This window comes from Candidatus Galacturonatibacter soehngenii, from assembly GCF_008830185.1.
Taxonomy (GTDB): Bacteria; Bacillota; Clostridia; order Lachnospirales; family Lachnospiraceae; genus Lachnotalea; species Lachnotalea soehngenii.
Genome location: NZ_WAGX01000004.1, coordinates 519,042 through 634,384, shown reverse-complemented (window position 1 = coordinate 634,384; position 115,343 = coordinate 519,042). Strand labels below are relative to the sequence as shown.

General features: G+C 34.7%; 113 protein-coding genes and 3 pseudogenes (2 of these 116 cut by a window edge). 99 read left to right on the top strand and 17 right to left on the bottom strand.

Going from position 1 to position 115,343, the window contains the following annotated elements:
* The 4 genes and pseudogenes from F7O84_RS05530 to F7O84_RS05515 form a co-directional block, all read left to right on the top strand.
* Positions 1-621, top strand: the 3' portion of a protein-coding gene (locus tag F7O84_RS05530) for a lantibiotic immunity ABC transporter MutG family permease subunit (protein ID WP_151142785.1). 132 nt of this gene lie to the left of the window's left edge; 621 of the gene's 753 nt are visible here — the last part of the coding sequence; its start codon lies off the left edge, out of view; it ends in the stop codon at positions 619-621.
* 86 nt (positions 622-707) lie between these two features.
* Entirely contained in the window at positions 708-1,370 is a 663-nt protein-coding gene (locus tag F7O84_RS05525; RefSeq protein ID WP_151142782.1) for a response regulator transcription factor, read from the top strand.
* Positions 1,358-2,731 (top strand): sensor histidine kinase, encoded by a 1,374-nt coding sequence (locus tag F7O84_RS05520; RefSeq protein WP_151142779.1) that lies wholly within the window; start codon positions 1,358-1,360, stop codon positions 2,729-2,731. The genes F7O84_RS05525 and F7O84_RS05520 overlap by 13 nt, the downstream gene beginning before the upstream one ends.
* A 60-nt stretch (positions 2,732-2,791) precedes the next feature.
* Positions 2,792-2,988 (top strand): annotated as a pseudogene (locus tag F7O84_RS05515) (ClpP family protease); the annotation flags it as partial.
* 177 nt (positions 2,989-3,165) lie between these two features.
* Here the strand turns inward: F7O84_RS05515 and F7O84_RS05510 are convergent.
* Positions 3,166-3,942, bottom strand: coding sequence for a hypothetical protein (locus F7O84_RS05510; protein ID WP_151142773.1), 777 nt, complete (start codon positions 3,940-3,942; stop codon positions 3,166-3,168).
* A gap of 461 nt (positions 3,943-4,403) precedes the next feature.
* On the opposite strand from F7O84_RS05510, the gene F7O84_RS05505 reads away from it, so the two are divergent.
* On the top strand, positions 4,404-4,799 hold the full coding sequence (locus F7O84_RS05505) for an ATP-binding protein (protein WP_151142771.1): 396 nt from the start codon (positions 4,404-4,406) through the stop codon (positions 4,797-4,799).
* 4 nt (positions 4,800-4,803) lie between these two features.
* On the opposite strand, the gene F7O84_RS05500 is transcribed toward F7O84_RS05505, so the two are convergent.
* Genes F7O84_RS05500 through F7O84_RS05490 form a run of 3 tightly spaced genes read right to left on the bottom strand, consistent with a single transcriptional unit; the run spans position 4,804 to position 6,054 of the window.
* Positions 4,804-5,388 carry a helix-turn-helix domain-containing protein gene (locus tag F7O84_RS05500; RefSeq protein ID WP_151142769.1) on the bottom strand — a complete coding sequence of 195 codons (585 nt, stop codon included), beginning with the start codon at positions 5,386-5,388 and terminating at the stop codon, positions 4,804-4,806.
* Positions 5,389-5,440: 52 nt separating this feature from the next.
* Complete coding sequence (locus tag F7O84_RS05495) at positions 5,441-5,707, bottom strand: DUF2087 domain-containing protein (RefSeq protein ID WP_151142766.1); 267 nt, start codon at positions 5,705-5,707, stop codon at positions 5,441-5,443.
* 2 nt (positions 5,708-5,709) lie between these two features.
* Positions 5,710-6,054 carry a GIY-YIG nuclease family protein gene (locus tag F7O84_RS05490; RefSeq protein WP_151142764.1) on the bottom strand — a complete coding sequence of 115 codons (345 nt, stop codon included), beginning with the start codon at positions 6,052-6,054 and terminating at the stop codon, positions 5,710-5,712.
* 222 nt (positions 6,055-6,276) lie between these two features.
* Here F7O84_RS05490 and F7O84_RS05485 point away from each other — a divergent pair, with 222 nt between their 5' ends.
* Positions 6,277-7,389 (top strand): Ldh family oxidoreductase, encoded by a 1,113-nt coding sequence (locus tag F7O84_RS05485; protein ID WP_151142761.1) that lies wholly within the window; start codon positions 6,277-6,279, stop codon positions 7,387-7,389.
* A gap of 73 nt (positions 7,390-7,462) precedes the next feature.
* Here the strand turns inward: F7O84_RS05485 and F7O84_RS05480 are convergent, their stop codons facing one another.
* Positions 7,463-8,098, bottom strand: a complete 636-nt coding sequence (locus F7O84_RS05480; RefSeq protein ID WP_151142759.1) for a YARHG domain-containing protein — start codon at positions 8,096-8,098, stop codon at positions 7,463-7,465.
* A 180-nt stretch (positions 8,099-8,278) separates the two neighbouring features.
* Between F7O84_RS05480 and F7O84_RS05475 the strand changes: the two genes are divergently transcribed.
* The 10 genes from F7O84_RS05475 (at position 8,279) to F7O84_RS05430 (ending at position 20,135) form a co-directional block, all read left to right on the top strand.
* Positions 8,279-9,439 carry a PucR family transcriptional regulator gene (locus F7O84_RS05475; RefSeq protein ID WP_151142756.1) on the top strand — a complete coding sequence of 387 codons (1,161 nt, stop codon included), beginning with the start codon at positions 8,279-8,281 and terminating at the stop codon, positions 9,437-9,439.
* Between the two features lie 152 nt (positions 9,440-9,591).
* Entirely contained in the window at positions 9,592-10,920 is a 1,329-nt protein-coding gene (locus tag F7O84_RS05470) for an aminotransferase class III-fold pyridoxal phosphate-dependent enzyme (RefSeq protein ID WP_151142754.1), read from the top strand.
* Positions 10,921-10,939: 19 nt separating this feature from the next.
* A complete protein-coding gene (locus F7O84_RS05465) occupies positions 10,940-12,091 on the top strand; it encodes an iron-containing alcohol dehydrogenase (protein WP_151142751.1) in 1,152 nt (383 codons plus the stop codon).
* A 104-nt stretch (positions 12,092-12,195) separates the two neighbouring features.
* Positions 12,196-13,023, top strand: coding sequence for an ABC transporter ATP-binding protein (locus F7O84_RS05460; RefSeq protein ID WP_151142748.1), 828 nt, complete (start codon positions 12,196-12,198; stop codon positions 13,021-13,023).
* 2 nt (positions 13,024-13,025) lie between these two features.
* Positions 13,026-13,841: an ABC transporter permease gene (locus F7O84_RS05455; protein ID WP_151142746.1), complete on the top strand. Its 816-nt coding sequence runs from the start codon at positions 13,026-13,028 to the stop codon at positions 13,839-13,841.
* Between the two features lie 11 nt (positions 13,842-13,852).
* Positions 13,853-14,662 (top strand): ABC transporter permease, encoded by an 810-nt coding sequence (locus F7O84_RS05450; protein ID WP_151142743.1) that lies wholly within the window; start codon positions 13,853-13,855, stop codon positions 14,660-14,662.
* A 49-nt stretch (positions 14,663-14,711) separates the two neighbouring features.
* Positions 14,712-15,893, top strand: a complete 1,182-nt coding sequence (locus F7O84_RS05445) for an ABC transporter substrate-binding protein (RefSeq protein WP_243140813.1) — start codon at positions 14,712-14,714, stop codon at positions 15,891-15,893.
* 79 nt (positions 15,894-15,972) lie between these two features.
* Positions 15,973-17,340 (top strand): dihydropyrimidinase, encoded by a 1,368-nt coding sequence (hydA, locus tag F7O84_RS05440; protein ID WP_151142740.1) that lies wholly within the window; start codon positions 15,973-15,975, stop codon positions 17,338-17,340.
* 16 nt (positions 17,341-17,356) lie between these two features.
* Positions 17,357-18,865 carry an NAD-dependent dihydropyrimidine dehydrogenase subunit PreA gene (preA, locus tag F7O84_RS05435; protein WP_151142737.1) on the top strand — a complete coding sequence of 503 codons (1,509 nt, stop codon included), beginning with the start codon at positions 17,357-17,359 and terminating at the stop codon, positions 18,863-18,865.
* Positions 18,866-18,908: 43 nt separating this feature from the next.
* Complete coding sequence (locus F7O84_RS05430) at positions 18,909-20,135, top strand: Zn-dependent hydrolase (RefSeq protein ID WP_151142735.1); 1,227 nt, start codon at positions 18,909-18,911, stop codon at positions 20,133-20,135.
* A 74-nt stretch (positions 20,136-20,209) separates the two neighbouring features.
* Here F7O84_RS05430 and F7O84_RS05425 read toward each other — a convergent pair whose 3' ends face one another.
* Together F7O84_RS05425 and F7O84_RS05420 are read right to left on the bottom strand one after the other, a co-directional pair.
* Positions 20,210-21,094: a PHP domain-containing protein gene (locus F7O84_RS05425; RefSeq protein WP_151142732.1), complete on the bottom strand. Its 885-nt coding sequence runs from the start codon at positions 21,092-21,094 to the stop codon at positions 20,210-20,212.
* On the bottom strand, positions 21,087-22,274 hold the full coding sequence (locus tag F7O84_RS05420; RefSeq protein ID WP_151142729.1) for an MFS transporter: 1,188 nt from the start codon (positions 22,272-22,274) through the stop codon (positions 21,087-21,089). The genes F7O84_RS05425 and F7O84_RS05420 overlap by 8 nt, the downstream gene beginning before the upstream one ends.
* Positions 22,275-22,389: 115 nt before the next feature.
* Between F7O84_RS05420 and F7O84_RS05415 the strand changes: the two genes are divergently transcribed.
* From F7O84_RS05415 to F7O84_RS05375, 9 genes are all read left to right on the top strand, one after another.
* Entirely contained in the window at positions 22,390-23,277 is an 888-nt protein-coding gene (locus F7O84_RS05415; RefSeq protein WP_151142727.1) for an AraC family transcriptional regulator, read from the top strand.
* Between the two features lie 30 nt (positions 23,278-23,307).
* Positions 23,308-24,654, top strand: a complete 1,347-nt coding sequence (locus F7O84_RS05410) for an AbiH family protein (RefSeq protein ID WP_151142724.1) — start codon at positions 23,308-23,310, stop codon at positions 24,652-24,654.
* A gap of 3 nt (positions 24,655-24,657) precedes the next feature.
* Positions 24,658-25,533: an SMP-30/gluconolactonase/LRE family protein gene (locus F7O84_RS05405; RefSeq protein WP_151142721.1), complete on the top strand. Its 876-nt coding sequence runs from the start codon at positions 24,658-24,660 to the stop codon at positions 25,531-25,533.
* A gap of 57 nt (positions 25,534-25,590) precedes the next feature.
* Complete coding sequence (locus F7O84_RS05400; protein ID WP_151142719.1) at positions 25,591-26,352, top strand: SDR family NAD(P)-dependent oxidoreductase; 762 nt, start codon at positions 25,591-25,593, stop codon at positions 26,350-26,352.
* 156 nt (positions 26,353-26,508) lie between these two features.
* Positions 26,509-27,387, top strand: a complete 879-nt coding sequence (locus F7O84_RS05395; protein WP_151142716.1) for an undecaprenyl-diphosphate phosphatase — start codon at positions 26,509-26,511, stop codon at positions 27,385-27,387.
* Positions 27,388-27,423: 36 nt separating this feature from the next.
* Positions 27,424-30,036 (top strand): FtsK/SpoIIIE family DNA translocase, encoded by a 2,613-nt coding sequence (locus F7O84_RS05390; RefSeq protein ID WP_151142713.1) that lies wholly within the window; start codon positions 27,424-27,426, stop codon positions 30,034-30,036.
* Positions 30,037-30,108: 72 nt separating this feature from the next.
* The gene (locus F7O84_RS05385) at positions 30,109-31,779 is read left to right on the top strand and encodes a formate--tetrahydrofolate ligase (RefSeq protein WP_151142711.1); all 1,671 of its coding nucleotides are present in this window, start codon (positions 30,109-30,111) and stop codon (positions 31,777-31,779) included.
* An 18-nt stretch (positions 31,780-31,797) separates the two neighbouring features.
* The gene (gene folD, locus F7O84_RS05380; protein WP_151142708.1) at positions 31,798-32,640 is read left to right on the top strand and encodes a bifunctional methylenetetrahydrofolate dehydrogenase/methenyltetrahydrofolate cyclohydrolase FolD; all 843 of its coding nucleotides are present in this window, start codon (positions 31,798-31,800) and stop codon (positions 32,638-32,640) included.
* A 16-nt stretch (positions 32,641-32,656) separates the two neighbouring features.
* Positions 32,657-34,090, top strand: coding sequence for a chitobiase/beta-hexosaminidase C-terminal domain-containing protein (locus tag F7O84_RS05375; RefSeq protein ID WP_192451667.1), 1,434 nt, complete (start codon positions 32,657-32,659; stop codon positions 34,088-34,090).
* Between the two features lie 86 nt (positions 34,091-34,176).
* Here F7O84_RS05375 and F7O84_RS05370 read toward each other — a convergent pair whose 3' ends face one another.
* On the bottom strand, positions 34,177-34,749 hold the full coding sequence (locus F7O84_RS05370; RefSeq protein WP_151143717.1) for a xanthine phosphoribosyltransferase: 573 nt from the start codon (positions 34,747-34,749) through the stop codon (positions 34,177-34,179).
* Between the two features lie 199 nt (positions 34,750-34,948).
* Here F7O84_RS05370 and F7O84_RS05365 point away from each other — a divergent pair, with 199 nt between their 5' ends.
* From F7O84_RS05365 to F7O84_RS05295, 15 genes are all read left to right on the top strand, one after another.
* On the top strand, positions 34,949-35,839 hold the full coding sequence (locus tag F7O84_RS05365) for a sulfide/dihydroorotate dehydrogenase-like FAD/NAD-binding protein (protein ID WP_151142703.1): 891 nt from the start codon (positions 34,949-34,951) through the stop codon (positions 35,837-35,839).
* A complete protein-coding gene (gene gltA, locus F7O84_RS05360; RefSeq protein ID WP_192451666.1) occupies positions 35,839-37,224 on the top strand; it encodes an NADPH-dependent glutamate synthase in 1,386 nt (461 codons plus the stop codon). Before F7O84_RS05365 ends, gltA begins: the two co-directional genes overlap by 1 nt.
* A 354-nt stretch (positions 37,225-37,578) precedes the next feature.
* The gene (locus tag F7O84_RS05355; RefSeq protein WP_151142697.1) at positions 37,579-38,112 is read left to right on the top strand and encodes a GNAT family N-acetyltransferase; all 534 of its coding nucleotides are present in this window, start codon (positions 37,579-37,581) and stop codon (positions 38,110-38,112) included.
* Positions 38,109-38,879 carry a YdcF family protein gene (locus tag F7O84_RS05350; RefSeq protein ID WP_151142695.1) on the top strand — a complete coding sequence of 257 codons (771 nt, stop codon included), beginning with the start codon at positions 38,109-38,111 and terminating at the stop codon, positions 38,877-38,879. The genes F7O84_RS05355 and F7O84_RS05350 overlap by 4 nt, the downstream gene beginning before the upstream one ends.
* An 80-nt stretch (positions 38,880-38,959) precedes the next feature.
* On the top strand, positions 38,960-39,463 hold the full coding sequence (locus F7O84_RS05345; protein WP_151142693.1) for a GNAT family N-acetyltransferase: 504 nt from the start codon (positions 38,960-38,962) through the stop codon (positions 39,461-39,463).
* Between the two features lie 21 nt (positions 39,464-39,484).
* Positions 39,485-40,270, top strand: a complete 786-nt coding sequence (locus F7O84_RS05340; RefSeq protein WP_151142691.1) for a GNAT family N-acetyltransferase — start codon at positions 39,485-39,487, stop codon at positions 40,268-40,270.
* Positions 40,271-40,313: 43 nt separating this feature from the next.
* Complete coding sequence (locus F7O84_RS05335; protein WP_151142689.1) at positions 40,314-40,847, top strand: hypothetical protein; 534 nt, start codon at positions 40,314-40,316, stop codon at positions 40,845-40,847.
* Positions 40,848-40,892: 45 nt separating this feature from the next.
* Positions 40,893-41,297, top strand: a complete 405-nt coding sequence (locus F7O84_RS05330; protein ID WP_151142687.1) for a GNAT family N-acetyltransferase — start codon at positions 40,893-40,895, stop codon at positions 41,295-41,297.
* A gap of 6 nt (positions 41,298-41,303) precedes the next feature.
* Positions 41,304-41,606: a hypothetical protein gene (locus tag F7O84_RS05325; protein ID WP_151142685.1), complete on the top strand. Its 303-nt coding sequence runs from the start codon at positions 41,304-41,306 to the stop codon at positions 41,604-41,606.
* Positions 41,607-41,738: 132 nt separating this feature from the next.
* Positions 41,739-42,317, top strand: a complete 579-nt coding sequence (locus tag F7O84_RS05320) for a damage-control phosphatase ARMT1 family protein (protein WP_151142683.1) — start codon at positions 41,739-41,741, stop codon at positions 42,315-42,317.
* Positions 42,318-42,635: 318 nt separating this feature from the next.
* On the top strand, positions 42,636-43,142 hold the full coding sequence (locus F7O84_RS05315) for a GNAT family N-acetyltransferase (protein ID WP_151142681.1): 507 nt from the start codon (positions 42,636-42,638) through the stop codon (positions 43,140-43,142).
* 22 nt (positions 43,143-43,164) lie between these two features.
* Positions 43,165-43,515 (top strand): VOC family protein, encoded by a 351-nt coding sequence (locus F7O84_RS05310; RefSeq protein WP_151142679.1) that lies wholly within the window; start codon positions 43,165-43,167, stop codon positions 43,513-43,515.
* A 9-nt stretch (positions 43,516-43,524) separates the two neighbouring features.
* Positions 43,525-43,998 carry a hypothetical protein gene (locus tag F7O84_RS05305; protein WP_151142677.1) on the top strand — a complete coding sequence of 158 codons (474 nt, stop codon included), beginning with the start codon at positions 43,525-43,527 and terminating at the stop codon, positions 43,996-43,998.
* Positions 43,999-44,269: 271 nt separating this feature from the next.
* Complete coding sequence (locus F7O84_RS05300; protein WP_151142675.1) at positions 44,270-46,432, top strand: HelD family protein; 2,163 nt, start codon at positions 44,270-44,272, stop codon at positions 46,430-46,432.
* Complete coding sequence (locus tag F7O84_RS05295) at positions 46,425-48,107, top strand: putative polysaccharide biosynthesis protein (protein WP_243140812.1); 1,683 nt, start codon at positions 46,425-46,427, stop codon at positions 48,105-48,107. Before F7O84_RS05300 ends, F7O84_RS05295 begins: the two co-directional genes overlap by 8 nt.
* 64 nt (positions 48,108-48,171) lie before the next feature.
* On the opposite strand, the gene F7O84_RS05290 is transcribed toward F7O84_RS05295, so the two are convergent.
* A complete protein-coding gene (locus F7O84_RS05290; RefSeq protein WP_151142673.1) occupies positions 48,172-50,082 on the bottom strand; it encodes an ABC-F family ATP-binding cassette domain-containing protein in 1,911 nt (636 codons plus the stop codon).
* A 247-nt stretch (positions 50,083-50,329) separates the two neighbouring features.
* Here F7O84_RS05290 and F7O84_RS05285 point away from each other — a divergent pair, with 247 nt between their 5' ends.
* The 3 genes from F7O84_RS05285 (at position 50,330) to F7O84_RS05275 (ending at position 52,293) form a co-directional block, all read left to right on the top strand.
* The gene (locus F7O84_RS05285) at positions 50,330-50,941 is read left to right on the top strand and encodes a uracil-DNA glycosylase family protein (protein ID WP_151142671.1); all 612 of its coding nucleotides are present in this window, start codon (positions 50,330-50,332) and stop codon (positions 50,939-50,941) included.
* Between the two features lie 69 nt (positions 50,942-51,010).
* Positions 51,011-51,601: a class I SAM-dependent methyltransferase gene (locus F7O84_RS05280; RefSeq protein ID WP_151142669.1), complete on the top strand. Its 591-nt coding sequence runs from the start codon at positions 51,011-51,013 to the stop codon at positions 51,599-51,601.
* Between the two features lie 134 nt (positions 51,602-51,735).
* On the top strand, positions 51,736-52,293 hold the full coding sequence (locus tag F7O84_RS05275; RefSeq protein WP_151142667.1) for a DUF1653 domain-containing protein: 558 nt from the start codon (positions 51,736-51,738) through the stop codon (positions 52,291-52,293).
* A 76-nt stretch (positions 52,294-52,369) separates the two neighbouring features.
* On the opposite strand, the gene F7O84_RS05270 is transcribed toward F7O84_RS05275, so the two are convergent.
* The gene (locus F7O84_RS05270) at positions 52,370-53,059 is read right to left on the bottom strand and encodes a hypothetical protein (protein WP_151142665.1); all 690 of its coding nucleotides are present in this window, start codon (positions 53,057-53,059) and stop codon (positions 52,370-52,372) included.
* A gap of 309 nt (positions 53,060-53,368) precedes the next feature.
* Here F7O84_RS05270 and rlmH point away from each other — a divergent pair, with 309 nt between their 5' ends.
* From rlmH to ndk, 17 genes are all read left to right on the top strand, one after another.
* Positions 53,369-53,848, top strand: a complete 480-nt coding sequence (gene rlmH, locus F7O84_RS05265; RefSeq protein ID WP_151142663.1) for a 23S rRNA (pseudouridine(1915)-N(3))-methyltransferase RlmH — start codon at positions 53,369-53,371, stop codon at positions 53,846-53,848.
* Entirely contained in the window at positions 53,848-54,612 is a 765-nt protein-coding gene (locus tag F7O84_RS05260) for an alpha/beta hydrolase (protein ID WP_243140811.1), read from the top strand. The genes rlmH and F7O84_RS05260 overlap by 1 nt, the downstream gene beginning before the upstream one ends.
* A gap of 123 nt (positions 54,613-54,735) precedes the next feature.
* Complete coding sequence (locus tag F7O84_RS05255) at positions 54,736-55,548, top strand: Cof-type HAD-IIB family hydrolase (protein ID WP_151142661.1); 813 nt, start codon at positions 54,736-54,738, stop codon at positions 55,546-55,548.
* A 179-nt stretch (positions 55,549-55,727) separates the two neighbouring features.
* Positions 55,728-56,312, top strand: a complete 585-nt coding sequence (locus F7O84_RS05250) for a Maf family protein (protein WP_151142659.1) — start codon at positions 55,728-55,730, stop codon at positions 56,310-56,312.
* Positions 56,313-56,323: 11 nt separating this feature from the next.
* Positions 56,324-56,983: an HAD family hydrolase gene (locus F7O84_RS05245; RefSeq protein WP_151142657.1), complete on the top strand. Its 660-nt coding sequence runs from the start codon at positions 56,324-56,326 to the stop codon at positions 56,981-56,983.
* Positions 56,980-57,765, top strand: coding sequence for an HAD family hydrolase (locus F7O84_RS05240; RefSeq protein ID WP_151142655.1), 786 nt, complete (start codon positions 56,980-56,982; stop codon positions 57,763-57,765). The genes F7O84_RS05245 and F7O84_RS05240 overlap by 4 nt, the downstream gene beginning before the upstream one ends.
* Positions 57,766-57,831: 66 nt before the next feature.
* The gene (locus F7O84_RS05235; RefSeq protein ID WP_151142653.1) at positions 57,832-58,626 is read left to right on the top strand and encodes an HAD family hydrolase; all 795 of its coding nucleotides are present in this window, start codon (positions 57,832-57,834) and stop codon (positions 58,624-58,626) included.
* A 14-nt stretch (positions 58,627-58,640) separates the two neighbouring features.
* On the top strand, positions 58,641-58,904 hold the full coding sequence (locus F7O84_RS05230; protein ID WP_151142651.1) for a glyoxalase: 264 nt from the start codon (positions 58,641-58,643) through the stop codon (positions 58,902-58,904).
* Positions 58,904-59,266, top strand: a complete 363-nt coding sequence (locus F7O84_RS05225; protein WP_151142649.1) for a NusG domain II-containing protein — start codon at positions 58,904-58,906, stop codon at positions 59,264-59,266. The genes F7O84_RS05230 and F7O84_RS05225 overlap by 1 nt, the downstream gene beginning before the upstream one ends.
* Positions 59,267-59,287: 21 nt before the next feature.
* On the top strand, positions 59,288-59,905 hold the full coding sequence (gene ruvA / locus F7O84_RS05220) for a Holliday junction branch migration protein RuvA (protein WP_151142647.1): 618 nt from the start codon (positions 59,288-59,290) through the stop codon (positions 59,903-59,905).
* A gap of 15 nt (positions 59,906-59,920) precedes the next feature.
* Positions 59,921-60,931 carry a Holliday junction branch migration DNA helicase RuvB gene (gene ruvB / locus F7O84_RS05215; protein WP_151142645.1) on the top strand — a complete coding sequence of 337 codons (1,011 nt, stop codon included), beginning with the start codon at positions 59,921-59,923 and terminating at the stop codon, positions 60,929-60,931.
* Positions 60,932-61,200: 269 nt separating this feature from the next.
* The gene (locus F7O84_RS05210) at positions 61,201-61,635 is read left to right on the top strand and encodes a cell division protein ZapA (RefSeq protein WP_151142643.1); all 435 of its coding nucleotides are present in this window, start codon (positions 61,201-61,203) and stop codon (positions 61,633-61,635) included.
* Positions 61,636-61,697: 62 nt separating this feature from the next.
* Positions 61,698-63,875 carry a peptidase U32 family protein gene (locus tag F7O84_RS05205; protein WP_151142641.1) on the top strand — a complete coding sequence of 726 codons (2,178 nt, stop codon included), beginning with the start codon at positions 61,698-61,700 and terminating at the stop codon, positions 63,873-63,875.
* Positions 63,876-63,883: 8 nt separating this feature from the next.
* Entirely contained in the window at positions 63,884-65,248 is a 1,365-nt protein-coding gene (locus F7O84_RS05200; RefSeq protein ID WP_151142639.1) for an FtsW/RodA/SpoVE family cell cycle protein, read from the top strand.
* Positions 65,193-66,674 (top strand): peptidoglycan D,D-transpeptidase FtsI family protein, encoded by a 1,482-nt coding sequence (locus F7O84_RS05195; RefSeq protein WP_320411216.1) that lies wholly within the window; start codon positions 65,193-65,195, stop codon positions 66,672-66,674. The genes F7O84_RS05200 and F7O84_RS05195 overlap by 56 nt, the downstream gene beginning before the upstream one ends.
* Positions 66,675-66,761: 87 nt before the next feature.
* Positions 66,762-67,214 (top strand): NUDIX hydrolase, encoded by a 453-nt coding sequence (locus F7O84_RS05190; RefSeq protein WP_151142635.1) that lies wholly within the window; start codon positions 66,762-66,764, stop codon positions 67,212-67,214.
* Positions 67,215-67,389: 175 nt separating this feature from the next.
* Positions 67,390-67,806, top strand: coding sequence for a nucleoside-diphosphate kinase (gene ndk, locus F7O84_RS05185; protein WP_151142633.1), 417 nt, complete (start codon positions 67,390-67,392; stop codon positions 67,804-67,806).
* A gap of 81 nt (positions 67,807-67,887) precedes the next feature.
* Here the strand turns inward: ndk and F7O84_RS05180 are convergent, their stop codons facing one another.
* Together F7O84_RS05180 and F7O84_RS05175 are read right to left on the bottom strand one after the other, a co-directional pair.
* Complete coding sequence (locus F7O84_RS05180) at positions 67,888-68,541, bottom strand: zf-HC2 domain-containing protein (RefSeq protein ID WP_151142631.1); 654 nt, start codon at positions 68,539-68,541, stop codon at positions 67,888-67,890.
* Complete coding sequence (locus tag F7O84_RS05175) at positions 68,538-69,026, bottom strand: RNA polymerase sigma factor (RefSeq protein ID WP_151142629.1); 489 nt, start codon at positions 69,024-69,026, stop codon at positions 68,538-68,540. The genes F7O84_RS05180 and F7O84_RS05175 overlap by 4 nt, the downstream gene beginning before the upstream one ends.
* Positions 69,027-69,370: 344 nt before the next feature.
* Between F7O84_RS05175 and F7O84_RS05170 the strand changes: the two genes are divergently transcribed.
* From F7O84_RS05170 to F7O84_RS05105, 14 genes and pseudogenes are all read left to right on the top strand, one after another.
* Positions 69,371-70,201 carry a helix-turn-helix domain-containing protein gene (locus F7O84_RS05170; protein WP_151142627.1) on the top strand — a complete coding sequence of 277 codons (831 nt, stop codon included), beginning with the start codon at positions 69,371-69,373 and terminating at the stop codon, positions 70,199-70,201.
* A gap of 90 nt (positions 70,202-70,291) precedes the next feature.
* Positions 70,292-71,335: an ABC transporter substrate-binding protein gene (locus F7O84_RS05165; protein WP_151142625.1), complete on the top strand. Its 1,044-nt coding sequence runs from the start codon at positions 70,292-70,294 to the stop codon at positions 71,333-71,335.
* 115 nt (positions 71,336-71,450) lie between these two features.
* Positions 71,451-72,479 carry a FecCD family ABC transporter permease gene (locus F7O84_RS05160; RefSeq protein ID WP_151142623.1) on the top strand — a complete coding sequence of 343 codons (1,029 nt, stop codon included), beginning with the start codon at positions 71,451-71,453 and terminating at the stop codon, positions 72,477-72,479.
* A complete protein-coding gene (locus tag F7O84_RS05155) occupies positions 72,476-73,510 on the top strand; it encodes a FecCD family ABC transporter permease (RefSeq protein WP_151142621.1) in 1,035 nt (344 codons plus the stop codon). The genes F7O84_RS05160 and F7O84_RS05155 overlap by 4 nt, the downstream gene beginning before the upstream one ends.
* Positions 73,507-74,331 carry an ABC transporter ATP-binding protein gene (locus F7O84_RS05150; protein ID WP_151142619.1) on the top strand — a complete coding sequence of 275 codons (825 nt, stop codon included), beginning with the start codon at positions 73,507-73,509 and terminating at the stop codon, positions 74,329-74,331. Before F7O84_RS05155 ends, F7O84_RS05150 begins: the two co-directional genes overlap by 4 nt.
* On the top strand, positions 74,328-75,077 hold the full coding sequence (locus F7O84_RS05145) for a nucleotide-binding protein (protein WP_151142617.1): 750 nt from the start codon (positions 74,328-74,330) through the stop codon (positions 75,075-75,077). The genes F7O84_RS05150 and F7O84_RS05145 overlap by 4 nt, the downstream gene beginning before the upstream one ends.
* Before the next feature lie 10 nt (positions 75,078-75,087).
* Positions 75,088-76,344, top strand: a complete 1,257-nt coding sequence (locus F7O84_RS05140) for a nitrogenase component 1 (RefSeq protein WP_151142615.1) — start codon at positions 75,088-75,090, stop codon at positions 76,342-76,344.
* Position 76,345: 1 nt separating this feature from the next.
* Positions 76,346-77,497: a nitrogenase component 1 gene (locus F7O84_RS05135; protein WP_151142613.1), complete on the top strand. Its 1,152-nt coding sequence runs from the start codon at positions 76,346-76,348 to the stop codon at positions 77,495-77,497.
* Between the two features lie 170 nt (positions 77,498-77,667).
* The gene (locus tag F7O84_RS05130; RefSeq protein ID WP_151142611.1) at positions 77,668-78,108 is read left to right on the top strand and encodes a MarR family winged helix-turn-helix transcriptional regulator; all 441 of its coding nucleotides are present in this window, start codon (positions 77,668-77,670) and stop codon (positions 78,106-78,108) included.
* A 76-nt stretch (positions 78,109-78,184) separates the two neighbouring features.
* Positions 78,185-79,204, top strand: a complete 1,020-nt coding sequence (locus F7O84_RS05125; RefSeq protein WP_151142609.1) for a pirin family protein — start codon at positions 78,185-78,187, stop codon at positions 79,202-79,204.
* 157 nt (positions 79,205-79,361) lie between these two features.
* Entirely contained in the window at positions 79,362-79,952 is a 591-nt protein-coding gene (locus F7O84_RS05120) for a gluconate 2-dehydrogenase subunit 3 family protein (RefSeq protein WP_151142607.1), read from the top strand.
* A gap of 13 nt (positions 79,953-79,965) precedes the next feature.
* Positions 79,966-81,678: a GMC family oxidoreductase N-terminal domain-containing protein gene (locus tag F7O84_RS05115; protein WP_151142605.1), complete on the top strand. Its 1,713-nt coding sequence runs from the start codon at positions 79,966-79,968 to the stop codon at positions 81,676-81,678.
* A gap of 106 nt (positions 81,679-81,784) precedes the next feature.
* Positions 81,785-83,674: a choice-of-anchor A family protein gene (locus F7O84_RS05110; RefSeq protein WP_151142603.1), complete on the top strand. Its 1,890-nt coding sequence runs from the start codon at positions 81,785-81,787 to the stop codon at positions 83,672-83,674.
* A gap of 330 nt (positions 83,675-84,004) precedes the next feature.
* Positions 84,005-86,680: pseudogene (locus F7O84_RS05105) on the top strand (calcium-translocating P-type ATPase, PMCA-type); the annotation flags it as partial.
* Between the two features lie 95 nt (positions 86,681-86,775).
* Here F7O84_RS05105 and F7O84_RS05100 read toward each other — a convergent pair.
* Entirely contained in the window at positions 86,776-87,654 is an 879-nt protein-coding gene (locus F7O84_RS05100) for a LysR family transcriptional regulator (RefSeq protein WP_192451665.1), read from the bottom strand.
* Positions 87,655-87,773: 119 nt separating this feature from the next.
* On the opposite strand from F7O84_RS05100, the gene F7O84_RS05095 reads away from it, so the two are divergent.
* The 7 genes and pseudogenes from F7O84_RS05095 to vanT all read left to right on the top strand — a co-directional run bounded on the left by F7O84_RS05095 (position 87,774) and on the right by vanT (position 94,936).
* Positions 87,774-88,490, top strand: coding sequence for a DUF554 domain-containing protein (locus F7O84_RS05095; protein WP_192451664.1), 717 nt, complete (start codon positions 87,774-87,776; stop codon positions 88,488-88,490).
* A gap of 21 nt (positions 88,491-88,511) precedes the next feature.
* Positions 88,512-89,687, top strand: coding sequence for an aminotransferase class I/II-fold pyridoxal phosphate-dependent enzyme (locus F7O84_RS05090; RefSeq protein ID WP_151142595.1), 1,176 nt, complete (start codon positions 88,512-88,514; stop codon positions 89,685-89,687).
* Positions 89,688-90,072: 385 nt separating this feature from the next.
* Positions 90,073-90,870 (top strand): annotated as a pseudogene (vanW, locus tag F7O84_RS05085) (glycopeptide resistance accessory protein VanW); the annotation flags it as partial.
* A 33-nt stretch (positions 90,871-90,903) separates the two neighbouring features.
* Positions 90,904-91,968 carry a D-alanine--D-serine ligase VanG gene (gene vanG / locus F7O84_RS05080; protein ID WP_151143711.1) on the top strand — a complete coding sequence of 355 codons (1,065 nt, stop codon included), beginning with the start codon at positions 90,904-90,906 and terminating at the stop codon, positions 91,966-91,968.
* On the top strand, positions 91,965-92,717 hold the full coding sequence (locus tag F7O84_RS05075) for a M15 family metallopeptidase (RefSeq protein WP_151142593.1): 753 nt from the start codon (positions 91,965-91,967) through the stop codon (positions 92,715-92,717). Before vanG ends, F7O84_RS05075 begins: the two co-directional genes overlap by 4 nt.
* Complete coding sequence (locus F7O84_RS05070) at positions 92,710-93,783, top strand: acyltransferase (protein ID WP_151142591.1); 1,074 nt, start codon at positions 92,710-92,712, stop codon at positions 93,781-93,783. The genes F7O84_RS05075 and F7O84_RS05070 overlap by 8 nt, the downstream gene beginning before the upstream one ends.
* Positions 93,770-94,936 carry a serine racemase VanT catalytic subunit gene (gene vanT, locus F7O84_RS05065; protein ID WP_243140810.1) on the top strand — a complete coding sequence of 389 codons (1,167 nt, stop codon included), beginning with the start codon at positions 93,770-93,772 and terminating at the stop codon, positions 94,934-94,936. Before F7O84_RS05070 ends, vanT begins: the two co-directional genes overlap by 14 nt.
* On the opposite strand, the gene F7O84_RS05060 is transcribed toward vanT, so the two are convergent.
* Positions 94,896-95,246 (bottom strand): SDR family NAD(P)-dependent oxidoreductase, encoded by a 351-nt coding sequence (locus F7O84_RS05060; RefSeq protein ID WP_279237991.1) that lies wholly within the window; start codon positions 95,244-95,246, stop codon positions 94,896-94,898. The genes vanT and F7O84_RS05060 overlap by 41 nt on opposite strands.
* A gap of 184 nt (positions 95,247-95,430) precedes the next feature.
* On the opposite strand from F7O84_RS05060, the gene F7O84_RS05055 reads away from it, so the two are divergent.
* The 8 genes from F7O84_RS05055 to F7O84_RS05020 all read left to right on the top strand — a co-directional run bounded on the left by F7O84_RS05055 (position 95,431) and on the right by F7O84_RS05020 (position 105,091).
* Complete coding sequence (locus tag F7O84_RS05055) at positions 95,431-97,368, top strand: right-handed parallel beta-helix repeat-containing protein (RefSeq protein WP_151142587.1); 1,938 nt, start codon at positions 95,431-95,433, stop codon at positions 97,366-97,368.
* A gap of 132 nt (positions 97,369-97,500) precedes the next feature.
* Positions 97,501-98,961, top strand: coding sequence for an FAD-binding oxidoreductase (locus F7O84_RS05050; RefSeq protein WP_151142585.1), 1,461 nt, complete (start codon positions 97,501-97,503; stop codon positions 98,959-98,961).
* Positions 98,962-99,071: 110 nt separating this feature from the next.
* Positions 99,072-99,695, top strand: a complete 624-nt coding sequence (locus F7O84_RS05045; protein ID WP_243140809.1) for an acetylglutamate kinase — start codon at positions 99,072-99,074, stop codon at positions 99,693-99,695.
* Between the two features lie 180 nt (positions 99,696-99,875).
* On the top strand, positions 99,876-100,673 hold the full coding sequence (locus F7O84_RS05040; RefSeq protein ID WP_151142583.1) for a hypothetical protein: 798 nt from the start codon (positions 99,876-99,878) through the stop codon (positions 100,671-100,673).
* Positions 100,674-100,704: 31 nt separating this feature from the next.
* Positions 100,705-101,832: an ATP-binding protein gene (locus tag F7O84_RS05035; RefSeq protein WP_151142581.1), complete on the top strand. Its 1,128-nt coding sequence runs from the start codon at positions 100,705-100,707 to the stop codon at positions 101,830-101,832.
* A gap of 10 nt (positions 101,833-101,842) precedes the next feature.
* The gene (locus F7O84_RS05030; protein ID WP_151142579.1) at positions 101,843-103,237 is read left to right on the top strand and encodes a vWA domain-containing protein; all 1,395 of its coding nucleotides are present in this window, start codon (positions 101,843-101,845) and stop codon (positions 103,235-103,237) included.
* 125 nt (positions 103,238-103,362) lie between these two features.
* Positions 103,363-103,872 (top strand): RNA polymerase sigma factor, encoded by a 510-nt coding sequence (locus F7O84_RS05025; protein WP_151142577.1) that lies wholly within the window; start codon positions 103,363-103,365, stop codon positions 103,870-103,872.
* Positions 103,859-105,091, top strand: coding sequence for an anti sigma factor C-terminal domain-containing protein (locus tag F7O84_RS05020; protein WP_192451663.1), 1,233 nt, complete (start codon positions 103,859-103,861; stop codon positions 105,089-105,091). Before F7O84_RS05025 ends, F7O84_RS05020 begins: the two co-directional genes overlap by 14 nt.
* Before the next feature lie 67 nt (positions 105,092-105,158).
* On the opposite strand, the gene F7O84_RS05015 is transcribed toward F7O84_RS05020, so the two are convergent.
* On the bottom strand, positions 105,159-105,953 hold the full coding sequence (locus tag F7O84_RS05015) for an AAC(3) family N-acetyltransferase (protein WP_151142573.1): 795 nt from the start codon (positions 105,951-105,953) through the stop codon (positions 105,159-105,161).
* Positions 105,954-106,178: 225 nt separating this feature from the next.
* On the opposite strand from F7O84_RS05015, the gene F7O84_RS05010 reads away from it, so the two are divergent.
* From F7O84_RS05010 to F7O84_RS04990, 5 genes are all read left to right on the top strand, one after another.
* Positions 106,179-107,006, top strand: a complete 828-nt coding sequence (locus tag F7O84_RS05010; protein ID WP_151142571.1) for a DUF5685 family protein — start codon at positions 106,179-106,181, stop codon at positions 107,004-107,006.
* 3 nt (positions 107,007-107,009) lie between these two features.
* A complete protein-coding gene (locus tag F7O84_RS05005; protein WP_151142569.1) occupies positions 107,010-107,654 on the top strand; it encodes a J domain-containing protein in 645 nt (214 codons plus the stop codon).
* Positions 107,645-108,181, top strand: coding sequence for a hypothetical protein (locus F7O84_RS05000; RefSeq protein ID WP_151142567.1), 537 nt, complete (start codon positions 107,645-107,647; stop codon positions 108,179-108,181). Before F7O84_RS05005 ends, F7O84_RS05000 begins: the two co-directional genes overlap by 10 nt.
* A gap of 143 nt (positions 108,182-108,324) precedes the next feature.
* Entirely contained in the window at positions 108,325-109,287 is a 963-nt protein-coding gene (locus F7O84_RS04995; RefSeq protein WP_151142565.1) for an aldo/keto reductase, read from the top strand.
* Positions 109,288-109,350: 63 nt separating this feature from the next.
* Positions 109,351-109,734 (top strand): MerR family transcriptional regulator, encoded by a 384-nt coding sequence (locus F7O84_RS04990; RefSeq protein WP_151142563.1) that lies wholly within the window; start codon positions 109,351-109,353, stop codon positions 109,732-109,734.
* 19 nt (positions 109,735-109,753) lie between these two features.
* Here the strand turns inward: F7O84_RS04990 and F7O84_RS04985 are convergent, their stop codons facing one another.
* Both F7O84_RS04985 and F7O84_RS04980 read right to left on the bottom strand, forming a co-directional pair.
* Positions 109,754-110,035 carry a DUF503 domain-containing protein gene (locus F7O84_RS04985; protein ID WP_151142561.1) on the bottom strand — a complete coding sequence of 94 codons (282 nt, stop codon included), beginning with the start codon at positions 110,033-110,035 and terminating at the stop codon, positions 109,754-109,756.
* 99 nt (positions 110,036-110,134) lie between these two features.
* Positions 110,135-110,980 carry a helix-turn-helix domain-containing protein gene (locus tag F7O84_RS04980; RefSeq protein WP_151142559.1) on the bottom strand — a complete coding sequence of 282 codons (846 nt, stop codon included), beginning with the start codon at positions 110,978-110,980 and terminating at the stop codon, positions 110,135-110,137.
* Between the two features lie 148 nt (positions 110,981-111,128).
* On the opposite strand from F7O84_RS04980, the gene F7O84_RS04975 reads away from it, so the two are divergent.
* From F7O84_RS04975 to F7O84_RS04955, 5 genes are all read left to right on the top strand, one after another.
* Positions 111,129-112,202: a Gfo/Idh/MocA family protein gene (locus tag F7O84_RS04975; RefSeq protein WP_151142557.1), complete on the top strand. Its 1,074-nt coding sequence runs from the start codon at positions 111,129-111,131 to the stop codon at positions 112,200-112,202.
* Positions 112,199-112,945: a sugar phosphate isomerase/epimerase family protein gene (locus tag F7O84_RS04970; protein ID WP_151142555.1), complete on the top strand. Its 747-nt coding sequence runs from the start codon at positions 112,199-112,201 to the stop codon at positions 112,943-112,945. The genes F7O84_RS04975 and F7O84_RS04970 overlap by 4 nt, the downstream gene beginning before the upstream one ends.
* A gap of 27 nt (positions 112,946-112,972) precedes the next feature.
* On the top strand, positions 112,973-113,938 hold the full coding sequence (locus tag F7O84_RS04965; RefSeq protein WP_151142553.1) for a sugar phosphate isomerase/epimerase family protein: 966 nt from the start codon (positions 112,973-112,975) through the stop codon (positions 113,936-113,938).
* A 17-nt stretch (positions 113,939-113,955) separates the two neighbouring features.
* On the top strand, positions 113,956-115,023 hold the full coding sequence (locus tag F7O84_RS04960) for a Gfo/Idh/MocA family protein (RefSeq protein WP_151142550.1): 1,068 nt from the start codon (positions 113,956-113,958) through the stop codon (positions 115,021-115,023).
* Positions 115,024-115,221: 198 nt separating this feature from the next.
* A protein-coding gene (locus F7O84_RS04955; protein WP_151142548.1) for a CPBP family glutamic-type intramembrane protease crosses the window boundary here: on the top strand, positions 115,222-115,343 show its 5' end (the start). The gene runs 682 nt beyond the window's last position; the window shows 122 of its 804 coding nt (coding positions 1-122); the start codon lies at positions 115,222-115,224; its stop codon lies beyond the right edge, outside the window.

Genomic DNA, 115,343 nt, shown 5'->3' with positions numbered 1-115,343 from the left:
AATACATATGATAAAATTGGAGCTTATCTTCAAGTAATTGGAATAGGATTTCCGTTTTTAATTGGATTGTTTAGTGTTATTTTGGCAGAACAAGAGCAAAGCGCTGGCAATTTTTATGAAATGCTATCTGCTTCCAAAAGATTACCTGTATTTTTTAGTAAACTAATCCTTTTAATTGGTTGGGGGACTTTTTCATGTCTCGTTGCATGTCTTTTATTTGGAATTGGTTTACCCTTTGTATTGCAAAAGCAAGATATTATTGAGCCTATCTTTTATGCAAAGGCAGCTTTTATTTTGCTAGGAAGTAGTATATGTTTGTATACGCTTCATTTGTTCCTAGCCTTTCGTTTTAACAAAGGAATCTCAATCGGAGTTGCAATCACAGAAAGTTTAGTCTCTGCGTTATTTCTTACTGGATTGGGTGACATTATCTGGAGCTATGTACCTTGTTCTTGGTCAGCAAGATTTGTCACCTACGCACTTATGATGGAACATCAAAAAGGCGAATTGAAGCCTGATTGCAAGGTGGCAATTCTTCTTTGCGTTATTATCACAATAGGATCTTTGCTCTTGTACGGAATATGGGCCTATCACTGGGAAGGACAAAGCAGCAGTGATTAATCTATATATAATTATAATATTATTATGGTAAGTCAGCGTTAGGGCAAAGCTCTAACGCTAGTTACATAGCAAAGGAAGGAAGAACTATGGCAAAAATTTTGGCAGTTGATGATGAAGAAGGAATATTGATTCTAATAAAAAAAATCTTAAATAAAGACGGTCATCATGTAACGCTAGTATCGGATGAAACCACAGTTAGCGCGTTAAAATTAGAGTCTTTTGATTTGATTTTATTAGATGTAATGATGCCTAAAATAGATGGATTTATATTATGCAAAGAGATTCGACGTCGTGTTGATTGTCCCATTTTGTTTCTTACAGCAAAGACAGAGGAAAATAGCCTGGTAATTGGACTTGGGGCAGGGGCCGATGATTATATAAGTAAACCATTTGGGGACTTAGAACTAAGGGCGAGGGTATTGGCACATCTAAGGAGAGAACAAAGAGAGCGATGCTTAAAGCTAACTTTTGAAAGATCTTATTTTAACCTGTCAGGAAAACAGCTAATGGTTGATGAAAGGGTAGTGCCTTTAACAAAGGGTGAGTATCAAATCTGTGAATTTTTAGCGCAGAATGCTGGCCAAGTATTTACAAGGGAGCAAGTATATGAGAAAACATTTGGGTACGATGGAGAAAGTAACGATAATACCATAGCAACACATATTAAAAATATACGCTCTAAATTAGAGGAATTGAATTATTTTCCAATTAAAACAGTTTGGGGGATTGGCTATAAATGGGAAGGATAAAGAAAAGAGAGATCTCTCTTAGTTTGTTTTATCTTAAATATTTTGGGTATGTGTTTTTAAGTGTCATTTTGATTGCTCTTCTTGTTTTTATCACGTTAGGCCTTTTGTTTTCTAGCAATACAATTTATCGGGCAGATTATGCGCAGGAACAGGCAAATTTAGCCTATGAAACAATTTTAAACTCAGAGGTGGTAACCAAAGACTTGATTCCAGAATTATGTCAATATGTGGTGTTTGATCAAGACGGAAATAGAATAGATGGAAGTATTATAAAGGAGCGAGGAATAGAGCATGCTTGGAAAGCGGTAGAGGGAAGTAAATCTGACATTTACGGCAATTACTACAAGGTGATTAAAAGAAAGAATGAATATTGTGTTCTGCGATATCAGATTGTTCCACAATATAAATCCGCATTTTTACGGCAATACGTGCTACCTCCCCAAACAGCTATCTTCATAATCACAATACTTTTGATTCTATTAAGTCTAATTTGTGTTGCAATTCGTTTTGGACATGTTCTTAATAAAAAATTGAATCCACTGATTCTTGCAACACAAAAGATTCAAAATCAAGAATTGGATTTTGCCATTCAACTAGGTAATATTAAGGAATTAAATCAGGTTCTAGCTTCTATGGATAATATGCGAAATGAACTAAAGCATTCGCTTGAAAGTCAGTGGAAGATGGAGCAGTTAAAAAAAGAGCAAATGTCTGCACTGGCACACGATCTAAAAACACCATTGACGTTAATTTTAGGTAATACAGACTTATTGTATGATACCAATCCATCCACAGAGCAGTTAGAGTGCCTTGATTATATAAAAACGAATACACGTAAAATACAAGATTATGTACAGTTATTAATGGAGGTCACCAAATCAAATGATGGTATGCAAGCTAAATTTAATAAGATAGCAATAGCTGAATTCCTACAAAATGTTAAGAGGCAAGCAAATGGTCTATGTATGGTAAAACATATCCAACTGGTTTGGAACGAATGCTATCAATCAAAGTGGATTCAAGTGGATGATAGTCTGCTAGAAAGAGCAATCAACAATGTAGTGGCCAATGCGGTTGAGCATACTTTACAAGATGGAGTCATAACGATTGAGATAGAAGAAGAGAAGGGGTATCTGATTTTTTCCATTTGTGATAACGGAGAGGGATTTACACAAGAAGCCTTAAAGCATGCAACCGAACAATTCTATATGGGAGATAGGAGTCGAAATGTAAAGTCACACTATGGGATGGGACTTTATATTGCCGATTCGGTTGCAAAACAACATGGTGGTTATCTGATTTTAGAAAACGATGCAGATTCACATGGAGCAAAGGTAATATTTCATATACCGATAGGTTAATAGACTACAACAATTGATAAAACAAGCCGTGTTTGGTACAAAACCAAAGAGGATTTTTTTATGGCAAATAATGAAAATGAAAAAGTAAAAGAAGAAGTAGAAGAGAAAAAGGATGAAAAAATAAAAGCAACTGATCAACTAACATTAGATAAAAATAAAAACAATTGTCGCATTCATTTACTTAGCATTATGGAGAGATTGAAGGACATGAATGCCTTCCACCCAACACGAAAACAACGAAGTATGAACATGTCCTTTGGCTCACCCTTGCGGTAGCAATATTTGGTCAAGGGACTAGTCCCTTGTGGGGTTGAGGGGCAAAGCCCCCACTTACGGAGGATACAATTTAAAAACCACTCGTATAAACAAGTGGTTTTAACATTTCTATAATTTAAGTTTTAAATTAAAATATCTTATTGTTAGTTCAGAAAATATTAGATTCCACTTTTGATACTTTGAGTTTTTCCTGCTTTAGTACATTTATATCCAACTGTTATGGTATAAGTTTGCATGTTCCAATGGTTGTCTTTCCATGAAAGCCCCCATCCAAATGTACCAGAAGCTTTAAATTGTGCCGTTTTATTGGAAGCATTTGTGCTAGTGCCACCTTTCCAATTCTCTACATTCCACGCATTTAAAACTCCATATTTCTCATAATCATAATCTACCATATATGGAGTTGGTGTAGAAGAACCATTATAAGAAAAATATCCTTCTGCCCATACTTCCAATATAATATAACCTAATGCGTTATATGCTGAAGCTACTGACTTTTTAGTTGAAGTATATGACGAAGCTTTGTTATTTGCATATATATAATTTGTAGCACACGTATTTAACATGACAGGCATATCTACAGTATCTACAGTATCATATACAAGAAAATCACCTGATGTAAAAAACACAATAGAAGTATCTTCATCAATATTAACAGTTTCATCTATCTGAGCTTCAACATAAGTAATATCTTTTTCATTAACATTATTTGTATTACTTTTAAGTGAAGGAGTAATGTTTGCTGTTTTATTAGTTGAATTTAATAACTCTTTAAGGCTATCTTCTCTTTGTTCATATGGTGTATTAGCAATAATTTTTTCAATACTATTTTTTTTATCTCTTGATAAAGTTGCAGTAGTAGTTGTAGCCATACTTGGTATAACTGGTAAGCCTATCATTACTACTGTTAAAAAAAATGCTATAAGTTTTTTCAATTTAATATCCCCCTTGTTATTTATAATTTTTTTGTCTTTTTTATTAAAAGAAATTATGTAATCCGCACAGCATAATTATTTATAAAAATAAATGCTACGAAAATTAATAGTACTAATATTAAAAAAATTATAATTTTTTTAATATTTATTTTCATACTTTCCCTCCTTAATAAAATATTAAATTATAGAAATTCCATAAAATTGAATTAATTATAACATAGACATCTATAAATGTAAACAACTAAATTTATAAACAATATTTTAGTCATCATAAGTGTTGCAGACCCTCGGAGAGAGCGTGATATAGTTATGTACGACCCGATAGGGGCCTACATAACTAATATTGCGTTACTTTTGTACAAAAGTAACAAAACTTTTAGGCTGAGAAAGAGGGTAAATTTAATAAGATAGCAATAGCTGAATTCCTACAAAATGTTAAGAGGCAAGCAAATGGTCTATGTATGGTAAAACATATCCAACTGGTTTGGAACGAATGCTATCAATCAAAGTGGATTCAAGTGGATGATAGTCTGCTAGAAAGAGCAATCAACAATGTAGTGGCCAATGCGGTTGAGCATACTTTACAAGATGGAGTCATAACGATTGAGATAGAAGAAGAGAAGGGGTATCTGATTTTTTCCATTTGTGATAACGGAGAGGGATTTACACAAGAAGCCTTAAAGCATGCAACCGAACAATTCTATATGGGAGATAGGAGTCGAAATGTAAAGTCACACTATGGGATGGGACTTTATATTGCCGATTCGGTTGCAAAACAACATGGTGGTTATCTGATTTTAGAAAACGATGCAGATTCACATGGAGCAAAGGTAATATTTCATATACCGATAGGTTAATAGACTACAACAATTGATAAAACAAGCCGTGCTGGGTACAAAACCAAAGAAGCATTTCATGTCCACCTTTTGGTACACGTACGCTTAAATTCCATTCTGGATATTGCTTAATTATCTGAATGCGTTCACCAGTTACAAGTGCCACAAAGGAGATATAATGCGTCTTTGTCATTGGATGTTCACTTGTAATAAACCAATCATTTTCAATCACATGGACTGAGAGTGTTTCATCTTCCTTTGCTTTTTTCAACTGCTTAGGACTTAACTTTTTGCCACAGCAAGAGACCTCTGCGGCTCCGGTACAAAGTGTAATATTATGACAAGTGGGACAAATAAAATATTTGGTTTGTTTCATATTACCACTTACAAAATCATTTGGTAATAGATTGCCTGCTAATAGATTCTGTGTGTCAATTCCTAGTATATCTGAAAGCTTCACAAGTAAAGAGATATCAGGAAAACCTAAGCCACGTTCCCACTTTGAAATCGTTTTGTCGCTTAGGTTCATTATGTCAGCGAGTTGCTTTTGTGTCAGGTTTTGTTCTAGACGAAAAGAACGAATGATTTGTCCAAGGTTATTTTGTTGCATTTATTTTTCCTCCCTTTTATTTTAATAGGAATACTACATTGAGCTATACTTTTTATGATTCTTTCCAATAGCGTGCACCGTTTGCTTCACGCTGTAATAAACCATAATCAATCAGCTCACGCCGTAATAGAAAGAAGTCGCCAAACGTGTGCCATTTATCACAGATAGCATTGACTTCTTTTTCGGTATAATACCGATTCACTTCAAATTTACTTGCTAAATATTGAAGTGTAGCAATCTTTAAACGGTGTTTCCTTGATAATTGTGTTATTTTTCCATCTTCATCAAGGAAACGACTAGGATCTATTCTTTGACACATGGTTATTCCACCTTTCCAATCGAATGCTTTTCGTTCCAGATTTCTAGTAAAGTATTAATATCTTCTAGAAATTCTTGTTCTGTTTGCGTCTCACTCATTTGTAATTCTTCCAAAACTTCAAAAGAAAAGGCGGACTTTCCATATTGCTTCCAAGCCTTTGCCATAGCTTGTTCGGGGTAGGAATCCATAGAGACTGAAAATAAAAAACGGTTCTTAGCGCCTTGCATATCCATAGTGGTTCGAATCCATTGTTCTTTATTATCCTTACATATGATACGATATACACCACCAATTCGCGTTCTATTTTTATATTGCTCCTTTAATTCTTTTCTTGATTGTTTATCCATCCGTTAAAACCTCCTTTTTGGATTGATGTAAGGTAGTACACTTTACTCATACATTTTAATGGGTTTTAGGATATTTTACAATCAACGTATCGTAGAGTGAGCAATTGTTTTAATAAATATGTAACTTGGCTAGCCATTGTACTGGCGATTTGATACAATAATAATAGCAGTAAAAGGTAAAATTATCTATGTAGGCATCTTATAATAAGAGGAGGAATTGATATGGCAGTTAAATCAAATATTGTTGACTGGGAAATGATTACAAACTTTGTCATTGATGCATTTGTTGGATATGGTATTCCAAGGGAGGATGCGATAATCTGTGCAGATGTATTGCTAGAATCGGACAAACGAGGTATTGAATCACATGGTGTGAATCGTTTTAAACCAATTTATCTTGATCGAATTAAGGCAGGCATCCAAAATCCAGTTACCAACTTTGAAATCATTAGAGAAACACCAACCACAGCGGTGGTGGATGGACATGATGGAATGGGGCAGGTCATCGGTGTAAAATCCATGAATATGGCAATTGAAAAGGCCAAAAAATATGGAATGGGCATGGTAGTTGCACGTAACTCTACACACTATGGAATTGCAGGCTATTATGCAACGATGGCTACCAAGGCAGGTTGCATTGGAATCACTGGAACGAATGCAAGACCTTCCATTGCCCCTACGTTTGGCGTAGAGAATATGCTTGGTACGAATCCGCTTACCTTTGGGATGCCAACGGATGAAGAATTTCCTTTTGTGTTAGACTGTGCAACCTCCATTACGCAAAGAGGACGAATCGAATATTATTCTCGTGTTGGAAAACCAACACCTGAGGGAATGGTTATTGGTCGAGATGGGAAGAGTAAAACTGATTCTGATCAGATATTATCGGATTTAAACACTGGAAATGCAGCTCTTGCACCACTTGGAGGTATTGGTGAGGAATTAGCAGGATATAAAGGATATGGTTATGCTACGGTGGTGGAAATTCTTTCAGCAGCTCTACAGCAGGGCAATTTCTTATTAGGGCTTACTGGAATTGATGAAAATGGACAAAAAAGACCATATCATTTGGGCCATTTTTTCATTGCAATTGATACAGAAGCGTTTATGGGATTGGAAGCATTTCAAAAGACTTGTGGTGATATACTACGTGACCTTAGAGCCTCTGCAAAAGCACCAGAGAGTGAGCATATTTATACAGCAGGTGAAAAAGAATATTTGGTATGGCTAGAGCGAAAAGATAGTGGAGTTCCAATAAACGAGGCAGTACAAAAAGAAATCATCAATGTACGAGATGAGCTTGGACTTATACAATATAAGTTTCCATTTGAATAAGTTTTATGATAGAAAGATAAAGATATGCACAGGCTTTTCATCCGAGCAAGCCTGTGCATATCTTTATTATCATTTACTCTAACTCAACGAGTAACGCTAAATTTGCTTTTTCGTATTCGTTAAAAACACAATCATCAAAATCATCGGGTAAAATCAAAGGCTCATACCATAATTGTCCCATAAAATAATTCAACAAATCTTTATCTTGAAAGATGTAGCCTTTTCTTGCATAAATTTCATTCTTTGCCAATCGTATTATGATAGAAGGAGCGTTATCAAAATCTTGTTTTTGATAATACTTCATATCTGTAGAATACAAGGGCTCTATCATGTTTGATACATCTCGCACTTCACGAATCTGTTCCATGTAATCTTTAACTTCTTGATAAAAAGTACAATTGTCAAGATAGGTTTGTTTATCGTTGATGGCAGTAAGTAACGCCTCGTCAGACCAAGAAGCATAGTATCTGTCATAGATTCGTTGCTGTAAATCTTGCTCTGATACGATAGAACTTTTATTTTCTTCATCAGAAAATGATGTAGTAATTTCTTTTGTTTCTGTGTCACTATCCCCAGATTCAAAGATTGTGTCATTGTTTGACTCAATGGTATTAATTTTCGTGTCATCAGTAGCTACATTGTTAGTTAAATGACATCCAGATAAAAAGAAGCAGATACAAAAAATCAATTGTATGTAATGTTTTCTCATATGAAAAATCCTCGTATAAATAGTTAAGTCAGAACCGTTTCTCCATATATTTTAGATTATAATTGAAAAGAAGTCTACTTATAAATAGCAAAAAGTACATCAAGATTTCTTGACAAGCTTTTTTGCGAATGCTAGTATACAAAAATAAGATAAGAAGGAATTCCTTACAGGGAGGATTTTATGGCTATCATTGTTAAAAAGCTGGTTAAGAATGCATCATTTTTATATAAAATGGAATTAATTGCAGGAAGAAACGGAATGAACAATCTGGTTCAATGGGTGCATATCATTGAGGATGATGCGGTGAGTCCATTTTTACATGGATATGAATTGGTATTTACGGCTGGAATATTGAATAAGACGAAAGACTGGCTTTTGGAATTTGCAAAAAAATTAAATGACTCAGGCGTTAGTGCATTTGTAGTAAATCTAGGTCCTCACACAAAAGAAATTCCAAAGGAAGTAGTTGAGTACTGTGACGAAGTAAATATGCCGTTATTTACGATACCTTGGGAGACTAGAATGGTTGACATGACAAGGGATTTTTGCCGACGTATTATGATGAATGATACGGTAGAAAATAGTATGGCATCAACGATTAAAAATATTATTTTTAACATTGGAGACTTGGAGTCTCAAATACTACAGATGGAACGTTATGGATATAAGCGAAGTGACCGATTTTGCTTTATTAGCCTTTACATGGAAGCAAAAGAGCAGGTTTCTTTGGAAGAATATATGGATGAGCTTAACATTCATGCAGAAAAGACGGCTAGAAGAATTCGGGAACTATTTATTTCCTTTACCTATAAAGAAAATCTAGTCTTTGTATTGGTTGATTATACCGATGAAGAAATCGAAAGCTTTTGTAAGGATTTCTTAGATTATGTAAAAGCAAAGAAAAAAGAATATGTGATTCATATGGGTGTTAGTTCCAACCAAGCAGGGATTTACAATCAAGAACAAAATTTTGAAAAGGCAATATCTGCAATGGAGATGGCAAAAAAGCAAAAGGAATATGTGTTATACTACGACTATTTAAGCGTTTATAAGATTCTCTATGCAGTAAATGATAAGACAGTGCTAAGAAGTTTTTACAATGATACGATTGGCCTTTTGGAAAAATACGACAGAGAAAATCAAACGGATTTGCTCTTGCTACTGAAAACCTATTTAGAAAATAACGCAAGTCTTCAGTTGGTTTCTGAAAAAATGTACATTCATCGTAATACAGTAACCAACCAGTTGAAAAAAATCGAGAAAATTACAGGCTTTAATCCGCTTGAATTAGAGGATAAAGTAAAGTTATATCTGGGATTTTATATTCAAGATATTATTTAATTGTGCAACTGCACAAATATATTTGTTCACTTGTTAGTTGCAAACTATGCCTGACCATGTTTATAATACTACCATATTAAACATGATTAATTGCAGCGACGAAGCTATCAAAGCTATCGGTTTGCTGCTTTTTTTGTAGGAGGATATGGAAGATGAACGGTGAAGAGATTAAACGTACACTAAAAGAATATAATTTACAATCCTGGAGTAAGCAAAAGAATCTAAACCCAATACCAGTTGAAAAAGCAGAGGGTATTTATTTTTGGGATTACGAAGGCAATCGCTATACGGATATGTCCTCACAACTTGTAAATATGAATCTTGGTTTTGGCAATCAGGCAATTAACCAAGCAATCAAAGATCAAGTGGATCAGTTTTGCTTTGTAGGTCCATCATACGGAGCCGAGTCAAGGGCAGAACTTGCAAAAAGAATTATTAAATTGATGCCTGAAAATATGGGAAAAGTATTCTTTACCAATGCAGGTGCCGAGTCGAATGAAAATGCAGTAAAAATAGCAAGAATGTTTACAGGAAAACATAAAATATTTAGCCGATATAGAAGTTATCATGGATCTTCTTTTGGGGCGGGTAATTTGACAGGTGAGCCAAGAAGATATGCCTTAGAACCTGGTGTACCTGGTTTTATTAAATTCTTTGATCCATATGTATACAGAGAAGCAGTTGACTTTGAATCAGAAGAAGCAGCTACCAAATATTATTTGACCAAGTTAGAAGAACAGATTCAGTACGAAGGAACAGACAGCATAGCGGCAATTGTAATGGAGACCATAACAGGCTCAAACGGTATCTTAATACCACCAAAGGGTTATATGTCTGGTGTTCGTGCTCTTTGTGATAAATATGGAATATTGATGATATGTGATGAGGTAATGACTGGCTGGTGTCGTACTGGAAAAATGTTTGCATTTGAACATTTTGATATCAAACCAGACATCGTAACCTTTGCAAAGGGAGTTACTTGTGGTTATGTACCACTTGGTGGCGTGGTAGTAACCAAAGAAATTGCAGCTTATTTTGATGATAATTTATTGTCTTGTGGACTTACTTATAGTGGTCACCCACTCTCTTGTGCGGCAGGTGTTGCTTGTGTGAATTACTATGAAGAAGCAAATATACTTGACAATGTCAATGAAGTTGGTATGCTATTAGGTGAGAAACTAGAAGAATTAAAAGCGTCGCATGATTGTGTTGGAGATGTTCGATACATTGGTTTGTTTTCAGCAATTGAGCTAGTTAAAAGCAAAGAAACAAAAGAAGCGTTAGTTCCTTATGGAAAAGATACACAAGGCATCATGGGTAAGATATTAGGACTTCTTAAAGAACGTAAATTTATGACCTATACCCATGAGAATATGATATTAATTGCACCTCCGCTTATTATTACAAAGGAGCAATTAGTAGAAGAATTAGTGAAAGTAGATGAAGTACTTTCTATTGTAGACGATACATACGTGAAATAAAAAAGAAAAGAGGTATGATATGGCAACTCAATTTACATTACCAGGAAGAACCATATTAGGTGAACACGCATTAGAAAGCAGTGAAATGGCAATCAAAAGTCTTGGAAAGAAGGCATTTATTGTAACAGGTAAGGTAGTTACGAAAATGGGAACGGTGGCAATTCTAACTGATTTTCTCAAAAAGTGGGGAATTGCATACGAAATATTTAATGATATTACAGGCGAGCCAACCGATGAAATGATTCTTTTGGGAGTAAAGGCATATCAGGAATCTAAGTGTGATTTTTTGATTGGAATTGGCGGTGGAAGTCCGCTTGATAGTGTAAAAGCAATTGCTGCAATGTCAGTCTTAAAAGGTGATATTGCTGATTATATGGGCGTAGAAATAAAAGGCGAGTTCCCACCTATGGTTTTAATTCCAACAACAGCAGGAACTGGTTCTGAGACAACAAAATTTACAATTATTACCGATACGAAAAAAGGCGTGAAAATGCTTTTAAAAGGTGATGATTTATTGCCAGATGTCGCAATCATCGATCCAGAATTTACATTGACAGCACCAAAAGGTATTACAGCCGCAACAGGTATGGATGCATTAACGCATGCAGTGGAGTCTTACACTTCAAAGAAAGCCAATACCTTAACGGATTTATATGCAATTTCAGCAATCAAGCGTATTTTTAAATATTTACCACTTGCATATGCAGATGGTACCAATCGAATGGCAAGAAAAGAGATGGCAATTGCAGCCTTTGAAGCTGGTGTATGTATCAATAATGCTTCAGTAACACTGGTACATGGTATGAGTAGACCAATAGGAGCCTTGTTTCATGTTCCACATGGGATATCCAATGCAATGCTTATTACAGAGTGTTTGTCTTATGCCAAAGAGGGTTGCTATGACAGATTTGCTGATATGGCGTTTGCAATTGGTGTAGCAAATGAGGGAATGAATGAAAAAGATGCCAGTGAGGCATTTATCAGCGCATTAAAAGATATCTGTAGAAAATGTGAAATACCTACTTTAAAAGAGTACGGAATCAAAGAAGCAGAATTTAGTGCAGCTATCGATAAAATGGCAAGTGATGCCATGGCAAGTGGCAGTCCATCTAATACACGAATGGACATTCAAAAAGAAGATTTAGTAAAGATATATGGCAGATTATTTTAGCTTAGGGGATGCTTAAGCAAACAAGAATAAAACTTACAAGGGCGTAAGGCGAAAGCTTTACGCCCTTGTTGTATCTATCCCTTAAGCCAAAAAGGAGGATTTATATGGCTAATTTAGAAATCATTGAAGATGAGTTTAAAGAAAGGGATGCATCCCTTCCAAGAGAAACAGAAATTAAAATTGAAAACCTATGTGTTACATTTCCAGATAAAAACGGTGGTGAACCAATAATAGCGTTATCAAATGTAAATTTGGAAATAAAACAAGGTGAATTTATCTCTTTACTAGGCCCTTCTGGGTGTGGAAAGACAACCTTGCTTCGTACCATTGCAAATCTACAAGATCAAACATCGGGCGATATTTTGGTAAGAGGATTATCACCAAGAGAAATCCGTTTACAAAAGAAATACGGAATCGTATTTCAATCACCTGTATTATACGAGTGGAGAACAGTACGAAGAAACGTATGTATGCCAATGGAACTTCTTGGAATGCCAAAAAAAGACCGTACTGCAAGAGTTACCAAAATGCTTGAGCTAGTTGGATTGATGGAATTTGGAGAGAAATACCCTCATGAATTAAGTGGCGGAATGCAACAAAGAGTGAATATCGCAAGAGCATTGGCCATTCGTCCTGAAATACTTTTAATGGATGAACCATTTTCAGCGTTGGATGAATTTACAAAGGAAAAGCTGCATGAAGATTTACTTAAAATCTGGAAGAAAACGAATAAAACAATCCTTTTTGTGACCCATAATATTCAAGAGGCAGTGTATTTGTCAGATCGTGTCGTTGTTCTTTCTCCACATCCAGGCCGAGTGTCTGCTGTAGTTGATATTAATCTAGAAAGACCAAGACCGATTGCGATAAAGGAAAGTCAGGAATTTAACGCTTTGGTTTCTAAGGTAAGAAATAGCTTTGAGGGGGTATGAGTATGATTCAAATCAAAAAGGTTCTTTCCTCTAAATACATAGTGACGCTTGTATGGGTAATCGGACTCATTATCCTTTGGGAGATTGGGGCAACAGTCATAGCAGGTAGTAAACGTTCACCTGAAAATATATTGCCACATTTGCATCAAATCATTCAATCTGTATTTACAACCAATAAAGTAAATGGAACGCAAACAGCATTTCAAATGGTATTGAGCAATACAGGGACTACGTTACTACGAGCTGGAATTGGTTTTGTAATCGGTGCAGGTATAGGCTTCTTACTTGCCTTGCTCATGAATTTATTTCTACCAATAGAAAAGATATTATTTCCTTATCTGATGATGATACAAATGATTCCAATTCTTGGTATGGCTCCAATTGTACTTGCAATTACAAAGGACATTAACAAAAGTCGAATTATCATTGCGGCCATATTAACCTTTTATCCTGTGGCAACCAATACATTAGCAGGATTTCAATCAGTGGCAAAAGAAAAACATGAGCTGATGTATTCGTTGGCGGCAAGCAAGTTTGAGATATACCGTAAATTAATGATTCCGTCGTCTTTACCCTATTTTTTCACAGGATTAAAGATATCTGCTCCTATGGCTATTACTGCGGCAATTCTTGTTGACACGTTGCAAGGTGGCGCTGGACTTGGAACTGTACTTTCTCAATCTCTAAAACACGCTACTACCATTTATATCTTTTGGCAGATTGTATTTTTAAGTGCGATGATTGGTATTTTAAGTTTTTATTTCATGCTGTTGCTAGAACAGACAGTATCACCATATAAGAAAAAGAAGAAAAAGTAGGAGGAAATGACATGAAGAAAAAAACACATTTTAAATGGGATAAACAATCCATATCAACTGTGTTATATCCAGTATTATTTGGAATCCTTTTGCTCATTCTTTGGCAGACACAGCTTTTGCACAAGATGATTGGTGCAGATACCTTTGCACTTCCTTTGCCTGGAAGAATTCTTCGAATCATTGCCGATAACAAATCAACTGTTATGAAGAATGTAAATGCAACTGTGATTGTTGCAATAGGGGGACTAATTTGTGGTTCCTTACTTGGATATTTACTTGGAATCATTGCAACTATATTTCCCAAATGGGGAGTAGGGGGCTTAAGCATTGCTTCTGCGATTAGCGCGGTACCAATCATAGCAATTGCCCCAATTTTAAATAACTTAACAAAGGATTTTAGCAATGATGCAAGTACTAGAAGTATGTTAGCAAAAACAATAGTAGTCACCATAACCTGTACGGTTTCCATGAGCATAAATGCTTATAGAGGGTTAAACGAACTCAAACCCTTTTCATTAGATTTAATGAAAAGCTTTGCAGCTAGCAAAGTAACAACTTTTATAAAGCTTCGCATTCCAAATAGCGTACCCTACATTTTCACTGCACTAAGAGTCAGTGTACCAGCTAGTATCATAAGTGCCTTGGTAAGTGAATATTTTGCCGAATTTATTATTGGAGTTGGAAGGCAAATCAGGGAGAACATCGTGCTGGCTCAATATGCAACCGCTTGGGCATATATTGTTGTAGCTTGTGCAATTGGAATTATGATGTATGGCATATTGCTTGTAGCAGAAGGTATTTTGTTGAAAGGTAGAAAATAACCTTTTCAACTTGATATAAACCATTTTCGTATTATAAGGAGGAATTATTATGAGAAATAGCATGAAAGTAACCGCAGTGGCTTTGACACTCGCTCTAACTATGGCATCACTTGCAGGATGTGGTACTTCGACTAAAACAGAGACATCGACACCACCTTCAGAAACCACAAGTACAACCACAGATGAAGTAAAGGAAACAGAGACAAAAAATGATACCAAAAGCACAGGAGACTATTACGACGCAGATACTAGTGCACAAGATATAGTAAAGGATGCGGCAGAGAAAGGAAAAGTGGGTAATTGGGGACTTGGAAATGAATATGAAGTGCAAGCTCTTTTAACCAAATATGGACAGAGTAATTTTTTCTTAAGTCAGGCATTTGATATGGACGGATTTGATGATGATTCCATACTGCTAGCATCTGCTATGACCTATAATGAGCTTGGTCTTGTAAAGAACAGCTACGATGGTGGCTATAGCTATGGCGATTCTGTAAAATACATCGATATGAATGATGAAGGCGTAGCGATGTTAGAAGATAATATCTTTACGACAAGAGAATTTGCTAAGGAAAATCCTAACACAGTCAAAGCATTTATTTATGCATCCATGAAAGGTTGGGAGTACGCATGTGCAAATCCAGAAGAAGCAGCAGAAATTGTATTTAACGCAGGCTCTTCTGTATCAAGCGATCATCAGATTTACATGGCGAATGAAGTGAAAAAATTAGTAGAAACAGATACATTAGGAAATAAAGTAACCGAATACGGAAAGTTCGACGATAAAGCCCTACAACAGACACTTGATTTGGCAAAACAATACATCAAATTAGAGGACAGCGCTGCTGCAGAAAAGTTACTTACATTAACCTTAGATGATTTTTACGATGCCTCTTATTGGACTGAGGCAATGGCATCAGACGGTAACATTGGTACTCCAGAAAAAACGGATGTATCCATCCAGTTAAAATGGTTACCACAGGCTCAATTTATGGGGTATTATGTGGCTGCTGCTAAGGGTTACTATGAAGAAGTAGGCTTAAATGTTACCATCACGCCAGGTGGTGGAGATATCGGTGAAACAACAGCTGTAAATTCAGGTCAGGTTGATTTTGGTGTTACATGGGATGCAAACTTAATTGCAGCAAATGCTGGTGGAATGAACTTAATTGCAGTATCTCAGGTTTATCAAAGATCTGGTTTAGTACTTGTTTATAAAGTAAATAAGTAAGGGAAGTTCATCAAACTTCCTATTATAGAATCAAATCGTGGGTGTATTCGCACCCACGAAATTGTAAGGAGGATGCGCTATGGATTTATTAATTAAGAATGGAACAATTGTCACTGCAAAAGAGTCCTTTGTCGGTGATATTGCAATAAAAGATGGAAAAATTGTTTGTATTGGAACAGACCTATTCGTTGATGCAAAGAAAGTGGTTAATGCTTTTGGAAAACTTGTTTTACCAGGGGCAATTGATGTCCATACACATTTGGCTATGCCATTTGGAGGAACCGTTTCAGCCGATGGATATCTATCAGGAACAAGAGCCGCGGCGTGTGGCGGGGTAACGACTGTATTTGATTATCCAATTCAAAGAAAAGGAAGAGGAATCGTTGAGACCGTACAAGAAAGAAAAGACATGTGTGATCCCGAAGCCTGTGTAGATTATGCGTTTCACTGTTGTATTACAGATTTAAATGAAGGTAGTATTTTAGATGAATTTGAAGCAGCAGTTGATTTTGGTGTAACCAGTTTTAAATGTTTTCTTGTTTATAAAAAAGAAGGCATGATGGTAGATGATGGAACACTGGTTCGCATCTTAAAAAAGGCAAAAGATACAGGAGCAATCACAAACATTCATGCAGAAAATCCCGATGTAATTGACTTAAATATCTCCCAGTTTAAAGCAGAAGGAAAAACATCTGCATGGTATCACTATTTAAGTCGACCAGAATATGTGGAAGCAGAGGCAGATAAGAGAGCAGTTCATTGGGCGAAAGCAGTAGATGCACCTTTATATATTGTACATATGGCGGATAAAGAAGGTCTGGAAGCAGCGGTTGCGGCAAAAAGAGAGGGATATGATATTTACATTGAAACCTGTCCTCAATATCTGGAATTTACTTGTGACGTATACAAAAGAGAAGATGGAAGAAATTTTGTTTGCTCTCCACCAATGAAAAACAAAGAAAGCCAAGAGGCTTTATGGAAGGCAATTATGGATGGTAGTATCGACACCGTAGCAACCGATCATTGTCCGTTTCAAAGCTATGAAAAAGACTGGGGAAAAGATGACTTTACTAAGATTCCAAATGGCTGTGCTGGGATAGAGAATTTATATCCTTATATGTTATCCAAAGCAAATGAAGGAAAAATAAGCTTTAATCGTGCAGTGGAATTATGTGCGACCAATCCTGCAAAGATATTTGGATGCAGTCAAAAGGGTTCGTTAACCGTTGGAAAAGATGCTGATATTGTAATTTATGACATAAATAAAGACGTTACTATTTCTGTTGATAACATGCATTCAGATTATGATCATACCATATGGGAGGGAATCAAGGTAAAGGGATATCCAGTGCAGACCTATGTAAGAGGAACATTGGTGTATGATGAGGGTGAATTCGTAGGAACTCCAGGATTTGGAGAATATGTAAAACGAGAACCAAAAAAATAAGGTTTGGAGTGATAAGATGAGTAAATTTTTATATAAAGAAACTTCGTTATTAGAGGAAGCAAGTGGGTGTCTCTTATGCAATGAGGCGCCTTGCACCAAAGCCTGTCCTCATCAACTTGAAATAGATAAAATAATTCGGTGCTATCGGTTTGACAATAAAGCTGGTGCCATCAATCGTTTACCACTTAGTTCCCCTTGCCAAAGCTGCGTTGATACACCTTGCGTTGCGGCTTGTCTTAAGGGTAAGGTAGGTGCACCTGTACCAATACCAGATATGTTTGAAAAGCTTTCTACCTACGAGAAAATAACGAGAAAAGAGGTAGATTTATCCATAGATTTTTGCGGAGTATCATGTGAGAACCCATTTTTTCTTTCTTCATCAGTTGTAGGAAGTAATTACGAAATGGTAGCAAAAGCCTTTGATATGGGCTGGGCAGGAGTTGCCTTTAAGACCATTGGAACCTTTGTACCAAAAGAAGTATCGCCAAGATTTGATGCATTAAAAAAAGAAGCAGTACCATTTGTAGGCTTTAAAAATATTGAGCAGATTTCAGACCATACATTGGAAGAAAACCTTGCATTTATCAGAGATTTAAAAAGAGATTATCCGACTAAAGTATTTGTTGCCTCCATTATGGGGCAGACCGAGGAGGAATGGACCTATCTTGCAAAAGTAGTAACAGAGGCTGGAGCAGATATCATTGAATGTAACTTTTCCTGTCCTCATATGGCGGCAGACGGCTTGGGTTCTGATGTGGGGCAAAGTCCAAAATTGGTTGAGGCATATACAAAAGCAACGAGAAAAGGTACCCATCTTCCGATTTTGGCAAAAATGACACCAAATATTGGAAATATGGAAATACCAGCTCTTGCAGCAGTTCAGGCAGGGGCAAATGGAATCGCAGCCATTAATACGATTAAAAGTATTATGAATGTAGATTTAGATAGCTTTGTATCAGGACCTTTTGTAGTTGGTAAAACAAGTGTGGGAGGATATTCAGGAAAGGCTGTAAAGCCAATTGCGCTTCGGTTTATTCAAACAATGAAGGCACACAATGGACTTATGGATATACCAATGAGTGGAATGGGAGGTATTGAAACATGGAGGGATGCCTTTGAATTCATGGCTCTTGGCTGTGAAAACATTCAGGTTACCACTTCGGTTATGCAGTATGGATATCGTATTATTGATGACATGATAGAAGGGATGCAATATTATTTAAGTACCCATGGTTTTTGTAATGTGAAAGAAATCGTTGGGAAAGCACTGGTTCATACCATATCTGCAGAGGAGCTAGAGAGAGATTCAATCTGCTATCCCAAATTTGATCGAATGAAATGCATTGGTTGTGGTAGGTGTTATCTGTCTTGTTACGATGGTGGTCATCAAGCATTAAAACAAGATGAACATACCAAAAAACCTGTCATGAATGCAAAAAAATGTGTTGGATGTCACCTGTGCGTTTTGGTATGCCCAGTAAAAGCCATATCGGCAGGAACAAGAGTAAAAAAGAAAGAGCAATAGTAAAAAAATTATCGTAAAGTGTACATAGAAGGAGGTAAGTAACATGGTAGAATGTAGTTATGAAAGAATGGAAGATAAAATTAAGACTTTTAGCAAATTTGGTGATACGGGAAAAGGAGGCATTACAAGATTTTCCTTATCTGAAGAAGCAATTGCTGCAAGATGCGAATTTGTGAAACGGATGGAGGCAATTGGGGCTTCTATTGTAACCGATGATATGGCTAATCTTTATGCGACCATACCAGGGACAGAGGATCTTCCTGCAATTTTTTCAGGTTCTCATATGGATTCCGTTCGACAAGGTGGTAATTATGATGGAATTCTAGGCGTATTAACAGCAATGGAAGTAGCAGAAACGATTGTGAAAGAAAAGATTCCTCATAAGCATCCCATTACTGTTATAGTGTGGACGAATGAAGAAGGTGCAAGATTTGAACCTGCCATGATGTCTTCTGGTGTTATCTGCGGTAAATTTGATAAAGCAGCTATGCTTGCATCAGAGGCAAAAGATAGAAAAGGCTATACTTTTTCACAAGCGCTAGAAGAAAGTGGCTTTAAAGGTGAAGAGAAAAATCGAATGAATCCAGCTAAGACAAAGGCACTGGTAGAGCTTCATATTGAACAAGGGCCAGTGCTTGAAGCAGAGGGGATTGATATTGGTGTGGTAGAAGGCGTATGCGGTATGATTAATTATGAATTTACCTTTATAGGTCAGGCTGGACACGCAGGAACGACTCCTATGAAATACCGTAAAGATGCTCTATATGCGGCTGTAAAAACCATTCAGTACCTTCATGATGAATTAGATCAGTTAGACAGCAAGTTAGTCTATACAACAGGTAAAATATCTGCACATCCAAACATTCATACGATTATTCCAGATGAAGTAAAATTCACATTAGATGCCAGACATCAAGATCCAGAGGTAATTAAGCAAGTACTTACTATTATTAAGAAAATACCAAGTGTAGTAGAACAGTGCAAAGTAAGCTATGAGGAAGCATGGTCTCGTAGGACGGTAAGTTTTACCTCAAAATTGGTAGATTATGTAGAAAAAAGTGCCAGAGAATTTGGTTATTCGAATCGAAGAATCTATAGTGGACCAGGGCATGATGCTCAGTTTGTCATAGATTTAGTTCCAACTACAATGATATTTGTTCCAAGCGTAGGAGGACACAGTCATTGTGAAATTGAATATACACCAGTTGAAAACTGTTTAAAGGGTGCAAATGTATTGTTGCATACGATTTTACATATTGATAAAGAGTAGGAAACGAAAGGAATTTTAAAAAGCTTTTACAAGATAATTAACGTAAAAGCTTTTTTACCCATTACGAAAAGGTGTTATGATAAGAATTTTATTTGCTCTATTAATTCATCCTTACGAAGCAAGCTTCCATGTCCTCCAAGTACAATGGAAGGCTTTGTTTTTCCGTGAAAATCACTGCCACAGGTTGTAAATAAGTGGTAGCGTTTGGCTTCGTTATAATATTGATATGCTTTTGTTGGTGTATGATAACTACTAAAAGCTTCGATTCCATCCATTCCAAGAGAGACAATCTCTTCTAACAGTGATTCCTTTCCATTCAAATTAACACCAGGATGTGCCAATACCGCATAACCATTGTTTTGATGAATCAAATCAATGATTTGATTCATTGGAGGATAGGAAATTGGTACATACAAAGATTTCCCTTGTGCGTAGTAATCCCAATAAAAATTAACATAAGGATTATCCCCTCTGACTTGGCCTGCACGGTATGGAAGCAATAGTGGGTGGTCTTTGTATTCTTCTTTTGCTAGTAATATTTCAGCAAACATTTCTCCTGTCCAAGTTTCAGACCAATAGGTATCCTTTGCAAGATCCCATAGTTCATTTTCTGTTACTTGAAGTCCTAATGCTTGCGTTTTCTCAAGCATTTCCAAAGAAACTTTAAGACCTTGAGAACGAATATTTTGTTCGATTTCCTCAAAATCACTACTAAGATAGTTGATATTATAGCCTAATACATGAAAATTAACTCCGTGGCACACACAATCAATTTCGATACCAGTAATATAAGTAAGCCCTTTTTCTTTTGCAATCTGTTCCACTTGATTGGCACGGACACAATTATGATCCGTAATAGAAAATGTTGTAATCCCTTGTGCTAAGCATTTATCAAGCAGTGCAAGAGGGGTTAACTCCCCATCATTACTAAAAGAACTATGCATGTGTAAATCAATCATAATGAATCGTCCCTCCTTTGACATTTTTTATAAGTTTTTCATACATAAGTAGCATAAAAAGCAATAAGAAAAGCAAGTAAATTGGGAGCAGGGAAACGGCAATATAGTTAGCGATTAAGCCAAAAAGCGGTGGCATCAGGCAGGTTCCTAAATAGGCGCAAGCCATTTGTACACCTATAATGGCTTGCGACTTATCTGCACCAAAATGCATTGGTGTAGAATGGATGATGCAAGGATATATAGGTGCACAGCCAAGTCCAATTAATAAAAGACCAAGTATTGCACTACCATTGCCAAAAGGTAGTAGTAAGACTAGAATCCCAGTAAATAAAATACCTTCACCTAATCGAATCATTTGTGTGTTGTTTAATTTAATTGTTAAAAATCCACTAACAGCACGCCCAATTGTTATGCCAATAAAAAACAAACTGGCATAACCAGCGGCGATGGTGCTTGTTAAACCCTTATGTAATACAAGATAGCTGCTTGCCCACAAGCTAGTGGTTTGTTCCAAGGCACAGTAACAAAAAAAGGAAAGCATCACTTCCTTTGCACCAGGAATGCTTATGATTTGCTTTAAAGATAATACTTCTTTATTAGAAGGTGTCTGGTCAGTAGTATGGCTCGTCTTTGAATGCTTGCTCCATAGCGGTAAACTAATCAATAAGATTAGCGTTAACAGGATTTGTAGATACGAAATATAGCGATAACCCATATTCCAGTTGTTACCTCCTGTCAATGCATATGCCATAATATAAGGACCAAGAGAAGCGCCAACGCCCCACATACAATGAAGCCAGCTCATATGGCGGCTTTCATAGTGAAGCGCAACATAATTATTAAGAGAAGCATCTACACTACCAGCCCCAAGTCCATAAGGAATTGCCCAAAGACATAACATCCAAAAGGAGGGACTAATCGAAAACCCAAACAATGCCACTGCGGTCATGCCAACACTTATGGCGGTTACTTTACCTGTTCCAAAACGTTTGGTTAGACGGTCGCTTTGCAGACTTGATACGACAGTTCCTAAAGCAATAATAATGGAAATCGCGCCCGCATAAGAAATAGGAACGTTAAAATCTTTATACATTGTCGGCCAAGCAGAGCCTAAAAGAGAGTCTGGTAAGCCTAAACTAATAAATGCTAAGTAAATAATTGCGAGTAGTAATTGTATCATGTTGTCCTCCTATGTATCTTGTTATTCATATGAATAGAATAACGTCATAAACCGCTTGATGCAAGATATATTTAGACGTATAATATAACAAAAGCGACCAGAAAGGAGGAAGGGAATGGGACTTTCTCATTGCGGCTTAAATTTAAATCGTGAAAATAAAGAATTACAACCTCATGGAAGTGCTGAATTTCCATGTGCTGGATATAAAGCAGAGTATTTTGATAATCCACAAGATAGTATACCATGGCACTGGCATGAAGAAATAGAAATTGCCTTTGTAAAAAAAGGGGCGTTAAAGTTAAAAATACCAACCAAATCGTTTGATCTAAAAGAAGGAGATTGCATTGCGATTAACTCCAATGTTCTTCATTATGCAATTGCACAGCCTAAGTGTGAGTTACATTCTTTCGTCTTTAGTCCGTTACTTATTACAGGAAATGATACAAGTGTATTTGCAACCAAATATGTAAAACCACTTATCAACTGTAGTTCATTTGATGGATATGTATTTAGCGAGCAAGATTTCGTTATTGAATCCTTTGTTCGTGCATTTAACGCGCTTGCAAGTGATGTAACGGGCTATGAATTTATCGTTAGAGATAATCTCTCTTTTTTATGTTTTACTCTTTATGAATATTTTAAGCAAGAAATTGGCGTGAAAGAAGAAGTAAAGAATCAAGATAATATACGAATTCGAAAAATGCTTGATTTCTTACATGAACATTTTACAGAGAGACTTACTTTGGCTGAGGTTGCTAAGGTTGCTGATATTGGAGAAAGAGAATGTTTACGTTGTTTTCAAAGAACGATTCAGCTTTCACCCATGCAATATCTATTAAAATATAGAGTAATGCAAGCTGCTACATTGCTTCAAAAAGATTCTACGAAAAACATCATTGAAATAGCAAGCATTTGTGGGTTTGATAGCACTAGTAACTTTTCTAAAATGTTTAAGCGGTTTTATAATTGTACACCAAGGGAATATCGAAAGAGGAATGAATAGGGGAATGTATAAAGAGAAAGAGGGGAAAATATGGATATACTTGTTTTAGGAAATGGTTTTGATTTAGAGCATGAACTACCAACAAAGTATAGTGACTTTCTTATGTTTGTCACCCGCTTTTTGGAACTTTTTCAGGAGAAAGAAATCGTTTGCAAGAGTCAATTTGATTCGTACTTACTAAATTTGTGTAACAACCAAGAGAGGAAGGAACTGAAACTTGAATTATTTGAGCTTGTTCATAATAATATCTGGATTACTTATTTTTTGGAAAAGCAACAAGAATTGGGAGTGAACTGGATAGATTTTGAAAAGGAAATATCGAACATGATTCAAGTAATGGAATACGTTATTTCCTATATAAAGAATGAACGGGATAAAGATAAGCAACAAATTAAAATTCCTCATTATGTTTGTGATAATATGAAACGCTTGATGCCTTCTATGGAGGAATACATATCAAATATAGAACAAGTATTGAATCAGAAAGAAATGTTGTTGGAAGATTTAAATAAAATGATTCGAAGCTTAGAAATCTATCTATCCGATTATGTAGCAAAGTTAGAGATTGAAGTATATAATCCAGATATCTTTAAATTAGCACCTGATTATGTGCTAAATTTTAATTATACGAGTACATATCGAAATTTATATGCGAAAAATGATGACCTAATTGGGTATGACTATGTTCATGGAGAAGCAAACTTTCATAATACGATGAGTACTTGTAATATGGTACTTGGAATTGATGAATACTTGCAGGAGGAGGAAAAGGATAAGAATGTAGAATTTATCGCATTTAAAAAATATTATCAACGAATTAAAAAGAAAACTGGCAGTTTGCATCGGGATTGGATGGATGAAATCTATCTTACGCCACTTTTAGCAATTGCTCAAAAAATGATACAGGAAAATTGCGCATATTTGCAAATGCCTTACAGTGAAGGAGATTGGGCATATCAACGTTTTGATGGTAGTTATGAGTGTGACGAAAAGACAAGACGTTTTATTTTTGAAATCAATCAGCTGATTGCAAGCACCAATGATAAAGTGTTGGTAGCCTTACAAAATTCTGACGAACTATTAGAATGTGCAGCAAGTATTGATGATGAAATCAATATCAATGATTTTGATCATGCATTTTGCAAGGCAATGAATCGTTTTCAATTGAAACAATCTAATACCAATGACATTTGGAAAAAATTATTTTACCTTTCTGAAAATGTAAATCGCAATGATCTTTTGAAATATATTACAAGAAAGGAAGAGCAGGCAAAAGATACCATTGAGCTTGCAAGAATCTGTTATTTTAAAGAAGTGATTCAAGAGAAAGAATATTTTGAAAATCAGGAAGAATATGAGACCGAAAAAGGAAGGTAAACAATGAAACAGGCAACATTATTATTGAAAATTGGTTGTGAATTAGGAGAAGGTTGTGTTTGGGACGAGAAAAGAAATCGACTTTATTTTATTGATATAACTGGGAGACAATTGCATTGTTATTTACCAGAGCAAAATGAATTAACTTCTATGCCAGTAAGTAATTTGATTGGAACTATTATATTGTATGTGGATGGAACTTTACTAGCATTGGAGCGACATTCCCTTTATCATATTAATTTTGACGAGAAAACAGAGGTGTTTTTACAACGACTACCTTTTCATGAAGAACTTCGCTTTAATGATGGAAAATGTGATAGATTTGGACATGTATGGGTAGGAACAATGGCAATCAATCAAGATGAACCAAGTTCAAAAGGAGCGGGAAGTCTATATTGCTTAGAACCACATCTAGATAATAAGAAGGGGGATTTTAAAGTAAGACAATGCTTAACAAATTATACGATTCCAAATGGTTTAGCGTGGAGTAGCAAGGACGAAGTGTTTTATCATATCGATACTCCAAAGCATGTAATCAACCGTTTTTCTGTTACTAAGCAAGGACTAACTAATGAAAAGAGAACTCTTTTATCTATTTCAGAGCAAGAAGGTTTACCTGATGGCATGACAATAGATACGGATGGAAACTTATGGATTGCAATGTGGGGAGGTAGTAAGGTAGTATGCTATGATCCACGTATTGGAGAAAAGATTGATGAAATCTATGTACCAGAAAAATATGTAACATGTGTTACATTTGGTGGGAGCGATATGCACACACTTTATATTACTACCGCAAAAAACGGACAAAAAGAAGGAGGAAATCTTTATTACATACGTCTAGACCAAAAGGGAAGAGCCGCATATCGGCTGTCCTAGAGGGATAAATCATAGATAGGAAGGCATATCCATAAAAATAAGGGCAAGGAGAAAATCATGAAAATAGCAATTGTAACAGGTGCTTCATCGGGTATTGGCAAGGAGTTTGTAAAACAACTTTCTACATCCAAACATTTGGACGAAATATGGATGATAGCAAGACGAGAAGAACGTTTAAATGCACTAGCAAAAAAAATACCTACAAAATTAAAAGCCATTGAACTTGATTTACTGAGTGTGGAATGCATGGAACAATTAAAAGAAAGATTAGAGAAGGAAAAACCACAGATAAAAGTATTAGTTAATTCTTCAGGATTTGGTAAGTTTGGAAAATTTAATGATTTAACCAAGGAAGAGATTAATAATATGATAGACTTAAATTGCAAAGCCTTAATTCATATGACCTATTTATGTTTGAATTATATGAAGAAAGAAAGCAAAATTATTATGATGGGTTCTGCTTCTTCTTTTTTTCCTTTGCCTGAATTTAACTTATATGCCTCTACAAAGGCATTTGTGGTACATTTTAGCAGAGCGCTACATGTGGAATTAAAAAAAAGAGGGATTACAGTTACAACAGTTTGCCCAGGCTATGTTAGAACGGAATTTTTTAAAGTTGCAAAGGATACAAAAAATCCTAATACCTGCAAGAACTTTAAACCAATGTATGAGTCAAAGGATATCGTAAAAAAAGCGTTAAAAGATAGCCAAAGAGGAAAGGATATGTCTGTATATGGTATCCAGATTAAGATACTTCGACTTCTATCAAAGATGTTACCCCACCAATTGATAATGTGGATTTGGTTACGTATCAAATAATATACGTCTTGTCGATATAAAGAACCTGACTTGCTACTAGGCTTGCAACATAACATTAATAATGACAAGTTTACTGGAAAATGTTATAATAGACGTTAAGAAATAAAATGTGGCAAACGTATGTTTGCAACACCGTAATACTTAGGAGGAAAAACAATGTCACTTTTACAAGCGATTTTGATGGGGATAATACAAGGGATTACAGAATTTTTACCAGTGAGTAGTTCAGGACATTTAGCAATTTTTAAAGAGTTATTTCAAATTGATTTAGAAACGGGCATACTTTTTGATATTATGCTTCATCTTGGAACGTTATTGGCAGTTTTTATTGTTTATTTTAAAGATATCAAACGATTGGTGATTGAAAGCTTTGCCATACTATATGATTGTATCCTAAATTTAAAGATTTTCATTTCAAATATAATACATAAAAATAATGAAGGCTATAGACCACTTGTACGAAACGCTTATCGTAAGTTTGTAATACTTGTAATCTTTTCAACGATTCCAACGGCTATTATTGGATATGCTGCAAAGGATTTGATTGAAGTCGTGTCCAAAATACTAATTGTTCCAGGGGTTTGTTTGATTATTACTGGTATCTTACTTTTTATTGCAGATAAATATAATGATGGGACAAAGACTCCAAAGCAAGTTTCCTATAATAATGCATTTATCATAGGAATCTGTCAGGGAATTGCAACACTTCCTGGAATCTCTCGTTCGGGAACAACCATCACAGCATGTTTGGTCAGTGGATTTGATAAAAAATTTGCTGTAAAATATTCTTTTATTATGTCCATTCCAGCTATTTTAGGTGCGGCGGTTTTGGAACTAAAGGATATTACCACTATGAATGTTACGCCGAGTGAGATAATAAATTATGTTGTTGGTGCAGTTGTGGCCGCATTAGTTGGATATATCTGCATTAAAACCATGTTGGTTGTAGTACGAAGAAAGAAATTTAAATTTTTTGCTATTTATTGCTTATTGGCAGGTACATTAGCAAGTGTGGGTTATTTTGTTATTTCTTAAAGAGGTAACAAAAATAGAAATATGGGAGGCAGTATCATGAGTTCAAGTACGAGCAGAAAGAAGAGTACTTCACAAAGGACAAAACGTACATATAATAAAAGAAACACTGGAAAAGGGAAAAAGACACAACAAAAAGATAATAGCTTTTTAAAAGTAGAGATTGTACTTTTGCTTATTTTAGCGTTTTCTATCATCTTATTACTGAGTAATTTTGGGATAGGAGGTGTTGTTGGCAATTCAATCAGTACGGTTGCCTTTGGCGTATTTGGAATTATGTCATATGTTCTTGCCTTTATTCTTTTTTTTGGATGTGCACTCTTTATATCCAACAAGGACAATCCAAGAGTTGTAATTAAGATAATTAGTGGTATTGTTTTATTTTTGCTAGTGTGTGCATTTACACATTTAATTAGCAAAGCCTATCAACAAACAACTACGATAAAGGAATTCTATGAATATTCCTCCATTCATAAAAGTGGAGGTGGTATTGTAGGAGGTGGTTTAAGTAAGTTGTTTGCTTCTGCGTTTGGAACGGTGGGAGCATATGTGATTGATATAACCTTGATTATTATATCGATTGTCATTATTACCGAAAAATCTTTCTTAAAGGTAGTGAAAAAAAGTAGTAATAAAGTATATTCTACCGCAAAGTCAACCGCAGTTGCAGGTAATGAAAGATTAAAAGAAAAAGCATTACAAAGACAAATAGAAGCAGAGAATAGGCGTATCAATAAAAAGGTTGAAGGCGTTAGTATTAATACTTCGATTGAGACTGGAAAAAAAGCACAAAAACAAGACATCCATGAAATTACAATGGATTTTATGCCAGATCCTAGTATGGCAAATCCTCTGCCACCAGACCTTACCATAGAAAGAAATGAGCCAATTCCTGATTTGGAGGATATTACATTAGAAGCAACGAATGCTATAGATACAGAACCTGTTGCATTAGAAGAATCCTTTGATTTAGAAGATGTATTATATAAAAATGCAATAGAAGAAGTAAAAATGAGTGATACTAGTTATGAACTTGAGAGTCAAGAAATGACCGAGCTAGAATCACAGGCCATTGAAGTTGTACAAGCAGAGCCAGTTAAAAACAAAGAAAAATTGGGCGAAGAACAAACAACGCTTGCGACCGATGAAATTTCCAAAGAAATTGAAGCCAATAAACCAGTGAAAGAATATGTGTTCCCACCTCTTTCTTTGTTAAAGAAAAGCAATGTAAGAGGCGCAGGTGATTCTGATATCTATTTAAGAGAGACGGCGGCTAAGCTTCAGCAAACATTACAAAACTTTGGTGTTCGTGTTAATGTAACGAATATTAGTTGTGGGCCGACAGTAACAAGATATGAATTGCAACCAGAAATGGGCGTTAAGGTAAGTAAAATTGTAAGTTTATCGGATGATATTAAGTTAAACTTAGCAGCGGCAGATATTCGAATCGAAGCACCAATACCTGGAAAAGCAGCAGTTGGTATTGAAGTTCCCAATAAAGAAAATAGTACCGTTATGCTTCGTGACCTTCTTGAATCAGCAGAATTTAAAAAGCATTCCTCCAACCTAGCTTTTGCGGCAGGAAAAGATATCGGAGGACAAACCGTTGTTACTGACATAGCTAAAATGCCACACTTATTAATTGCAGGATCAACGGGTTCTGGTAAATCAGTATGTATTAATACACTCATCATGAGTATTCTATATAAAGCAAAGCCAGATGAAGTAAAGTTAATTATGATTGATCCAAAGGTAGTTGAGCTTAGTGTTTATAACGGAATTCCTCATCTGTTTATTCCTGTTGTTACTGATCCAAAGAAAGCGGCTGGTGCACTTAACTGGGCAGTTGCCGAAATGACAACGAGATACAAAAAATTTGCTGATTTGAATGTGAGAGACTTAAAAGGATATAATGAAAAGATTCAAACAATTAAAGACATTGAAGAAGAAAATAAGCCAGAAAAATTACCTCAGATTGTAATCATTGTAGATGAGCTTGCGGATTTAATGATGGTTGCACCAGGAGAAGTGGAAGATTCGATTTGTCGTCTTGCTCAGCTTGCAAGAGCAGCAGGAATACACTTAATTATCGCAACACAAAGACCTAGTGTAAATGTAATTACAGGATTGATTAAAGCAAACATGCCATCTCGAATTGCGTTTGCAGTATCTTCAGGAGTAGATTCTAGAACAATAATTGATATGAATGGAGCAGAAAAGTTACTTGGAAAGGGAGATATGTTATTTTATCCGCAGGGCTATCAAAAGCCTGCCCGTGTACAAGGTGCTTTTGTTTCAGATAAAGAAGTGAGCGATGTGGTTGCCTTTTTAACAAAAGAACATGGAGAGGTAGAATATAGTAAAGAAATAGAATCCTCAATTACTGCAACTTCACAAGTTGCAGCAGATGCTGGCAGTACGGGAGTAGAAAGAGATGTATATTTTATAGAAGCAGGTAAATTCATCATAGAAAAAGATAAAGCTTCGATTGGTATGCTTCAAAGAGTATTCAAAGTGGGATTTAATCGTGCTGCAAGAATTATGGATCAGCTCTGTGATGCTGGTGTAGTTGGGGAAGAAGAAGGAACTAAGCCACGTAAAGTTTTAATGAGTTTAGAGGAATTTGAACAATTTATTGACGAATGCGTATAAGCTATGGTAAATATATTTAGTATGAGTTTGAAAAGTTAGCCGAAAGTAGGATTGTAACGGTAGGAGGAAACGATGAAAACAGATATCCAAATCGCACAAGATGCACAAATGATTCATATCAAAGAGATTGCAAAGAAATTAGATATTACAGAGGATGATTTAGACTTATATGGTAAGTATAAAGCAAAATTATCCGATGAATTATGGGATAAAATAAAAGATAACAAAGATGGTAAATTGGTTTTAGTAACAGCTATTAATCCGACGCCAGCAGGAGAAGGTAAGACAACTACAACGGTCGGACTTGGACAGGCCCTTGGTAAGTTAAATAAAAAGGCTTTGATTGCTCTTCGTGAACCATCACTTGGACCTTGTTTTGGAATAAAAGGTGGTGCTGCTGGTGGAGGATATGCGCAGGTAGTGCCAATGGAGGATTTAAACCTTCACTTTACTGGAGATTTTCACGCCATTACTTCTGCGAATAATTTATTGGCTGCTTTGCTAGATAATCATATACAACAAGGAAATGAGTTAAACATTGATACCAGACAAATTGTTTGGAAACGTTGCGTTGATATGAATGATCGTGTACTTCGAAATGTGGTAGTCGGTCTTGGAAATAAGATGGACGGTGTTGTAAGAGAGGATCATTTTGTTATTACAGTTGCATCTGAAATCATGGCAATACTATGCCTGGCTAATGATATGCAGGATTTGAAAAGGCGACTAGGACGAATTATTGTTGCATATAATGATAAAGGTGAACCCGTTACGGCAAATGATTTACAAGCTACAGGAGCAATGGCAGCTTTATTAAAGGATGCTTTAAAGCCAAATCTAATTCAAACATTAGAACATACCCCTGCGCTAATACATGGAGGCCCTTTCGCAAACATTGCTCACGGATGCAATAGTGTAAGAGCAACGAAGACGGCTCTTAAGTTAGCGGATATTGTTGTTACCGAAGCAGGATTTGGAGCGGATTTAGGAGCAGAGAAATTCTTTGATATCAAGTGTCGTAAGGCCAACTTAAAGCCAGATGCAGTCGTTTTGGTTGCAACGGTTCGTGCGTTAAAATATAATGGTGGTGTTGCAAAAGCTGATTTATCAGTGGAAAATATAAAAGCACTGGAAAAAGGAATTGTTAATTTAGAAAAACATATAGAAAATTTACAAAAATATCAGGTACCAGTAATTGTAACTTTGAATTCTTTTATTACGGATACGGAAAAAGAATATCAATTTATTAAAGATTTCTGTGAAGAAAAAGGCTGTGAATTTGCTCTATCTAAAGTATGGGAATACGGTGGAGAGGGTGGAATTGACCTTGCAAACAAGGTGATTGAGACGCTCGAAACTAAGACAAGTAACTTTAAACCTTTATATGAAGACCAGTTATCATTAAAGGAAAAAATTAATAAAGTAGCGGTTGAAATATATGGTGCAGATAAAGTGACGTATGATTCATCTGCAAATAAAGCTCTGGCGCACATTGAGGCACTTGGATTTTCACATTTACCTGTCTGCATGGCAAAGAATCAATACTCCTTATCGGATGATGCGACTTTGCTAGGAAGACCAGAAGGGTTTGATATCCATGTAAGAGATGTATATGTTTCAGCAGGAGCTGGATTTGTAGTCGTGTTAACGGGAGCAATAATGACCATGCCAGGTCTTCCGAAAAAGCCTGCTGCAAACACGATTGATGTAGATGATAATGGTATTATTAGAGGACTATTTTAAGATGGAAGGATAGCAATCATGGCACAAATTATTGATGGTAAAATGATTTCACAACAAATTAAAGATGAATTAAAAGAACGTGTTGCAAAGCTAAAAGAAGAAGGAAAAGAAATAACTTTAGCGGTAGTTCAAGTTGGCAAGGACCCAGCGTCAAGTGTATATGTGAATAATAAAAAGAAGGCATGTGCCTACATTGGGATTAATTCTCTTTCTTATGAGCTAGAAGAGACGATTACGGAAAAGGAATTGTTAGAGCTTATATATGAATTGAATGATAATCCTGTTGTAAATGGAATACTAGTTCAGCTTCCATTACCGTCTCATATTAAGGAAGATAAAATTATAAATGCAATCAATCCTAAAAAAGATGTAGATGGTTTTCACCCTCAAAATGTAGGAAGCATGTGCATTGGAGAAAGAGGCTTTGTATCTTGTACACCTGCAGGTGTTATTCAATTATTGAAGCGTTCCAATATATCGATAGCAGGAAAAGAATGTGTTGTGATTGGCAGAAGTAATATAGTAGGAAAACCAATGTCGTTGCTTTTGCTACAAGAAGATGCTACTGTTACCATTGCTCATTCTAAAACAAAGGACTTAAAGGAGGTTACAAAAAGGGCAGATATATTGGTGGTAGCGGTTGGAAAACCTAAGTTTATTACGAAAGATTATTTGAAAAAGGGTGCTATTGTTATTGATGTTGGTATCCATCGTGATGAAAACAATAAATTATGTGGTGATGTTGATTATGATAGCGTTATTGATGAAGTAAGTGCAATTACTCCTGTACCAGGTGGAGTAGGACCTATGACAATCGCCATGTTAATGAATAATTGTGTAGAATCAGCATTAAATATTTAGAAATGAGGAAATGATTATGGTTTGCACTAAATGTGGTGTGGAACTGAAAGATACCGATTTATTTTGTTTGAAATGCGGTGCGGAAGTTCAAATCGTACCAGATTACAATCCTGTTGAGGAGATTGTAATACAAAATCTAGCACTTGCACAGCAAAACGAGATAATATCCCAAAATACAAAAGAAACGCAAAGTGATACAAAAAAGATAGAAACAAAAAAAGTAAGAAAAGAAGAGAAAGTATCAAGTTTACATAAAAAAAAGACAAAGCGTAAGACGTTTTTAACGTTTCCTAGATTTGCCTCTATCGTAGTCATTTGTGTTTTCATTGCGTTTTTTTTATGGAATAAACACAAGAATTCATTTGCATATCAATACGAAAAAGCACAAGTATATTTAAGTAACGAAAATTATCAAGACGCTTTGGAGTACTTAAACAAGGCACTTTTAATAAAGGACAACGATGTAGATGTATTGTATTTAATGGCAAAAGCTTACATTGGACTAAATAAGATTGACGACGCGATATCATATTTAAAAGAAGCATTGGTACTTGATTCAAATAACGAAAAAGCAGCCAAACAATTAATTGAAATATATTCTGATTACAATTATACGGATGAATTGAATGCGTTTGTTTCTGATATCAAGGATACGCAATTAGCGAAAGGACTAGGTGATTTTTACTTAAACCGTCCTTTGTTTAGTATCGAAAGTGGAACTTATGATAAATTTATATCGGTGGAATTAAAAACAAACACCCAAAACGATATCTACTATACGGTAGATGGGACAAAACCTACTACACAAGCAATTAAATATTCGGGACAAATAAGGCTTCGAGGCGGGACTACGATCGTTAGAGCTGTTGCTGTTAACGAGGCAGGAGAATATAGTATTGAAAATATTCAAGAATACACGGTTCATTCAACGGTTCCAGATAACCCTGTTATAAAGCCAGCTTCTGGGACATATACATCACCAAGCCCAATACATATTACGATACCAGATAATTGTAAGGTGTATTATACTTTAGATGGAAGTACTCCCAATGAAACATCCTTCTTATATACGAAACCCTTAGATATGCCATTAGGTAAACACACGTTGTCAGTTGTTGCAATTGATGAAAATGGTATCGTAAGTAATACTATTCAAAGTAATTATGATTTACAGTTTGACGCTGTTTTTACCGTAGACCAAGCACATGATATTATTGTGCAAAGACTAGGGGAAGAACTGATAGATGAGAAGGGGGCATTTACATTAGAGTGTGAGTCTGCAATCGAAATTGGCGGTTACAATCTGTATTCTTTTGAAAAAGTATATGGAAGAGATGCAAATGGGAATAAAATTTGTGGTTCGGAAAAATATGCGTTTGATGTATTAACAGCAGAAACCTATTATGCAGTTACGAATGTGGCAGGTGGATATGATTTGACACCATTTTAAAGGAAGACTGTTAAGTCTTCCTTTTATAATATGCAGAATATAACGTTACCGTATTTTATGTATTGCTTTAGAAAATAATTGATGTATTAATTAATAAATTGAATAGAACCACCATTTAAAGACTTAATTCTTGCTAATGAATAAACTTCTATTTTCGCTTCTTCTAGTTTTTGTCTTCCAGGCTGAAAAGATTTTTCTATTAGAATACCTAGACCTGCAATGGTAGCATTTGCTTTGCGAATAAGACGAATCGCACCAGTTGATGCTTCTCCATTTGCTAAAAAATCATCAATGATAAGGATATGATCCTCTTCGCAGATGTGAGATTTTGCTATCGTTAATTCATAACTTGTGCCTTTTGTAAAGGATACAACTTCAGTACCATATAAGTCGGTCTTTAGAACTTTAGAAGGTGATTTCTTCATTATGACCAAAGGAACATTCATTTCTAAGGCAGTCATCAAAGCAGGAGCAATACCAGAGCTTTCAATTGTCGCAACTTTAGTAATACCTTTATCTTTGAAATGATTTGCAAACTCTTTGCCTATTTCTTTCATTAAGTATGGATCTACCTGATGATTAATAAAACTGTCTACCTTTAATATTTCATCATTTAAAACTTTACCTTCTTTGCAGATTCTTTCTTCTAATAAATTCATACGTTTCACTCCATCATTTTTCATTCAATATAGCCAAGAACGATTAGCTCATTGTTATAAAAATTATATCATAATAAATCGAAAAGGCATAGAAAATAATCCAAGATATCCACTTTGAATATAAACTTGTTTAAATTTCAATTGAAATTTTCGACACGATGGTCTATTATATATATAGTATTTAAGAAGGAGGATTTCTATGTATAAAATAGTAAAAGCCGAAGAACTTGCTAAGAATATCTATCTTATGGAGGTTGAGGCGAAAAGAGTTGCGCATTCATGCAAACCGGGACAATTTGTTATCGTTAAGCTTGATGAAAAGGGGGAACGTATTCCACTTACTATTTGTGATTATGATAGAGAAGCGGGAACTATTACGATTGTTTTTCAGACATTAGGAGCATCCACTCAAAGAATGGCTGAATTAAATGTTGGAGATAGCTTTAGAGATTTTTCTGGACCACTTGGATGTCCTTCTGAGTTTCTAGATGAAAGTATAGAAGAGCTAAAAGGCAAAAAGATGTTATTTGTAGCTGGTGGGGTTGGTACAGCGCCAGTTTATCCACAGGTAAAATGGCTTCATGAAAATGGAATTGAAGCAGATGTAATTGTAGGAAGTAAATCAAAAGACATGCTTATTCTTGAGAAAGAAATGAAAGCAGTTGCAGGTAATTTATATATTACAACAGACGATGGTTCATATGAAAGAAAAGGTTTAGTTACTGACGTCATCAAAGATTTAGTTGAAAATCAAGGTAAGAAGTATGATGTTGTGGTTGCTATTGGGCCTATGATTATGATGAAGTTTGTTAGTTTATTAACAAAGGAACTTGGTTTACACACCATAGTAAGCTTAAATCCTATCATGGTAGACGGAACTGGTATGTGCGGTGCCTGTCGTGTAACCGTTGACGGAAAGGTTAAATTTGCCTGTGTAGATGGTCCAGAATTTGATGGACATTTGATTAACTTTGATGAAGCAATGAAGAGACAGCAAATGTATAAGTCTGATGAAGGGCGAGCAATCTTAAAGCTTCAGGAAGGCGATACGCATCATGGCGGATGTGGCGAATGTGGAGGTGACGAATAATGGACGTAATGAAAAAAGTTCCTGTAAGAGAACAGGATGCGAAAGTGCGTGCAAAAAACTTTGAAGAAGTTTGTTTAGGATATAACAAAGAAGAAGCGATGGAGGAAGCCATTCGTTGTCTTAATTGTAAAAATGCAAAATGCGTAGTTGGTTGTCCGGTATCCATAGATATCCCAGGTTTTATTCAGGAAGTGAAAGCGGGTAATATAGAAGAAGCCGCAAAGATAATCGGTAAATCATCTGCTCTACCTGCTGTCTGCGGACGTGTATGTCCTCAGGAAACGCAGTGTGAAGGTGTATGTATCAGAGGAATCAAAGGTGAACCTGTATCGATTGGTAAACTGGAACGATTTGTGGCAGATTGGTCAAGAGAAAATAACATAGAACCAGAAGCACCAAAGCCATTAAATGGTAAAAAAGTAGCTGTAATCGGATCTGGCCCAGCAGGACTTACTTGTGCAGGAGATTTGGCAAAAGAAGGTTATGATGTAACCATTTTTGAAGCTTTACATGAGCCAGGCGGTGTATTGGTATATGGTATTCCAGAGTTTCGTTTGCCAAAAGATACTGTTGTAAAGCATGAAATTGACAACGTAAAAAAATTAGGCGTTAAAATAGAAACAAACGTAGTAATTGGTAAATCTACTACCATAGATGAATTATTAAATGAAGAAGGATTTGACGCTGTGTTCATTGGTTCTGGTGCAGGTCTACCTAAATTTATGGGAATCCCTGGTGAAAATGCAAATGGTGTATTCTCAGCCAATGAATATTTAACCAGAAACAACTTGATGAAAGCATTTATGCATGGCTATGATACTCCAATTCTTGCTGGACAAAAGGTTGCAGTTGTTGGTGGCGGAAACGTAGCAATGGATGCGGCAAGAACTGCGCTTCGTCTTGGTGCAGAAGTTCATATTGTATATAGAAGAAGTGAAGAAGAGCTTCCAGCCAGAGTAGAAGAAGTACATCATGCGAAGGAAGAAGGCATCATCTTTGATTTGTTAACCAATCCAATCGAAATTCTTGTAAATGAAAATGGATGGGTAAAAGGAATGAAATGCGTTAAAATGGAACTTGGAGAGCCAGATGCATCTGGAAGAAGAAGACCATTTGAAGTAAAAGATTCAGAATTTGTGATTGAGCTTGATACCGTTATTATGTCACTTGGTACTTCTCCTAATCCATTGATTTCTTCAACAACTGATGGACTAGAAGTAAATAAATGGCAGTGTATTGTTGCAGATGAAGAACATGGTAAGACGACTAAAGAAGGTGTCTATGCTGGTGGTGACGCAGTTACTGGCGCAGCAACCGTTATTCTTGCAATGGAAGCTGGTAAAATCGGTGCTAAGGGTATTATGGAATTCTTAGAAAACAAATAATATGTAACATAGATAGAAAGAGGAAAGTTCTTTGGAGCTTTCCTTTTTTCTTTCAAAAATCGTAATAATTTCATTGCTATTTTTTTATCAATTGCTATGCTATAATGAGATTTATAGAAAATTGTGGAAAATAAAACGAATTGTGTATAAGTGATATAAGGGAAGAAAGTTAAAATGGGGGGGTATAATAATGGAATCATTTTTTAGAAATACAATGGCCGATATAAATTGGACTAAAATAGATACGATTGATTTAGGATTAGAAGTATATGGTTTCAAGGGGTTTAATCTTTATGAAAAAATATTAGCTATCAATTCATGAAATAGATAACACAGAAGGTAAGGTGTTTTACGATGGAATTAAAAAATAAAATGATATTACAGATTGAAAAAGCAGTGAAAGAAGATGCAAAGCAAATAATTGATTATTTAAATATAGTAGGTGGGGAAAGCGATAATCTTTTATTTGGGGCAAATGAATTTGTTATTTCACTTGAGGCAGAAGAAAATTTTATTGAAAGTATAAATCAATCAGAAGCTTCTGCATTTTTTATTGGAAAAATTGAGGAGGAAATCATATGCGTTGGCAGCATTATGGCTTCTAGCAGAAATAGAATTGCCCACCATTCAGAACTAGCAATCTCAGTAAAAAAGAAATATTGGGGTATGGGAGTGGGCACGCATCTTATGCAGACGATGATTGATTATGCAAAGAATAGTAAAATAACTGAAATCCTTCACTTGGGTGTAAGAAGTGATAATGAGTTGGCCATTCAACTTTATAAAAAAATGGGATTTGAAGAATATGGTCGATTTGATAAGTTTTTTAAGATTGATGGAGCCTATTATGATGAAGTATTAATGAAGGTGAATTTGAGGGAGAAATGAGAAAATTAAGTGGTATACAGATTCTATTCATAACAATTTCACTAGTAGCAGTCGTTTGGTTTCTGATTCCCTTTATCTTATTTGGAATCATGAATATAGGAAATGCAACAGGAATTTTTAGCTTTTTAGGATTATTTTTCTATGGAATTAAATTAAAGTACATAAATAACTGGATAAAAAAGTCCTTAAAAAGAGGGCTAGGAAAAATCTTAATCAGTTTATTTGCAGTGTTAATTGGGGGGATAATGATACTGGTTGTTTTGTTCTCCTTTCTAATGATGAAAGCTGCAAATCAAATACCAAATGGCAATGAAACTGTAGTTGTATTAGGATGTAGAGTTTACGGTGAACGAGCAAGCCTTATGTTAATGGAGCGGCTTGATGCGGCATATGAATACTTAAAAGAAAACGAAGAAGCCATCTGCATCTTGTCTGGTGGACAGGGTGAGGGAGAAGATATAACTGAGGCGGAATGTATGTATCGATATTTAACAAAGAAAGGTATTGAACCCAAGCGATTGTATAAAGAAGAAAAGTCAACTTCCACACGAGAAAATTTGGCTTTTTCAAAAGAAATCATCGAGAAACATAGCTTGAATGTGGACATTGCGATTGTGACAAATGAATTTCACGAGTATAGAGCCACAAAAGTGGCAGAAGCCTTGAATTTAAACTCTAGTGCTGTTTCAGCAAAGACAGCATGGTGGTTATTTCCCACCTATTATGTAAGAGAGCTATATGGGATAATATATGAGATATTGCTTTAAGAAATTTGTACAGATATACGACATGTAACAAATATGAATAGACTTGTAGTAATAATCAAATGTTATTGGGAGGAAAAAGCATGAAATGTAAACTTCGTAAATGGAAGATGGAGGATGCACCTAGTTTGGCTGAAGCATTGAATAATAAAAAAATTCTTGATAATTTAAGAGATGGACTGCCTTTTCCATATACACAAGAAGATGCTAGGGCGTTTATTGAGATAATGTTAGAGGCAGATGGGCACACAACTTATGCCTTTGCCATTACGATAAATGATAAAGCAGTAGGAAGTATTGGTGTATTTCGAAAAGATAATATTCATTCACAAACGGCAGAGATGGGATATTATATTAGTGAAGAGTATTGGGGAAAAGGAATAGGGACTGATGCTGTAAAACAGATGTGTGAATATATTTTTAATAATACAGATATTATACGTATTTTTGCTGAGCCTTTTGCTTATAATGAAGCGTCTTGTCGAATATTAGAAAAAGCAGGTTTTAAATATGAGGGAACACTTAGAAAAAATGCAGTGAAAAATGGAAGGATTCTTGATATGAAAATGTATTCAATTATCAATTGATATTTGATTTAAGGAGGAACCATGGTAGTAAAAATAAATGATACAAAAAAGGTAGAACCTTTATTTGGTGAATGGCAAGAAACATTAATATGGTCTTGTTTGCAAAAAGTTATGGGAGAAGTCTATGCCGACAGTGTTAAACATCCAAAATCATCAATGGCTCTATTGGGTGATTTTTGTTTTTTGGCTGGAATCGCGAATGAAGAATTGTTACTTTACATATCAAAAGAATATAAGAAAGACTCTGTTATTATGGTGCCTCAAGATACAATGTGGGCGAATCTAATAGCTGATACCTTTAAAGATAAAGCAAAAAAAGTAACAAGATATGCTATTAAAAAAGAGCAGAATATATTTGACATAGAAAAATTAGAGAAAGTTGTAAGTTCCTTACCTAAGGAATATTCCTTGCAAATGATCAATAGAGAAATGTATGATTTGTGTAAATCCAATGCATGGAGCATGGATTTGGTATCACAGTTTAATAATTATGAAATGTTTCAAGAACTTGGTTTGGGTGTCGTAATCCTAAAAAATGGTGAAATTGTATCAGGTGCATCTTCTTATTCTAGGTATCTAGAGGGAATAGAAATAGAGATTGATACAAAAGAAGAATATAGAAGGAAGGGCTTGGCCTATGTATGTGGCGCCAAATTAATATTGGAATGTCAAAAAAGAGATTTATATCCTAGCTGGGATGCACAAAACAAGTGGTCAGTGGCATTAGCTCAAAAACTCGGTTATCATTTTGACCATGAATATTTGGCTTTTGAGATAAATTATAACCTATCTAAGCTTAGTTTATAAACAGTAATGAGTTTTCAATAAGCATGAAATAGAAGGAGAAATTATGAACAATATTCATGTTAATATCATTGGAGGACAAGATGGACCTACCTCAATATTTTTTGCAGGTAATTTGGGATCAAGTTGGATAAATTATTCTGGACTAATAATTGTAATTTGCATATTGATTCCAAATATAATCTATTTCATAAAAAATTCTCAAAATAAAGCCCAGAGTAATTTGGTATCTACGAATAAAGGAATTACGTTAATTGAACAATTGGGAAGATATATGTCTATGTTTTTCATTGTTTTTAATGTTGGAATATTAGAATATGGATTTTCATCTTTTCAAACTCTTGCAGCTTACTATTTAGGCAATATTATACTAGTGATTGCGTATTGGATTATTTGGATTATGTACTTTATGAATAAGTCTTTATTAAAGAGTATGGCTCTTGCTATAATACCAACTGTAATTTTCTTGTTAAGTGGTGTGACTAAAAGAAAATATTTGTTGGTGATAAGTGCCATTATATTTGGAATTTCGCATATCATAATTACATATAAAAGCAACAACGAAAGTAGAAACGTTTAAAGGAAAGAGACATATAAAATACATGTGAAATGAGGATAAGCCAAAATGAGTCAATACATTATAAAAACAGGTAAAGATGCAATGCATTTAGAAGAAGTAAAGGCTTTGTTAGAACAAAGCTATTGGGCGAATACAAGGGATATAGAAACGATTAAAAAATCAATAGATTATTCATTATGCTATGGAGCATTTTTAAAAGAAACGGATAAACAAATAGGTTTTGCACGTGTAGTTACTGATTATGCAACGCTTTATTATATATGTGATGTAATTGTAGATGAAAGCTATAGAGGGATAGGAATTGGTAAGGCACTGTTAGACACCATTCATTCTAATAAAGAAGTATGTTCTTTAAAAGGAATTTTAGCTACCAATGACGCACATGAATTGTATCGTAAATACGGGTTTCAAGAAGGGGGATCTATTTATATGGGAAAGGCGAGTAAATAAAATATTATGAAAAAAATACTTAAAACATTTTCTTTTTGGTTTGTCATAATGGCATTAATGGGAATCTATATGCATCAAATAGGACAAGACTCAAAGAGCATTGTTTTGATTTCATTTAATCCTATATTAAGAAGCATATCTAGAAATGAAATGTTATGCAATCAATTCAATTCAGGTTTTCAAATCACATGCAATACGATTGTAGGATACATTTCAATCTATTGGTATATAGGTTCTATTATTACATTTTTTATCTATGGTTTACTTTTGGATCTGATTCGATTTATTTTAAAACGTATCAATAAGTAAAGAATACACGTTTAGTTGGTTGTGTTCATTCAATGAAACTGTAAGAAAGAATAATTATTTAGGAGGAGCTTATTATTGCCCAACATACCAAAAAATGGGTGATATATATAAATAATGTTATGATGAAAGTGAATGATAAGTGTTTTACTAGCAATTCGTTATGCTATTGTTGGTAATATTATAGATTTTAATCCTATACATAATACATTATTAGAAGATATTTATCATTATCTTGATAACACACAGCAAATGGAGCTTGCAATTGATCACTCCAAGGAACTGATGGAGGAGGTAGTAAGTGCCAAATGCCTTTTATATTTGGGAGATAACTGTGGAGAAATCTGCTTAGATAAACTTCTATTACAACAAATAAAAAAAATTAATCCAGATATAAATCTAATCTTTGCAGTAAGAGGAAAGCCAGTTGTAAATGATTCCATTGAAGAAGATGGATATTTTGTTGGTATTGATCATTATGCGCAAATAATAGACAATGGAGATAGTTCGATTGGAACAGTGCTAAAACGAACAAGCCAGGAATTTAGAGAAGTCTATGAAAATGCTGATTTGGTAATCTCAAAAGGGCAGGCAAATTACGAGTGTCTAAGTGAAGAGAAGAAAAAGATATTTTTTCTATTAGTGACCAAATGTGAAGTGAATGCTAATGATATTGGTGTAGAAGAAAAGAGAATGATTTGTATGAGAAAATAAGATAAAGTGAGGTATCGTTATGATTCGACACGAGATTGAACTATCAAGTTTTTTGAGGAAAGGACATCACCTGCTTTTGCTACGCGTTTGTTTCATAGCTTTGAAGATTGTGTTGGATGTTATCAAAATATTTGTTTAGCAAAGACGCCATATCAATTAGGTGATAAAAAGAAGATAGTTTGCCATGGAAAGCTGAAATTCAAGATGTGTGAGTCGGGTTTTGAAGATGTACGTACTTTTATCCAAGAAGTTGAGAATACAGTTTCTAATGTTAAAAAATAGTATAAGAATTAATGAAAGGTTTAAGGGGTAAGAATCATGTTATTGGAGTTAAAACGTTTGTCACAAAAATATTTAGTAAAAAAATTAACAGAGGATGATGTGTCATCAATCTATGAACTTTGCAGTAAAAACCCAATCTATTACGAATATATAAAGTCAGTGCCAACGTATGAAAATATAAAAGATTCTTTAACTGAACTACCACCTAGTGTATCGTTAGATAAAAAGTATTTTGTTGGTTATTATAAGGAAGGTCAACTGATTGCATTGCTTGATATAATTGCAGGATACCCAAATGAACAAACCGTTTACATCGGTTGGTTTATGATGAAGAAAGAATTGCAAGGAACAGGAATTGGTTCTAATATTATAGCAGAAGCATTATTATATTTTAAAGAAGAAAAGTTTCAATCGGTACAGCTAGGTTATGTAAAAGGTAACAAACAAAGTGAAGGATTTTGGAAGAAAAATAAATTTATTCCTGTTGGAAGAGAAAAAGATACTGGTGACTATACGGTTGTAGTAATGCAACGTGATATATAAAAGAAGAGGGAGAGAAAGAGGTATGAAATATAGTATCAACTCACTATATCTATGTGTGAAAGATATGAACAGAGCAATCAAATTTTATGAAAATTTTTTTGAACAAAGTGTGACAAATAAAGATGAGATATATAGTGAATTTGATATACAAGGATTTCGACTTGGTTTGTTTGCATACGAAAAGATGAAGGAAGAACATACTTTTGGGAGTAATTGTTTGCCAAGTATAGCTGTAGAAAATCTAAAAATACTAAATGCTAAGATTTCAGATTTGGAAATTTGCTTTCCACTAACAAAAATTAAAGATGTCTGGGTTGCTGAATTTGTTGACAGTGAAGGAAATCACATTGAAATTAAAACATATAGAGAATAGGAGAAAAAGATGAAAAAAATATTCGTTATAACAGTCATATGTTTACTATTTGGTTTAACAGGGTGTAGACAAAATGAAATGACGTCTATATACAATAATGAGAAGAAAATAGCTGAAGTCTCAAATAGCTTTGGATATAATGATTTTCAACAAGAGATTGATAACAATATCTTATCTATATCCTATGAAAGATTAAATGGTATGGATACCGTATGGCTTTATGAAGCGAATGAAGACATGGATTTGGATATTACATATCAATTTATTGTCAGTAAAGGGAAAGCAAAATTAGTACATATTCTACCTGATAATACAAATCAAATCATAGTAGAAAAAAATAAAGATACAGCAGCTACTGAGGAGACTAGTACAATTTTCTTAAAGAAAGGCACCAATCGAATTAAAATAGTAGCAGCAGATAATGCAGATTTAAAAATGGAAATATCCATACCAGCTGGTGCTTATGAGAAAATGGGAATGTAATAAAAAGAATTATAAGCTGAAAAAACAAGTTTACACCAGAGTATTACCAAAGCCAAACTATAGGTGCCAACTGATCCAATTGTAAAAAGAAAAGAATACAAAAATATTAGATGAAGAAATAAAAAAAGAAGTTAATTCCTTCCCTCTTAACTGTACCATACCTATAGTATAACAACAAGACTATTTTTCAAATTGTATTTATGCTAGACTTTTACAATAACTTTATAGGATTTGGAGAATATGTTTCGCATAATTAGGAAGGGGTAATGTTATGGAACAAAAACACTTAGAATTTGAGTATGAAGCTAAGAGGTTAGAACAAACCATCTCTTTGGCTTCGAAACAGTTAAAGAAGGCAAGAGAAAGCAACGAAGAAAACAAAGCAGATATCATTGCAGCTAAGAAAGAACTTCGTGAAAATACATCACACTCTATTTCAAATTTATGGAATGCTGAACAATTTGAAGCATTGGCTGAGTTAGGCCAATATGTAAACCCAGTTCTAGATAAGATTGCAGATTATGAAGAAGTGGAGAATAAGATATTACGCTTGGAGAATCTTATCAAGTCTCCTTATTTTGCGCGAATTGATTTCAAATTTGATGAAGAAGATGCATTTGAGGAAATCTATATTGGGCGTACCTCTTTGAAAGATGAAAAAACGCATGAAATGTACATTTATGACTGGCGATCTCCAATTGCAAGTGTTTTTTATCGATTTGTAACTGGTGAGGTATATTATGACGCACCAGTTGGAAGGATTAGCGGAGAAGTAAATAAAAAACGCCAGTATGAAATCAAAAATGGAATACTGGAATATTTTTTTGATGCAGATGTTCAGATTATCGATGAATTTTTGAGGAAATTATTGTCTCAAAACACTTCCAATAAAATGAAAACAATTGTAGAAACCATACAAAAAGAGCAAGATATCGTAATACGTGATATGGAAAATGATTTGATGATGGTGCAAGGAGTTGCAGGGAGTGGAAAGACCTCAATTGCACTTCATCGAACAGCCTATCTTATGTATCAAGGTTTAACGAACAAGCTTTCTGCCAATAATATTATTATCATTTCTCCTAACTCTTTATTCGAACAATATATTGAGAATGTTTTACCGGAACTAGGAGAGCATCATGTACAATCATTGATATTCGAAGAAATTATGTCCCTTGTTCTTCAGCAAGATAAGATACAATCGAGAAATCAATTTTTAGAAACCTTAATCACAAGTGACAGATACCGAACAGTTATCAAACGTAGCATTGAATTAAAAACCTCCTTGCAATTTTTAGAAATTCTAAATCGATTTGTAGAGGATTTGCCAAATCGATGGATTGCGTTTGAAGATGTTTACTATAAAGGTAAGTTTATAATTGGGAAAGAGAAATTAAAGGAAAAAATAGTTGGAAGAGTCAATACACCTTTAGGAATGAAATTAGAACAGTTGGAAGAATATGTTCTTGAATTAATAGAAGAAAACTGTGGTAGAATCAGTAAAGGTGAAGAAGCCAGAATTAAAAATGAGCTTTTATCATTTACCAAGCTTTCTATTAAAACCCTTTACTTTGAATTATTTAAAGACAAGGAATATTTCAATTATTTAGCCAAGAATCGTATGTCTTTCGAGCATTTGGACGAAATATTTAAATATACCAATGAAAATTCCAATTCGAGTTGGTTGTATTATGATGATGCAATTGCATTGAGTTACTTGACCTTAAAGATATACGGTTCAAATGAATATAGAACGATTAAGCAGGTAGTGGTGGATGAAGCGCAAGATTACTACCCACTACAATATGAGATTTTTCGCATATTATTTTTGGATTCTAAATTTACCATTCTAGGTGACATGAATCAAACCTTGGAAAAACAAGAAGATATAACCTTATATGAACAAATTAAGACAATTCTAAATAAAAAGAAAGCAACTCTAATTACCATGGATAAAAGCTTTCGTTGCACGAACGAGATTCTTAATTACAGCATGAAGTTCATAGACCAAACAACTAAAATAAAGAGCTTTAACCGAGAGGGAGAAAAACCAGAGGTTCATGTTTTTTATAATCAAGAATTAAATTGTAATAAAATAATAGAAGAAATAGCCTATTGCCAAAGAAAAGACTACCAATCCATTGGACTGATTTGCAAAAGTGAAAAAAGTGCTTTGGTTTTGTATGATATGTTAAAAGATTACGTTGATTTACAACTTATAAAAAATGAAAGTACTTGTGATTTACAAGGCGTCTTTATTATACCGGTATATATGTCAAAAGGACTTGAATTTGATGCGGTGTTAGTGTGTGATACAGATAAGAAAAATTATGAGAGTGAAGATGATAAAAAGCTGTTGTATATAGCATGTACAAGAGCACTTCACAGACTTAACCTATTCTGTCAAAACGAAATAAGTCCGTTACTTGTTTAATAGAATAAAGGAAGGATTTGGTTATGACAGTCACGGAAAGTTGGTAGATATGGGAAAACAAATTGAAAAAAGTGGTTTTGTGAAACAAGCAAGTATATTGGCGCTTGGAGGAATCATATGTAGAATCATTGGAATCCTATATAAAAGGCCGTTGTCACTGTTGATAGGAAAAGAAGGGATTGGATATTTTACATTAGCTAATAATGTTTATTTGATGATTTTATTAGTAGCTTCGTATAGTATTCCAAGTGCACTTTCTAAAGAAATTGCAAAATCACTTGCCAAAAAAGAATATATCAATGTACAAAGAATTTTTTATTGTGCAATCTTTTATGTGGTTATCGTTGGTGGAGGGGCAAGTTTGTTTGCTTACTTTGGTGCAACTTTTTTGGCAGAGCAAAACTCAGTATTAGTCCTTAAGGTATTTGCGCCTACGATCTTTCTTTCTGGCTTAGTAGGGGTACTAAGAGGGTACTTTCAAGGACATGGGAGTTTGACACAGACATCTGTTTCGCAGATATTTGAACAAATCTTAAATGCAGTCATAAGCATTGGGGCAGCATATTTTTTAATGCAAGCCGTTGCAAAGGATACTACGACACAAGCTATATTTGGTGCAACAGGAAGCGCCATTGGTACAGGCGCTGGGGTTCTTGGTGCATTTATCTTCATGTTATGGAGGTACTTTCTGAATCGGAAGGAAAGAGCACAAAAAAGAATGTTAAGTACAGAGGAAAAGGTAGAATCGTATACTACAATATTTAAAAATATATTTTTTACCATTACTCCCTTTATCCTATGTACGGCTATTTATAATTTGAATACGATTATCAATCAGACCCTTTATATTAAAATACTCATGTATAAAAATGGATTAATGGAAGAAACGGTTTCTGCTATGTATGGAATATTCGCAGGTCAGGCTGTTGTAATTGCAAATATTCCAATTGCACTTGCATCTGCCATGTCGGTGGCTTTGATACCTAGAATTGCGTCAAACTATTCATTAGGAAAAACAAAGGATTGCAATCAGCAAATTGATGTAGCAATAAGAGTGACAATGTTAATCGCGATTCCTTCGGCTGTTGGGATTGCAGTTTTAGCATTACCTATTGTTTCGATATTATTTCCTTTGAAGGATACGATGACACAGGCAGCACAATTGCTTTTCAACTTAAGCATTAGCATTGTATTTTATTCATTGTCGACTTTGACCAATACCGTACTTCAAGGCATCGGCAAGATTAATATTCCCGTCATCAATGCTGTTTTTGCTCTAATCATGCAAACAATCGTGTTGGTGATTTTATTGATTACATTTGGAGGGAACTTAAATGTTTTAGTATTAGCAAGCATTGTGAATGCATTTTTGATTTGTTTGCTTAATCAAATGGCAATCAAACGTATTCTTTCTTATCATATAAAATGGAAAGAAAATTTTATCATTCCTATTGTATGTGCCAGTATCATGGGAGGAATGACGAAATTAATCTATTATGTATTGTATTTGGTAAGTGCAAGCAATCTATTTTCAATCATAGTTACGATTCCTTTAGCGGTTGCAATTTATTTTATTTTTATTATCAAATTCGGTGCTATTGGTGAAAAGGAGCTTCTTTCATTTCCAAAGGGTGATGTAGTGATTATGATTGCATCAAAGTTAAACCTATTATAGATGCAACATTGTCTGCAAGATAATGCTAAAACATTCATTTGTAGAAGAAAATGGGAAGAGTAGCTTACGCTAACTCTTCCCATTTTTCATATAGTGCTAACAATTCTTCTTCAATTGCAGTTTTTTCATTATTTAACTCTACGAGCTTTGCTACATTGGTACAAATATCAGGCTGTATAATTAAGGTATCAATCTGTTCATTTCTTTCTTCTAATTCGTGAATTCGTTTTTCCGTCTTTGCCAATTCGTTTTCGCGTTTTCGAATACGTGCTTGTTCCTCTTTTTGTTGTTTCCAATCTAATTTAGAAGAATTTTCTTCTGGTGCTTTATCAACCGTAGCTTCCTCATTGGTTGTGTATTTCAATGTCAATTCATCACGTTTTTCAATATAGTAATCGTAGTTACCGATATAGTTTACAACGGTATGATGCGTTAAATCAAGGATTCTTGTTGCCGTTTTATTAATAAAGTAACGATCATGTGAAACAAATAAAACCGTACCAGTATAGCTTGTTAAGGCTGATTCTAAAATCTCCTTTGAAGTGATATCCAAATGGTTGGTCGGCTCATCTAAGATTAGAAAGTTTGCTTCGGATAACATTAATTTGGCCAAAGAAACTCGTCCACGTTCTCCACCACTTAAATCCTTGATACGCTTAAAGACATCATCATTGGTAAATAAAAAGGCAGCTAAAACATTTCGAATCTGTGTGTTGGTTAGATTGGGATAAGCATCTGATACCTCTTCAAATAAGGTCTTATCTTTATCTAGTACATTATGTTCCTGATCATAGTAGCCAATTTTTACTTTGGAACCTAATTTAATCTCACCTTGATCTGCTTTTATAATGCCATTGATTATTTTTAATATCGTTGTTTTCCCTGTACCATTATTACCAATTAAGGCAACCCGCTCTCCACGTTTGATACTAAAATCAATGTTTTGAAATAAAGTAAGGGGAGGAAAGGACTTTGAAAGACCTTCTACATCTAACACGTCATTTCCGCTTATTACCTGCGGTTCTAAGGCTATATTCATCTTGTCATTAACCTCAGTGGGTTTGTCCAGCACATCAATTTTAGCCAGCATCTTTTCACGGCTTTCTGCACGTTTGATTGACTTTTCACGGTTAAAGGATTTAAGTTTTGCGATAACCTCTTCCTGATGTTTAATTTCTTTTTGTTGATTTAAGTACGCCTTAAGCATAGCTTCTCTTATGGCAGTACGTTTCTCGGCATAAGCTGAGTAGTTCCCAGTATAAACACAACCTTTTCCAGCATCTAATTCAATAATTTTAGAAACAACACGGTCTAAAAAATATCGATCATGTGCAACGATGACAACAGCACCGCTATAATTTAGTAAAAATGTTTCTAACCAGGCAATCGATTCCATATCTAAATGGTTGGTTGGCTCATCTAAAAGAATAATATCTGGCTTAGAAACTAATAGTTTACCAAGAGAAACACGCGTTTTTTGACCACCGGATAAAGACTGAACGGGCTTTTCAAAATCCGATTCAGCAAATCCTAGCCCTTTTAAAATGCCAGTTACTTCACTTTTATAAGCGTAACCGTTTTTTAAATCAAATTCATGAACGGCTCTATTATAGGAATCGAGCATAGCAGTGAGTTCTGCACCTTCTTTTTGGCGCATTTCCTCTTCAAGTGTTCGTATTTTATTTTCTAATTGAATGATATCAGCTTTGGTTTCTAATATTTCTTCGAAAATAGTTCGGTTGGTTGACAAATCTTGATGCTGTGCAAGATAACCAATAGTTTTACCTTTTGCAATGATAACTTCACCAGAGTCTGCTGGCATTTGATTCATAATTATTTTAAGAAGAGTAGATTTACCTGCTCCGTTAATTCCAACAATTGCAGCTTTTTCACGATCATTAATATGAAAAGAAATATTATGTAATATTTCATCAGTTCCAAAGGTTTTTGATATATTTTGACATGCTAAAATCATAGTAAATTCCTTTCTGTTTCAAAATGCAAGCGATATATGCGTAAATAACGTTTTATAACAATAAAACTCCAGTATTATTATACAGGAAATACAGTAAATTTCAATCCATTGTAGTATAAAAAGAAGCAACAAAGGACAAATAGAGTTAATTTTTTTCATATATGACAAGCAGGTGTCAAGATATTGTGTTATACTATGGAAATAAATAGTTAACGTTTTATCACCAAGACTTTTAGGAGGGAAGAGTATGATAATTCATGTAAAAGAAAGAATGAAAGCTTTTGTTGCAAGCAATGCTAGGAACGAAGATTATCAGTTTGCAGATGTAAAAATTGATACTGAGAACGTAAAAGCAATTATGATAAATGAAGTCGTACCAAGTAATCCAGAGGATGATTTTTATGGAAAGAATAACCCACCTTTTTACTTAACAACAACATTACCTTTGTTTTCGAAAGCAGGGTCATTCCTTTCATCAATCGAAGATATTACCAAAGCGGGTATTTATATTACAAATGCTGTAAAGATTCCGAAAAGCAATACAACGATTGAGAAAGATATAATCAAACAGTGTATTCCTTTATTAGAATATGAAATCAGTTTGTTTCCAAATGTAAGTGTGATTATGCTTATGGGGGATGTGGCGAAGAAAGCGTTAAATCACATCGCAAAATCAAAAACGAAGAAAAATGTTATTCCAACAGGAGCGACCTACAAATTAAGAAATGATGAATTTTATTATGAGAATATCAGAGTATTTCCATCTTATATTATGACAGGAGGCAATATATTAATTGAAAAGTCAAAGGTTGCTATGGCGTCTGAAGATATAAAAAAGATGTTGCAACTAATTCAATAAACATTATAACATGATCAACCGACGCAAAAAGTATATTCTAGCTCAACTACTAGAAAGGATGATGAAACGATGAAACTTTTAGACGAACTGATAGAACAGGCTAAAAATCCAAGAGGATGGCTTGGCAAAACGATGCTTAATATAATGAACCAAGCACACAATAAAATGACAGTGTGGGGATTAGAAAAAGTCCAACTAAAGGATAAGGATGTAATACTAGACATTGGATGCGGAGGAGGACAAACCTTAAAGATACTCTCAAGTCTTATTAGCAATGGTACTATTTATGGAGTGGACTATTCCGAAAAAGCAGTTGCAACATCTACTGATAAAAACTGGAAGGATGTAAAAAGTAAAAAAATTATAGTAAAACAAGCAGACGTCACATCCTTACCTTTTCCAGAAGATTTTTTTGATATAATAACGGCATTTCAAACGCATTATTTTTGGCCAGACTTGAAAAATAATATAGTAGAAGTTAATAGAATTTTAAAACAAGGAGGTCAGTTTTTATTAGTAGCGGAGCTATATAAAATAAACTATCATATGAAAGAATACAAAACAGTAGAGACATTGAAGGAACTCTTCCTTAGAAGTGGATTTTCTACTGTTACAGTTTCTCAAACGAAAACACAACTTTGTATGGTAGGAGAAAAGTAGTTGATATTTAACTTTTGGTGATAGCTATCATAAAATTTATTGAATCATTCTTTTCATCACTTATTCTTAGACGCTAGATTGATTAGACGTAACGTGGTATAATATAAAAAAATAAATGTCAGCGAGGATGCCATATGGAGAATAAGGAAAGAGAAGTAAAACAGGGTGAGTTTTATAAACATTTTAAAAATAAATTATATCAAATAATTGCCATTGCAATACATTCAGAGACAAGAGAAAAGATGGTTGTGTATCAAGCGTTATATGGTGATTTTAGCGTTTACGTCAGACCGTATCAGATGTTTGTAAGTGAAGTAGATCATGTGAAATATCCAGAGGTAAAACAAAGATTTCGATTTGAAAAATATGATATAAAAACAGGAGAATTAGAACAATCTTATATAAAAAGTGAGCAACCTATTTTGTCGGTTAAAACTATGCAAGAAGATGCATCTATTTCGGAAGAAGGTCAGGTATCACCATTGTTACTTGATTTTTTAGAATGTAATACATTTGAAGAAAAACTGGACAAATTAGTAATGATGAAAGATAAAGTAGATGATCGTTTGTTAAATGATATTGCAATGTCCTTGGACATTACGGTTGATAGTAAAAGCTTAAAAGAAAAGTATGAAGAAATTAAGTCTTGCTTACTTACATTTGTTCATTTTGAAGATAATAGAATGCGTTAAGAGAAAGAAAACCCTCCAAGAAATGAATCTTTTGGAGGGAAAATATTGTCTATCACGCTTTATTAATAATTATATATTAGGAATGAATTTTTTCTTGAAAAATATCATCTGCAATTTTATCTAAATAGTTTTCATTTAACTCACCATATGCTTTTTGTATAATCTCTTTGATATTATCTATTCGTTTGAAATATTTTACTTCCTCTTGCATGTCATCTGTAATACCATTATCAATTAAATCAAGAGAAATATTTTTATCAAACCAATTAAAAATATCTTCAGTAAGCTGATTTTCGCTTTCTGCTTCTTTTGCTAATCTTTTTGAAGACTTTAACGAGTTAAATCCAATTATGATAAAGACAAATAGTAAGATTGCCATACCACTATAAGTAACATACTTGCCAGGTGATGCTAAGTTCAGATTAATAATATCTGTAATTACTAAAAGTAGTACAGCTAGTCCTCCAAAACCAACGATTAATAAAGTATAAGCAGAGGATAAGGTATCTTTATATTTATCTTCTTTTTTAACATATACAGTTGAGACCTTAGTAAGTTTGCTTGTTATTTCTTCATAGTTTTTATCCTCCGCTTCTTCTTCAAAACCAGGAATTTCACCAGCAATAATCTGAGGCTCTAGAGTTGCTTTTTCCTCCATAAGAATTTTGTCGTATTCTTCTAAAGAATCAACTAATGTTTCACTACAATCCTTACAAAATGTTATACCGTTTACATATTCGTTCCTACATTTGGGACACCATGCCATATTTTAATACCAAATCCTTTCCTTTTTCTTAGTCCATTATTTTCTTTCTAACAAAAAAAGAATGTCTTATTTTCATACATTATTGAAATAGTAGCATAAGTAAGAATGTCTTTTCAACATTTCCAATAAAAATTTATAAAATAGTTATTATTTCGTTCCTATTTTACAGAGGAATAAAGTGGTAAATCTTTCTCTTTTTTCAATAGTATAGTATACTAAAACTTGTGATTCATGCATCGAACATGAAATCATAAAAAAACATTGGTATACATAAATAAATTATGGTTAACCATTATAAAGAGGAAAAATATGAAAATAACATTATTGGTAGTTGGAAAAATAAAAGAAAAATATTTTACAGGTGCGATTGAAGAATATGTAAAAAGACTCAGTCGTTATTGTAAGCTTGAAATAATAGAAGTAGCCGATGAAAAGACACCAGATCATGCAAGTGAGGCAACCGAAACAATTATTCGCAAAAAAGAAGCAGAGCGACTATTAAAATATATTCCAGAGCAAGCATATGTCGTTGCCCTCGCCATTGAAGGCAAGATGCTTGATTCGGTAGAGCTGTCACAAAAAATAGAACAGCTTGGTATAAGTGGACAAAGTCATATTATATTTATAATCGGTGGTTCATTAGGATTAGACTTAGATATTTTATCAAGAGCGAACTATTTATTAAGTTTTTCGAAAATGACATTTCCACATCAGTTAATGCGTGTTATTTTACTTGAACAAATATATAGGGCATATCGCATTATCAATCATGAGCCCTATCACAAGTAATGAAAGGATTTAGGATGAAAGGAACCATAATAGAAAAAGTGGTTGATGACAGGGAGATATTTATATACTTACCACCAAGTTACGATACATCAGACCGACTTTATCCTGTCATATACATACAGGATGGCAATACATTTAAAGCTATATTTGATCAAATCATAGATGAGCTAGAGAAAAACGCTCAAAATCAATCCATTGACGAACATATCATAGTCGGAATTACGCCAATTGATAGATTAAATGAGTATACTCCTTGGTATGCAAAAGCAAATCATGAAAAGTTTCACGATTTTGGTGGTCAAGGAGATAAGTATTTGAAATATTTAGAATTTGAGTTATCGAATTATCTAGAAAAAGAATTTAAAATAAAAAAAGGTAAACAATATAAAAAGATATTAGGACATTCGCTTGGGGGGTTAATCTCTATCTATTCGGTTTTTCAAAATAATAATTACAGCAAAGTAGTTGGGATATGTGCCTCTCAATGGTATCAGGGATGGATTGATTTTATTGGAAAAGAGAAAATTATAAATGATGATTTTCAGATTCTTTTCATTGCTGGTGAAAAAGAAGGCCATGATAAAACTACAATACAAAAGAATGCGCCAAAATGTAGTGCTTTATCCTTTAAAATATTTAAAACACGTCTTGATAAAGATAAGGTCAAAATGGTGTGGGATGAATTCGACCATCATGAAAATCTGATAAACCGATACAAAGTTGGATTTTTATTTCTAATGCAAAATGATAAGAAGATAATATAAACACCATTAGACAAAAACCACGGTAAAACTTGTAACAATCTAAAAAAACATGTTATAATGTAACTTATCGAAAGAAACTTGTAATGTACTTTGTGATAAAGCAAAGCTTAATGGGAGGAAACAATGGCCTATGAAATACTAGTTCTGGATATAGACGGAACATTAACGAATTCAAATAAAGAGATATCAGATGTTACAAAAAAAGCAATCAGAGAAATTCAAGACAGAGGACATCATGTTGTTTTGGCATCGGGAAGACCAACAGCGGGTATCCTGCCAATTGCAAAAGAACTAAACCTAGAAATGTTTGGGGGATATGTATTATCTTTTAATGGTGCAAAAGTTATCAATTGCAAAACCAAAGAAATCATATTTCAAAATACCATTCCAAGTGATTTGATAGCTGATATTTATAAAGCGGCAGAGGAAGAGGATGTTTCAGTTATATCCTATGATGATAAGTCAATTATTACTTCCAGTAAGATAGATGAATATATGGAAAAAGAAAGTAAAATTAATCATATGCCTATCAAGGTAGTTGAGGATTTTGTATCTTATCTTGATTTCCCAGTTAATAAATGTTTAATGACTGGTGACCCTGATTATCTGGCGCAGGTAGAAAAGAGAATGAAAGAGCGATTTGGGGACAGGCTAAGTATTTATCGTTCCGAACCATTTTTCTTAGAGATTATGCCTCTTAACATAGACAAAGCACATTCTTTAGAAAAATTATTGGATAAACTACATATGTCTCGAGAACAAATGATTAGTTGTGGAGATGGATATAATGATTTGACTATGATACAATATGCAGGAAAGGGTGTTGCAATGGGGAATGCCCAGAAGGAAATTCAAGAAGCGGCAGACTATATCACCCTAACGAATGATGAAGATGGAGTAGCACATGTCATTGATAAATTTATGTTGGCAGTGTAACCTCATTAAGTAATAAGGAGTGCGTTCACACGTAAGAGAGTAAAATACACTCTCTAAGTGTAAAAAGAGGAAACTCCTTATTACTAAATTCGAAAAGACCTCATTAAGTAATAAGGAGTGCGTTCACACGTAAGAGAGTAAAATACACTCTCTAAGTGTTCACAGCAGAAGGAGAAGGAATGTATCAGATTGTTTTGGCGTCTTCGTCACCAAGGCGCAAGGAATTATTAGAAAGAATCGGTGTAACTTTTACAATTGATCCAAGTACCAGTGAAGAAATTATAACAGATACCGACCCTGCAAAAGTGGTATTATCTTTGTCTAAGCAAAAGGCATTGGATGTGGCAAAACGCTATGATAATGCATTAATTATTGGAGCAGATACGATTGTTTCAAAAGAAGAACAAATTCTTGGAAAACCAAAAGATAGAGAAGATGCGTTTCGAATGCTTAAGTTGTTGGAAGGAGATACTCATCAAGCTTATACTGGTGTCACAGTAATTAACAAACAAGGGCAAGAATACAAAGAATATTCTTTTTATAGCTCTTCTGATGTAAGTTTTTATCCTATGACAGATAAAGAAATTTACAGCTATATTGATAGCAAGGAACCAATGGATAAGGCGGGAGCATATGGCATACAAGGAAAGTCGGCTGTTTTTATTAAAGAAATAAAAGGCGATTACAATACCATTGTAGGACTTCCCGTTGCAATGCTTTACCAAACACTACTTTCAGAAGGTATTGACCTTCTTCATGACTAGGAGGATTAAAGATGTTTAAAGCGTGTATTTTTGACTTGGATGGAACATTAACGGACTCATTAGAATCAATTGCTTACTCAGCCAATCGTGCAATAGCGGCCTTTGGTTTTGCGCCAAACCCAGTAGAAGCATATAAGCATTTTGCAGGAGATGGAGCAGATACCATGCTAGAGAGAAGTTTGATTGCGGCAGGTGATGTGAATTTAGAGTATATTGAACCAGTGAAACAAAAATACAAAGAGTTGTTTCAAAAAGATTGTATGTATCTTGTAAAACCTTATGAAGGAATTGTAGAATTACTCAAAATATTAAAAGAAAAGAATATTAAAATAGCCGTTCTTTCCAATAAGCCTCATAATCGGGCAGTAGATGTTGTCGAAACATTATTTGGCAAAGACTATTTTGATATCATTATGGGACAGTCAAAACATATTAAGCGAAAGCCCAGCCCCGATGGCGCACTGATCATTGCGGATGAGCTAGGCTTATTGACCAGTGAGTGCATCTACATCGGGGATACAAATACAGATATGATAACAGGCAAATCAGCAAATATGTTTACAGTAGGAGTTACTTGGGGATTTCGAGATCGTCAAGAGTTAGAAGAAAACCATGCAGACTACATAATTGATTCCCCACTTCAATTATTAGAGATAGAGGATATACAATGATAAAGTTAATAGCAAGTGATTTGGATGGAACCTTACTACAAAATGATTCCCAGCAATTAAGTGAAAAAGTAGTTCCCTATATAAGAAAGCTAAAAGAAATGGGAATTATTTTTGTAGCGGCAAGTGGCAGACAATATGCAAACTTACAACGACTTTTTGAACCAGTAAAAGATGAGATTGCATATATTTGTGAAAATGGTGCTTTGGTTGTATATAAAGGACAAGTTCTACATAAAACGGTTATTGATAAGGAAATTGGAGAAGAGATTCTTGTTGATATAAGAAAAAGAGAAGGTTGTGAAATATTATTATCTGGTATGAACACCTCATATCTGGAACCAAAAACCAACGAATATGCTCATAGAATGCAATATATCGTAAAAAATAATGTTACGATAGTTAAGGATATATTAAATGTAACAGAAGATTATTTGAAAATATCAGTATATGAAAGAAACGGTATCAATCATTCCGAAGAATATTTTAAAACAAAATGGGGTGATAAAGTTACCGTTGTAACTTCTGGTACCGCATGGCTAGATATGATATCTCTTGGAACCAATAAAGGGAGTGCGATGAAGGTGTTACAAGATAAATTTGATATTTCACCTAAAGAAACCATGGCTTTTGGAGATAACTATAATGATGTAGAGCTGCTTTCTAACGTTTCATATAGTTACGCCATGAATAGCGGAAAAAAAGATATCATAAAACTATGCAAATACTCTGTTGATACGGTAGAGGAAATACTTGAAAAAGTAATAAATGGTGAAATATTATAGTCAACTTTTTTAATTGGAAGATAATGTAAGGAAACAATGTTGTAACGTGCAGTATCGGAGGAAAACATGATTAAATTAATTGCAACTGACATAGATGGAACTCTGGTAAGGGATGGTTCACCAGATATCAATCCCGAGATATTTGAAGTAATCAAAGAATTAAAAGACAAAGGTGCTGTATTTGTCGCAGCAAGTGGCAGACAATATCCAAGTATTCGAAGGCTATTTGATCCTGTTCATCGAGATATGATTTTCATTGCGGAAAATGGTGCATATGTGATGTGCCGTGGATATGAGATGTTTAAGTCTCAAATGAACAGTCAAATGGTAGAAGAGTTAGTGCATGAGGCAAGAGCGTTACGTGAACAGAATGTCCACCTATGTGTATCAACACCTGAATGCCTCTATATCGAATCAAAGGATGAAGCATTTGCAGATTTGCTTGTTCATGGGTATAAAAATACGATTAAGCAAGTAGACGATGTACTGAAAGAAGATTTGGATATTATTAAAATTGCTCTTTATAAAGAAGACGGGATGCAACAAATTGCAGATGAAACTTTAATTCCAAAGTGGAAAGATAAGTTAAAGGTTGTTATGGCAGGATTGGAATGGCTTGATTTTATGGATATTGAAGTAGATAAAGGACATGCCTTACAAACGATTCAAAGCACACTTTCCATAACAAAAGAAGAAACTATGGCTTTTGGAGATAATATTAATGATATTGGAATGCTTCGAAGTGCTGGTGAAAGTTATGCTGTAAAAACAGCCAGAGAAGAAGTAAAAGAAGTCGCAAAACATATCGCAGGATCATATTTAGAAGATGGTGTTTTGACAGAATTAAAGAAACTATTATAAAGGAGTATGAAACAATGTATCAGTATGATGAAGAATGCCTAACTACATTTTTAAAGGTACAAGATAAAATATATAAAGAAAAGGTAGCACAAACTCTAGAAGAAGCAGATGAGTTCTTAGAAGATTGCATGGCGGTGGTACTTAATTCTGTAAAAGAAATTAAAGACTATTGGGATGAGATGGGGGTTGATATCGCTGGTATGTCACTAGAAGATATTGAACAATCAGAAGAAGTAATTAAATTACCAAGCGGAAGGTATTTGGTTGTAGAAAGCTAATGAAGAAAAATGATATTATTTTAATAGGGATTGTAGTGTTTGTTGCAGTTATCTTTTTTGGTATTTTCCAATTGACGAAAAAAGAAGGTGCAAAAATCATTGTAACCATAGATGGAAAACAATATGGTACCTATTCTCTGGAACATGAAGAAGTGGTTGAAATTGAAAGTGAATATGGTACAAACGAACTTATTATTAAAGACAATAAAGCTAAAATGGAAGGTGCCTCCTGTCCAGATCAACTGTGTGTATATCAACATGCCATAAATAAAACAGGACAAACTATAGTATGTTTGCCTAATAAAGTAGTTGTCACAGTAGAAAATGGAGAAGAAAATGAGGTTGATATCACAGCAAAATAAGGATTAGAAGGAGAAATAAATATGCTTTCCTATATAAAGGGTGAAATTATTGACATAGAAGAAGACTTGCTTATATTAGAGTCAAATGATATCGGCTATAATATTCGCATATCCGGTCAGACCGCATCGAATCTACCAAGTGTAGGCAACCATGTTAAAATATATACCTACATGCATGTTAGAGAAGATGCCATCCAATTATTTGGATTTATTTCAAAAGACGATTTAAATGTCTTTAAGTTATTAATTGGTGTTTCTGGAATTGGTCCGAAAGGAGCCCTTGGTATCCTATCTGTTTTATCAGCAGATGATATTCGATTTGCAGTACTCTCAGACGATGTAAAAACGATATCAAAAGCCCCAGGAATTGGAACAAAAACTGCTCAGCGTATGATCATTGAGTTAAAAGATAAATTAAAGCTTGAAGATGCATTTGAGCAAAAGCTTGAAAATAATAAGCAAGAAGGATTAAACCAAAGCAAAAAAGATGGTGCAAAGGGCGAAGCTGTTCTTGCGCTTACTGCACTTGGTTATTCTAATTCAGAAGCCTTAAAAGCAGTAAAAGAAGCAGATATTACAGAAGATATGGATTCAGAGACCATTTTAAAAGCCGCTTTAAAAAAACTATCATTTTTATAAAGGATGTAGGAAACGATGGGAAAACGAATTATTACAACAGAATTAACAGAAGAAGACATAAAAATTGAGAGTAATTTGCGTCCCATGACACTTGATGAGTATATTGGACAGCAAAAGGCAAAAGATAATCTAAAAGTGTATATAGAAGCGGCAAAACAACGTGGAGAATCACTTGATCATGTCTTATTTTATGGTCCCCCTGGACTTGGTAAGACAACGCTTGCTGGTATTATTGCGAATGAGATGAAGGTAAATTTAAAGGTAACTTCAGGACCAGCGATAGAAAAGCCTGGTGAAATGGCTGCGATTTTGAACAATCTGCAAGAGGGCGATTTGCTATTTGTAGATGAAATACACCGTTTAAACAGACAGGTCGAAGAAGTGTTGTATCCTGCCATGGAAGACTATGCCATTGATATCATAATTGGAAAAGGAGCAACCGCCCGCTCGATACGTCTTGATTTACCAAGATTTACTTTAGTAGGAGCAACGACAAGGGCAGGGCTTTTAACAGCTCCACTTCGAGACAGATTTGGAGTTGTACATAGATTAGAATTTTATACACCAGAAGAATTAACAAAGATTATCATACGCTCTGCAAAAGTCCTTGAAGTAGAGATCGATGACAAGGGAGCTATTGAACTAGCAAGAAGATCGAGAGGAACTCCAAGATTGGCCAATCGATTACTAAAGCGTGTAAGAGATTTTGCACAAGTAAAATACGATGGGGTGATTACAGAAGAAGTTGCTAAATTTGCGCTAGACCTTTTAGATGTAGATAAGTATGGATTAGATCATATTGATCGAACGATTCTAGTAACCATGATAGAAAAATTCCAGGGAGGCCCTGTAGGTCTAGATACTCTTGCAGCCTCCATCGGAGAAGATGCAGGTACAATCGAAGAAGTGTACGAACCCTATCTTATCAAAAACGGATTCATCAACCGCACCCCAAGAGGACGCTGTGTAACCGAATTCGCATATCATCACTTAGGACTTAGAGTAGAAGGCACCAATTGCAATTAAGTTGATTATTCTATTTATATCGATTATAATGTAACATATCGGAAGAAAAACAAGCGGCTGCGAAGCAGACATTTGTTTTTACCCGATATGTTAGCGAAAGAGCGAAGCTATTGAGCTAAGTTACACGAAGAAACGAAGTTTTAAAGTGTAACTCGGAAGAAAAACAAGCGGCTGCGAAAGCTAGTTACACTAGAAAACGAAGATTAAAGTGTAACACGGAAGAAAAATATGGAAAGAACGAGTATTTGTGGAAATGGGGTTTATAAAGTATGGCAGTGAAAAATAATATAGACGTAATAATCGGCGGTAAAGTATTAACACTAAGCGGATATGAAAGTGAAGCCTATTTGCAACAGATAGGCTCGTATATCAACCATAAATTATCTGAAATTACAAAGACCGAAGGCTTTAACCATCTTTCCTATGATATACAAAATATGTTCATCCAGTTAAATATTGCGGATGATTATTTTAAAGCAAAACAACAAGTAGAAAATCTGGAAGAAGATTTACAGGCAAAAGAAAAAGAAATATATGATTTTAAACATGATCTGATTAATGAAAAATTAAAGTTTGAAGAGGCTTTAAAAGAACAGGAAAATTTAAAAAAAGAAATAAGCGACCTTCAAAAAAAGATATTTAAACTTCAAGCAAGACTACGTGAAAAATCAGAAGAAGTAGAAAATGAATTTGAAGAATTATAGTAAAAATATATGATTGGCTGTTGCAATTACTGTAACAGCCAATTACATATGAGGTTAATTAAATGAATAAGAAAAAAGTTGAACTATTAGCACCAGCAGGATCTTTTGAAGGAATGAAGGCAGCAATTAACGCTGGTGCAGATGCGGTATATATCGGTGGATTATTATTTGGGGCAAGAGCCTATGCAAATAATTTGGATACTCAAACATTAAAGGAAGCCATAGATTATGTACATATACATGGCAAAAGCCTTTATCTCACCGTCAATACCTTGCTTAAGAATGAAGAACTAAATGAACAATTGTACGATTATATCAAAGAATATTATGAATATGGTTTAGATGCGGTAATTGTTCAGGATATGGGAGTGTTTCAGTTTATAAAAGAGAACTTCCCGAATTTAGCGATTCATGCCAGTACACAGATGTCAATATGTGGTGTGGAAGGTGCAAAACTATTAAAAGAACTAGGTGCACAGCGCGTTGTAACCGCCAGAGAGTTGTCACTAAATGAATTAAAGGAAATTCATGATCAAGTAGACATTGAAATCGAAAGCTTTGTACATGGCGCACTTTGCTATTGTTATTCTGGACAATGTCTTTTAAGTAGTTTTATTGGTGGCAGAAGTGGAAATAGGGGTAGATGCGCACAACCTTGTAGGCTCCCTTATAAGGTTATGAAAGATAATAAACAAATTAATTCCAATAAAGAAACCTATGTATTAAGCCCCAAAGATATGTGTACAATTGATATACTACCAGATATTATTGAGGCTGGTGTGTATTCTTTTAAAATAGAGGGAAGAATGAAAAAGCCAGAGTATGCAGCTGGAGTCGTTCGCATTTATCGTAAATATATTGATTTATATCTGGAAAAAGGAAGAAATGGGTACTATGTTGAAGAAACTGACCGTAAAGAATTAGAGGATATCTTCAACCGCTGTGGCTTTAATCAAGGATATTATAAAGTGCATAATGATAGAAATATGATAACTTTAAAAGAGCCAGTGAAAAGAACTAGAAATGAAGCACTCTATGAAGAACTAACAAAATATATTGAGAATGAGTCCAAAGAGAAAATAAAAGGAAGACTTACGCTATTACAGAATACTCCTGCAAAACTGGAATTAGAATTCAAACACATAAAGGTTACAACAACTGGAAATGTTGTCGAAGCTGCCATGAAGCAACCAATGGACAAAGATAGAATTGAAAAACAAATTCTAAAGACTGGTAATACACCTTTTGTATTTGAATCCTTAGAAATATGCATGGAGGACTCTATTTTTCTTCCAATACAAAGTTTAAATGAATTAAGAAGAGTTGCTTTAGAAAACTTACAGAAGCAAATTCTGTCTGAGTTTAGAAGAGAAAACAGTTTGAATTATAAAAAAGAACTGGGACAAGAAAACCAAAAGCGAAGCATGGATGAAAAACCTATTTTAAATGTTTATATTGAAAAAGAGGAATATTTAAAAGAGGTGCTTAGATTTAGCGAAGTAGATGGTGTTTATCTTGACATAAATTTCATAGACAAACCAATGGATTACTACATTGACTTATGTCATAAGTCGAATAAAAAATGTATATTAAGTTTACCTCATATTTTTAGAAATACAAAGAAAACGACTTTTCAACCTTATGAATCTTTACTGGTATCAAATTTAGATGGTGTTTTAATCAAAAATTATGAAGAATACCAATATATTCAATCTCTTGGATTTAAAAAAGATATTATCATTGATTATAACGTTTATACATTTAACGATAAAGCACATGAATTCTGGATAAAAAACAATATAGCTTATGATACAGCGCCTGTCGAATTAAATGATAAAGAATTGTTAAATAGAGGTTTAAATGAAAGTGAACTTATTATTTATGGACACCTTCCTGTTATGGTGTCTGCGCAGTGTATTCATAAGACAATAGAAAAATGTGATAAAAAAGATATAAAGTTATATCTGAAAGACCGAATGAATAAACAATTTTATGTAAGAAATCATTGTAAATATTGTTATAACGTGATTTATAATTGTGAACCTCTTGTTTTACTTGATAATAAAAAAGAAATAAAAGCGTTAACTCCTAAAAGTCTGCGTCTACATTTTACAATGGAAGATACAAAAGATATTGCAAAGATAATGCAATGGTATATTGATTGCTATATCTATGATAAGTCAGTAAAACATGATTTTACAGCTTTTACAAGAGGACATTTTAAAAGAGGAATAGAGTAGGTGTTAGAGTGACAAATATATTAATAGAATTATCCAGATATCTAATCATAATTGCAATTGCTGTTTATACGTACAAGGGATTTGCTATTTTTCGCTTCACGAAGGAAGAGGATAAAAATACTGTTTTAAGAGTGCAAAATCAGCTAATGTTTGCAATTCATTTTATGGCTTATTTAATTTTGTTTTTAACAACTGGGAAATTAGATATTATAATTGTATATTTTGCACAGGTAATTTTTTTGTCAGCGGTGATTGCACTATATCGAGTTATTTATCCAAAAGCCTCAAGACTGATTATTAATCATATGTGTATGTTATTAGCAATTAGTTTTATCATATTAACGAGACTGTCATATACAAAAGCAATAAAGCAGTTTAGAATTGTAATTATTTCTATGTTTATTACTTTATTTATTCCATATATAATCAAGAAATTGAGATTTTTGGATAAGCTAGGATATGTATATGCAGGTATTGGGATAGGACTTTTAGGATTGGTTGCCATAGCAGGTAGTACAAGCTATGGAGCTAAATTATCCTTTAATTTTGGTGGAATTAGCCTCCAACCCTCTGAATTTATCAAAATAACATTTGTATTTTGCATCGCGGCACTTTTTAGTAAATCACAGGAATTAAAGCAGGTTATTATAGTAACAGCGTTAGCGGCGGTACATGTTTTGATTTTGGTGGCTTCAAAGGATCTTGGAGGAGCACTTATCTTTTTCATAACCTATACTTTTATGTTGTATGTGGCAACAAGAGAATACTTGTATCTTACGGGAGGTCTCTTATCTGGAACAATAGCGGCTCTCATTGGTTATAAGCTTTTTAGCCATGTTAGGGTTCGTGTAATTGCATGGAAGGATCCGTTTCAAGTGATTGAAAAAGAAGGTTATCAAATAAGCCAATCTTTATTTGCCATTGGAACAGGAAGTTGGTTTGGTATGGGACTATACCAAGGAATTCCTGACACCATACCAGTGGTAGACCAAGACTTTATTTTTGCTGCAATCGTAGAAGAAATGGGAGCTATTTTTGGTATTTGTCTTATTCTAATTTGTGTGAGTTTATTTATTATGTTCATTAATATTGCCATGCAGGCAAAGGATACTTTTTATAGTCTAGTGGCACTTGGATTATCATTGATGTATGGTTTTCAGGTGTTCTTGACGATAGGAGGGGTAACAAAGTTTATTCCACTTACTGGAGTAACGCTACCCTTGGTTAGTTATGGGGGAAGCTCCGTTTTAAGTTCTTTAATTATATTTGCAATCATTCAAGGATTATATATTTTGAAACAAGATGAGGACGATAAAGTTGAAAAAATTAAATCAGATTCTGGAAGAAAGACAAGAAAAACATCTAAAAAATAAAAAAGAGTCAAAGAATCCCAATAATAGAGAATTATCGATTGTGGTATACATATTCGTAGGACTTTTTATTCTTCTTATGGGATATTTTGTTTACTATAATATTGCAGTGAGTCCAAATATCATTAATAGTTCTTATAATAAAAGACAAGATTTGTTTGCGAAAAAGGTAGTGCGTGGAGAAATCATATCCTCTGATGGCAAAGTACTGGCTCAAACAAGTGTAAGTAAAGATGGTACAGAGACCAGAGAGTATCCATATAATAATATGTATGCACACGTAATCGGCTATGCTACCAAAGGAAAAGCAGGTCTAGAATCCTTAGTTAACTTTAACTTGCTTCGCTCCAATGCTCCATTATTAGAAAGAGTCATTAAGGAGTTTAGGGGAGTGAAAAATACAGGAGATAATGTGATTACGACTCTTGATAGTAAGATTCAGGAGACTGCTTATGATGCACTTGGTAGCCATGATGGTGCAATTGTTGTCATGGAAGCAGATACGGGAAAGATTCTTGCCATGGTTTCGAAACCAGATTATAATCCAAATAATATCGATCAGCTATGGGATAGTCTTGTAGCGGCTGAAAATACGCAAGATAGTTCACTTCTTAATCGTGCCACGCAAGGAAAATATCCTCCTGGTTCTACCTTTAAAATACTTACTTTATTGGAATATATAAAAGAAAATCCAAATTATAAAGATTATACGTATCAATGTACTGGTAAAATTGCGTTAGAGGATAGTGTGATTAATTGTTATCATAATACGGTACATGGAGAAGTCGATTTGTATCATTCTTTTGCAAAATCTTGTAATTCCTCTTTTGCAAATATTGGCTCAAATTTAAATATCAATTCACTAGCAAAGCTATGTGACAATTTTTTATTTAATGAAACGTTGCCGTACTCAATGGTGTATAACAAAAGTAGTTTCACGTTGACAAAGGATGCGAAAACGTATGATGTAATGCAAACTATGATTGGACAAGGTGAAACACTTGTATCACCACTCCACATGGCTATGATTACGCAGACAATAGCGAATAATGGAGTTATGATGAAACCATATTTGGTCGATCATACTGAAAATTATGACGGAAAAACCGTCAAAAAATTCACTCCTTCTGCATATGGAAGCATTATAACAGAAGAAGAGGCAATGATTATGCAGGATTTTATGCAAGGTGTTGTCGAAAATGGTACAGCTTCAAAATTAAGTGGTCAATCATATAGCGTTGCTGGTAAAACAGGGTCTGCTGAATTTGGAAATGTAAAAGGGCAAAGTCATGCTTGGTTTGTTGGCTTTGCACCTGATGAAGATTCTAAAATTGTTGTTAGTATCATCGTAGAAGAAGCTGGCGCTGGAAGTGAATATGCGGTTCCAATCGCTAAGAAAATATTCGATGCTTATTACAGTAATAGGTAATGATTAAAATTCTTGCATGTATGAAACAAAAGGGGTATACTATATATAGTTAGTCATGTGACACACCAAAATACAGGAGGGATTGCAATGATAGAAGCAACTAGCTGTGGCGGTGTGGTTATATTTCGGGGCAAAATATTAGTCTTATATAAAAATTTTAAGAATAAATATGAAGGCTGGGTTTTACCAAAGGGAACTGTAGAAGAAGGGGAAGATTTTAAAGATACCGCTGCAAGAGAAGTTCTAGAAGAAACCGGAGTGAATGCTGCAATTATCAAATATATTGGCAAAAGTCAATATAGTTTTACTGTGCCGGAAGACACAGTTGCAAAAGACGTTCATTGGTATTTAATGATGGCTGATAGTTATTACAGCAAACCACAGCGTGAAGAATATTTTATAGATTCAGGTTATTATAAATTTCATGAAGCCTATCATCTATTAAAATTTTCGAATGAAAAGCAAATTTTAGAAAAAGCATATAATGAGTACTTAGATTTGAAGAAGTGTAATCTTTGGGGAAGTCATAAGTATTTCTAGCGTCAAATCATCCGTTTGTTACATAGCGGATGATTTTTATATCCAGAGAAAAATTGGAAGAAGAGTATTTTTAATTGGTAATATTTGCATAATATGGCTATAATTATTATAACATAGGGGTATAATCTAGTTATTGATAATGTATTGTAAATGTAAAATGGAGGGTTACTACTTTATGGAAAGAACACTGGTCATCATAAAACCAGAGGCAGTTGCAAAAAAAATTGTAGGTAAAATCATATCTGTGTATGAGGACAATCATTTAAATATTATTCATGCACATAGAGTTTTGCCTACAAGAGATGTTTTGGAGAAGCATTATGAAGCACATAAAGACAAAGATTTTTTTGAAAGTCTTATTTCTTTTATGTCCTCATCAGAGGTAATGGTTCTCATTCTAGAAGGGAAAAATGTAGTAAATACAGTGAGGGAAATCAATGGCTCCACCAATCCAGAGAAGGCAAAGCCAGGAACACTTCGTTATATGTTTGGAGAAAACGTTCAAGAAAATGCAGTACATGGATCGGAATCATTGGAGGTAGCAGAAAAAGAGATTCGTATTTGGAGAGATCTAATACGATTTGAGAGTTAAAGATAACCTGTCTTGAGTTTACAATCAAAAACTTAAGACAGGTCTTTTGTTACCTTTTCTTTCCTCTTTTTATTTTTAATACTAGAATGAACGAGTCACTTCGCTCAAAGGGACAGAAAGAGGAGCGACGATACAATTGTTATCAGAAAATATAATCTGATAATTTTCAAATTCATAAACTTGAAGATTGTTATCATTACTTTCTTTTTTTGTCAAAAAGCTGGTCATTTCATTTAGAGTGATTAACTTACTTTCTAACGCATCTTTTAAATTTATGTGATTATCATTAAAATCAATAAAATATGCTTCTTCAAGTTGATATGTATATAACTGATAATTATTAAATGAACCAAAATATTCAATTCCTTTTTCCGTATTAATTGTTATATTTAAGTAATGACTGATGGCATTATCATTATATTGAATACTATAAGCTTTATAAAAAGTTGTTATTAAACAAATCAATAAAATTATAGAAGTAACAACTATTGCTATCAGAGATTTCTTGAGTGAAAAATATTTTTTATTAAATTTTTTTAGATAGTCTACTTCTTTAAAATTTTCTGTTCTACTTAATTCATAATCAATGAAAGATGTCTTAAAATTATTATATTCCAAATTGCAATTCTCACAAGAATTTAGATGAGCTTCAATATCTGCTTTGGTTTTATCATTTACTAGCCCCTCTATATAACCAGGTAATAAATCTCTGACAACATAACATTCTAATTTCATTTATAGATTGCCTCCATTAATTTTTTCTTTGCTCGATAAAAAGTTACACGCGCCCAATTTTCGGATTGCCCCATTATTTCACCAATCTCAGCAAAAGATAAGTCGCTTGAGATTCTTAAATATACCACTTCTTTCATTGAGGTATCAAGTTTTTGAAGCTTCTTATAAAACTCTATTTTATCTTCTTTTCTTATTATTTGAGAATCAATATCATAAGAATCTGGGATATTTTTATATATTTGTTCAATAGAAATACATTCTACTTTATTATTATCTTTTAGATATTTATACCAAATATGTTTGGCAATTTGACATAACCATACAGAAGGCTTGCAATCTCCTCTATAGTTATTAATAGTTTTCATAGCTTGAAAAAAAGTTTCTTGTGTTAAATCTTGTGCTAAATCTTCATTATGTACGAAAGAAAGAAGGAAAAAATAAACTTTCTTTCCATGAGATTTATAAAATTCTTCAATATTGTTCAATTTTTCACCTCCTATATAATAAGTGTATGGAAATAACTTTTCGTTACAAGCTAATTTATTTTATTAGTATTATTTTACAGAACTCAAAAAGAAAAGTCTATAAAAATAATCTTGTTGATTAAATCCTAAAAGTATTTCAACTTCTATTTTTGATATGAAGTTAAAGGTAAAATAGTAATAAGAAAAAATTGCCTTATCTAGATAATTATGTTATAGTTAAGCTTAAGGTTAGTAACAACTAACCAGTTAAAACACTAATCTATATATAATAAATGAATTAGTAGAATAGGAATTGATTTTAAAATAAGCAAACCGATACAATTGTTTTTAATGAGGAAGTAAATATGAATTTGAATAATCTAGTGTTACAGTATGCAAAAGCAAATTTAGAATTGGATGGTGCCTATCGTCTATCCATACCGCCTGGAAGCAAAGTAAGTGCTCAAACAACAATGAAGGGGGTATGTGGTTTTGTGATTCCCATTCGTGGTGAAGCAAAATTTACAGTATGTAATGAGGATTATGCGTTAAAACAAGGAGTTGTTTTGCATGCAGGTTCTGGTATGGAGTTAAGTAAAGAAGTAATTGGGAATGAGAACTGGGAATTTATACTTTTGCATTATAGAGTATTGCAGGAAGAAAAGCACAAAGAGTCCCTGTTTCATATGCATTATACGATCAATATTTTTCCTGATCAGAATGAAGAAATTATAAGAACACTTGATTCTATTATTTCTTTACAAAAAGAATATGGAACCAAGCATATGTTAACAACAAAAATTCTTTTATATGAACTTATTTCAAAACTATTTATTTTCTCTGAAATTCGAGAAAAACTAGAGCCTAAAGATCCAATTGATGAAGTATTAAGTTACATACACGGACATTTAGATGAGAATTTATCTGTAGCAGAGATTGCTGAAAACTTTCAATGGAGTGCAAAACAATTTCATTATTCTTTTCAAAAAAAACTTGGGGTTGCACCGAAAAAGTATATTATGGATACCAAAATAAAAAGAGCCAAGAGACTTTTGTTGGAAAGTGACTTGGCTATAGCTGAGATTGCTAGTCGTATCGGATATGAGGACCCACTTCATTTTAGTCGTATTTTTAAAAGAAATACAGGAATATCACCTAGCGTATTTCGCAAGCAATTCGAAAAAAATCCATGTTAATTCGAAAAAAATCTATTCAAATTTTATTTTTATTATGCTATATTCTCTTTTGTAAATGAAAATGAATATCATAATCAAAAGGAGTGTACTATGAAAAAATCGTTATCAATAATTACAATAGGAATGTTGTCATTTTCTCTTTTAGTAGGATGTGGTAGTGACACCACAAAGGAAGCCAGTACAAGTGATGCAACTACAACAACTGAAGTTTCTGAAAACAAAACAGATAATGCGTCAAATGAAGAAGAGACAAAAGACTCAAAAACAAGCCAAACACAAGATGTAAAAGGATTAACCTATCCATACATATATACAGATGAAGCAGGAAGAGAGGTTACAATTGAAAAGGAACCAACTGCAATTGTAACCAATTACTTACCGCTTTGGGAGAGCTTGACATTACTTGGCATAAAGCCACTTGCAGTATCAGGAGCTGAAAATTACATAGCTACGTGGGATGCATTTGAAGGATATGATGTAAGTGATGTACAAGATCTTGGACAAAAAGAAGTGAATTTAGAATTACTTGCACAGTTACAACCAGATATCATATTAAGCCAAAGTTATGATGCTGCCAATGCTGAAATTGAGAATTTTGAAAAAATTGCTCCCGTTGCAGTTTTTGGTCAAAAAACGAAAATGGATTGGAGGGCAAGTCTTAGAGAAGTAGCAAAGATTGTTAATAAAGAAGAAGAGGCTGAAAAAATTATTACAGAGATTGCAGATAAGTTAGCCACTGAAAGAGAAAAATTAGCAAGTGAATATGATGGACAGACTGTTATGCAATTTTCTTTAATGGGTGAAGATAAATACTTTGTGGCATATCGACCTGATTTATATGATAAAGAAACTGGGTTAGGATTAAATGTACCTGAAGGATACACAAGCTCTGAAACTTATGAACAAATTTCAATGGAAGCAATTGTGCAAATGAACCCTGATTACATTTTTGTAAATGTTTTTGACGGTGATGAGGCTTTGTTTGAAGCATTAGAAGAAAACACAGTTTGGCAGTCTTTAAAAGCAGTTCAAGATGGTCATGTATACCGTCTAGACGGTGGTGGACACGCACCAAGTGCATTAGCTACCTTATATACAGTTAACTTTATTACCGATGCTTTAACAACAAAATAACGAACCTGATATAAGAAAATTATTTTGATGAAAACGGGCAGATACAAGGCTTTTAAAGATGTATCTGCCTGATTAAATGTCATCGACATAATTAAAATCTAGGAAGGAGAAAAGAATGAAGACTGTTAAGCAATCAAGTAAGAGTAGATTACAAATCTTTGTTCTAGTCATGATAGGAAGCTTACTTGTACTTGGTGGAGCAATGTTGCTATCCATAATGACAGGGGCGGCAAATTTATCCATGCAGGCTGTTATTGATTCATTTTTATCCTTTGAACAAGGAAATTCAAGTCATCTTCTCGTAAGAGATATGAGAGTTCCAAGAGCAATTTCAGGAGCACTAATAGGAGCCGCACTGGCTGTTGCAGGGGCTTTGATGCAGGGAATGACAAAAAATCCATTGGCAGATTCAGGATTGGTGGGATTAAGTGCAGGAGCAGGGCTTTTTTTAGCCATTTCTTTGGTTATTTTAAATGGTATGAGTTATTCAGGAATTGTTGTTATGACATTTCTTGGTGCGGCCTTTGGGGCTGGATGCGTACACATTATTAGTACTTTGATTCCAGGGGGAAATCATCCTATGAAACTTGTACTAGCGGGTGCTACAGTTAGTACATTATTTTCAGCTATTAGTCAGGCAATTGCCATTTATACGAATACATCACAAAACATAATGTTTTGGACAATGGGTAATGTTTCAGGAACAAATTGGAAGCAATTAAAAATAGGCGGACCTATTATTGTAATCAGTGTATTGCTTGGAATCGCTTTATCAAGAAGAATTTCCATTTTACATATGGGAGATGAGATAGCAAAAGGAATTGGAGTCAATACGAAACGAACCCGAATCATAGCCACGATACTTGTAGTGCTTTTATCAGGAACTTCCTTTGCATTGTGTGGCAGTATCACATTTGTTGGAATGATGATTCCTCATTTTGCAAGATTTTTAGTGGGGCCTGATTATCGGCTAATTATTCCACTAAGTGCAGTAGAAGGTGCTGTTTTAGTAGTACTTGCAGATATTTTATCAAAGACACTAAACCCACCTGCAGAAATACCGCTTGGTGCCTTAATATCTGTCATTGGTGTTCCAATCTTTCTTTATTATGCAAGAAAAGACAAAGGAGGAAAAAACCAATGAATACTCCAATAAAAAAGAAAAGTCATTTCAGTTTGCTGTTACTTTGGCTGTTTTTATTAATCGTACTCTTTTTTATTAGTATCAATGCTGGGTATACAGATATTCCAATGAAAGACATACTACGTATTTTGGGAGGAGGCGGAAGTACAAATGAGAATCTGGTTGTATTTGAATTTCGTCTTCCTCGTATCATTATTTCAATTCTAGTAGGAATTGGATTTTCACTATCTGGTTGTGTATTACAAGGAATTACAAGAAATCCACTTGCAGATCCTGGGCTTATGGGAATTAATGCAGGAGCTGGAATTGTAGTTGTTATTTTTATGACCTTATCAGGGACGATAAGTCTTTTGGGTGTTATGGCATTACCGATATTTTCTTTCTTGGGAGCACTATTAACGAGTGCACTTTTGTATATAATTTCAACAAAAAAGGGATACGGTCTAGCACCTACTCGTTTGATATTAAATGGAGTTGCAATTCAGGCAGGTATTAACTCTATGATGACAATCATTGTATTGCAATTGGATGATACACAGTATGATTTTCTAGCAATATGGCAGGCAGGAAGTATTTATAATTCCAATTGGAAATTAGTACTTGCATTGTTTCCATGGATTGTATTTGGTATGATTTATCTCTTTTTTAAATCAAGGGAGCTAGATCTTTTGATGGTAGGTGATGAATTAGCATCAGGCCTTGGTGTTGCGGTTACTAAGGAGAAAAAAGGGTTATTATTCGTTGCGGTTGCACTTTCGGCAGCTTCGGTAACTGTAAGCGGTAGTTTGCATTTTGTAGGCTTACTAGGTCCTCACTTGGCAAGGCGTATTGTGGGTGCGAGACATCAAATTTTATTACCATTTTGTGCTATAACGGGTGCAATATTGGTTTTGGCCGCTGATACAATCGGAAGAACCATTGTAGCTCCATCGGTGATACCAGCAGGAATTATCGCGGCAATATTAGGAGCACCTTATTTTATTTATTTAATGATTGGTAATAGTCGGACTAAGAAGGAGGTAAGAAAATGAAAGAGTTTAAGATTAAAGATTTAGAAGTGGCCTACGGAGATCAAACCATAATCAAACAACTAAACCTAGAAATCCCGATTGGTAAAATAACAACAATCATTGGGCCAAACGGATGTGGTAAATCAACTTTCTTAAAAACCATTGGAAGAATTATGAAGGCAAAGCATGGTGCTGTTTATTTGGATGCAAAAGATATTCATGAATTATCAAGTAAAGAATTTGCAAGACAATTAGCCATACTACCTCAAAGTCCGATTGCACCTGAAGGCCTAACGGCACAAGAGTTAGTCTCCTATGGACGATATGCGCACCAAAAAGGCTTTGGAAAGGAAAGTGCGAAGGATCAAGAAATTGTAAAATGGGCGCTTGAAGTTACAAATCTATCTGAACTAAGTCATCGAAGTGTAGACAATATGTCTGGTGGACAAAGGCAACGAGTATGGATTGCAATGGCACTGGCACAAGAAACAGAAATGATATTACTAGATGAACCAACAACGTATTTAGATGTTGCTTACCAACTGGAAGTACTAGAACTTTTGGAGGATTTAAATAGAATTTACGGATGTACTATTGTTATGGTACTTCACGATATCAATCTTGCTTCCCGATACGCAGATTATCTGATTGCACTAAAGCAAGGAAAAGTCATAGTAGAAGGTACACCAAGAGAGGTAATTACGAAGGAAATGCTAAAAGAGGTATACCAGATTGAATCGGATATTGTACTGGAAGAGCAAAGTAAAAAACCAATTTGTGTTTCTTACCGTTTGATGAATAAAAAGAAATTATTAGAAAAGGAATTAAAGGTGGTAGGATGAAAAAAATAGCGATATATGGGAAAGGTGGAATTGGAAAATCAACAACGGTTTCCAATCTATCTGCCGCTTTGGCAACAACTGGTTTGAAAGTAATGCAGATTGGATGTGATCCAAAGGCAGATTCAACCAGAAATTTAACAGGTGGCGAAAAGATTCCAACTGTTTTGGAGCTACTTCGAGATAAAGAAAATGTAAAGCTTGAAGATTTGGTATTTGTTGGAGATGAAGGTGTCTTGTGTGTGGAAGCAGGAGGACCAGTACCAGGAGTTGGTTGTGCAGGGCGAGGAATTATTACGGCATTTGAAAAATTAGAAGAATTAAATGCATTTGAAGTGTATCAGCCTGATGTAGTCATCTATGACGTGCTAGGTGATGTCGTGTGCGGCGGCTTTGCAATGCCAATTCGTGGAGGCTATGCCGAAGAGGTCTATATTGTATCCTCGGGTGAGATGATGTCTTTGTATGCTGCAAATAATATTGCCTCGGCAGTTAAAATGTTTGGGAAACGAAAATACGCATCCTTAAAAGGAATTATCTTAAATAGTAAAAATATAGAAAACGAAGAAGCATTGGTGCTACAAGCAGCAAAAGAGATTGAAACGGACGTAATATATAAAATAGACAGAAATCCGTTGGTACAACAAGCAGAAGCACTCGGAAAAACGGTGGTAAGCGCATTCAAAGACAGCAATATGAGTAAGAAATATTTAGAACTTGCCAAAATGCTTCTTACACAAGAAGAATAAGGAGGCCGATATGAGTGGTACAAATCGGACTTATCGTCTGTCAGAGATAGAAAGCAATCAAGGAATCACATTTTCACATGCAGCTGCTACACCAGGACATCATTGTCCGATGCACACTGCATTGGCTGCAATGAGAAACATAAGAGGAATCTCTAGCCTTGTACTTGGCATGCCAGAATGTAGTTTTTACAGTCGCTATGTGATGGAGAATCCAGTTGAAGGGACAGGAGAACTTCATTATACCTACGTACTAGACTCCAATGAAGTCGTATTTGGGTGTAGAGAAGGATTGATAAAAGCATTAGAAGAAATGGAACGAGACGGTGCAAAGGCAATTATGGTGATTATGACATGCATTCCTGCCTTGATTGGTGAGGATGTAAAGGAAATAACAGAAACTTTTTCCTTAGAGCATAATGCAAAAGCTGTCTGTATTGATATGGCTCATTATAAGAGAAATGGATATGAAGCTGGCTATTATGAAGGATATGAAGCATTAGGCGATTTTTGTATGAAAAAAGAGTTAAACTCTAATCTAGTCTCCATACTTGGCGCACACAAAGGAAGGGAAGGTGAAGGTTTAAAAAATTGGCTTAAAAATAATGCCTTTGAACTCCTTGAAATTGAAACAGGATTTATGCTAGAGGATTTCCTTAAGATCACAAGTTCTGCATTCATTATCGTAACAAATATCCATTACCTTCCTCTTGCTAACAAATTAAAAAAAGAATATAACATACCTTTTGTATTCTTAGGTGGTGCATATTCCGTTAGCGAGATAACAGCTTGTTATGAAACGATAAAAGAACAGTTACAATTACAAGAGTTACCAGAATTTGTAGGAATCAATGAATTAAAAGAATTGGAAGATAATATAAAAAGCCAATTTACGGGTAGCCGTTTTATTATACCTGCGATTATAGAAGACGTATTACTTTTAACGAATTATTTGACCTCTTTATCGATGAAGCCTTGTGTCTTACATATTGAAGAATATCAATTATGGATGCAGGAGTGGAAGAAATCCATTCTACATCAATCGGTTGATCCATATATTACTTTTGTTGTACAGCAAGAAATAAATCAAGATGCATTTGAAAAGTCAGGATTTTTAGAAGAAAAAGGATTTCGTTTTTCAATAGGAGAAACTTCATTGAAAGAGGTTGCTTCCATGAAGATAGAACGTTTTTTCCTTACTTCACTTTTTGGCTACGAAAGGACGAATGCATTGCTTCATAGTCTGAAACATCTACGGAAGGAGGAGTAAGATGCCATTATATAAGAATACACCACAACCATCTGGAAGGATGGGCGTATTATGGGCGCTTGCGCCAATTTTTGATGCCGCCATTATTGAATATGGTTCTATGGGCCATATGATTTATGCTGAAAAATGGCTGGCACACACGGGATTAATCAAACGAGCAAAACTAATTACAACACATCTTGCTGAAAAAGACATAGCTCTTGGAATTACAAAACGTTTAGAAGAGAGTGTAAAAGAGGTGGTAAAGGAGAAAAAAGCAAATGTTATCTTTTTAATTCCATCTAGTGTTCCTGAAATGATAGGGACTGACTTAGAATCCATTGGAGAAGAGTTACAATTTATGTATCCACAAATACCTATTATTACTTTTGGGGCAGGAAATTTTAAGGCGACAAAAGAACAAGGTATGGAAGAAGCTTATTTTCGATTGGTTAAATCATTGACTAAAGAAGATGATATAGAAGCGATAGAAGATACAGGCTTTGAAAAAGCAACTTTTAATCTAATCGGATCTGCCTGCGATTGGTCTCGTTTTCAATCAGATACAAGAGAAATTATTAGAATAATGGAAGGCGCATTTGATATGAAGTCAGCCGCTGTGTTTGGCTCCTCTTGTAATACAACCTCATTATATAAGATGACAAATGCAAAAGTAACACTTGTTATGCGAAAAGATGGGATAAAAGCTGCTAAGCAATTAGAAAAAAATTATGGTATTCCCTATCTTTATATGACTCCTTACGGACTTTTAAATACCATAACATGGATCAAAGAATTAGAAGAGATATTAGAAAAGAAAGCAGATAAAGATTATCTTAACAATGAAATCAAAGAAACACAATATGCGATTCATCATTGTAACGTTTGGGCAAAGCATAAAAACGATAAAGCAAAGTTATGGATTAGTAATGAAGATGAGTTGTCACTAGGAATTCAAGAATTTGCCAAGAAAGAGTTAGGCTTTATGCTTGCTACTGGAGGAATCCATATGTCTGATGCTAGACAATTAAAGCAAAATCCTGGAAAATGTAACATTGAGGTAAGAAGAAGTACGTTATCTTACGATATCAATCCTTACGAACTTCCTTTTATGGGATTTCGAGGTACTATGAATTTATGCTCTTTATTTACGGATTTTCTTATAAAAAGATAATAGGTTTCATCCTTTACGTATTTATGCTTCATGAACAACCTCATATAATGCGAATTAATTAGCCCTGTTTTGCAAACAATTTATTAGCAAAACAGGGCAATTGTAATTATATGCACTATAACAGAATTACTTTGATTGACATTATCACTAATTAGTGATATATTTAAGATATGAAAAATAAAATATCTTATGGAAAACAAAACGATTCCAATTTAAAAGCTTTTATTGGTCTTAGTCGTACGACACAAGGACTCCACAAACGTGCAGGTGGTATTTTTAGTAAAGGAGGATTGACGTCATCACAATTTGCAGTCTTGGAGGCTTTGTATCACAAAGGAGACTTAACGATTCAGGAAATCATAGATAGTATATTGTCATCTTCTGGTAACATGACTGTTGTTGTTAATAATCTGGAAAAAGACAAAATGATTGAACGTTACGTGAATCCAAAAGACAAAAGATCAAGTGTAATAACAATAACCGAGAAAGGGAAACGGAAAATAGAAGAAATATTTCCAATTCATCTGATTGATTTAGAAAAAAGCTTTGAAGCAATAACCGAAGAAGAAAAGGAAATACTAATCAAAATATTAAAGAAAATTAAAATATAATGATTCTAAAACACAGAAATCACTAATTAGTAATAAATGATTGGTTTTCTTGTTTTAGAAGGTTAGGAGTGTGAATATGAGTAAAAAAATGATAAGAGTAGAAAAAATCGGTTTTCAGTGGGGAATGGACAGTCCTTTTTTAGCATGCATGCATCATAAAGACCAATTTCCAGCAGGAAACGAAGAACAAGGACCAGCGGTTTCTCTAAGTGGAAGACGCCTTGGCAATGATTTCTCTGGAAAAGATGGTTTTAGTATGTATCACGGTGAAAAGGTACCTGGTTTTCCAGTACATCCGCATCGTGGCTTTGAGACGGTAACCATTGTATTAGAAGGAATTGTCGATCACTTTGATTCCAAAGGAGCAGAAGGCAGATATGGAAATGGTGATGTACAATGGCTTACGACAGGGGAAGGCTGTCAGCATGTAGAAATGTTTCCACTTGTTCATACCGATAAGCCAAATCCATTAGAACTGTTTCAAATATGGCTCAACCTTCCAGCCGAGAGTAAATTTACTTCTCCAGATTATAAGATGCTTTGGGCAGAAGAAATTCCAGTTATCAAAAAAAGTAACGAAAAAGGGAAGACGGCTACCATTCGATTAATTGCTGGAAGGTATGAAGAGTATAACAGCCTAGCACCAACCCCTGCATCTTGGGCGGCAGATTCTAATCATCATGTTGGAATTCAATTGGTTGAATTAGAGCCAGGTGCTGAATATAAAATTGCGGCTGGCACAAAAAGTTTGAATCGAAATTTGTACTTTTACCAGGGACTTGGAACAATTCTTATTGAGGAAGAGAGTATTCCTTCCTCTAGTCGCATTAAGTTAGCAGGTGAGGAAGAGATTGTAGTGCAAAATCAAGATCAGGTTAGTTATCTATTATTGTTAGAAGGAGAGCCAATCAACGAACCAGTTGCTCAATATGGACCTTTTGTTATGAATACACAACAAGAAATCAATGATGCCTACCGAGATTATCAAAACACACAATTTGGTGGTTGGCCGTGGTCAGACGATGAGCCTGTACATTCAAGAGATACAGGTAGATTCGCTCGTTATCCAGATGGAAGAGTTATAAAAAAATCATAAGACAAAATTATAGCCAATTTTGATTGTTATCATTATGTTACAATCAAAGTTGGCTGTTTTATTGTGTGATATTAGAATTTGTCTCAGGTCGAAATACAGTTATAATCAAAACGAATGATTCATATGATTAATAAGTATAAAAATAAGGTGGAAGGATATGGAATCAGGAAACAATAATCAGGATATGCTAGAAGAGTATACATTAAAGCAAACAAAAGCAACACTTAGCGCATTTGTTGATGCTATTATTCCACGCTCGGAAGAATTAGCAAAAGAGTATGGTGAAATACAGTATTTTGGAGCTTTGGATTTGCTAGTTGATGAATATTTATATATTACATTAAATGAATATCAGCCAGATTTGGCAGAAGCAACAGTTGAAATGTTAAATGCAGCGGCCCAAAGATTAGTTTCAAGAGTGGAAAATAAAAAACCATTAAATTTATCGGAAGGTGGATTGTTTGCTTCTTTAGCACCTAGTGATCGATTGCTTGCAATTGCTTTACTAAAAAAGTATCAATATTCATCCTCACATTTGCTATATCCATATGAAAATATATTCTATAACGTAGTAGATAATTTGATTCGTTTAACCATGATAGGATATTATTCCGAATGGTTTGGATATGGAACTACACGATTGTTGCAGCCCAATAATCGTGTCCTAGAATTCTATCCATTAAGCTGGAATCAGATAGATTATCCAGGTCCAACACCACCACGCCAATTGGCTATGATTGAATCATGAAGGGAGCTAAATCATGGAAAAAGACTTTGATGTCATTGTAATCGGAGCTGGAGGGGGCGGGGCTGTGGTTGCAAAAGAATTGTGTGACAAAGGATTAAGAGTTCTTGTTTTGGAAGCTGGAGCTTGGTATGGGAATAAAAAATGGCCAAAACCGAATTCAGAGCCTGGAGAAAAAAGCAGTTCTAGCTATGAAGATTTAAGTATTGATATTCTAAATGAATGCTTTACGGATTTAGAAGACGATATGAATAGTCTTATATCTGGAAAGTTTCGATGGGGTCCAGCAAATAGGCAAAAAGAGCCTTGGAAACGTTTGGTTGCACATGGAGGCTTTACGTGGCAAAATGCAGGAGTTGGAGGAAGCACTCTTCACTATTTAGGAAATCATCCAAGAGCTTATCCTACTTCTGTAAATCAAGTCTGGCCAATTACTTATGATGAATTAATTCCTTATTATGAAAAAGTTGAGCAATTATTGCCTGTAACAAACGCTCCCGCTGTGGCAAAAGAAGACCTATTTTACTATGGAGCGAGTAAAGCAGGGTGGAGTCAGCATGATACAAAAAATGTAACAACTCCTGGATATCGTCCGCAACCAAATGCAATTTTAAGACGCGGGCAATCATACCAATTCCCAGGAGAGGGGTTACACGAATATACAAACTATGGCTGTACACTTAGAGGGCACTGTATAAATGGTTGCCACATTGGTCCAACAGTTGATTCAGTTGCAAAAAGATCGACTTTTACTAATTATATTCCTTTTGCCCTATTAACAGGAAATATAGAAATACGGCCAAATAACTTTGTGATTCAGGTGTTAACGGAAAAAGACAATAATGGTGACTTACAAGCAATAGGAGTTATTTCAAAAGATACTTGGACAGGAGAGACGACGCAACTACGAGCAGATATTGTTGTTATGGCGGCTGGAACGATTGAAACACCAAGGTTATGGCTAAACTCAAATCTTCCTGAAAATCCATGGGTAGGAAGAGGTTTGGTAAATCATTGGTTTGACAGTGTTACTGGTATTTTTGAAGAATCTGCCTTGATGGAAGCAATCGGTTCGCCAAATATTCGCCCATTTTCAGGGCAGAATGCAGCGGCACGTTTTGATTATCCCGGTTGGGGAGTGTTAGAACTTTTTGGTTGTAGTCCAGCGCTGTATTCGACGCTAGGCTATGCATCTAGTGATAGTGGATTTTTCTTTGAAAACAAGGTAGGGGATAAGCCTTGGGATTATGAAGGAGCAATTGTTGGTGACCTTTTAAAGGAATATATGATGAATTATCAGCGCACACTCAACATCGTGATTTTTACCGATGACGAGGTGAACCAAGACAATGGGGTTACATTGGATATGCATGAAAAAGATGAGAATGGTTACATACCAATCATACGTTATCATGCAAGCCAGAAGGATCGAATCAAAAGAGATAACTTGGCAACACTAGCTTCTAATATATTAAGAACTGCTGGTGCCAAAACAATCGTACGTGCAAACTGGTCACCTGATATATACATACATCTTATGAGTACTATGCGAATTGGGCTTGTCACAAATACACAATGTGAGGCGTTGCAAGTAAAAAAACTATATATTGCTGATAATAGTGTACTATACAATAGCCTTGGTGGACCAAACCCTACACTTACTACACAGGCATTAGCAACGCGCACAGCGGATAACATATTTGATAAATATTTTGCACCCCAAGCATAAAGTAATAATTTTAAATAAATTAGAATAAAAATAGCACACTAAATTATCTTTGGAATAAACTGAATTGAAAAGATTTCATATCATATAGGAGGTTTGTATCGTTTATATGGATAACACAATGTATGATACGCAAGATAATTCAATTGTAGGAATTCCATATCAGAACATAAATTGGAGAGACATAGATGGGCAGCCTTTTGGGCAAGCATCCGCTTTTAACATGTTCGTACTGGGTGATGCCAATAATATTGTAGATGTAGAAGGAGCAGTAGCAATTGGCGGAAGCTTTTATAGCCCAAGAGGCTTTAGTGTAGGCTTTCAAAGGGGAAACAATCCAACCAGCATTGGGTTTTCACCAGATCTTGCTAGATTTATAACTGGAAATGTTACTTCTACAAAAGGTCCTTTGGTTGTAATAGGGCATGCCATTTCAAATGGAAGTTTTCAGGCAGGATTAGGAAGTACCTATTATATTGGAAATGATGATTCTGATGGTCAAATGGATCAATTAAAACAATTATATCAAGCTCGTGGAGGAAGTCCATATTGGACACCAAGTGATAAAGGTGAGTATTATTTAATTCCTAGTTATGACGTTCCACGAGTGATACCAGCATCTCGTATTTCTGCTGATTTACCAGCGTTTTTTCAAAATGCTAGAACAAGTTTAGTAAACTATAGAAATTGCATTTCGCAATTAGCAAGTAATGGAACTATCACAAGTAATTCTCATGAATGGATTTTGACAGGTACCGATCCTACGCAAAATATTTTTACAATTGATGTAAGTCCAAACGGACTTATTAATAAAGGAATAAGATTCAATGTTCCTAGAGGCAGTTTAGCAATTGTTCGACTAAAGACAGGTCCTCATGCTCACTTACAATATGGGGTGTATGGAGATAAAAGTATGGCAAACCATACTCTTTATGTTTTTGAAGATGCAACAAATATTCATATGGAAAAATCATCCGATATATGGGGAAGTATTTTAGCTCCTCAAGCAATGTTTCATGGTCATCCTACAGGAGGGCATGTGAGTGGAAATGCTGCATTAGGCGGTTTTGCTGTAAATCCAAACAGTGGCTTTGAATTTCATTTTTATCCATTTGTAGGTGGAGTGATATGTGGAGAAACTTTGCCTGTAGAAGAAGTGATCGAAACACCATCTCCAGTGCCATCACCCCCAGAAATGCCTATGCCAACACCTGTTCCAACGCAACCAACGCAACCATGTCCAACATGCCCAGAGCCAGAGCCTTGTCCAGTTCAATTACCATGTCCTGAACCAGCACCATGCCCAGTGGCTCCACCGTGTCCAGAGCCACCGCCATGTCCAGTAGCTCCACCATGCCCGACATGTCCAGAACCATGTCCAGTCGCTGCACCGTGTCCAACGTGTCCAGAGCCAGAACCATGTCCAGTGGCTCCACCATGTCCAACGTGTCCGACATGTCCAGAGCCAGAACCTTGTCCAGTCGCTGCACCGTGTCCAACATGTCCAGAGCCAGCACCATGCCCAACGTGCCCAGAGCCAGCACCATGTCCAATGTGTCCAGAACCACCGCCATGCCCAACGTGTCCAGAATGTCCAGCGTGCCCGGTATGCCCAGAGCAAAAGGAAGAGACACAAAGAGAACCAATGGGTATTCCAATTCCATTTCCTGTACCAATTCCTATTCGTTCAAAACCAATTGAGTGTCCGAAATGTGAGGAATGTCTGGTAACTGCGGGAATGATAACAGGTTGTATTTGTGGTTGTGAGTGTCATAGAAGCCACGAGTGGGATGTTATGCTATACCAAATGTTAGATGGCAAAAAAGTGATGGTATCTTGTAGCACAATCTGCCATATGGAATGCTTTGAATTTAAAGTTTCTTATGAAGGAACTTATATATTGAAAATCTGTCCAGCTAAAAGAACGTTCTTTTCACCTGCATGCAGACCAAAAGTAAAATTAACAAATATTGGTGTTGCCAACTTTATAATAGAATAAGATTAAATGACATAAATTGGATGATATCTTGACTTATTCATGTTCCTATGATACACTTTACTAACAATTTCATTACTCGTGAGGGAGTAGTTTGCGTAAGATATTACGTGACAAGTCAACATACTGACTGAATAAGTCTGGCTTGTCTTAATGAACGAGACTCATGTATAGCACAAGATGTTATACATGGTCTCTTTTTTTGACTCGTGTATGCATGTTTATGCAGTACACGATTTTTTTATGTTCATGTATTTTCCCCCTCATGGAAATTGCAACGAGCATCCTTTCTATAAATAGTAGTAGGACTCACTTTTAGAGGAAAAGAAACACAAGGAGGAAGTTGTTGTGAAAGAATTTATGGAAGATATTGAGCAATTATCAATTCGACTAGGCTCTGATTTATCCAAGGGATTAACAACAAAACAAGTTGGAAAGAACCAAGAAAAGTACGGCACCAATACGCTAACAAGAGAAAAACAAGAATCATTGCTTAAGCGAACCATCAAAGCATCCAGTGAACCTATGATCCTAATGCTTATTATGGCTGGTTTCATTGCACTTTTTGTTAACATGATACGTGCATCAACAGGAGGAGAAGCAGACTTTTTAGAATGTGTCGGTATTTTTGCCGCAATTTCTCTTTCTGTCATCATTACTGTGGCAATGGAGGGTAAAAGTGCAAAGGCATTTGAAGCGTTATCGAAAATAAGTGAGGATACGCAAATCAAAGTATTGCGAGACGGCGAAACGATTGTAGTTGGTCAAAAGGATATTGTGGTTGGTGATTTGGTCTTGCTATCAACTGGCGATAAGATTCCAGCAGACGGAAGGCTAGTTGAAAGTGTTGGTCTTACAGTGGATGAATCTGCATTAACAGGAGAAAGTGTACCAGCAAAGAAAGATGCAAAGTTAGTTCTAATTGATGAAAAAACACCACTTGCAGAACGAAGTAATATGTTATACTCTGGTAATTTTATAACAAGTGGGTATGGTAAGATGATTGTAACAGCAGTTGGTGATGAAACTGAATTTGGAACAATTGCAAAAGAACTTTCAAAGGTAGAAAAAACAAGTACACCATTGCAAGAAAAGCTTGCAAGGCTTGGAAAAACAATCACGATTCTTGGCGTAATTGCGGCAACCATAGTCTTTATCACAGAGTTAATCTCTTTTTTTCTAGCGGGCGGATTACATGTTGAACAAGTCTTAGAAGCCTTTGTAACAAGTATTGTTTTAATTGTTGCAGCCGTTCCAGAAGGACTTCCAACCATTGTAGCAGTATCATTATCCATTAATATCATTAAATTGTCACATCAAAATGCATTGGTAAAAAAGATGATTGCATCAGAGACAGTCGGATGTATCAATGTTATTTGCTCTGACAAAACAGGTACCTTAACAGAAAACAAGATGACAGTAGCCGCTTTTTATGATGGAAAATGGCATGAGGATGCAACGCAGTTAGAATGTAACTGGCTTGTACACAATGTCTGTCTTAATACTACCGCGGATCTCTCTTTCGATGGCAGTTTTATTGGGAATCCAACCGAATGTGCAATGCTAAACTTTTATGAAAAATCAAAGGTAAGACAAGTAACTGGAAAGTCTTACAAAGAGGAACGTCTAGATCACGATGTGTTGCATTCGTTTCCATTTTCTTCTGAATTAAAGCATATGACAACGATAAGTAAAGTAGATGGTAAAATCATTACTTATGTAAAAGGTAGTCCAGAATGTGTGTTTTCAATGTGTAAGATGGAAGAGTCAAAGAAACATGAAATCGAAACATACATGAAAAAAGCGCAGGAAAAAGCCATGCGTGTCATCGCTTTTGCTCATAAGGAATTGGAAGAAATGAAGGATTATGAGGACGATCAGTATCATGCGATATTAGAAAGTAACATGGTTTTTGACGGTTTTGTGGCGATATCTGATCCTCTTCGTGCCGATGTATATGAAGCGGTAAAAAACTGTAGACTTGCAGGTATTGACTTAAAGATTTTAACAGGGGATAACATTGTAACAGCTTCGGCAATTGCTGATGAATTACACCTCCTAAATAATGGACAAGTTGCAGTAGAAGCAAAAGAGATTGCAGACTTAAGTGATGAAGAATTAATTCAATTGCTTCCAAAGATAAGCGTAATTGCAAGAAGTACACCAACCATTAAAATGCGGATTGTTAAATTATTAAAAGGAGAAGGTAATGTCGTTGCAGTTACTGGAGATGGTATCAACGATGCACCAGCCTTAAAAAATGCAGATGTTGGTATTGCAATGGGGATTTCAGGAACAGAGGTTTCAAAAGAAGCTAGTGATATCGTATTGTTAGATGATTCTTTTTCTACCATTGTAAAAGCAATTGTCTGGGGACGTGGTATTTATGAGAACTTCAAACGATTTATTCAATTTCAGCTTACCGTTAATATATCTTCCGTTATTGTTGTGTTTACTTCTATTATTTTAGGGTTAAAAGCTCCATTTACAGCACTTCAATTATTGTGGATTAATATAATTATGGATGGACCTCCAGCACTTACACTAGGTCTTGAACCTGTATATGATGATTTGATGAGTCGTCCACCAACAAAGCGAAACGATAATATCGTATCAAAAGGAATGTTCTTACGAATTGGATTAACAGGAGCGTATATTTCCATTGTCTTCTTATGCCAATATACGAAAAACTTTTTAGGTGCAACAACAGAACAAATGCCAACTGTATTATTTACTTTATTTGCACTCTTTCAATTATTTAATGCCTTTAACTGTAGAGAGCTACATGCAGTAAGCATATTTAAGCATCTTTTAAAAAATAAAATCATGCTTCTTGTTATTAGCATAACATTTTTAATTCAGATTATTATTATACAATTTGCAGGAGCGTTCTTTGGAACTGTGCCACTTGATTTGTTTATGTGGATTAAGATATTTTTAGTGACTTTTAGCGTTGTTTTAATATCTGAGACGGTCAAACTATGTTATCGAATCTTAATTAGAAAGTAAAGAGAATAATTAAGCGGTTGTTGGTAGAAAAAATCCCTCGTAAGGGATAGATTTTAACCAACAACCGTTTTTTGTTACATATAAAAGTAAGACTCTTAATTACTTTGTATTAATTTCATCAAATCATTCATGGGTTTTGTTATGTATTTGTTCTTATGCCAAAAGAGTTGGCGGTATACGTTTACTTCAAACTCAGGAACCCGTATTGGAACAATGGATTTTTCTTTTAGCTCGTTTTGAATGGTAAACAAAGGAAGATAGGAAACACCTTTGTTTTGTGCAACAAAAGAACGAATAATGTCGGTATTTCCTGTTTCTAAATAAGGGTGAAGGCCTAGTCCTTTTCGTGCTAAATGTTGGGAGAGTTCATAGGTATATCCAATGTTACATTCCGTCATAATTAGCTCCTCCTGTAAGATTTCTTCTATGGTTACGGTTTGTTTTTTTGCAAGAGGATTTTGACTAGAAGCTACGAAATATACCTTTTCTTCACGAAGAATCTTTCCTGTCCATACGTGATCAATCACGTTTTGATCAATCGTATATGCCATGTCTAATTCATTATGAAGCATAAGATCAAAGATAAAATTTCTTGTACCAGTCTTAATGCAGATATGCATATTGGGATACATCTGGTGAAAACTTGTAATAAGAGAAGGAAAAGATGCAGCCAAAATGGATTCAGAAGTACCAATTCGAATCATACCAGAGTAATCTTTTTCGTTCTTTATGTCAGATATGGATTCTTCTGTATAAAGTAAAATTTTTTGTGCATGTTTTAAAAATTCTTTTCCTTTCTCTGTCAAGTAAATGCTTTTACCAATTCGGTCAAATAGTAAAGTTCCAAGTTCCTTTTCTAAATTCTTGATTTGTATTGTAACAGCTGCCTGAGAATATCCCAGTTGTTCTGCTGCCTTACTAAAATTCATCTTATCAGCGGCAACAAGGAAAGTATTAATTTCTCTAAGTTCCATAGTATGTTCTTCCATCCATAAATATTTTTAAATGATATTATTAAATACATTAATTATTCATATTATAAAGTTAATGATATAATAGCTAAACAGGAAAGTCAATGCAAGAGGAGGAAACAGTGAGAGGATTAGGTACCATTATTAATATAGTAGCGGTAATACTAGGGAGCGGTATCGGACTATTTTTAAAAAACGGATTAAAGCAAAAAATGCAGGATATGCTAATGCAAACTTGTGGAGTAGCAGTCATCTTTATTGGTATTTCAGGAACGCTACAAGGAATGCTTCGCGTAACAGAGGGGACAATTGAGACAAAAGGGGCTATGCTTTTAATATTTTCTTTGGTCATTGGAGGATTTATTGGTCAACTATTAGATATAGAGAGTTTTTTAGATTCCATTGGGGATAAGCTAAAAAGCATGGCTCATGTAAAAGAGGATAATCGATTTGTAGAAGGGTTTGTAAATACCTCTTTGATTATCTGTGTGGGAGCCATGGCAATTGTTGGATCAATTCAAGATGGATTAAGTGGTGATTATACCATGCTTGCAGCAAAATCAATCTTGGATTTTGTTATCGTACTTGTTTTTACTTCAGGTTACGGAATTGGAGTAATGTTTTCTGCAATTCCAATTTTACTATATCAAGGTGGTATTACACTACTAGCAATCGCGGCAGGTTCCTTTTTAGGAGAGGAGTTGATTGCCAATCTTTCCTATATTGGTTCTGCATTGATTTTTTGTGTTGGAATTAATATTGCGTTTGGAAAGAGATTTCAAGTAGGTAACATGCTTCCTGCATTTATAATTCCAATTATATATAGTATCATAGCGTGACTACAAAGAAGGAGATAAGCAATGAAATTTTCAAAACGTATGAATCTATTTCAAGAAAGTGTGTTTACGAAACTAAATGAAATGAAGCTTAAAAAGTTAGAACAAGGTGAAAACGTGATTGATCTTAGCATTGGTACTCCAAATGTACCTCCTGCAGAACATATCATGGACGCTTTATCGTACGCAGTAGCAGATAGAACCAATTATGTGTATGCCATCAAAGACCAAAGTAAACTTACATATGCAGTCAGCAAGTGGTATGAAGAGCGATATCAAGTCCATATAGATCCTGATAAACAAGTTTGTTCTTTGCACGGATCACAGGAAGGCTTTGCAAACCTTGCAATGACAATCGTGGATGAAGGAGATTTGGTACTTGTTCCAGACCCATGCTATCCCGTTTTTGCAGACGGACCACTTTTAGCAGGTGCAACCCTATATTACATGCCACTAAAAAAAGAAAACAATTATGTTATTCAATTTCAGGATATACCAGAAGATGTAGCAAAAAAAGCAAAACTTATGATTGTATCTTATCCAAATAATCCAACTACAGCTATAGCACCAGATAGCTTTTATACAGACTTAATTGCGTTTGCTAAAAAGTATGATATTATTGTACTTCATGACAATGCCTATAGTGAGTTAGTGTTTGATGGAAAGAAAGGAAAAAGCTTCTTATCTTTTGAAGGAGCGATGGAGGTAGGAGTTGAATTTAACTCTCTTTCTAAAACCTATGCGTTGGCAGGTGCAAGAATTGGTTTTTGCATTGGAAACGAACAAATTATTACGAATTTAAAAAAGTTAAAATCAAACTTTGATTACGGTATGTTTCTTCCACTGCAAGAGGCTGCAATGAAAGCAATTCTAGGCGATCAAACATGTGTGAAAACAACTAGATTATCCTACGAAAAAAGAAGAGATGCCTTATGTGACGGCTTATCCTCAATAGGCTGGAAGATAAATAAACCAGATGCAACCATGTTTGTATGGGCATCCATCCCAAGTGGATTTCATAGTAGCGAGGAATTTGTCTTTGAATTGCTTGATAAAGCAGGTGTATTAATGACACCGGGAAGTGCCTTTGGTGCTCACGGTGAAGGCTATGTTAGAATTGCATTAGTTCAGGATAAAGAAGTAATAGAGCAAGCAGTAGAGCAGATAAAGAAAAGTAGAATTTTATTAAAAAATAGTTAATGTTTCATAGTGAAACATTGTCCCATGATTGGTCTTTTATTAAGACTGTTTCATGGGATTTTTTTGATATTTATTTAATAAATAAGTGGACTCTTTGTTGCTATTAAAAAACTCGTAATAAAATATTAAGGATGATGTCCTTGACGAGTCAGAAATAAAATTATATATTAAGTGTATTAAGACTTATAGTACAGTTAATACAAAATTAATAAAATATTAAGTATTTCATAAAGAATTTTAATTAGATACTAAAACTTAATTAAAAAAAAGCTCCCTCATCTGTGATATCTTTTATGATAGCAGGTTTAGAAAAAGTATGTTTGTACTTTTAGGGGGATATAACAAATGCTTAAGGAAGTACTTTAAGATAGAAAGGAAGAAAAATATGAAACGAAGACGTTTAACGCAGATATTTCCTTGGCTTTTACCAATACGGAAAAAACAACGTTTATTTTGTTTTTATTTAAAAATGAAATTGGATGGCAAAAAGTATGCCATTGAAAAAAAAGAAGACTTGTACCAAAATCTAATATTTGAAGCAGATAGTACCTTGTACAATCATGAAACAGGTTTTGATATGAAATACCAAGAAAACAAGGTATTTAATCTGAAGTTAGCAGCACAAACATTAGATGATATTGTAATAAAGCCAGGAGAAGTATTTTCCTTTTGGAAACTGGTAAAAAATGCAGATAAAAAGATTCCTTATAAAGATGGGCTTGTCGTGATAAATGGAGAGCTTACCACTGCATATGGAGGGGGACTTTGTCAAATTAGTAATCTGTTATTTTGGTTGTTCCTTCACACCCCACTGCAAATTGTGGAACGACACGGTCATAGCGTAAAAGATTTTCCAGATCCACCAGGAGATGCACCAGTAGGAATTGATGCAACCGTATCGGAAGGTTGGTTTGATTTAAAAGTAAAAAATACAACGAATACCACTTTTCAAATTAAGCTAAGCTTTGATGAAGAACAAATGCATGGAAAAATTCTAGCAGACAAGGAATTCAATTATAAGATACAGATTCAAAATAATGCGATTGTTTATGACAAATCAGGCAAAGAAATATATCAAAAAGCAGATGTCGTTCGTACTACTATAGATAAAAAAAGCGGCGCTGTTAAAGAACAAAAAGTATTATATCAAAACAAATGTAGAATTGGTTATCCATTACCAGAGGATAATCAATCAACAGGAAATGAGGAAAGTAAAATGAAAAAAATAGCAATTCTTTTTGGTGGAAGTTCCAGTGAATATGAGGTATCCTTACAATCCGCATATGGAGTGATTCAAAATATTAATAAAAGTGTATACGAACCGATTCTAATTGGAATTGACAAAGGGGGAAGATGGTTTGTGTATGAAGGAGATGCCGAAAAGATTATAAATGATACATGGCACAAAGAGGAAAAGGTATATCCTACACTAGTATCAACGGATAAGAAACTTCAAGGTATCTATGTATGGAAACATGGTTTTGATAAACCAGCAAAGGAGATAAAACTTGATGCAGCACTTCCTGTCTTGCATGGTAAGAACGGAGAAGATGGGACCGTACAAGGCGTATTTGCCCTTGCAGGAATTCCAATCATTGGATGTAACACATTATCCTCCGCGGTGTGTATGGATAAAGATATGGCTCATAGAGTTGTAAAGGAAGCAGGAGTAAACGTTCCAGAAGCAAAATTATTAACATACGCCATGTTAGAAAAAGACAAAGAAGAGGTTTTACGATATGGAGAGGAGCTTGGGTATCCATTATTTGTTAAGCCACTTCGAGCTGGTTCATCTTTTGGAATTACAAAGGTGGAAAAATCAGAAATGCTATTTGAGGCTCTTACGTTTGCATTTTCGTATGACAATTTGGTTGTAATCGAAAGAATGATAGAAGGTTTTGAAGTTGGTTGTGCCATCATGGGAAGAGAAGAACTAATTGTAGGGGAAGTAGATGAAATAGAATTATCGGAAGGCTTCTTTGATTTTACGGAAAAATATACTTTGAAATCTTCAAAGATTCATGTTCCAGCGCGCATCTCAAAAGAAGATGCAGATCGTATAAAGGATACAGCTAAAAAAATCTATAGGGCTCTTGGATGTGAATGTTTTGCCAGAGTTGATATGTTTTATACCCCTGATGGAAGTATTTATTTTAACGAAGTTAATACCATACCTGGGTTTACAGAGCACAGTCGTTTCCCGAATATGATGAAAGCATCTGGTATTTCAATGAAAGAAGTAGTGAATCATCTGATTGAGTTAGGGGTGAGTCAATCATGAGATCAATCCTAGTAAATAATCAAATGATTCATACAGGTCATCTAATTCTTGTAAATAGAGCACATCCCATAAAAGCAGAGCCTTCAAAGGAAGAGCTTTGTAAAGTAATGAAGATAAAAGATATGTTGTTACAAAAAGAGGCTGCTAATGCACTACAAGATCTAATCGAGGCAGTAAATATGGAGAAAATGATTGAAGCCGTAAGTGGTTATCGAACACGATTTGAACAAGAAGAAATCTATTCCTCTTCTCTGAATTCAAATGGTGCTGACTTTACAAGTAAATTCGTAGCACTACCAGGTCACAGTGAACATCAAACGGGCCTGGCCATTGATTTGGCAAAAAAGCAAGAAGACATTGATTTTATTTGTCCTGATTTTCCTTATGATGGAGAATTTGCAATATTTCGCGAACAAGCTGCAAAGTATGGCTTTATTGAACGATATCAAAAAGGCAAAGAAAAGATAACAGGAATCTCGCCAGAACCATGGCATTTTCGCTATGTTGGTAAATATCATGCAAGCTTAATTACAAAACAAAATATGGCATTAGAAGAGTATATTGAGTGGGTGAAACAGTATAAATGGAATGAAAATCCATTCATTGACACTTTGGAAGGAAAAAACGTTCAAATCGGATATCAAAGCCTTATGAATCAAGAGGATTATAAACTTTTGGTTCCTGATGAAAGTCAGATTTTAGTATCGGGAAACAACGTAGATGGAATTGTGGTGATAGCATATGAATAAAAAAGAAAAACGAAAGCAGTATGAATATCCATGGATAGACATTTTTCGTATCATTGCAGCCTGTTTCATCGTAGGTATTCACGTAGGACCATTCGCATCAATCAATGAAACCTTGGATTATTTTATATTCTACTGCATTGGAAGAATCGGCGTTCCTTTTTTTATGATAGTTACTGGATATTTCGCGTTATCAAGGTTAAGTAGAAAAAATAGTGTTGGTCAAAATCTAAATAAAATAAAAAGGACACAACTAAAGCTTTTTATGTTTTATATTTTTGCTACTTTATTGTATCTTCCTGCTACAGTATATTCTATGAATTTTCCTACAAGTATAGCCAAACTTTTACAACAAATTGTTTTTGACGGAACGTTTTATCATCTTTGGTATTTTCCAGCAGTTATGATAGGGCTTATTATAGTTATCACCTTATATCGTTTCTTGCCAAGAAAAGTAATTACCGTGATATGCTTACTTCTTTATATCATTGGGATATTTGGTGACAGCTATTACAGAGCTATTGAATCAATACCGTTTCTATCTAAGTTTTACTCGGTAATTTTTTTCTTTAGTTCTTATACAAGAAATGGAATATTTTTTGCACCAATTTTTTTGTGGATGGGCTTACTACTTGCTAAGAAAAAAGAAATGGTGCTTAAAAAGAGTACTTTCATTGGTTTGGTAGTTGGTTTGGTTAGCCTTTTGATAGAAGGTGGTGTCACGAGGATGCTTCATCTGCAACGACATAACAGTATGTATTTTTCACTGCTAATTGTAATGTATTACCTTATGATAATATTGCTATCTAATAAGATTGACATGGCTAAAAATCACAAAAAATATCGGATGTTTCGAGAGATATCCATGTGGGTATACATCCTTCACCCTATGATGATAATTGTCCTTCGTGCGATTGGAGGAGTTTTAAGAATAAAAGAACAATTGACCCAAAATCCATTGCTATTTTATATATTAGTAAGTTTCTTAAGCTTTTTGGCGTCTTTAATTATGGTACAATGCAAACATTTCTTAATGGTAAGAAGAAAGGGGAATCATGAATTTGGTTAAAATGTATCTGGAGAGCAGAGCATGGGTTGAAGTAAACCTATGTAATTTACAAAATAATGTAAAAGCATTTCAAAGTGTTTTGCCAAAAGAGTGCAAGATTATGGCTGCTGTAAAGGCGAATGCCTACGGACATGGGGCAATTCTTGTGGCAACACATTTACAAGAATATGGTGTCACTCATTTTTGTGTTGCTTCTGTACAGGAAGGAATTGATTTACGAAAAGCCGGAATTAAAGGAGATATCTTAATCCTAAGTTACACCCCTAAAGACCAGCTTGATTTGTTAATTGAGTATGACCTAATTCAAACAATCGTTGATATGGAGTATGCTTTCATGCTTAGAGAGTTTCAAAAGAACCTTCGCGTTCATGTAGGGATTGATACGGGAATGCACCGATTGGGAGAGCGAGCGGAGCGTATAGAAGAAATAGCAAAAATTTGGGAATTTAAGAATTTGCATATTGAAGGGATTTTCTCACATTTATGTGTAGCCGATAGTTTAGAATCAGAGGATGTGCATTACACAAAAGAACAAATTAAGAAATTTAATCAGGCAATAGAAACACTAAAAGCAAAGGGAAAGAGTTCTTTTGCAACACATTTACAAGGAAGCTATGGAGTATTAAATTATCCTGAATGTCAATATGACTATGCAAGGCTTGGAATTTCTCTTTATGGTGCACTTAGTTCTAGTAAGGATCAGACGAAGGTAAATTTAGATTTAAAACCTGTACTTACTTTAAAAAGCAGGATATCTTGTATCAAACACCTAAAGGTAGGAGAAAAAGTAGGCTATGGCCTTGCGTTCCAAGCAATAGAAGAGTCTGATATTGCAGTGGTATCCATTGGTTATGCAGATGGAATCCCCCGTAATCTCTCTGAAAGAGGTTATGTGTTATGCCATGGAAAAAAAGCTCCTATTGTTGGAAGAATCTGTATGGATCAACTATTTATTGATGTTACAAAGATTCCCGAATCAAAAACAAATGATGAAGTTGTAATGATAGGTTCTCAAGAAAAAGAAAACATTTCAGCAGAAATGGTTGCTGATTGTGTTGGAACAATCAGCAACGAGATATTAAGCCGTTTGGGAAATCGATTAGAAAGAATTGTTACCACTCCAATTCTTTTCCAAAGCGATCCATGTAAATAGGGCCATTTATATCATGAGGCATCTTTGTCAAAGCAAGAATATCCTCAGCAACTTCCAAAGGGTCCAAATCAGCATTCGCACCACCCATATCAGTACGAATCCAGCCAGGATGTATGGCAAGTACCTTGATTTTATTATCTTTTTCTTTTAAATAATTTTGTAAAAGCATACTTCCCATATTCATGGCTGCTTTTGACATACAATAATGAAATTCTTTACTTCTTGGACAATTACGAATACTTCCTGCTTCGGAAGAAATATTTAGCAAAATAGGATTTTCTCCCTTTGATAGAAGAGAAAGAAACTCCAGTCTTTTTCCAATTAATTGTTCACCACATAAATTGACATTACGATATTTATAGAATATTTATAAAAATAAATTGATAAATTATAAATTCTATTAAATGAATCTAAAAAAGTAGTCTTAATATTGTAATATTTTAACATTATGTTACAATCAAAATGTAAAAAATAAATTGAAAAGGGGATAAAAAATGAAGGGCAAAAGAAATAAACTGTTAAAAGCAGTAGCCAGTCTAACACTGGGAGTTTTTTTTATCACAAATGTAAGCACTTACAATTCTCACGCACAGACATTAGCAACTACGCAAAGTAATGCGTTAACCTCAACTGGAATGTATACCAATCTGGTCAACTTGGAGGATTCCTCCTTTACAAATGCAATTTATGTATCACCAGATGGAACAAGTAATGCAAGTGGAACCAAAAGCAATCCGCTAGATTTGGAAAGCGCACTTTCGCAAGTAGCTTCAAAAGAAAGCGCAGTGATTCTATTAAAAGAAGGAACATATTCATTTACGAATCAAATAACCATTGCAGCCAATAACAGTGGAACAAGCAATGCTTACAAAATACTAAAAGCTAGTAAAGGTGCAAAAGTTACGCTTGATTTTTCAGGACAAAGCTATAATTCAAAAGATACTTCTGTAAATCAGCGAGGCATTCAACTAAATGGTAGCTACTGGTATTTGTCTGGACTTACTATCTACGGAGCAGCTGATAATGGACTGATGGTATCTGGAAGCCATAATGTAATTGAACGATGTATCTTTGATTCCAACAAAGATACTGGCCTACAAATCAGTAGATCAAGTTCTTCCGTAACCAATTATGCAGATTGGCCAAGTTATAACTATATTATTAACTGTACATCAAAAAATAATTGTGATCTTGCTACCTATGAAAATGCGGATGGCTTTGCAGCCAAATTAACTTGTGGTGATGGAAATGTATTTGACGGATGCTTATCTTATAATAATAGTGATGATGGCTGGGATCTTTATGCAAAATCAGCAACAGGACCAATTGGTGTTGTAACGATACGCAATAGTATTGCTATGAGAAATGGTATGACAGAGGATGGGACTACAAAAGATTCATGTGATGGAAATGGATTTAAACTGGGAGGTTCTGGAGTTGGAACCCCACATATCATTACGAATTGTCTTGCTATACAAAATTTACACCATGGTTTTACGGACAATAACAACCCAACTGCCATTCAAGTAGTAAATGCAACGGCTTTTGATAATAATACAGGTGGCAACAAGAATAACTTTAGCTTATATCGATGCCTAGATGCCTATGTGGCAAATAGCGTATCCTATACAACAAATAATACTTCGGACAAGTTTGTTAATTTATCAGCAGAATATCTCGTTCTTTACAATAGCAAGAAATGGTATAAAGTAACTGACTTACAGGTGATGAATACAAGTTCCTCTACAGCAAGAGGAGAGGTTCTTTCTAGTGGTACAACCGCTTCAGATTTCACAAGTGTTTTAGTTCCTTCTGTTGGAACAAATTTTGACAACGTTTGGAGAAATGCAGATGGAACAATCAATACAAACGGTGTTGCTATGATAGCTTCCTCAAGTACGTATTCAAACTTCTCAACCGACAAAGGCACAATAGGAGCAAGATTTTCCTCAGATAATAATTCATTGCTGCTAAATGTAAATTATAATGGAACTTCTGAAAATGAAGAGCCACAGGTGCCAGAAGAGCCAACCAAACCAGAAGAGCCAAGTACTCCAGAAGAACCTTCAAATCCAGAGAATCCATCTGAAGGAAGTAGCTATTTACAAAACTTTACGACCGATGGACTTGATAGTGCTTTCTTTACAATAAGTGGAAATTTATCTGACAGCAAAGGTAGTGTAAGCTATCAAGATTTAACGTTAACGACAGCCTTAAAAATAGAAAGTAGTACCAATATTTCATTTACGATTGATAAAGAGGCAGATTTAACATTGATATTTAACGAGGACTGTAATAAAAAGATTAAAATAAATGGAGAATCTTATAAGATTACAAATGGCATACTTACAGTGGAATTAGCTTCTGGCACTCACACAATAAGTAAAGCGGATGCTGTTAATTTATATTATATTTCATTAATGAATAAATAAGAAACAGGGCAATCATATCATTGTGATATCATTGCCCGTTTTTATATATTGGGTATGATTTGGATTCTTTTTATTACGTTTCTTATAAAGCCTTCATATAATAAAATGAGTTAATATTTGGAGGTATGGTAGATGCATGATTTTTTATGTGGATTAACAGGCGAAATTGTGACGCCTTTTCATCCAATCTATAACAAAGCAAGACAAGGATATAACAAAGCGATACAAAAGTATCCCATTATCATAAATTATTGCAGTACAAAAGTTGATGTATCAAATGCTGTTTGCTGGGCAAAAAGACATTGTATTCCTATTCGAATCCGAAGTGGCGGTCACAATTATGAAGGATATTCCAATGGAAATTGCGTTCTTGTCATAGACATAAGCAGACTAAATGATATGTATATTGATACCGACTCAAATCTACTCCATGTAGAGAGTGGAGTCACCAATCAACAAGTATATGGTCTAGTTTCCTCTTTTGGATACCCCTTTCCTGGGGGAACGTGTCCAAGTGTTGGGGTTAGTGGTTATTGCTTAGGTGGAGGATGGGGATTGTCTTGTCGTAATTATGGATTGGGTTGTGACAGCCTGACAGAGATAGAATTGATTGACTACGAAGGAAATTTGATTCATGCAAACGGTAGGGTTAATGAGGATCTTTTTTGGGCGTTAAGAGGTGCTGGTGGAGGTAATTTTGGTATTGTTGTGGCTATGACTTTTCAGCTCCCCCAAAAGGTAGATTTTGTTACTTTAATCGAAATAGATTATCTAAACGTAAGTGAGATAGAACAAGAACAATTCCTATCAGTTTGGCAGAACTGGCTTTCAAAAGCAGATGATCGGATGACTTTACTTGGAAGAGTGTATCAATCAGAAAGGGATGGACGCGCTATGCTTCTTAGAGGTATTTTTTATGGTGAACCAGAAGAAGCGAATCTTATTTTGACTGATTTTTTGTCTTTACCAAATGCAGTATATAACATTGAGGCGGTCACATTTTTAGAGGCAGTCACTATAATTGGTAGTGTATATCCACCTTTTGAACGATTTCAATCGGTTAGTGGTTTTGTAATTCAAGAACTAAGTGAAGAAGAAATCAAATCATTGGTACAAATCATTCAAGAACCACCAAATGGTTCTGTATTTGCGGGAATATCTTTGTATGCACTTGGTGGCAAGGTATCCGATGTTGGGACGAATGATACAGCATTTTTTTATCGTAATGCCAAATATATGATATGGCTTGAAACGGTTTGGGAAAAGAGCGAATTTGCTCAGGTTAACAGGGAATGGATTGCGAAAAATTATCAATTAATCAGGTGTTTGACGATTGGATCTTATGTTAATTTTCCTTATGATAAACTAGAACATTACTTGGAAGAATATTTTGGCTTTCATGTGAATCAGTTAAAAAGAATAAAAACAAAATATGATCCATGTAATACGTTTTCCTATCCACAGGGAATTTTTGCTGAAAGCGAGGAGGAATCAATCGATTGTGTTCCTTATGATGCATCACCAAAAGATGAAGGCATTGAACAGCCAATTGATTTGAATTATAGAGGTTTTCGCTATGTTACAAAGAAATAACTCATTTTATATTTTATTTAAATTGTAAAAGTTAGTTTCCTTGGATAAGTTACAATTAAGGAATGCTAACATATTTATATTATTAAAATAAAACATAAAATGAGGTATAAATGGATTCATATTCAAACCTGCATCCATGGTATGGTATGCCAAAAAATACTTTAAGTGTTACACAATGTCCCGCACAAGAGGGCAATCGCGGAAAAGAAATATTAAATAATCATATGCGTCTACTTTGGGAACAGCATGTCTATTGGACGAGAATGTTTCTTATTAGTGTGGCTTTTGATCTTGCGAATAAAGAGTTTGTGACAAATAGACTTCTTCAAAATCCAAAAGATTTTCAAGCGTCATTGATTCCTTTTTATGGAAGAGAAATTGCTTCTAAGTTTGAAGAATTACTCACTGCACATTTTGTCATTGCCGCAGAGCTTGTAAATGCTGCAAAAGAAGGAGATACCACGGCTGCAACCGATGCAGAGAAAAGATGGTATCAAAATGCAGATCAAATTGCTCAATTCTTAAGCGAAATTAATCCATTTTGGTCGATGAAAGTTTGGCAGAAAATGCTCTATACTCATCTAGCACTAACCAAAGAAGAAGCAGTTAATATTCTCACACAACAATATGAAACTAGTATAACGGACTTTGATAAAATTGAAAAACAGGCATTGGAAATGGCAGATATGATGACAAAAGGAATGATACAACAATTTCCCGATTATTTTTATTAGAGTTTTTATGAAAAGCTTTGTTATTCTTAAATATAACGAAGCTTTTTAATTAAAAAATTCTTGAATGCTATAGGTTAATGATGTAAAAACTAGGCTATTGGCTCTTTTAACGGTTGGTGGTATAATAAACATATTTCAAATGATACACAGATACTAAAAAATGATAAGAGGAGTGAGGAAATGGAAGAAGCTAGAATTCTTGAAATGATTAAACACAATCCTCATGTGATACAATCAATCAATCATCCTACAGAAACTATGATTCGAATGGCCATTGAAAAAAATGGGTTATTATTACAATACATTGAGCATCAAAATACCTCCTTACAGCAATTGGCTTTGGAAAATAATAGCAGAGCCATAAAATATATTAAAAATCCAACAATAGAGATGGAGAAATATGCAGTTTCAAATAATTGGTTAAACTTAGAATACGTGACTCATAAAACCGATGATATAATTAAAATAGCACTAAAACAAACTGGTTGGGCAATTAAATATGTAGAAAACCCGAGTGAAGAATTGCAAGTGTTGGCAGTGCAAAAGAATTATGATGCGCTAAAATTTATAAAGGTACCTTGTGAACGAGCTCAGATAGAAGCGGTTAAAATAAGCTATGAGGCCTTACGCTATATCAGTCATCCTGTTTATGAAGCGGAACGAATTGCAATTCAATCCAATGAAAGGGCCATTCAATTTATAAAGGATTTAAACAAGGATAAATTAATTGGATTTTTAAAACTAAATATTTTAGTAATAAAATATGTCCTAAAAGACATATCAAGATTTGAGCTAGAAGAAATGTTAAAGGAAGTTTTATCAAATGAAAACGTAGATGAAACTTACGTTAGAAATTTTATTCGTCATACAACTCTTGAAAGTAGTAGCATGACTGAAATCGATAAGATAAAATTTGTTTTTCATTACGGAAGCAAAAAAGCAAAAAAAATTACAGTGGATGAAAAGTTAAAACTATAATCCATTTGACTTAATTAGATTGGAGTTTAGAATGAATTTTATAGATACAAAAAATGCTGCAAAATTGGTTCTGGCAACAGGAGAAGTTCCTTTGATTGTCGGAGAAAGCGGCATTGGAAAGACTGCACTTGCAAAAGAAATTGCAAAAGAAAATAGTTGGAGCCTCATTGTGATTGATGGAAATCTTTTAAAAGAAGGTGAGATAGGTGGACTTCCAACTGTAGAAGAGTATACAACGATAGATAAAGATGGCAATGAAATCGTGAAAAAGACAACCATTTATGCGATTCACCATAAATTAAAAGAGATTGATAAAGAATTAGCGTTGGGAAATACTGTTCTTTTATTTATCGATGAAATCAATCGATGTGAACATACGGTTCAACAAGAACTTATGAATTTAATTTTGAATAAAGAAATAAATGGGTATGAATTAAATGAAGATGTAAAAATATTAGCAGCAATGAATCCATCCAGTAAATATGGCTCAGACTATGATTATCAAGTAATTGATATGGATGCTGCACAAGAGAATCGATTTGTATGGTTAGAAATGGAAGCAGATGCTATGCAGTGGATTGGCTGGGCAATTGACAGCGGTTTGGATTCTAAGATTATTGAATTTATATCAACGTTTCCAGAATACCTGCATAAAATTAACGACGATTCCATTCGAGCAACACCACGTAGTTATGAGCGCATCTCAAAGGTATATAAGCTTTATCAACAGCAAAAGGATGCAGTATCTCGTTTGGTGTTTTTAAATGTATTAAAGGGAAATGTCGGAAAAATGATTGCAGAAGAGTTAATTTTATTTTTGGAAGCGGATCATTTACCACTTCTTCAGTTTGAGGATGTATTTGAAGAAGGTACTGATACAAAAGAAATTGCTCAGAGAATCCAAAAGGAAAGCCATAGCAGGTTATACTTGTCTGGTAAAAACATTCTAAGAGCATTGGATCGTTATCTAGAAAGAGATAACAGTCAAACCGAATATTACGTTAATCGCCTTGTGTTATTTTTAAAGGAATATCCAATCGATTTAAGAATTGGTATTATGAAGGATATAAAAAGCAATTATTTGCATGTATATCAGTACGCGATTGAAACAGAGGCGTTTGTGGATTTGTATTTTGATGCTTTTAATTTAGTGAACTAGAGGTTATAAAATGGAAAATAAATTAGTAGACCAAATTAATAAACTTCGTAGTCAGGTTAAAAGGCTGCTTCTTTTTTTCTCCAATTCTGATATTAAGGCGAGCAATTTTACCATTGACTTACCAGTTGGCTTTGAAAAAGAGTTTTTTGCTTTGATTGATAAGATAAACTTTTTGCTTATGGAGGATGAGGAAAACTTTTACGGATATTTTTTGTTTCAAATGACAAGGGAACTTCGTTTTGATATGAACAGTGCAACAGGGGTTAATTTTAAGAATGCTACTTATGTTATTTATTTTAATCCTTTTATTTTTCTAAATCTTACGACCAAACAAATGCAAACTTCTATGAAGCATGAGATTCTTCATATTTTGTCCTTGCATTTAATTCGAGTAAAAAAAATGAAGGAGAAATATAGCGTCCTAGCAATTAATATGGCAATGGACATGGTAGTGAATCAATATCTAAGTTATTTACCGCCTGATGCAGTTACCATTGAGACCGTCAATAAAGAGTATGCCTTATCGCTTTCACACGGTAAACCATTCGAATATTACGTCGAAAAGATGCAGTATGCCATAGAGCTACAGGAAGAGAAAGAAGAGGAGAATCAACAAAAAGAAGATGCAATTGCAACGGAGTTTGACCCAAATAAAACTCATGATATATGGGAAGAGTCAAATGAATTGGAAGATAGTACCATGGAAGAATTCACAACAAGTTTAGCTATGAAGGCAAAGAAAGGTGAAATACCTTCTTATTTGAACACCTTATTGGATTCGTTAAAGAATCGCAAAGAGGAATTACCATGGGATTTGTACTTAAAGCGTTTAATGGGAACGCTAGATAGTAGCAAAAAGAAGACGATTACGAGAAGAAACAGGCGCCAACCAAATCGATTGGATTTAAGAGGAGAGCTTTCCGGACACAAAGCAAACATCTTACTTGCGATTGATATCAGTGGCAGTATTGATGAAGAAGAATTTAAAAAGGCAATGACGGAAGTGCTAGGTATTATAAACAATTATGGACACCAGATTACGGTTGTGGAATGTGATAATGAGATTCAAAGAATCTATCCGCTAAAAACAAAAAAAGACTTAAAAGAGCGTTCTAACTCAAGAGGTGGAACGAAGTTTACCCCAGTGTTTGAATATGCAAATAAAAATAAGGTTGATTTATTGATTTACTTTACGGATGGAAAAGGGGAAGAAAAATTAGAAGTGATACCAAAAGGATATAAAGTATTATGGGTTATTTCAGGCAGGGGTGATACGTTATCCGTCAAAGAACCATACGGAGCGATAAAGAAACTAAAGAAAGTTAAAATAAAAGACAATGTATTAGATCATCATGATGTGGAACGTGGTGGCTTTTCTATGAATCACCATGAGTCAATTTTATAATATATCAATCATTGAACTGTGCCCTGCTTAATTGTGGAGTGCAGTTCATTTACTTTGTAACATTTTGGTGTTTGAATTGTTATATGTTTAGACGTGTTAACATATAAGACGAGGGGGGAGATATTTTGGATTCAAAACTGCTAACGCAGTTATATGAAAGATATGCAAAAGAGTTGTATTTATATATCTATTCTTTTTGTCATTCTCATAGTATGGCTGAAGATATACGACAGGAAACATTTTTAAAAGCAATTCTTTCCCTTTCCAATCAGCATACCAATATGAAAGCCTGGCTTTATATGGTTGCTAGAAACTTAAGTATCAATGCTATAAAGAAAGAAAAAAGGGTATGTCACATAAAAGAGATAGAGGCATTAGAGGATATGGAGCTAAATGGGGCATCTTTGTTACATACCATATTAACAAAAGAAAGAAACCAATTGTTATACCATGCGCTAGATTATTTACCAACGACGAAGAAAGAAATACTTATCTTGCAGTATTTTGGTCAATTAAGCCAGAAAGAAATTGCAACTATTTTACATATTACACCTGAAAATGTAAGGGTGCTTTCATACCGCGCAAAAAAGGAATTAAAATTGTATTTGGAGGAGAATGGTTATGACATATCGTAAATTATTAGAAAAATACAAGCAAAACGAACTAGATAAAGAGCAAGCAGCAGATGTAGAAGCAGAAATTGAAAAACATGAAGCAATTAGCGAGTACTTATATGAAGATACAAAGATTTTAGGGCTTGACGATGATATTCTTGGTAACAAAGATAGTGATGTGTTTGGAAATACAAATCCATCAGCTGAAACAGATTTTACTAGGCTTATCAATCAGTCCATTCGTAAATCTTTTCTAAAGCTTGGTATTTCTGTATTTACAATTACAGTTATTTTTATGCTTTTCATACAATTTGCATTACCTCATATTGTATCGTCCTTTTATTATAATCCGTCAAAAAAAGTAGGAGAAAATGCAAATCAAATCAGCCGGGACATGGCAGTGTATACGAACCTTTTTGTACCTGGCTGTGTTCGGGATAGTGTAAGTGTTGAGGAAAACGGATATGCTGATTATGATATCTGTATTAATCAAATTGCAAGCTATAATGGCAATTTCACAAATCTTATGGGCAGAATTAAGAAAGGTAAACTCATTCTTTATGATGTAAATTTATTAAAACGTCCGTCAGGAAATGTATTTGGATGGTACCAAGTACAAGGCGATCACTCTAAAGCTTTATCAGAGTTAGTAAATCAAACACAATATAATATGACGCCTTGGGGAGGTGTAGAACAAAGTAGTAACTATTTAAAAGAGTTAGATGATGACGAAATGTATGTTGCTTATGTGACATTGAATCATATAATGAAATATGAGGATTTTAACAGCTTTCTTGAAAGCAAAGCAGATATACAATCAGCTTGGTGTGCTGTGGATACCAATCGTTTTTGGTCACAATCTAGTATGATTCAAATCGAGAATATTGGTTTTTGGAACACTCCAACTAATTTTAACTTTTACTCTTGGAATAAAGAAAGATACCCGAATCTTTATTTAGAAGATGATAGCTATGAAGAATGGGATGAACTTTTGAACAAGTTTAAAACAGAAGCATTTACAAAGGAATATGTAATTAGTTTACTTCGTTATATGGCAGAACAAAAATCATTCTTAAAAATGATGAAGGAAAGTAGTATGACTTTATCAAACGCTGCAGATTATATTGAACAAAATGGTGTATCCATTTATGGTTTTGCGTGTCTGGTGGATAAAGAGACTGCTATCAAACTAAATAATTTTGAGGAAGTTTATCAAGTGTATTGTGAAATGTTAAGATAAGATGATATAAACATAAAATGGGTTACAATAATATATTTATGTAAACCAACGAAAGGTTATGGAGTACTCACATAACCTTTTTTGACCACCATTTACTCGGAATTGTCTCTAACTCCATAAGGCAGTTAATATGATTGGATAAAACATCTTTTGTCACTTCGTAAATCGCATTTGCATCGCACAAAATACAAGTTGCATCCCCAAACATTCCTTTTTTTGCTGCATTTCTATCGTAAAATGCTTGTTCAAGCTTTGGATAGGATTCTGAGATATGAGGGTTTATCGAATTAAAATGTCGATACATTGCTGAGCTTTTTCTTGTACCATCAGGCATAATGATTTCAAACAGTGTAGGCTCTTTTGTAAAGCGATCGGGTACATTTAATAACTCTTCTACGCAGTGAATATAAGTATTTCGCTCATGTCCAATACCAAGAAGTAGGATTTTAGCATTTCGTTCTCTTAATCGGTTATAGCAGCCACCTGGAGAACATGGAGTGGTTTGATTTTCTTCACCTTTAATAAAAGCTTCTTTTTCCTTTCCATACACTGCAACACTGTGTGTAGGATGAAGAGAGCGAAGTACGCCTTCTCGTTTCATAAACAGATTCGGTAAGATACCAACACAAGCTGGCTCTTTACTTGGATCATAAATATTATGTTCCTCTGACATACTAGCCCATGTATGGGTAGGTAAAATGAGAAGACCTTCTGTTAGGTATTCCATGAATGTATCTAATACAGTCTCTGCACCACCATCTACTTGTCCAATTGCTTTCATAGACGAATGGATCAGTAAGGTATCAGTAGGCAGAATTCCCATTTGTTTCATATGTAGCAATAAATCTTGTTTTGTATACATGTTTTCATTCCCCTTTGTTATATTCTAACCTATATCATAAGTGAGAATTCAATTATTTGCAACATGGGACAGTCAAAATAAAAATTCTAAGAAAATTTCAGAATTCACCATTTGTTCATTGACTTTTGCTTGTACACTTATTAGTATTAATAATGTTCCATCCTATTTTGAATATAAATTGGAAATAAATGAAATTACTCTTTTTCGGAAGGATATACGAACTTTATGTTTGGTTATGTAACAATTAATAAACCAGAATTAAAAATCAAAGAATACAATCGTTATCATGCCTATTATTGCGGTTTATGTCATACATTAAAAGAAAGGCATGGTGTCTTAGGACAGATGACATTAACCTACGACATGACCTTTTTAGTATTGCTTCTTACTTCTTTGTACGAATCGGATACCACTCATATGCAAAAGCATTGTATGGTACATCCTGTGAAAAAGCATGATCTTTTCGTAAATGAAGTAAGTAATTACGCTGCGGATATGAATATTGCTTTGACCTATCATCATTTGTTAGATGATTGGAACGATGAGAAAAAGATGAATTCTCTTGTTGGTGCAAAGCTCTTAAAAAGAAAATACCGTTCAATAGAAGAGCGTTACCCACGTCAATGTCAGGTGATTGAATCCTCCTTAAGAAAGCTTTGTGAATATGAAAAAAACAAAGAGAAGAGTCTTGATGTAGTAAGTGGGTGTTTTGGAACGCTTATGGCAGAATTATTTGTAATGAAGCAAGATATGTGGGAGAAAACACTTAGAAATTTGGGATTTTATTTAGGAAAATACATTTATATTATGGATGCATATTTTGATTTAGAGGAAGATATTAAAAATAATAGCTATAATCCCTTACTTTATTATAAGCATCAAAAAGATTATGAAGATTTTTGCCATGATGCATTAACTATGATGATTTCAGAGGCAGCAAATGAATTTGAGAAGCTTCCATGCGTGATAGACATTGAAATCCTTCGAAATATTTTATACGGAGGCGTTTGGAGCAAATACAATACAAAGAAACAAAAGATTGAGAGGAATTAGCCTATGATTACAGATCCATATCAAGTACTTGGAGTACCAAAAAATGCATCCGATGATGCGATAAAGAAAGCGTACCGAGAATTAAGTAGAAAGTATCATCCAGATACGAATGCAAATAATCCTCTTGCAGATTTGGCAGAAGAAAAATTCAAGCAGGTTCAAGAGGCGTATCAACAGATTATGGAGGAGCGTGAACGGGGAGGGCAACAAAGCTATGGATATAGCGGCTCATCACAAAGTTATTCAAGTTCCTACTCTGGCAATGCTACGTGGCAAGAAGACCCAAAGATGGTAGCTGCCGCTAATTATATTAACTCAAGACACTTTAGGGAAGCATTAAACGTGCTTTCTTCAACCAATAACCGTTCTGGATATTGGTATTATTTTAACGCTATGGCACATGCAGGTATGGGCAATAATATGGAAGCGATGAACTTTGCACGCCAGGCAGTTAATATAGAACCCAATAATCCAGAATTTAATGATTTGCTCAACCGTCTTTCTTGGCGCGGACGAAGCTATCAAGATTATAGTCGAGGGAATGGCTATGGTGGTTCTTCTTGTGGTACTGGGAATTTTTGTTGTGATTTATGGTTGGCAGATACCTTGTGTGAATGTATGGGAGGAGATTTGTGTTCATGCATGTAAAAGCAAAACAAGTGGCATTCCTTGGCTTATTAGCTGCTATGGTAACCCTCTTGATTATTCTTTCATCACTGATTGAGAGCAACACGTTGTTTTTATTAGCGGCGGCTTCCTTTTTCGTTGGAATTGCAATCCGTGAATTTGGTCTAAAAATCGGTTTTGGTTTTTTTATAGCTTGTATTTTGCTTGGTTTTTTATTGTCACCAAATAAATTATATGTGTTGACCTATACGGGTTTTACTTTATATATTTTATTAAATGAGGCACTTTATCTACTCTTAAACAAAATTAGCCGTGAAAAACAAAAGGTAGCATTATTTGTGTTGAAGTTTATTTTCTTTAATTTGCTTTATATTCCCGTATTGTTTTTCTTTCCTCAAATACTATTTCCAAATGGTATCAGTAAAAATGTATTTTATATGTTTCTACTTGCTGGACAGCTTGGCTGGTTTGTTTATGATAGGGCTTACGAATATTTTCAAGCAATGGTATGGGGTAAATATCGAAGTAGAATTGGACTTCTTCGATAAATTCTATTTAGGGCCAAGTTACAATACCTATATAAAATGATAAGTGATATTCTTGTTATTTTAATAGGTATTATTTTTTACTTGACATGGACTTAACTCCAAGTAGTAATGTGTATATAAACATCTAATTAAGGAGGGTACAAATGCAATATTTAAACTTAGGAAATTCAGATATTAAGGTTTCACGTCTATGTGTTGGCTGTATGAGTTTTGGTGATCCTGCAAGCAATATGCATGCTTGGACATTGGATGCAAAGGAGAGCGAAACATTAATTAAACATGCTCTTGATTTAGGTATTAATTTCTTTGATACCGCAAATGTTTATTCGGCTGGAACAAGTGAAGAATATCTTGGCCGTGCAATTAAGAATAATGTAGAACGCCATAAAGTCGTAATAGCAACTAAGGTGTACTTTAATGAGGGGCACTTATCAAAAGAAGCCATTATTCGTGAGATTGATGGTTCTCTAAAGCGTTTGGGAACAGATTATGTTGATTTATATATTATTCATCGCTTTGATTCAAGTACCCCAATTGAAGAAACGATGGAAACACTGGATAGCCTTGTTCGTGTTGGTAAAGTAAAAGCTTTAGGTGCATCTGCAATGTATGGATATCAATTTTATAACATGCAGCTCGCTGCTAAAATGAATGGGTGGACACAGTTTGTATCTATGCAAAATCATTATAATCTTCTATATCGCGAAGATGAACGTGAACTGATTCCAATCTGCAAACAACAAAATGTAGCACTTACCCCATATAGTCCACTTGCTGCTGGCAGGTTATCTCGACTTGAATGGCAAACCAATACGAAACGAAGCCAGACGGATCAAACTGCTATGTCCAAATACGACAGTACACAACAATTCGATTATGACATTGTTCTTCGTGTAAAGGAGCTTGCGGATAAATATCATGCAACAATGACTCAGATATCGCTTGCTTGGCAATTGGAAAAAGGAATTACTTCTCCAATTATTGGTGCAACCAAAGCAAAATATTTTGATGATGCAATTGGGGCTTTTCAGATAAAACTATCACAAGAAGATATTAACTATCTAGAGGAGCCATATGTGGCACACAAAATCGTTGGGGCTTTATAGAATTTCCAGAGCTATATTTTAAAATCAACTGTATCGTTTTGATAAAGCATAGGAGTAAATAGCATGACAATAGCACAAGTGAGTAAAAAATTTGATTTAACTGCAGATACTTTACGCTATTATGAGCGAATCGGACTGTTACCAAGAGTAAACCGAAATAGTAGTGGTAACCGTGATTATACAGAAGAAGATTGTAAATGGGTAAAATTTATAAAATGCATGCGCAATGCAGGTTTGTCTATCGAAATTCTCATTGAATATGTAAGTTTATTTCAGCAAGGAAAAGAGACCATTGATGTAAGAAAGGAATTATTAAAAGAACAAAGAAAGCTAATCAACGAAAAGATTGTTGACCTTCAAAATACATTAGAATATCTGGACAATAAAATTGATGGGTATGAAGAACGAATGTTAAAGTTTGAAGAAAAACTTAAAAAATTTGATTAAATTCCCTTAATGAAACTACTTAAAGAATCTCTTTTACGATATCGATTAGTTCAGCTTCTGTATTACATTCAATGAAATGTAAAATGTTTTCTATGATACTGTCAGCTTGAGCATTGTTATGTGCGATTGCCGCAATTCCAATGTTTAATAGCTGATGTGTATCTTGTAGACCAATTTCAGCGACTGAAATATTAAATTCATTTTTTAGCTTTGCAAGAAGGCTTTTTAATATCATTCTTTTTTCCTTCAAAGAATGCACCCAGTTTGCACGAAGTGTTAATTCTAATGTTACGATTCTCATATCATACCTCATATCATTATTTTATTATCTAAGTGTTTCTCATTTTCTGACTAATATACCCATAAAGTTTAGTACTAAAACGCCATTCAAATATAACTTTTAAGGAAGATAACCGGTACCCGAATGCAGCAAAGAGTCGTTTTCCTTTGATACATCTACATATTTACTAGGGCTGATTCCAAAGACTTGCATAAAAGAACGATAAAAGGTACGCATACTATTAAAGCCTGCGCTCATTGCAATCTCAGTAATGGATTCTTCTCCTTCTAAAAGCATACCAGCAACCTGCCTGCACCGTAATGCATTCACATATTCACTGATACTGCAGCCCACCTGCTTATTAAAAATGTGCGAAAATCGACTTGTACTATATCCAAATTCATCAGCAATGGTTTTTAGAGTTAATGGATTCCTATAATTATTGTGAAGATAGTTAAGAATATCTCGAACCAAAGCATTGTCTTCCTTCGTATGCATATCTTCTAAAGGTATATTTTCAACTAGCAAAGCTAAGATAACATGAATATACCCTCGAATCGCCATGGAATCTGGCATATTCTTTTGTAAATCACAACAACATTTTAAACAGCGTGATATCTCCTTTATTAAGTATTTATTTAAGATACGGCTCATTGAAAATGTTTTTCCTCTTAAAAGCTTTTGAAAAGAAGGAATGTAGGATAAAGGTATTGTCATTACGATGGTATCTGACTTTTCTGGTGTCACGTATCGATGTATTGTATAACTTGGTACAAGTAAGAGTTCTCCTCCTTGTAACGAGTGAAACTCTCCATTTAAAGTTGCCTCCATTAGACCACTTTTAACATAGACAAGCTCTAGTGCACTATGAAAATGCGGAGAACAATTATTATTGGGTGAATACCAAAAAGCCGCATCGGACTGACTGTCTCTTGATATTTCGTAGTTATATTTTTGACTATTCATAAGAATCCTCCTTCCACTATAGTAGCCAAATATGGCACAAATTAATATACATTACGGCAAGCCAATCTACTTTTCTTATATTATAATGAAACCATAAAAAGATTACAAGAAAATATTAAAATTAAATAGTTGGAAAAGGAGAAGAGATATGAAGCTATTAAAGCTAGGAATTATCGGATGTGGGGGAATTGCAAATGGAAAACACTTACCAGCCATAAAGGAGGAAGGCAGTGCGCAAATAGTTGCTTTTTGTGATGTTATCAAAGAGCGAGCAATTGAGGCGGCAAAAAAATATGGCACAGAGGACGCGAAAGTGTTTACCAATTATCAGGATCTTATCAAACTTGATTTGGATGCGGTCTATGTTTGTACTCCGAATCGTTCTCACTGTCAAATTACAGTTGATGCACTTCGTGCGGATAAGCATGTTATGTGTGAAAAACCAATGGCAATCAATTATACACAAGCTATGGAAATGGTTGAAGCTGCAAAAGAAACGAAAAAGTTGCTAACCATCGGTTATCAAAACCGTTATCGCGCAGACAGTACATATCTAAAACAAGAATGTGAAGACGGAGAGCTTGGTGACATTTATTATGCAAAGGCAAAAGCAATTCGTCGTAGAGCAGTTCCTACGTGGGGAGTATTTTTAAATGAAGAAGAGCAAGGCGGAGGGCCATTGATTGATATCGGAACACATGCACTTGATTTGACTTTATGGATGATGAATAACTATAAACCAAAAAGCGTAGTAGGAAGTGTTTATCATAAGCTTAACAATGAGACTTTACCTGCCAATGCTTGGGGGCCATGGAATCCAGAAGAATTCACAGTAGAAGACAGTGCCTTTGGATTTATTATAATGGAAGACGGTGCAACCATTACATTAGAAGCGAGCTGGGCCCTTAATACCTTAGATGTTCATGAAGCAAAAACAGTCTTGTGTGGTACAAAAGCAGGTGCGGATATGTTAAATGGTTTGACTATCAACGGATCAAAGCATGACCGTTTGTATGAGTTAAAGCCGCATCTTGAAGCTGGTGGTGTTGATTTTTATGATGGAGCAACCAAATCGCCAGAAGTAATAGAACAGCAGACATTTTTTGATGCCATTCGTGGGAAAGGTAAGTTAGTTGTCTTACCAGAACAAGCGGCAGTTGTGACACAGATTCTTGATGCCATTTATCAATCAGCGAAAGAAGGGCGGCAAATCACACTATGAGTTTAATAAAGGAATTTAATATCCAGCTTTATTCATTACGCGAGTTAACAAGGAATGGGTTCTTGGATGTCTTTGAAAAAATTGCAGGAACAGGATTCACAGGGGTAGAATTTGCTGGTTATGGTAACTTAAGCGCTCGTCAAATGAAAGAATTACTCGACCAACATGGCTTAAAGTCAATTAGTAGCCATGTGCCATTGGAGCGTTTGCTAAAGAATCGTGAAGAAGAGTTTGCTTATAACCAACACCTTGGAACGAAAGCAATTATTGTTCCTTGTTATGACATGAAGACAGTGAAAGAGGTTGAAACTTTTTCCAAACAGCTTTCATCGATTGCAAAAGAGGTACAAAGCGCAGGTTTTACCTTTGGTTATCATAACCATGCACATGAGTTTGCAATAGCAAAGGATTCGATTACATGGATGGATTTGCTACTTCAATTGACAGACCCAAAGGAGATAGCGTTAGAGCTTGACGTTTACTGGGCCGCATATGCAGGAGTCGATATCCTTTCCTTTATGGAAGAATATAAGGATCGCATTCGACTGATGCATCTAAAACAGATGGCAGATTATGAAAGTAAAGCATGCGTTGATTTGGATCAAGGTGTTCTAGATTTTAAGTCTATCATACAAAAAGGATTGGAAATTGGCATAGAGCATTTTATTTTAGAACAAGAAGAGTTTGCTGTTTCTCCTTATGAAAGTATTAAAAAGGGTTATCAGCATGTCATGAATTTATAGTTTGGTAAAGAAGAAAGGAGAATATCTATGAAATTAGGAGTATTAACGGTTCCATTATATGATAGAAGTGCAGAAGAGGCATTTTTGTATCTTAGTAACTTAGGGGTAGAGACAGTCGAAATTGGTACAGGAGGTTCGCCAGGGAGTCATCATTCTAACCCTGAAGAGTTACTTTCAAGTGATTTAAAATTAGAGGCATACAAAGATATGCTTAAAAAGTATCATTTAGAAATCAGTGCGTTAAGTTGTCATTCCAACCATGTTCATCCAAATGCTGACATACGAAAACAAGCAGAAAAAGATTTTACGCAAACGCTACGACTTGCTGAAAAACTAGGTGTTGACACAATTGTAAGTTTCTCAGGATGTCCTGGTGATTACGAGGGTGCGAAGTATCCAAATTGGGTGACTTGTTCTTGGCCAACGGATTATAGAAATATTCTAGATTATCAGTGGAATGAGGTTTTAATTCCTTTCTGGAAAAATGCAGCAAAAGAAGCAGCAAACTATGGTGTCAATAAAATAGCTTTAGAGTTACATCCGGGTTTTTGTGTCTATAATACCGCTACGTTGCTACGTTTAAGAGAGGCTGTTGGGGAATCCATAGGTGCAAACTTTGATCCAAGCCATTTGTTTTGGCAAGGAATCAAACCTTCTGAAGCGATTAAAGCACTCAAAGGAGCCATTTATCATTTTCATGCTAAGGATACGAAAATTGATACTAGAAATACACAAATCAATGGGGTGTTAGACACAGGAAGCTATGGTGATCTATCAGATCGAAGTTGGCTGTTTCGCTCTGTTGGTTGGGGGCATGATTACAGCGAGTGGAAAGAGATTATCACTGCACTTCGACTCATTGGTTATGACGGAGCCATTAGTATTGAACATGAAGATGCTTTTATGTCTGTTGAGGAGGGATTGGAAAAAGCAATTACCTTCCTAAAGGATGTAGTTATTAAAGACCAGCCAGCACAGGTGTGGTGGGATTAAAGTCAGGAGTGAGAAAAATGGCGAAGAAACTTAATATTGCAATAATTGGATATGGTGGCATGGGAAGTTGGCACGTTAATCTTCTTATGAAAATGAAGGAAATAAAACTTTGCGGAATATGGGATATTGATCCAATTCGTAGAGAGGAAGCTTCTTTAAAGGGGATTTTTGTTTATTCATCCCAACAAGAATTATTAGAAGATCATAACGTAGAAGCAGTAACCATTGCAACACCTAATGATTCTCATTTACCCATTTCACTGGCTGTCATGAAAGCAGGCAAACATGTTATTTGTGAAAAACCAGTTGCCCTTAATAGCGATGAGGTTTTGCAGATGATTCAATGTTCCAAAGAGATGGGAGTTTTATTCACCGTGCATCAAAATCGTCGTTGGGATGAGGATTTTTTAATAATCAAACAACTGTATGAGCAACAAACGATGGGCAAAGTATTTCATATCGAAAGTCGTGTCCATGGTTCTAGAGGAATTCCAAGTGACTGGCGTAACCAAAAACAACATGGAGGAGGTATGGTACTCGATTGGGGTGTTCATTTACTCGACCAAATGATGAGGATGCTTGGAAATAAAAAACCTCTTAGCGTATTTGCGCAATTGACTCATGTTACAAATGAAGCAGTAGACGATGGCTTTCGAGCCTACTTTCAATTTGAAGAAGACTTAACCTTTTTTGTTGAGGTGGGTACGAGTAATTTTATTTCGCTACCACGTTGGTATATACAAGGTGAGAATGGATCGGCAGTTGTTCACGATTGGAACAAAAACGGGGAGATTGTTATGGTATCTGATTGGGAAAAGCGTGATGCAGTGCCTGTCGTAACAGCGGCGGGCCTTACAAAGACCATGGCACCTCGTACAGACGAAACCGTAAAAAAATACCCTCTGCCAGAGGTTACGGCCGATATTCAAGATTTTTACCGAAATATTTTTTCTTGTGTTCATGAAGGAGCTCAACCTCTTATTCGTCAAGAAGAAGTGTTAGAGGTTATGTATATCATGGAAGCAATCTTTCAATCAGCCAAAGAAAATCGTGTCGTTTATATCAATGAGAGGATAGAAAAATAGAACGATTTCTTACATTAAGAAACTCAAACAGTCTGATGGGTGTATATCTGTCAGGCTGTTTGTACACACATGGCAATTCTCATAGTGTTATATATCCTTTGCTTTGGTATGAAACGAAAACATAAGTGACACACTTAGAGGAATATGGTAGAATTGGATTACTATGGGTTTATAACATTTATGAAAAGGGGAAGTAGCATGACAGACAAGAAAATCACAGTACAATTTTGCATATTGACATTTTGCATTGCCTATCTGGTATCTAGCGTTTTGATTGTTCTTGGGCAATTTGGATATTCGGTTCACAATTGGGTTCATAC

What these genes read in the sequence shown, in the direction of transcription:
- F7O84_RS05445 (WP_243140813.1), top strand. Translation starts at nt 14,712, where the DNA reads ATGAGAAATAGCATGAAAGTAACCGCAGTGGCTTTGACACTCGCTCTA.
- F7O84_RS05485 (WP_151142761.1), top strand. Translation starts at nt 6,277, where the DNA reads ATGGCAGTTAAATCAAATATTGTTGACTGGGAAATGATTACAAACTTT.
- F7O84_RS04970 (WP_151142555.1), top strand. Translation starts at nt 112,199, where the DNA reads ATGAGTTTAATAAAGGAATTTAATATCCAGCTTTATTCATTACGCGAG.
- F7O84_RS04980 (WP_151142559.1), bottom strand. Translation starts at nt 110,980, where the DNA reads ATGAATAGTCAAAAATATAACTACGAAATATCAAGAGACAGTCAGTCC.
- vanG (WP_151143711.1), top strand. Translation starts at nt 90,904, where the DNA reads ATGAAAAAAATAGCAATTCTTTTTGGTGGAAGTTCCAGTGAATATGAG.
- F7O84_RS05040 (WP_151142583.1), top strand. Translation starts at nt 99,876, where the DNA reads ATGGAAGAAGCTAGAATTCTTGAAATGATTAAACACAATCCTCATGTG.
- ruvB (WP_151142645.1), top strand. Translation starts at nt 59,921, where the DNA reads ATGGGAAAACGAATTATTACAACAGAATTAACAGAAGAAGACATAAAA.
- hydA (WP_151142740.1), top strand. Translation starts at nt 15,973, where the DNA reads ATGGATTTATTAATTAAGAATGGAACAATTGTCACTGCAAAAGAGTCC.
- F7O84_RS05455 (WP_151142746.1), top strand. Translation starts at nt 13,026, where the DNA reads ATGATTCAAATCAAAAAGGTTCTTTCCTCTAAATACATAGTGACGCTT.
- F7O84_RS05410 (WP_151142724.1), top strand. Translation starts at nt 23,308, where the DNA reads ATGGATATACTTGTTTTAGGAAATGGTTTTGATTTAGAGCATGAACTA.
- F7O84_RS05235 (WP_151142653.1), top strand. Translation starts at nt 57,832, where the DNA reads ATGATTAAATTAATTGCAACTGACATAGATGGAACTCTGGTAAGGGAT.
- F7O84_RS05190 (WP_151142635.1), top strand. Translation starts at nt 66,762, where the DNA reads ATGATAGAAGCAACTAGCTGTGGCGGTGTGGTTATATTTCGGGGCAAA.
- F7O84_RS05310 (WP_151142679.1), top strand. Translation starts at nt 43,165, where the DNA reads ATGAAATATAGTATCAACTCACTATATCTATGTGTGAAAGATATGAAC.
- vanT (WP_243140810.1), top strand. Translation starts at nt 93,770, where the DNA reads ATGAATTTGGTTAAAATGTATCTGGAGAGCAGAGCATGGGTTGAAGTA.
- F7O84_RS05130 (WP_151142611.1), top strand. Translation starts at nt 77,668, where the DNA reads ATGAAAAATAAAATATCTTATGGAAAACAAAACGATTCCAATTTAAAA.
- preA (WP_151142737.1), top strand. Translation starts at nt 17,357, where the DNA reads ATGAGTAAATTTTTATATAAAGAAACTTCGTTATTAGAGGAAGCAAGT.
- F7O84_RS05305 (WP_151142677.1), top strand. Translation starts at nt 43,525, where the DNA reads ATGAAAAAAATATTCGTTATAACAGTCATATGTTTACTATTTGGTTTA.
- F7O84_RS05050 (WP_151142585.1), top strand. Translation starts at nt 97,501, where the DNA reads ATGCATGATTTTTTATGTGGATTAACAGGCGAAATTGTGACGCCTTTT.
- F7O84_RS05070 (WP_151142591.1), top strand. Translation starts at nt 92,710, where the DNA reads ATGAATAAAAAAGAAAAACGAAAGCAGTATGAATATCCATGGATAGAC.
- F7O84_RS05160 (WP_151142623.1), top strand. Translation starts at nt 71,451, where the DNA reads ATGAAGACTGTTAAGCAATCAAGTAAGAGTAGATTACAAATCTTTGTT.
- F7O84_RS05505 (WP_151142771.1), top strand. Translation starts at nt 4,404, where the DNA reads ATGGTAAAACATATCCAACTGGTTTGGAACGAATGCTATCAATCAAAG.
- F7O84_RS05045 (WP_243140809.1), top strand. Translation starts at nt 99,072, where the DNA reads ATGGATTCATATTCAAACCTGCATCCATGGTATGGTATGCCAAAAAAT.
- F7O84_RS05150 (WP_151142619.1), top strand. Translation starts at nt 73,507, where the DNA reads ATGAAAGAGTTTAAGATTAAAGATTTAGAAGTGGCCTACGGAGATCAA.
- F7O84_RS05230 (WP_151142651.1), top strand. Translation starts at nt 58,641, where the DNA reads ATGTATCAGTATGATGAAGAATGCCTAACTACATTTTTAAAGGTACAA.
- F7O84_RS05015 (WP_151142573.1), bottom strand. Translation starts at nt 105,953, where the DNA reads ATGTATACAAAACAAGATTTATTGCTACATATGAAACAAATGGGAATT.
- F7O84_RS05350 (WP_151142695.1), top strand. Translation starts at nt 38,109, where the DNA reads ATGAGAAAATTAAGTGGTATACAGATTCTATTCATAACAATTTCACTA.
- F7O84_RS04960 (WP_151142550.1), top strand. Translation starts at nt 113,956, where the DNA reads ATGGCGAAGAAACTTAATATTGCAATAATTGGATATGGTGGCATGGGA.
- F7O84_RS05480 (WP_151142759.1), bottom strand. Translation starts at nt 8,098, where the DNA reads ATGAGAAAACATTACATACAATTGATTTTTTGTATCTGCTTCTTTTTA.
- F7O84_RS05475 (WP_151142756.1), top strand. Translation starts at nt 8,279, where the DNA reads ATGGCTATCATTGTTAAAAAGCTGGTTAAGAATGCATCATTTTTATAT.
- F7O84_RS05000 (WP_151142567.1), top strand. Translation starts at nt 107,645, where the DNA reads ATGCATGTAAAAGCAAAACAAGTGGCATTCCTTGGCTTATTAGCTGCT.
- folD (WP_151142708.1), top strand. Translation starts at nt 31,798, where the DNA reads ATGGCACAAATTATTGATGGTAAAATGATTTCACAACAAATTAAAGAT.
- F7O84_RS05390 (WP_151142713.1), top strand. Translation starts at nt 27,424, where the DNA reads ATGAGTTCAAGTACGAGCAGAAAGAAGAGTACTTCACAAAGGACAAAA.
- F7O84_RS05400 (WP_151142719.1), top strand. Translation starts at nt 25,591, where the DNA reads ATGAAAATAGCAATTGTAACAGGTGCTTCATCGGGTATTGGCAAGGAG.
- F7O84_RS05090 (WP_151142595.1), top strand. Translation starts at nt 88,512, where the DNA reads ATGAAATTTTCAAAACGTATGAATCTATTTCAAGAAAGTGTGTTTACG.
- F7O84_RS05405 (WP_151142721.1), top strand. Translation starts at nt 24,658, where the DNA reads ATGAAACAGGCAACATTATTATTGAAAATTGGTTGTGAATTAGGAGAA.
- F7O84_RS05465 (WP_151142751.1), top strand. Translation starts at nt 10,940, where the DNA reads ATGGCAACTCAATTTACATTACCAGGAAGAACCATATTAGGTGAACAC.
- F7O84_RS04975 (WP_151142557.1), top strand. Translation starts at nt 111,129, where the DNA reads ATGAAGCTATTAAAGCTAGGAATTATCGGATGTGGGGGAATTGCAAAT.
- F7O84_RS05370 (WP_151143717.1), bottom strand. Translation starts at nt 34,749, where the DNA reads ATGAATTTATTAGAAGAAAGAATCTGCAAAGAAGGTAAAGTTTTAAAT.
- F7O84_RS05490 (WP_151142764.1), bottom strand. Translation starts at nt 6,054, where the DNA reads ATGGATAAACAATCAAGAAAAGAATTAAAGGAGCAATATAAAAATAGA.
- F7O84_RS05245 (WP_151142657.1), top strand. Translation starts at nt 56,324, where the DNA reads ATGTTTAAAGCGTGTATTTTTGACTTGGATGGAACATTAACGGACTCA.
- F7O84_RS05330 (WP_151142687.1), top strand. Translation starts at nt 40,893, where the DNA reads ATGAGTCAATACATTATAAAAACAGGTAAAGATGCAATGCATTTAGAA.
- F7O84_RS05425 (WP_151142732.1), bottom strand. Translation starts at nt 21,094, where the DNA reads ATGATTGATTTACACATGCATAGTTCTTTTAGTAATGATGGGGAGTTA.
- F7O84_RS05395 (WP_151142716.1), top strand. Translation starts at nt 26,509, where the DNA reads ATGTCACTTTTACAAGCGATTTTGATGGGGATAATACAAGGGATTACA.
- F7O84_RS05450 (WP_151142743.1), top strand. Translation starts at nt 13,853, where the DNA reads ATGAAGAAAAAAACACATTTTAAATGGGATAAACAATCCATATCAACT.
- F7O84_RS04990 (WP_151142563.1), top strand. Translation starts at nt 109,351, where the DNA reads ATGACAATAGCACAAGTGAGTAAAAAATTTGATTTAACTGCAGATACT.
- F7O84_RS05180 (WP_151142631.1), bottom strand. Translation starts at nt 68,541, where the DNA reads ATGAAATTAGAATGTTATGTTGTCAGAGATTTATTACCTGGTTATATA.
- F7O84_RS05205 (WP_151142641.1), top strand. Translation starts at nt 61,698, where the DNA reads ATGAATAAGAAAAAAGTTGAACTATTAGCACCAGCAGGATCTTTTGAA.
- F7O84_RS05340 (WP_151142691.1), top strand. Translation starts at nt 39,485, where the DNA reads ATGGTAGTAAAAATAAATGATACAAAAAAGGTAGAACCTTTATTTGGT.
- F7O84_RS05345 (WP_151142693.1), top strand. Translation starts at nt 38,960, where the DNA reads ATGAAATGTAAACTTCGTAAATGGAAGATGGAGGATGCACCTAGTTTG.
- F7O84_RS05460 (WP_151142748.1), top strand. Translation starts at nt 12,196, where the DNA reads ATGGCTAATTTAGAAATCATTGAAGATGAGTTTAAAGAAAGGGATGCA.
- F7O84_RS05165 (WP_151142625.1), top strand. Translation starts at nt 70,292, where the DNA reads ATGAAAAAATCGTTATCAATAATTACAATAGGAATGTTGTCATTTTCT.
- F7O84_RS05525 (WP_151142782.1), top strand. Translation starts at nt 708, where the DNA reads ATGGCAAAAATTTTGGCAGTTGATGATGAAGAAGGAATATTGATTCTA.
- F7O84_RS05280 (WP_151142669.1), top strand. Translation starts at nt 51,011, where the DNA reads ATGAAACTTTTAGACGAACTGATAGAACAGGCTAAAAATCCAAGAGGA.
- F7O84_RS05125 (WP_151142609.1), top strand. Translation starts at nt 78,185, where the DNA reads ATGAGTAAAAAAATGATAAGAGTAGAAAAAATCGGTTTTCAGTGGGGA.
- F7O84_RS05385 (WP_151142711.1), top strand. Translation starts at nt 30,109, where the DNA reads ATGAAAACAGATATCCAAATCGCACAAGATGCACAAATGATTCATATC.
- F7O84_RS05290 (WP_151142673.1), bottom strand. Translation starts at nt 50,082, where the DNA reads ATGATTTTAGCATGTCAAAATATATCAAAAACCTTTGGAACTGATGAA.
- F7O84_RS05135 (WP_151142613.1), top strand. Translation starts at nt 76,346, where the DNA reads ATGCCATTATATAAGAATACACCACAACCATCTGGAAGGATGGGCGTA.
- F7O84_RS05415 (WP_151142727.1), top strand. Translation starts at nt 22,390, where the DNA reads ATGGGACTTTCTCATTGCGGCTTAAATTTAAATCGTGAAAATAAAGAA.
- F7O84_RS05365 (WP_151142703.1), top strand. Translation starts at nt 34,949, where the DNA reads ATGTATAAAATAGTAAAAGCCGAAGAACTTGCTAAGAATATCTATCTT.
- F7O84_RS05140 (WP_151142615.1), top strand. Translation starts at nt 75,088, where the DNA reads ATGAGTGGTACAAATCGGACTTATCGTCTGTCAGAGATAGAAAGCAAT.
- F7O84_RS05255 (WP_151142661.1), top strand. Translation starts at nt 54,736, where the DNA reads ATGGCCTATGAAATACTAGTTCTGGATATAGACGGAACATTAACGAAT.
- F7O84_RS05355 (WP_151142697.1), top strand. Translation starts at nt 37,579, where the DNA reads ATGGAATTAAAAAATAAAATGATATTACAGATTGAAAAAGCAGTGAAA.
- F7O84_RS05155 (WP_151142621.1), top strand. Translation starts at nt 72,476, where the DNA reads ATGAATACTCCAATAAAAAAGAAAAGTCATTTCAGTTTGCTGTTACTT.
- F7O84_RS04985 (WP_151142561.1), bottom strand. Translation starts at nt 110,035, where the DNA reads ATGAGAATCGTAACATTAGAATTAACACTTCGTGCAAACTGGGTGCAT.
- F7O84_RS05320 (WP_151142683.1), top strand. Translation starts at nt 41,739, where the DNA reads ATGATAAGTGTTTTACTAGCAATTCGTTATGCTATTGTTGGTAATATT.
- gltA (WP_192451666.1), top strand. Translation starts at nt 35,839, where the DNA reads ATGGACGTAATGAAAAAAGTTCCTGTAAGAGAACAGGATGCGAAAGTG.
- F7O84_RS05115 (WP_151142605.1), top strand. Translation starts at nt 79,966, where the DNA reads ATGGAAAAAGACTTTGATGTCATTGTAATCGGAGCTGGAGGGGGCGGG.
- F7O84_RS05500 (WP_151142769.1), bottom strand. Translation starts at nt 5,388, where the DNA reads ATGCAACAAAATAACCTTGGACAAATCATTCGTTCTTTTCGTCTAGAA.
- F7O84_RS05495 (WP_151142766.1), bottom strand. Translation starts at nt 5,707, where the DNA reads ATGTGTCAAAGAATAGATCCTAGTCGTTTCCTTGATGAAGATGGAAAA.
- F7O84_RS05020 (WP_192451663.1), top strand. Translation starts at nt 103,859, where the DNA reads ATGACATATCGTAAATTATTAGAAAAATACAAGCAAAACGAACTAGAT.
- F7O84_RS05210 (WP_151142643.1), top strand. Translation starts at nt 61,201, where the DNA reads ATGGCAGTGAAAAATAATATAGACGTAATAATCGGCGGTAAAGTATTA.
- F7O84_RS05145 (WP_151142617.1), top strand. Translation starts at nt 74,328, where the DNA reads ATGAAAAAAATAGCGATATATGGGAAAGGTGGAATTGGAAAATCAACA.
- F7O84_RS05075 (WP_151142593.1), top strand. Translation starts at nt 91,965, where the DNA reads ATGAGATCAATCCTAGTAAATAATCAAATGATTCATACAGGTCATCTA.
- F7O84_RS05240 (WP_151142655.1), top strand. Translation starts at nt 56,980, where the DNA reads ATGATAAAGTTAATAGCAAGTGATTTGGATGGAACCTTACTACAAAAT.
- F7O84_RS05010 (WP_151142571.1), top strand. Translation starts at nt 106,179, where the DNA reads ATGTTTGGTTATGTAACAATTAATAAACCAGAATTAAAAATCAAAGAA.
- F7O84_RS05420 (WP_151142729.1), bottom strand. Translation starts at nt 22,274, where the DNA reads ATGATACAATTACTACTCGCAATTATTTACTTAGCATTTATTAGTTTA.
- F7O84_RS05430 (WP_151142735.1), top strand. Translation starts at nt 18,909, where the DNA reads ATGGTAGAATGTAGTTATGAAAGAATGGAAGATAAAATTAAGACTTTT.
- F7O84_RS05035 (WP_151142581.1), top strand. Translation starts at nt 100,705, where the DNA reads ATGAATTTTATAGATACAAAAAATGCTGCAAAATTGGTTCTGGCAACA.
- F7O84_RS05300 (WP_151142675.1), top strand. Translation starts at nt 44,270, where the DNA reads ATGGAACAAAAACACTTAGAATTTGAGTATGAAGCTAAGAGGTTAGAA.
- F7O84_RS05100 (WP_192451665.1), bottom strand. Translation starts at nt 87,654, where the DNA reads ATGGAACTTAGAGAAATTAATACTTTCCTTGTTGCCGCTGATAAGATG.
- F7O84_RS05470 (WP_151142754.1), top strand. Translation starts at nt 9,592, where the DNA reads ATGAACGGTGAAGAGATTAAACGTACACTAAAAGAATATAATTTACAA.
- rlmH (WP_151142663.1), top strand. Translation starts at nt 53,369, where the DNA reads ATGAAAATAACATTATTGGTAGTTGGAAAAATAAAAGAAAAATATTTT.
- F7O84_RS05260 (WP_243140811.1), top strand. Translation starts at nt 53,848, where the DNA reads ATGAAAGGATTTAGGATGAAAGGAACCATAATAGAAAAAGTGGTTGAT.
- F7O84_RS05055 (WP_151142587.1), top strand. Translation starts at nt 95,431, where the DNA reads ATGAAGGGCAAAAGAAATAAACTGTTAAAAGCAGTAGCCAGTCTAACA.
- ndk (WP_151142633.1), top strand. Translation starts at nt 67,390, where the DNA reads ATGGAAAGAACACTGGTCATCATAAAACCAGAGGCAGTTGCAAAAAAA.
- ruvA (WP_151142647.1), top strand. Translation starts at nt 59,288, where the DNA reads ATGCTTTCCTATATAAAGGGTGAAATTATTGACATAGAAGAAGACTTG.
- F7O84_RS05120 (WP_151142607.1), top strand. Translation starts at nt 79,362, where the DNA reads ATGGAATCAGGAAACAATAATCAGGATATGCTAGAAGAGTATACATTA.
- F7O84_RS05250 (WP_151142659.1), top strand. Translation starts at nt 55,728, where the DNA reads ATGTATCAGATTGTTTTGGCGTCTTCGTCACCAAGGCGCAAGGAATTA.
- F7O84_RS04965 (WP_151142553.1), top strand. Translation starts at nt 112,973, where the DNA reads ATGAAATTAGGAGTATTAACGGTTCCATTATATGATAGAAGTGCAGAA.
- F7O84_RS05005 (WP_151142569.1), top strand. Translation starts at nt 107,010, where the DNA reads ATGATTACAGATCCATATCAAGTACTTGGAGTACCAAAAAATGCATCC.
- F7O84_RS05110 (WP_151142603.1), top strand. Translation starts at nt 81,785, where the DNA reads ATGGATAACACAATGTATGATACGCAAGATAATTCAATTGTAGGAATT.
- F7O84_RS05315 (WP_151142681.1), top strand. Translation starts at nt 42,636, where the DNA reads ATGTTATTGGAGTTAAAACGTTTGTCACAAAAATATTTAGTAAAAAAA.
- F7O84_RS05335 (WP_151142689.1), top strand. Translation starts at nt 40,314, where the DNA reads ATGAACAATATTCATGTTAATATCATTGGAGGACAAGATGGACCTACC.
- F7O84_RS05225 (WP_151142649.1), top strand. Translation starts at nt 58,904, where the DNA reads ATGAAGAAAAATGATATTATTTTAATAGGGATTGTAGTGTTTGTTGCA.
- F7O84_RS05285 (WP_151142671.1), top strand. Translation starts at nt 50,330, where the DNA reads ATGATAATTCATGTAAAAGAAAGAATGAAAGCTTTTGTTGCAAGCAAT.
- F7O84_RS05170 (WP_151142627.1), top strand. Translation starts at nt 69,371, where the DNA reads ATGAATTTGAATAATCTAGTGTTACAGTATGCAAAAGCAAATTTAGAA.
- F7O84_RS05030 (WP_151142579.1), top strand. Translation starts at nt 101,843, where the DNA reads ATGGAAAATAAATTAGTAGACCAAATTAATAAACTTCGTAGTCAGGTT.
- F7O84_RS05375 (WP_192451667.1), top strand. Translation starts at nt 32,657, where the DNA reads ATGGTTTGCACTAAATGTGGTGTGGAACTGAAAGATACCGATTTATTT.
- F7O84_RS04995 (WP_151142565.1), top strand. Translation starts at nt 108,325, where the DNA reads ATGCAATATTTAAACTTAGGAAATTCAGATATTAAGGTTTCACGTCTA.
- F7O84_RS05325 (WP_151142685.1), top strand. Translation starts at nt 41,304, where the DNA reads ATGAAAAAAATACTTAAAACATTTTCTTTTTGGTTTGTCATAATGGCA.
- F7O84_RS05275 (WP_151142667.1), top strand. Translation starts at nt 51,736, where the DNA reads ATGGAGAATAAGGAAAGAGAAGTAAAACAGGGTGAGTTTTATAAACAT.
- F7O84_RS05270 (WP_151142665.1), bottom strand. Translation starts at nt 53,059, where the DNA reads ATGGCATGGTGTCCCAAATGTAGGAACGAATATGTAAACGGTATAACA.
- F7O84_RS05520 (WP_151142779.1), top strand. Translation starts at nt 1,358, where the DNA reads ATGGGAAGGATAAAGAAAAGAGAGATCTCTCTTAGTTTGTTTTATCTT.